Here is a 115,343-nt window from a genome sequence, read left to right on the forward strand (position 1 = left end):
CAGTTTCAGCATCGTTGGGAATCAAATGTTAGAAGGTCTGAAAGCTGGAAAAAACCAAGTTTGGACTTTATATATCCAACAAGCAATTAATTCCTTTATCCAACTTAATGTCAATTATGAAGGCAGAAACTCCGGTGATAGAACCATCCATATCGGAAGTATGCAAATCCGTGCAAGCTTTTAAAAAGTGATGAGTTATAAGTTATGAATTATGAGTTTTCAAATGCATTCATAATTCATAACTCATAATTAATAACTAAACTTCGTTTCTGCTCCACTCGCTCCAGCTTCCAACATACAAATTTGGAATATCAAAACCAGCATAATCCAGAGCTAAAAGAGAATGACAAGCCGTCACGCCACTTCCACAATGGAACGTGATTTTATTCTTGACATGATTCTCAAATAATTCGGAATAAATGTTTCTGAGAACTTCCGGAGATTTGAACAAACCGTTTTCGTCTAGATTATCAATAAAAGGAAAATTCTGGGCATTTGGGATATGTCCTGCAACCAAATCAATTGGCTCTGTAATGCCTTTATAGCGCTGAGATTCTCTCACATCAACAATTACGGAACCCGAATCTTGTGTTGCAAATTTCACGTCATCAATCCAAATTTGTGGCAATTGCCAATCCTTGTAATCGGAAACATATTCGGTTTCGGAATAAAAATCATCAACAGAACTTAATGGGTAATTTTGATTTTCCGCAAATTGCAAGCCGCCATTCAGAACCTGAACATTCTTGTGTCCAACCGCTCGCAACATCCACCAAAATCTCGCAGCCGCATTGGCTCCATTTTTATCATCATAAATTGCAACGTGGGAATTTTTATCAATTCCTAATTTACCTAAAGTTTTAATAAAATCTTCAAATTTCGGAAGCGGATGTCTTCCTCCGTTTTTAGGATTATCAATTTCTGCCAAATCAGAATTCAAATCAACGAAAACTGCATTCTTAAGATGTTTTTTAAGATATTCATCTTTTGCATTGGAACCAGTTCTGACATCAAAAATTCTGAGATTAGAATTTCCAGATATATTGATTAGTTCATCAACTTCTATTATGGGCGACAGATTTTGCATATTATGATATTTTTAAAAAATTTATTGGAATTCTTTTTGATTCTCAATCCCAAATTTAATTAGATTTGCGAATCAAGAAAAGTAAAAATGAAACTATGACAGAAAAAATTCTCATCACCGGCGCACTAGGTCAAATCGGAACGGAACTAACCGTTAGATTATCAGAAATTTATGGTAAAGAAAACGTTATTGCTTCTGGTCTGGACAAGTGGAAAGAAGGCATTACCGAAGCCGGTTATTACGAAAGACTGGATGTGACTAATTTTCAAGCCGTTACAGACGTCATCAAAGAACACAATATTACTACAGTTTATCATTTAGCATCGCTTTTATCCGGTACTTCAGAAAAACAACCACTTTTTGCGTGGAAGCTGAATCTTGATCCGTTAATCCACCTTTGCGAATTAGCAAAAGAAGGAACATTAAAAAAGATTTTCTGGCCAAGTTCTATTGCTGTTTTCGGTAAAGGAATCCCTAAAGAAAATGTAGGGCAAGAAGTTGTTTTGAACCCAACAACTGTTTACGGAATCTCAAAAATGGCAGGCGAAAAATGGTGCGAATATTATTTCGAAAAATACGGAGTCGATATCAGAAGCATCCGATATCCCGGGTTGATTTCCTGGAAAGCACCAGCAGGTGGAGGTACCACAGATTACGCTGTTGAGATATTTTATGAAGCTGTAGAAAAAGGAAAATATACGAGTTTCATCAGTGAAAACACAGCGATGCCAATGTTATACATGGACGACGCTATTGACGCAACAATCAAGCTGATGACAGCTCCAAAAGAACAGGTGAAAATTCGTTATTCTTACAACCTAGGAGGGATGAGTTTTACGCCAAAAGAATTGGCTGAAGAAATAAAAAAAACAATGCCGGATTTTGAGATAAAATATGAGCCGGATTTCCGTCAGGCAATTGCCGATTCCTGGCCAGCCAGCATAGATGATTCTGCTGCAAAACAAGATTGGGGACTAGATTATAAATTTGATATTTCATCAATGTCAATAGATATGATAAATAACTTGAAAAAGAAATTAGGCAAATAGCTAAATTTCAATAATTAATTTAAGTCAATTACAGTTTAACATTTGATTTTAAATTAATTATCAATAAAATATAAATTTTGGTTTAAGTGGTTTTATTAACTTTCAACATATCAATTTCCGAAAATAAAGTATTACGCAATAAAAATATTTCGGAAACTGAATTGATTACATCTATTGAAGATAAAGCAGAAATTATTCTGCTTTTGTTAGAACTTCACGAGTTCAAAGCAACATTTTTCGTTGAGGTTTCTATTGTTGATAAGCTTCAAAAATTACTAAAAAAGATATCGTTTTCAGGACACGAAATAGCGTTTTACAATGTCAATTCTACAGTTAAAATTATAGAAGAAACCAAGCAAAATTTAGAGCAATTTTTGGAAAAACCAGTTCGCGGTTTGAGACAAAAACACCATCAAATTTCGTACTCAGAAATCAAGAATTTGGACTTCAATTATGTTTCGAATATCGAAGAATCCAAGCTCAATTTTCTATGGCGAAAACTAACTTTAAAAACTCATATTCACATCGAAAATGATTTAACTATAGTGCCGGAAAGTCAGTCGCCTTACTCTCAACTTCCGTTCAATGATTATGTCTTTCAAGTCACACCAATGAAATATTATGAGAGTATGCTTTTGGAGAGTTTGAAGAATAATGAGTATGTGATGATTTATGTCAATGCCTGGCAATTTTTCAACCGAAATGAGTCACCTTTTGACTTGCCTTTTTACAAGAAGATCAACACCGGTCGCACATTTGAAGACCGTCTTGAGCAGCTATTTCAATTCATCGATGAGAATGAAATAGCTGTATCGAGAATGAAGGACTATTTGTTTTAAGCTTAAAAAGTATTTATTTTCAATTTTAAGATTCAGTAAATAATAAAATAAATTTTTGAATAATTGATAATATTATTAAAGCAAAGTTAGAGTACAGAAAGTGTACAGCAACCTTACGGAACCCATACAGAAAAGCCTGTTATCATTCTATTGATAAACAGGCTTTTTTATTATCAAAAAGAGAATTAATAAATTAACTCAACTCAAATACAGTAATCTCTGGCAACACTCCTACCCTACCAGGATAACCAATTACACCAAAACCCCGATTAACATAAAGATATTTATCGCCGGTTTGGTATAAGTCTGCCCATTTAGGATACTTGAATTTCACAGGCGACCATTTGAAGTTTTTCAAGTCGATTCCGAACTGCATTCCGTGCGTGTGCCCGGAAAGCGTTAATTGAACGTCTTTTGGGTGATTTCTCACTACAGCATCAAAATGTGACGGATCGTGAGACATGAGGATTTTACATGCTTCTACAGGAACATCTTGCGTCGCTCTATCCAAATCTCCAAACTGTGGAAACGGTGGAATTCCCCAATTCTCAACTCCTAAAATATATAATTTTTCGCCGTTTCTTTCTATGATTCTATTTTCATTTCGGAGCATTTGGAAACCAGCTTTTTTTTCATATTCAACCAAAAGTGGAATATTATTTCTTCTTTCTTCTTCATTTTTCCATTCGCCGTATTCGCCGTAATCGTGATTTCCTAAAACTGCGAACTTCCCGTCCTTACCTTTAATCTGAGAAAACAAATCAATAAAAGGAACGAATTCATCTGCATAATTATTAACCATATCTCCGGTAAAAAGCACCAAATCTGCATTTTGCTCATTAATCAAATCGATAGCGTGCTGTAATTTCTTCGGATTCTGGAAACTCCCACTGTGAACATCAGAAATCTGAACGATTTTATAACCTTTGAAACTCGCTGGTAAGTTTTTGAGTTTAAGCCTTACAATTCTTGCTTTGTGACGGTATTTCCCGAAGATAATTCCATCCAAAACCATTCCCGCCAGAACCGCACCTGAACCTAGTCCAACCAAGCTGATAAACTTCCTCCTTGACGGATAAATGTGGTTATCTGTCGCTACATAATTGTAACCGAAATTCAGAAGCCTGATGATATCTTCAATCAAAAGAAAAATAGCGACCAAAATCTTAGGCAGAACAAAAATCAGGATAACTGAAAAGACGATTTGGAAATTCAGATATTTGTGAGAAGCCCTGTTAAATGTTACAACAGAATAAATCAGAAAAGTATAAATGAGAATCGTAGGAATCCAATAGATAAGCCTTGCATTCTGGTTTGTATAAACTGTTTTAAAGGCTTGATAAACATAAATTTCCAGCACTAAAAAAACTCCTAGAAGAAATAAAATATTCTTTTGCATACTATGATATAAAAAAACAAAAGGAATAAAAAATCATTCCTTTTGCATTATAAACGTTTAAAATTGAATTTTACTTTAATTCAAAATGATTTATCTTAAATTTTCCCTTCCGGAAACTTGTAAACAACACAATTGATGTTCATCCCTGCACCAACAGATGTAAACAAAATATGAGAACCTGGCGTGAATTTCTGACCTTCCATTTTCCCTTTTCGGATTAAATCAAACAAAGTAGGAACTGTTGCAACTGAAGAATTCCCTAATTCCTGAATCGTCATCGGAGAAATTGCATGATCATATTCTTTTTGTCCGTATAATTTGAAAAGTCTGCCAATCATCGCATAATCCATCTTTGCATTAGCCTGGTGAATCAAGACTTTGCTGATATCGGAAATATCGAGATTCGCTTTTTCAATCGTTGCTTTTATGGCATCAGGAACATTTTTCAGAGCGTATTCGTAGATTTTACGACCTCTCATTCTGATGTATAATTTGCTTTGGTCGTGTTCCAAATTCAAAGAAGGTGCATTTTCTAAAAAGCAAAGCTCTTCACCATTATCACAAAGTGTATTATCTGCAATCACACCAACAGTAGTATCTTCCGTAGCCGTTACAACAACCGCACCGGCACCATCTGCAAAAATCATTTTGTTTCTGTCATAAGGGTCAGTCACTCTACTCAAAGTTTCTCCTCCAACAACCAAAACAGTCTTAGCTTTCCCAGCTTTTATCATCGTATCAGCAAGAATCAAAGATTCTACCCAACCCGGGCAACCGAAAATCATATCATAATTGACACAATCTCTTCTTTTAATTCCTAATTTACCTTTCAGTCTAGCTGACATCGAAGGCATAAAATTCGGCACACCATCCGTATCTAATTCCCCAAAATTGGTAGCATAGATGATATAATCAATCTCTTCTTTATCAATACCTGCATCTTCTATAGCTTCTAGAGAAGCTCTAAGACCAAGGTCAGAATTAAAATCTTCAGGATTCAGATATCTTCTTCTTTTGATTTCCGTAATATCTACAAACTTCTTGATGATTTCCTCAGTCGGTTTCTCAATCAATTGATTATTATCATCATAGAAAATCGAGTCCTTGAAATGAGAACCTTCTATTACGTTTTCCGGGATATAACTTCCGGAGCCAATGATTACTGTATTAGGCATTGATTTAAAAAAAATTTGAATGCAAAATTACGCAAAAATTAATTTACTGAATTTTATTTCTTTAAGATTTCTTTAAGAAACTTCAATACTTCACTTGATAATTCCTATCCGACACCAGTAAACACTAATAGATTCACACATTTTCATATAATAAATGAATATTAACAATTTCATATAATAAATGAATATTAACAATTTGAAATTCTTTTGGAATTTATAATTTTGACGAATGTTTGAATTCCAAACCATAAAGAAACCGATTGAAGATATTTTGCTCAAAGAAAAAGGAAGCAAATTCATTGGTTTTGCTTATCCCGCTAATTCTGAATCTGATATCAAAGATTCATTAAATCACTTAAAATCAATTCATCCAAAAGCAACACATCATTGCTATGCTTATAGATTAGGAATTAATGGTGAAAATTATCGCGCAAATGATGATGGCGAACCTTCAGGAAGTGCAGGATTACCAATTTACAACCAGCTTCTCGCGCATCAAATCACGAATATCTTAGTAGTTGTGATAAGATATTATGGAGGAACCAAATTAGGCGTTGGCGGATTAGTAAAAGCTTACAAAGAATCAGCGAAATATACTTTGGAACAAGCCGAAATCATCACCAAAGAATTAGAATCGAAAATCGAACTAAAATTCAAATTCTCGCAACAAAACCAGATTTTCACTTTGCTTAATAAATATGATGCGAAAATTCTTGACTTCGATGCTCAGGAAATTTGTATCATCCAGGCCAATATCAAAAACTCCAAAAAAGAAAGCATCTCAGACGAGTTGTCCGAGATGCTTTTGGAATTTAATTTTTCATAACTTTTATCTTCTGTTCCCTAATAACATCGATGCGAAATAAAGCAGTTGCGCCAGAGAACCAAGCGCCGCAACAACATAGGTTCTGGCCGCCCATTTCAAAGAATCCTCTGCACCTTCATATTCTTCTGCTGTTACCGTTCCTGTAGATTTCAACCATTGCAAAGCGCGATTACTAGCGTCATACTCCACCGGTAATGTTATAAAGGCAAACAAGGTTGTCACTGCAAACAATATTACACCAATTGCTAAAACGGTTGTACTTCCGTTTGGATTATCAATACTTCTAGTCGCTGCCATTATGGCAATACCGGCAAACAAAACAAACTGTAAAAGATTAGAGCTGATATTGACAATCGGAACCATTTTCGACCTCAATTGTAACATAGAATAACCAACTGCGTGTTGTACAGCGTGCCCGCACTCATGCGCTGCAACTGCTGCAGCTGCCGCATTTCTTTGCATGTAAACCGCTTCCGAAAGATTCACTGTTTTATTTTCAGGATTATAATGATCAGACAAATGTCCTGGAACAGAAACTACCTGAACATCGGTAATCCCATTATCTCTCAACATTTTTTCCGCAACTTCTTTTCCAGACATTCCATTCCGTAGATGGACTTTGGAGTAATATTCGAACTTCGATTTTAGTCTAGAAGAAACAATCCAGCTAAACAACATAGAAATCCCAATAATTAAATAATAACCAGTCATTTTTAATAAAATTTACATTAAAATAAGTCTATGATTTTTGAGTAAAAATTATGCCAAAGCATTGCACATTTTACCTTAAAAACTATCTTTGTCTTATTGATAAGCAAGAATATGGAAAACATCATTATAAAGCAAGTGGTTACGGAAAGTGATTTGATAAAATTCATAAAATTCCCGATGGAATTATACAAGAATAACCCGAATTTTGTCCCACCTTTAATCAACGATGAAAAAGACATTTGGAATAAGGATGAAAATCCTGCGTTGCTGTATTCTCAGGCGAAACAATTTTTAGCTTATAAAAATGACAAAATCGTCGGCAGAATTGCTGTTATGATTAATAATAAGGAAGCTCAGGAATTGGGAATCAAGAAAGTGAGATTCGGATGGATTGATTTTATTGATGACGAAGAAGTTTCTAAAGCCTTGATTAATGAAGCGATTAAATACGCCAAAGAAAATCAAATCGATAAAATCGAAGGTCCAATGGGATTTACGAATCTTGATAAGGCCGGAATGTTGATTTTCGGTTTTGATAAGTTAGCAACAATGATTGGAATTTACAACTTCGAATATTATCCGAAACATTTGGAGAAATTAGGCTTGGTTAAGGAAAAAGAGTGGGTAGAATTTGAATTGCAATTCCCTGACGTTTTACCAGAAAAAATAGAGAAATTCAGTGCTTTGATTGCTCAGAAATACAAATTGAGAACTTTAAAGTTTAATAATAAAAAAGAGATTCTTCCTTATGTAGAACCGATGTTTAAGCTTTTGGATGAAACTTACAAATCACTTTCAACTTACACACCAATTTCGGACGAGCAAATCAAATCTTACAAAGAGAAATACTTCAGTTTTATTGATAAAGATTATATCACTTGTGTTGCGGACGAGAATGATAATCTGGTGGCTTTTGCGATTACAATGCCTTCTTATTCCAAAGCTTTGCAGAAGGCCAACGGAAAGCTTTTCCCTTTTGCTTGGTGGCATTTTTTACAAGCCGGAAAGAAAAACGACAGAGCAAATTTTTATCTGATAGGAATTCATCCTGAATACCAAAGACGTGGCGTCACATCTATGATTTTCAAATCAATCCAGATGAATCTTAAAAGTAAAGGCATTAAATTTCTTGAAACCAATCCAGAGTTAGAGGAAAACAAAAACGTACAAGTTCTTTGGCAGGATTATCATCCCATGCATCATAAAAGCAGAAGAACCTACTCTTTGAACATCAATGATTAATTTAGTTAAACAATTGTTTAACTAAATTATATTTCAACTTAGATTTCTGACCTTTAAAATCCAATTCAATTGAAAAAGCAACTTTACATATACGCAGGTCTTATCATTTTGTTTGTAGCTTACAATTTCTACAAGCCAGTTAAAGATGACAGATTGGATGCTATCATCAACATCTTGTTTGCCAGCGTATTGTTTCTGTACATCGCTTATATTGCTTATCTTGTTCTCAAGAAGATAAGTAAGAAAGACTAATTAGTCCTTATTTATAACTGTTCTAAATTTACAAAAACAGACTTTTGTCTGCTCTTCCGAAGGCGGATAATTTAATATATTAAATCTTTATTTAGTATTTTTGCATAGTTAAATTTAGACTTTATGAATTTACCTGAAAATTATATTCCAATACTCATTCAAGCAGGAGTTGGATTAGGCTTTGTTATCATTTCTTTGTTGGGTGCTCATTTCTTGGGACCGCAGCAGAAGAAAGGTAATTCTACCAAAAATTCAAGTTGGGAATGCGGTATTCCTGTTGAGGGAAACGCTAGGACACCTTTTTCCATCAAATATTTCTTAACTGCTGTATTGTTTGTATTATTCGATATAGAAATCGTATTTTTTTATCCTTATGCTGTTAACTTCAGAGAATTTGGGATGGAAGGCTTTTTAGCTGTACTTATGTTTGTTGCTATTTTCTTTGTCGCTTTTTTCTACGTTTGGAAAAGAGGTGCTTTGGATTGGGACAAATAAATTAATTTAATTATGTTTTGGATTTAAAATTGAATCAATTAAAGTCTAAAATTTAAAATCTAGAAAAAATGTCAGATAATAAACCAGTAATAAAAACAGATGCGCCCGCTCCTCCAGGATTTGAAGGGGAAGGATTCTTTGCAACGCAATTGAGCAGTGTTATCGGGATGGCAAGAAAGTTCTCACTTTGGCCGTTACCATTCGCTACTTCTTGTTGTGGAATCGAGTTTATGGCTACATTGAATCCAACATACGATGCTTCAAGATTTGGAATGGAAAGAAACTCTTTCTCGCCAAGACAAGCAGATATGTTGATGGTTTGCGGAACTATTTCTAAGAAATTAGGTCCGGTTTTGAAAGAAGTTTACACCCAGATGGCTGAGCCAAAATGGGTTGTTGCTGTTGGAGCTTGTGCTTCAAGCGGAGGTATTTTCGATACTTATTCAGTTCTTCAAGGGATTGATAAAATCATTCCTGTTGACGTGTACGTTCCGGGTTGTCCGCCAAGACCAGAACAAATCATAGAAGGTGTAATGCAGGTTCAGGCTTTGGCAGAAAGCGAAAGCATCAGAAGAAGAGATATGCCGGAATATCAACATTTATTAGATTCTTACAACATCGACAACTAAGGAACAATGACGAACGAATTTGTATTAGAAGCCATCACGAGAGAATTCCCTGAGTCTGTAGTTTCGAGTTCAGAACCTTATGGAATGCTGACGATTGAAATCAAAAAAGATGACATCAAGAAAGTGATTCATTATTTGAAAGATTCAACTTTGGAATTTAATTTCCTGACGGATATCTGTGGAATCCATTATCCTGAGACGCCTGAAAAAGAAATCGGTGTCGTTTATCATTTGCATAATTTGATGGCTAATGTCAGATTGCGTCTTAAGATTTTTATGACGAGAGAAAACATAGAAGTAGATTCTTTAACCGAATTATTCGCAGGTGCCAACTGGATGGAAAGAGAAACTTTTGACTTTTATGGAATTAAATTCAAGGGGCATCCTGATTTGAGACCAATCCTTAATATGGAAGACCTTGGATATCATCCAATGCTGAAGGAATATCGTTTGGAGGACGGGACAAGAACTGACAAGAACGATGCAATGTTCGGAAGATAAGATAAATATAAATGATAAATGATGAGAGATAAATGATTATCGATTATCAAATATCAATTATCAATTATAATGAATATGAAAGACAACTCATTATCTAATATACTTAACCAATACGACAGCAAGGAACAAATCGACGGACAATTGTACACGTTGAATTTGGGACCTACCCACCCTGCAACACATGGGATTTTCCAGAACGTTCTTACAATGGACGGAGAAAGGATTCTTCACGCTGAGCAGACTGTTGGTTATATCCACAGAGCTTTTGAGAAAATTTCTGAAAGAAGAAATTTCGCTCAGATTACAACGCTTACCGACCGTATGAATTACTGTTCTGCGCCTATCAATAATATCGGTTGGCATATGACAGTGGAAAAATTAATTGGTGTCAAAGTTCCAAAACGCGTCGATTATATGCGTGTGATTTTGATGGAATTAGCAAGAATCGGAGACCACTTGATTTGTAACGGTGTAACCGGAATGGATGCCGGAGCGATTACAGGATTGACATATATGTTCATAGAAAGAGAGCGTATTTACGATATGTATGAGCAAATCTGTGGGGCAAGGATGACGACCAATATGGGAAGAATCGGAGGTTTTGAAAGAGATTTCACGCCAAAATTCCACGAGTTATTGAAAGATTTCTTAAAAACTTTCCCACCAAGATTCCAGGAATTTTGTAATCTTTTGGAGAGAAACAGAATCTTTATGGACAGAACGATTGGCGCAGGAGCCATCTCGGCAGAGAGAGCTTTGAGTTACGGTTTCACAGGTCCAAATCTACGTGCAGCTGGTGTTGATTATGATGTAAGAGTTGCGCAACCTTATTCTTCTTATGAAGATTTTGATTTCATCATTCCTGTTGGAACTGCTGGAGATACTTACGACCGTTTTATGGTTCGTCAGCAAGAAGTTTGGGAATCAATTAAAATTATAAAACAAGCTTACGAAAACCTTCCTGAAGGTCCTTTCCACGCAGATGTTCCAGAGTTTTATCTCCCGGAAAAAGCAGACGTTTATCAAAAAATGGAAGCTTTGATCTACCATTTCAAGATTGTAATGGGAGAAACGGATGTTCCTAAAGGCGAAGTTTACCACGCTGTTGAAGGTGGAAACGGAGAATTAGGTTTCTATCTTGTGAGCGATGGCGGAAGAAGTCCATACAGACTACACTTCAGAAGACCTTGTTTCATCTACTATCAGGCGTATCCTGAGATGATTACTGGCTCTGTAATTTCTGATGCGATTGTAACGATGTGTAGTATGAATATTATTGCGGGAGAATTAGACGCATAAATGAAATTATAAATTTTAGATTATGAATTATAAATTAATCTAAGATTGTTAATAATAAATAATTATAAAATTGATAAGATTTTCAGACCTTGATTTTTTATCTAAAATCTAGAATCTGAAATCTAAAATCTTTAAATATGAGCGAAACAATTGCTTTTAAACCTGAGAGTTTAGCACAGGTTCATAAAATTATCGCAAGATATCCGGAAGGCAGACAAAAATCTGCGTTGATTCCTGTCTTGCACATTGCACAGAAAGAATTCGATGGTTGGTTGGCAGTTCCAGTGATGGATTATGTGGCAGAATTATTGAGTATCACGCCAATCGAAGTATATGAAGTTGCGACTTTCTATACAATGTTCAATATGAAGCCGGTGGGGAAATATGTTTTGGAAGTTTGCAGAACCGGACCTTGTATGTTGAACGGAAGTGATAATATCTTAGACCATATTCGTAAAAAACTGAATATTAAAGATGGAGAAACTTCCGAAGACGGGCTATTCACTTTGAAACCTGCCGAATGTCTTGGAGCTTGTGGATATGCACCAATGATGCAGTTGGGTAAATTCTTTCACGAAAATTTAACAATAGAAAAAGTTGACGAGATTCTTGACCTTTGCAGACAAGGAGCCATCGCTTTAGATTAATATTAAAGAAATGGGTAAAAAACTTTTACTTAAAAATGCACATATAGAGGGAATTCGTTATTTCGAAACTTACCGTAAACACGGAGGTTATGAAGCTGCGGAAAAAGCTCTTAAAATGAAACCTGAAGAAATCCTGGAAGAAGTTAAAACTTCCGGACTTCGTGGTCGTGGTGGCGCTGGTTTCCCTACTGGAATGAAGTGGAGTTTCTTGGCTAAGCCGGAAGGCGTTCCAAGACACTTAGTCGTAAATGCTGACGAATCTGAACCAGGTACTTTCAAAGACAGATATCTGATGGAATTTCTTCCTCATCTTTTGATTGAAGGAATGTTGATTTCATCTTACACTTTAGGTTCTAATACATCCTATATATATATAAGAGGAGAATATTCTTGGATTCCTGATATTTTGGAAGAAGCAATCGAAGAAGCGAAAGCGGCTGGATTTCTTGGAAAAAATATATTAGGAACTGGTTTTGATTTGGAAATCTATGTCCAAAGAGGTGGTGGCGCTTACATCTGCGGTGAAGAAACGGCATTGCTTGAATCTCTTGAAGGCAGAAGAGGAAATCCAAGACTTAAACCACCTTTCCCTGCTGTAAAAGGACTTTGGGAAAGACCAACGGTTGTGAACAATGTTGAATCTATTGCAGCTGTTGTTCCAATCATCGAAATTGGCGGTGCTGAATATGCTAAAATCGGCGTTGGAAGGTCAACAGGAACTAAATTGATTTCTGCCTGCGGTAACATCAAAAAACCAGGCGTTTATGAAATCGATATGACCATTACGGTTGAAGAATTCATTTATTCTGATGAATATTGTGGGGGAATCCCAAATGGTAAAAAGCTGAAAGCTTGTATTCCTGGTGGAAGTTCTGTTCCAATTGTTCCAGCTAATCTTTTATTGAAAACTATCAATGGTGAACCAAGATATATGAATTATGAATCTCTTGCTGACGGTGGTTTTGCTACCGGAACGATGATGGGTTCAGGAGGATTTATTGTTTTGGATGAAGATCAATGTGTGGTAAATCATACAATGACTTTAGCAAGATTCTACAACCACGAGAGCTGTGGTCAATGTACGCCTTGCCGTGAGGGAACGGGTTGGATGTACAAAATCCTGAAAAAAATAGAAAAAGGAGAAGGAAAAATGGAAGACATCGATTTGCTTTGGGACATCCAGAGAAAAATCGAAGGGAATACTATCTGTCCTTTAGGAGATGCTGCTGCCTGGCCGGTTGCTGCTGCTATCAGACACTTCAGAGATGAGTTTGAATGGCATGTGAACAACCCAGAGTTGAGCCAGACTCAAAATTACGGAATTGCCAACTATGCTGACCCAATACCAGCAGTGGCTAACAATTAAGAAAAGAATTTGAGTTTTCAAATTCAATAAAATAATGAAGAAGTTCTTTGAATTAGTTTTTGTATTTTTTGTAGGATTGAATTGTGTTTTTGGGCAAAAAGATTCTTTATTAAGAGATATTGAAGAAGTCAACCCAATTTTATGTTTTGGACAACCTATTAATAAAAGTTTCAAAAAAGGGACAATGTTCGTTTTTTGGGGTTGGAACAGAGCGGGATTCAGCAAGTCTGATATCCGTTTCAAAGGAAATGGTTATGATTTTACTTTGAATAATGTGGTGGCACACGACAGACCATCAGAATTAAGTATGGCGTATATTGACCCGACAAGGCTTTCTATACCTCAGTTTAATTTTAGATTTGCTTATTTCTTAAAGGATAATTTAGCATTAGTCCTGTCACAAGACCATATGAAATATGTGATGGACCAAAATCAGATTGCAAATTTCAGCGGTCATATTTCTGACCCGACATATGCAGGAATGGTTCAGAATGGTCAGGTTAATCTATCGGATGAACAGTTTCTGACGTTCGAACATACAGATGGACTGAATTATGTGAATCTTGGTCTTGAGAAATACAAAAATCTATCAAGCAAAAAGAACTTTGACATCTTTTGGGCTTACGGTGGCGGAATAGGTGCTCTGATGCCGAAAAGTAATGTGAAGTTGTTCGGAAACGAGAGAAGTGACAGATACCATTTAGCAGGATTTGGACTAGATGCAAGAACAAGTATCAACGCTGTTTTTTGGAACCATATAATGGCAAGAGTAGAAGGAAAATTTGGTTATATCAATATGCCGGATATCAAAACTACTCTTAATAATAAACCTGATAAAGCCAGTCAGGACTTTGTATTCTACCAGGTTAATTTTGGTGTTGGATATGTTTTTAATAGAAAATTAAAGAATTAGAATATACATTGAGTTATATTTTAAAATATAAATAGAATTGACAAAAGATTTAGACTAAGATTTATTTGAATCTAAAATCTAAATCTAAAATCTTGAAATATGAGCGAAGAAGTCAAAAAATTTAAAGTTACCATAGACGGACAAACTACCGAAGTTTTGCCTGGCACTTCTATTCTGGAAGCAGCTAGACAAATCGGTGGAAAATCTGTACCTCCTGCAATGTGCTACTACAGCAAATTGGAAACCAGTGGTGGGAGATGTAGAACGTGCCTTGTAGAAGTTTCCAAAGGTTCTGAGGCAGACCCAAGACCAATGCCAAAATTGGTAGCGAGCTGTAGAACTGGTGTTATGGACGGAATGGAAGTGAAAAACTTAACTTCTGAAAAAGCGCAGGAAGGTAGAAAAGCTGTTACAGAATTCCTTTTGGTAAATCACCCATTGGATTGCCCTGTTTGTGACCAAGCTGGAGAATGTCATCTTCAGGATTTGGGTTACGAACACGGAAATCTTGAAACCAGAACAGAATTTGAGAGAAATACTTACGATGCAGACGACATTGGTCCATATATCAAACTGAATATGAACCGTTGTATTCTTTGCGCAAGATGCGTTTTGGCTGCGAATCAATTAACTGAGAAAAGAGAACACGGAATCCTTTACAGAGGTGACCATGCAGAGATTTCAACGATGTTGAACAAAGCTTTGGATAATGATTTCATCGGTAACGTGATTGATGTGTGTCCGGTGGGAGCTTTGACAGACAGAACTGCTAGATTTGCAAGCAGAGTTTGGTTTACGAAGCCTTACAATGCGACTTGTACGTGTACAAAATGTAGCGGAAAAGCTGTACTTTGGATGAAAGGTGATGAAGTGGTAAGAGTAACAGCCAGAAAAGACCAATACGGTGAGGTTGAAGACTGGATTTGCAACGAGTGTCGTTTTGAGAAAAAAGATACTGCACTTTGGAACATCGAAGGACCAAGACATATCGATAGACATTCTGTGATTTCTCTTAATCACTATGAGAAAAAAACAGACAGCTACAATGTTTTGGATAATCCGGAAGCCAAAGAAATTGGTGTAGCAGACGAAAAAGAAATTGAAAAATTAGATAGTTAATAAAAATTTAAACTCAATTTGAACTTTAAATTTTGAACTTATAAAATATGGAATTACTAACTTTTAAAATCATATTAGTATTGGCGCTGTTCCTTTTGGCACTTACTATTGCTGCCTACTCTACTTGGGCAGAAAGAAAAGTGGCGTCGATAATGCAAGACCGTATCGGACCAAACAGAGCGGGACCTTTCGGGCTATTACAACCGTTGGCAGATGGTGGTAAATTTTTCTTCAAAGAAGATTTTACACCTCAAAATGCAGAAAAGTTCCTCTTCATTTTAGGCCCATCTTTGGTAATGTTTATTTCATTGATTACCGGAGCAGTAATTCCTTGGGGAAAAACATTGAATTTCGGAGGTATTTCTTACGATTTACAGGTTGCTAATATCGATGTTGGTGTATTGTTCATCATAGGAATGGCTTCTATCGGAGTTTATGGAATTATGATTGGAGGTTGGGCTTCCAACAACAAATATTCATTATTAGGTGCCATCAGAGCGTCTTCTCAGATGATTTCTTACGAATTGGCAATGGGATTATCATTGTTGTCAATCATTATGATGTCCGGAAGTTTGGATTTAAAATTAATTACAGAAGCACAATCTGCTGGGAAAATTTGGGGATTCATTCCTGCCATTTCCGGAATCAACTGGAATATCCTTTATCAACCTTTAGCTTTCCTGATATTTTTCATTGCTGCAATGGCAGAAACCAACCGTCACCCATTCGATTTACCTGAATGTGAATCTGAATTGGTAACTGGTTATTCTACCGAATATTCGTCAATGAAATTAGGACTGTATATGTTTGGAGAATATGTGAATATGTTTATCTCCAATGCATTTATGGTGGTTCTTTTCTTCGGAGGTTACAATTATCCCGGAATCGATTGGGTAACTCACAACTGGGGAGAGAATATTGCAGGTGTTTTGAGTATCCTAGCTTTCTTAACAAAAACAATCATCGGAATTTTGATCTTTATGTGGATCAGATGGACACTTCCGAGATTCAGATATGACCAATTGATGCACCTTGGATGGAAGACTTTGATTCCTTTAGCTTTGGTGAATCTAATTGCTACAGGTGCTGTGATTTTAGCATTTGGAAATTAAAAAAATTGTCCGAAGCTAGATGATGGAAGTCAGAAGATTGTAATTCGGAAACAATTCAAAATTGAAAATAAAATACGCATAAAGTTTGAAATATCGGACATCCAACTTCCGACTTCAGACCAAAAAAATATAAAAATGAAACTTACTAATAGATCAAAAGTTGTTTCTAACAAAGAAATGACTCTGGGTGAAAAAATCTATTTGCCGGCGATTTTCAAAGGTATGGGAATCACTTTCAAGCACGCTGTAAGAACTGTGTTGAAAGGTGCTCCTGCAGTATATTCTTATCCGGAGGTTCAGAAACCGAGAGCAGAAATCTGGAGAGGACAGCACGTTTTGAAGCGTGATGAAGAAGGTAGAGAGAGATGTACAGCTTGCGGACTTTGTGCAGTGGCTTGTCCTGCAGAAGCGATAACAATGACAGCTGCTGAAAGAACTAAAGACGAGAAACACCTTTACAGAGAAGAGAAATATGCATCGATCTATGAAATCAATATGTTGAGATGCATCTTCTGCGGAATGTGTGAAGAAGCTTGTCCAAAATCTGCTATCTATCTTACAGACAGATTGGTAGATGTAGAACAAAACAGAAATTCTTTCATCTATGGAAAAGAAAAATTGGTCGAAAAAATTAATGCAAGGATTGATATCACAGAGAGACAATCTGAAAAACAAAAAAAGGCAGTAAAATAATGGACCAGATTTTATTTTTTATCGTAGCGTTTATCGCCATTGCAAGTGCTGTTTACTTTGTATTTGCAAGAAATCCTTTATATGCCATTCTTTCTTTGATTGTAACAATGTTCTCTATCGCGGGAATGTACATTCTTCTTAATGCGCAGTTTTTAGGTATTGTTCAAATCATCGTTTACACAGGAGCCATTATGGTTTTGTTTCTTTACATCTTGATGATGTTGAACTTGAACAAAGAAGACGAAAGCAAGAAAGGAAGCCTTCCAAAGTTCATTGGAATTATTTCTGTTTGTATCTTATTTATAGGAATGTTAGGAGCTTACAGAGGTCTTTCTGGAAAAACAACGGTTGCAGACAACATCGACCATTCGGTTGGTTTGACCAAAAATCTGGGAAGATTATTGTTTAACGAATATGTATTGCCATTCGAATTGGCTTCGATTCTGATTTTAGCAGGTATCGTGGGCGCTGTTCTTATCGGTAAAAAAGATTTATAAGATTATGGAAGTGAATACATTTATACAACAGGTTCCTTTAGAATATTTCATTATTCTGAGTACAGTTTTATTTTGCCTTGGTGTTTTGGGAGTTTTGCTTCGTAAAAATGCTATCGTGATTTTGGGATGTGTAGAATTGATGCTTAATTCCGTAAATCTTTTATTGGCAGCATTTTCTGCTTACAAAGGTGATGGTAACGGACAGCTTTTGGTTTTCTTCATTATGGTGGTTGCAGCAGCGGAAGTAGCTGTAGGATTGGCAATTATCGCAATGATGTACAGAAATACCAAATCTGTGGACGTGAGTATTTTTAATAAATTAAGAGGATAATAAAAGGAATGGAAAATTTAGTTTACGCAATTGTACTTTTGCCTTTAGCCGGATTCCTGATTAACGGACTTTTTGGAAAGAATCTTCCGAAAGTTTTTGTTGGAGGATTGGCAACATTAGTAGTTTTCGCTTCATTTGTTATCGCAACCAGTATATTTTTAGGATTCAAAAGTGATAGCGCACCTGTTATCGTAAAAGCTTTTGAATGGTTTAGAGTGGATGGGATTCAGGTTAATTTTGGTTTCCAAGTTGACCAATTATCATTGATGATGGTAATGATTATTACCGGAATTGGGTCATTAATCCACCTCTACTCTATTGGCTATATGAGCCACGACAAAGGATTCTACAAATTCTTTACTTACCTTAACCTTTTTATTTTTTCGATGTTGCTTTTGGTTTTAGGAAGCAATTATCTGATTTTGTTTATCGGTTGGGAAGGTGTAGGACTTTGTTCTTATCTATTGATTGGATTCTGGTACACCAACGAAGATTATGGAAAAGCGGCTAGAAAAGCTTTCATTATGAACCGTATTGGTGACTTGGCATTGTTGATTGGTATTTTCACAATTGCTTCTCAAGTCAACGCAATCGATTATTTGAGCGTCCAGGAGAATGCTTCAAAATTCGCTTTAGACAGCAATATTATTATATTCATCACGGCAAGTTTATTCATTGGAGCAACTGGTAAATCAGCTCAGGTTCCATTATATACTTGGTTACCGGATGCGATGGCTGGACCAACGCCAGTTTCAGCTTTGATTCACGCAGCAACGATGGTAACGGCTGGTATTTACTTAGTAGTAAGAAGTAATTTCTTATTCACTTTAGCGCCAACTGTTCAGGATGGGATTCTATTCATCGGGTTCCTGACAGCTGCATTAGCTGGATTCTATGCACTTCGTCAGAACGATATCAAAAAAGTGCTGGCTTATTCTACAGTTTCACAGCTTGGATTTATGTTCATCGCTTTAGGTTTGGGCGCTTATACAACAGCAATGTTCCACGTAATGACGCACGCTTTCTTCAAAGCTTTGATGTTCTTGGGAGCTGGTTCTGTCATCCACGCAATGAGCAACGAACAAGATATGCGTTTTATGGGCGGACTGAAAAAATATGTTCCAATCACGCACATCACTTTCCTTATCGGAACGTTGGCAATTTCAGGTTTCCCATTACTTTCTGGAATGATTTCTAAAGACGAAATTTTGGTTGCAGCTTATGCGAAAAGTCCAATCTATTGGGTAATGTTATTCGTTTTGGCAGCAACAACCGCAGCATATATGTTCAGATTGTACTATCTGACTTTCCACGGCGAGTTCAGAGGTACAGAAGAACAAAAACATCACTTACACGAGAGTCCATTGAATATGACTTTGCCATTAATCGTTTTGGCTGTCCTTTCAGTTGTTGGAGGTTTTATCAATCTTCCTCACTTCATCGGTCACGGTCATTATGCAAAATTGATGGAATGGCTGAAGCCAGTATTGACGGAGCAAAGTTTCAGCGAAATGGAAGCGACTCTTTCTGGTGTTGATTTTAATACAGAAATGATTCTTCTTGGAGCCACGATTTTAATGTTCTTCAGTGTTTGGTTCATTGTTAAAAACATTTACGTTAATAAGAAAAAAATGGCGCTTCCTGAAGATAAATATACAGGTTGGGAGAAACTGTCTGCTAAAAAATTATTCGTGGATGAGATTTACAATGCAATGATTGTAAGACCTTTCGAAGAAGCTGGAAAAGCAGCTGCAATGTTTGATAAAGCAGTTCTTGACCCGATTGTGAATTTCATTGGATTAGGAGCTGCAGATTCTGGACGTGCGGCGAAACGTCTCCAAAACGGAAATGTAGAAAACTATGTGCTGATTATGTCATTGGCGATAGGAATTGTATTGATTGTTAACTTTATATTGAAATAATAATGTCGTATTTACTATTAACATTATTACTATTACCTCTCGTAGGTTCGGTTTTACTATTTTTCTGGAAGAGTTCTTCCAGTAAATATATTGCATTGGCTTTTGGCTTTGCACAGATGTTCATCGCATTTTATATGTTAGGGAATTTCGATTTCAACCCAACTGTAGATGCACCTTTGCAATACGAAATCACTTATCCTTGGTCAAGCTATATCAAGAGTAGCTTCAACTTCGGGATTGATGGGATGAGTATGCTAATGGTCCTGTTGACCAACATCTTGGTTCCAATCATTACTTTATCATCTTTCAACGAGTCAAAAGGTTACCCTAATTCTTTCTACGCATTGATATTATTGATGCAATTCGGATTGTTGGGTGTTTTCACTTCTTTGGACGGATTGTTATTCTACGTTTTCTGGGAAGTAACATTGATTCCAATCTGGTTAATCGCCGGTCTTTGGGGTCAGGAAGATAAAAGAATCAAATTCACAACCAAGTTCTTTGTTTACACATTTGTAGGATCTTTGTTTATGTTGATTGGATTGATTTACGTTTACAATCATGCAGCATCATTTGCTTTGACAGATTTGTACAATGCTAACCTAAATGTAAACGAACAAACTGTAATATTCTGGTTTATTTTCTTTGCTTTTGCGGTGAAATTACCGGTCTTTCCTTTCCATACTTGGCAGCCGGACACTTATACATATTCTCCAACGCAAGGTTCGATGTTGTTATCGGGTATTATGTTGAAGATGGCTGTTTATGGTGTTATGAGATATTTGTTACCAATTACACCATTAGCAATTGGCGGAATTTCCGGAGAAATCGTGATTATCCTTTCTGTAATTGGAGTGATATATGGCGCTTTAATAGCCATGATCTCTACAGATACTAAGCGATTGATTGCTTATTCTTCCCTTTCTCACGTTGGATTAATTGTAGCGGGAATCTTTGCTTCAGCTGTTGTAACAATGAGAGTTGGATTAGACTTCGAAGGTGCTCAAGGTGCAATGATTCAAAGTTTTGCTCACGGGATTAACGTAGTTGGATTGTTCTATTGTGCAGATATTCTTTACAAAAGATTCAAAACTAGAGATATCAGAAAAATGGGAGGTTTGGCAAAAGTCGCTCCTAAATTTGCCATATTGTTTATGATTATTTTGCTTGGTGCCACGGGAGTTCCTTTAACCAACGGATTCATCGGAGAATTTATCTTATTGAAATCAATTTTTTCATACAATCTAATAATGACAGTTTTAGCTGGATTAACTTTGATTCTTGCTGCAGCTTATATGTTGAGATTCTACGGAAAAACAATGTTTGGAAAAGGAGACGACGCTGTTTTGGCTACTACAAAAGACATCAGCTCAGTGGAGTTCACAGTACTGGCAAGTTTATCAGTTTTCGTAATTGTTTTAGGCGTTTTTCCTCAACCAGTTATAGAAATGGTCACAAGTTCTGTAAGATTCATCTACTCTTCTATGCTTAACTAAGAATGGATTTGAAATCAATTCAGATAAAAAGAAATATTAAATAAAATTCAAAACGGACATCGGACTTCCGGTTTCCTACGAAATAAATAAAGAAATGAGTGTTTTAATAGTTTTATTCCTTACGGCAATTCTGGTATTATTCTCAGGTGTTTTCGAGAAAGGCAAATACGCAAGATATATCGGAATCTTGGGATTAATCATTGGTCTGGCGACTAGTTTTCTTCCTGATTGCGAATTTTTTGCTCAGTACAAATCGATGTATGAATACAGCTACAATGCCGAATTGTTTACAAAAATATCGGTGGCTGTTACTTTGTTATTGTTCTTTTTAGGAGGTTTTGCATTCAGCAATCACAGAAGTCATCAGTCAGAATTGTATGCATTGATGTTATTTGCACTTTGTGGCGGGATTGTATTGTTCGGATTCCAAAACTTGGTAACATTATTCATCGGAATCGAGATTTTATCAATTCCTCTATACGTAATGGCTGGAGCTAATAAAACCGACCTTCGTTCTACAGAAGCTTCTATGAAATATTTCTTGATGGGAGCATTCGCAACAGGATTTCTTTTGTTCGGAGTAGCTTTGGTTTACGGTAGCGCAGGAAGTTTTGACCTTTACGAGATTCATGACTTTGCTTACAACAATCCAAAGAATCTAATGCTGATAATGGGAGCTATTTTGATGCTGTCTGCATTGGCATTCAAAGTTTCATTAGCGCCGTTCCATATGTGGAGTCCAGATGTTTATCAAGGTGCGCCATCTTTAATTACGGCTTTTATGGCTTCAGTAGTTAAGATTTCCGGATTCTTCGCTTTATTCAAATTAATGACGATTGCTTTCGGCGGAATAGCTGGAGACTGGATTAATATCTTAGGCGTTTTCATCATCCTTACTTTACTTTTGGCAAACGTTATGGGATTGGTTCAGACCAACGCAAAAAGAATGTTAGCCTACTCTTCCGTTTCTCACGCAGGATATATCGCTTTAATATTCTTCGGAATCAACAACTTCTCAACATACATTTTAGGATATTATCTGTTCGCTTATTCATTGGCAACAGTTGGTGTTTTCATCAGTTTGATTTGGGTAGAGAAAATCAAAAAAGAAACTTCATTTACCGCTTTCAACGGATTAGGAAAAAGAGAACCTTTGTTAGCAGTTGTTTCTACCATCTCAATGTTATCAATGGCGGGGATTCCTTTGACAGCTGGTTTCATCGGAAAATTAGGAATCTTCAACCAGGCAATTGGCGGGCATTATGAGTTCTTGGTTCTGGTAGCTGTTCTAGGTTCTGCATTGAGTATCGCTTATTATTTGAGACTGATTATCGCAATGTTCTTCTACAAAGAAGATAACTTTCATAATACGGAAAGAGCGAGCATTACTTATAATATCGTTTCTGTAGTGATTATTTTAGCTTTGGTTTCTATGGGAATTGTTCCAGATTTATTTGCGAAAATTTTCGGATTATAGAAAATTAAAAATATACAAAAACCTGATTCAGATTGAGTCAGTTTTTTTTATTTAGTACTAATCTTAAACTCGCAAACTATACAACTCTCCCACTCTAAAATTCTCAAACAAATTTGGGCGCCTTTATCCGTGCTCCACTCTCGTTTTTTTGTTATTGCAAAGAAAGTGAGACATTAAATAAACCATTAAGTAATTGCAATAACAAAAAGAGCTCCGTTCAGTTCGGGGCGCGATTGGTACAAAAGAGGTTTACAGTTTCAAACCAATGACAAAAACATTTTCAGATTTTAAATCTAAAAAAAGTAAATTCGTAATTACAAGCTTTAAATTATGAATTACGGCCTATTATTTTTATTTATACTTTCTCTTTCCGGATGTACAAATTCTACAAAACAACCTGAGAATGAAACCAAAGAAATAGAACTAACAGATATAAAATATGGATCTTATGAAAGAAACAAAATGGACATCTACTTACCCGCTAACAGAACAAATAATACACCTTTTGTGGTAAATATTCACGGAGGAGCGTGGACTGTAGGTGATAAAAGCAGTGACACTTCTTTATCAAAATATTTGCTTTCAAGAGGAATCGCGGTTGCCAACATCAATTACAGATACGCTAAGAATAACACACATCTTTCAGAACTCTTAGATGATGTAGATAAGGTCTTCAAATATTTGATCACACATTCCAAAGAATGGAATACCAGAAGCACAGGTTTTTCTATAACCGGACAAAGTTCTGGCACACACGTTTCTCTAATGTATGCCTATACTAAGTCAGATAAAATCAAAGCTATTGTTGATCGTTGCGGACCAACCGATTTTACCGATACCTCCACACTTTGGCAGCTGGATAATCAAAATCTTATGGATGCTGTCAACAAAATGTCTGGTAACAAAACTGTTTGGAAAGAAGGCAATCCAATTCCTGAACTATATATTAAATCGAGTCCCGTAAAATTTGTAAAAAAGATTCCAATTTTAATGATACACGGCGACAAAGATCCGATTGTTCCCATCAAACAATCCTATAATTTGATAGAGGCTTTGAAAGAAGAAAATGTACCTTATAAATTGTTGATTTTTCAAGGAGCAGATCATTCATTAGATGCCTTACCTGGTAATTCTGTTAAAAAAATTACTTCTACCGCAGACTGGATCATTAAATATGGCAAAAATTAATTGTAATCTTTTTTTATTCTCATCATCAAGTTTTATCTTTATTCAAATATTTATTTTCAATGAAAAAGTTCTTAGTGTTTTTCTGTTTTATCACAGTTAGTTTCGGTTTTGCACAAACCAATTCTGTTGAAGACAACTTCACCAAAAAAGAAGTTTATATCCCGATGCGAGACGGAACCAAACTGTTTACGATTATTTACACACCAAAAGACATTTCAAAAAGCAATAAGTATCCATTCATTATGAACAGAACTTGTTACAGTATTGCACCTTATGGCGAAAATAATTTCAGAAAAAAATTAAGTCCAAATCCTTACATCGAAAAAGAAAAATACATCTTTGTATTCCAGGATGTTCGCGGAAGATATATGAGTGAAGGCACTTTCACGAATATGACGCCACAAGTGGACCACAAAACCAAAAAAGATGTGGACGAAAGCACCGACACTTATGATACTATAGATTGGTTGGTGAAAAATATTCAATACAATAACGGAAAAGTTGGGCAATACGGAACCTCTTACCCTGGATTTTATACAGCAGTCGGAACTTTAGCGAATCATCCGGCTTTGGTGGCTTCGTCTCCTCAAGCTCCAATTTCAGATTTTTGGTTTGACGATTTCCATCACAATGGAGCATTCTTGATGGGTTATTTCAAAACGTTTCCAGTGTTCGGAGTTCCAAAAACTAAAGCGGAAGACAAAAGCTGGTTTGCTGATAAAATGATAAAACCGACTTCTGATGACGGTTACCTCTTCTACAAAGATATGGGAACATTGAAAGATGGTGTGGATAAATACTATAAAGACAATTTTTTTATGCAAGAAATTGTGAATCATCCCAACTATGATGAGTTCTGGCAAAAAAGAAATCTGTTACCTCATCTTAAAAACGTCAACCACGCTGTGATGACAGTTGGCGGCTGGTTTGATGCAGAAGATTTGGCTGGTCCGCTTAACATTTATAAAACCATTGAGAAATCTAGTCCGAAAGCAAAAAACACGATTGTGATGGGACCTTTCTCCCACGGAGGCTGGAACAGAGAAGAAGGGAAACATTTTCATAATGATATCTATTTTGGAGACAGCATCGCTACTTATTATCAGAAAAATATAGAACAACCTTTCTTTCATCATTACTTGAAAGAAGATTCTAAAACTGCGGCAAAACTTCCGGAAGCTTATATGTTTGACACCGGAAAAAAAGAATGGGAACAATTTGAAAACTGGCCGCCAAAACAAACTCAAAAAGTTACTTTTTATCTTGATAATTCTGGAACATTAGCTAAAAACATTCTGAATCAAGTTGCATTTTCAGAATATACTTCTGATCCTAACAAACCTGTTTTAAGCAGCGAGAATTACAAAGATATGAATGGATTCACACCAAGGAATTATATGAGCGAAGACCAAAGATTCGCAAGCTACAGACCAGACGTTTTAACTTTTACAACGGATATTCTAGATAGCGATGTTACTTTTGCCGGAGAAATTTTAACTAAACTGAAAATAGCTACCACTTCCACCGATGCAGATTTTGTAGTTAAATTAATTGATGTTTATCCTTTTGATGAGAAAGCAAATCCAGACAAACCCAATGTCGTTTATGCCAACTATCATCAAATGATAAGAAGCGAAATAATGCCGGCAAGATTCCGTAATAGTTTTGAAAAACCGGAAGCTTTGACTCCAAATAAAGAAGAAGTCGTGAATGTAAAATTGCAAGATGTTTTGCACACTTTCAAAAAAGGACATAAAATCCAGATTCAGGTTCAGAGTACTTGGTTTCCTTTGATGGCCATCAATCCTCAGAAATTCCTTGAAAATCCTTACAAAGCAAACAAGGAAGATTATACAAAAGCCAATATCAAAGTTTACAACAGCAGTACAATTGAAGTTGACGTTCTGAAATAAAACAAAAGCACAAACCTAGGTTTGTGCTTTTTAATTATAGTGATTTGATAACTTCTGAAGCGATCTCATAAGACCTTTGCTTTTTATCAAAATCGAAGATGTTTCCTGAAACAATAATCTCATCTGGTTTGTAATCCTTCTTAAACTTGCTGAGTTTTTCTTTCAAAGTTTCTTTGTCTCCCACGAATGTTTTAGCAGCCATTCTATTCAGATGAAGAGCTACTTCATCTGAAATATCAGCCAATTCGGTTTCATCTGGTGGTAAAAGTGGTTGTCTTTGGTCAGTCAAAATATTGACAAAAGCCTGGAAATGCGACGTTGATAAATAATGAGCTTCATCTACAGAATCTGCCGCAATAATATTAATGCAAATCATCACATAAGGTTCATCAAGAAATTCAGACGGCTGAAAATGTTCCCTATAGATTTCCAAAGCTACTTCCAATTGAGAAGGCGCAAAATGGGCTGCAAAAGCGTAAGGCAGACCTAGTTTAGCCGCTAAAAAAGCTGAATCTGTAGAACTTCCCAAGATATAAAGCGGAACATCTGCGCCTTCTCCAGGAATCGCTCTAACTTTTGCTTCAGTATTTTCATTAGATAAATATTTTTGAAGTTCTTTAATATGGAATTCAAAATTATAATTGGGGTTGAAATTATTTCCTCTCAATGCTGTTGCTGTCAGCATATCAGTTCCAGGCGCCCTTCCCAAACCAAGGTCTATCCTTCCAGGAAATAATCCATCCAAAGTTCCAAATTGCTCTGCGACGGATAAAGTAGAATGGTTGGGCAACATGATTCCTCCGGAACCAACGCGTAAAGTTGTTGTTTGAGAAGCGATATGCCCAATTAATATAGATGTTGAAGCACTTGCCACATTAGGAAAATTATGATGTTCCGAGAACCAATATCTTGTAAATCCAAGTTGTTCTGCGTGCTGTGCAGATTTCACCGATTTCTGAAACGTTTTATTGATATCATCGCCTTTGACAATAGTTGCCAAATCGAGAATTGAATATTTTAAAGCCATAATTCTAAAATTTATACAAATGTTTAGCTCAAAAAACAAACCATTACAGGAATGTCAAAAATAATTGGAAATTTTGTCAGTCAACAAATATTTTTTGAATTATTCACAACTAATTAAAAATTTTATTAGATTTGTTTTAATAAACTATTAAAAAAACAAAACAAATGGTATCAACAACTTCAAAATTTGTTGCCGAAATGATTGGCACAATGGTTCTTGTATTAATGGGCTGCGGTAGCGCAGTGATTGCTGGCGCTGACGGAACAACTGGTGTCGGGCTTCTGGGAATTTCTTTTGCATTTGGTTTGAGTGTGGTCGCAATGGCATACGCTATCGGACACATTTCCGGATGTCACATCAATCCTGCTATTTCATTGGCGATGGTTGCGGCTGGTAGAATGAAATTGGGAGAAGCTTTATACTACGTTGTTGCACAAGTAATTGGCGCTATTATTGGTGCAGGAATACTATATGTCATTTTTACCAATCATCCGGGTGCTGAATTAGGACCTTGGGCTTTGGGGTCTAATGGCTGGGGAACTGGCTATCTGGATGAATATACAACTGTAGCTGCTTTGGTTGCTGAGTTTGTTTTCACATTCATCTTTTTGATGGTAATTCTGGGATCTACTTCTACTAAGAATATCCACGGAGGCTTTGCTGGTCTGGCAATTGGACTTTCTTTGGTTCTGATTCACATTGTTGGAATCAAAATTACAGGTGTTTCTGTAAATCCTGCAAGGAGTATTGGTCCAGCACTATTTGCTGGTGGAGAAGCACTGTCACAACTTTGGCTGTTTATTGTAGCACCAATTCTAGGTGGAGTTTTCGCATCCTTCACTTATAATTTATTGATTGAAAAACCTGAAAAACTATAGGCGTAGAATCATTTTCTAAAGATAAATCCTACTTTATTTAAGTAGGATTTATTTTTTATTCTTAATCTCAAATGGACTTTTGAAAATTAATTCTTCTTTTTTCCCTTTCAATTCAAATTTTTTGACGAGAAGGTTTCTGGCAAGATTTCTTAGAAAATAGTCTTTGTCACAAAGTTTCCAATAAGAATCTTCGTGAATCATTTTTGGTTCCCGGATTTTGTAAAAAGTTGTTTCCCAATTGTCTTCGTCGTGGTAAAACTCAATAATTCCACAATGTTCCGGAATATCCTTGTGGTCAACCATTCCCATTGGAATAAGAAAACTGAATGAATTGCAGATATAATCGCCACAACCAATTTTATCGTGCTTCAGAAACTTTTCTCCAGTTTTTTGGTTAGTGTATTTCTTTTTGAAATCGTTTTTGAAATCGGATTTGGATAATTTGATTTCAATTTCGTGACTAAAACCTTCATTATTAATCAATAGAATATCGGCTTCCCAATCGGAATGGAAAAAATTTGTCAAAACAATTTCCTTATCAAAATCACAATTGACAGTGACGAAAGCGTGAACCAGTTCTTCTATTTTCAGCATCAATTCAAACTTTAATAGTTACGGACAGTAACGTGATAACAGCTTTGCTGCTTCTCTTTGATATAAAATATTTTACCAAGATTTTTATATTCTGTCAACACTTTCTCCAATTCTTTTTCCAGTTTTGGATTGACTTTCAGTTTGTGGTCAAATCTAACATACGAAATATCAAACGCAGCGCCGTAATTATGAGAACTGATTCCCAAAGACGCATTAGAATTCACTTTTCTTAATCTGCACTGGTCTTCCAAAGTTCTGGTAACGGATGAAACAACAAAGAAACTTTTTGTTTTTGCAGCAAAATCATTCGCCATCCTTTCCAAAGTTGTTCTTGCCTTCTTAACTAAATAAGGCCGGCTGTATTCTAAAGTCTGTAATCTGTAACCTCTGGATTTCTTCTTAACCTTTACGAATTTTCCTTTCGCAATGTACTTATCAACTGATTTTGTATTTTCTAGAATATTAACTCCGAAATTCTGCGAAGCTAATAAATGGGGTTTGTATAATTCTGTTGGCTCAACTTTCAAAACTGTCTTCAAATCATAGCATTTTTGAGATTTGAAAAGAGAAAAAGAAAGTAGAAAAATTAATGATAAAAACCTCATTAGGCAGATTTTAAATTAGACTTTAAATAAATCAAATTGTGTTTTTAAATTAAATTTAATTAAAATTCAGGAAACCAAAAGACTACAGCCTCGGATATCAGAATGATCGATTCTTCCCAAAACCTGAAACGTATCATCCTTAACGTTTCCTAAATCCTGAGTCGCAATGAAGGAACAAGAATGTTTATTAGCCAAATCTATGATATTAATTGCGCCTGTTCTTCCGTCCTCAATATATGAAAAAGGATCTTCTGTATTTCTAATGAGAATTCGCATCCAATTAGGACTTTTATAAATATTTTCGCCCAAAGAATAAGCCTGAGACAACAACTCTGTCATCGAATATTCTGAGTAAATCTTATACGTTTTGAAACCATTTTGAAAAATCTTCAGCAATTCATCTTTCGTCATTTCTTCTTTTCTGCCTTTCATTCCGCCTGTTTCAATTACAGTTAGAGAGTCAGAGAATTGGAGTGCAAGAGAGTTTGAAGTACAGAAATCCAAGAAATCGAGCAATGCAAAAGAAACTCCAAAAAGAATCACTTTTTTATCAGTCAAAGTTTGAAGCAAGTCAAATAATTCCTGATGATTGTAAAGGAAATAGCCATTCTCCAGTTTATCAGATTTCTTAATCAAATAATCAATCATATAAATCAAAGACGAATGTGGATTCTCGGAATAATTCGGAAGTAAACCTAAAAAAATATAATCTTCTGGCTTTCCAATGAATTGCTCAAAGCTTTTATAAATACTTTCTTCATACAAAGAAAAGTCAGCAATATAATGTTTGGAACGATTCATTTGAGTAGTTCCGGAACTTTGAAAATAATTTTCAGCCACAAAATGTTTATCCAAAACCAAATGATTTTTGAACATCTCAATTGGCAGAAACGGAATTTCAGAAGCTTGTTTTATGGTTAATGGATCAATGTTGAGATAATCTACAAACTTTCTGTAAACTTCAACATTTTCATATTGATAAATAAAAGTTTCCAAACAAGCCGCCTGGAATCCTTCTTCTGTTTTAATATCAAAAATAGTCTGCTTCATTTTCCAACTTTAATTTTATCCTTCGAATTTATTCAATTCAAAATTTTCTCCATCAAAAACACCATAGGTAAAATAAGAAATCCAGTCGCCAAGATTGATATATTTTGCTCCTTTGTCCAAATCCAAAACCATTGGCAAATGGCGATGACCGTAAACAAAATAATCGATTTTTTCTGTCTTCAACTTTTCTTTTGAATAGAGAATTAGGAACTCTTTATCTTCACCTAAAAATTTTTGATCTTCAACACCCGAAATCATCTTGTTTTTCTGTGACATATAGTTGGCAATTTTCATTGCAATATCTGGATGCAGCCATCGGAAAGCCCATTGAGCAAGAGGATTGGTAAAGACTTTTTTCATTCTCTTGTAACCTTTATCACCAGGTCCAAGTCCGTCACCGTGCGCAAGAAGTAATTTTTTGCCGTTGACTTCGTAATATCTTTTTTCGAAGAAGACGGGTATTCCTAATTCTACTTCGAAGTAATTTTTCATCCACAAATCATGATTCCCAACAAAGAAATAAATGTCAATTCCCGAATCTTTCAACTCGGCAATTTTTCCCAAAACTCTGATGTAGCCTTTTGGAACAACATATTTCCATTCGTGCCAAAAATCAAAAAGATCACCCATCAAAAAAAGAACTTGTGCATCTTTTTTGATAGAATCCATCCAACGGATAAATTTTTCTTCCCGAATTCTACTTTGCTGCAAATCCGGAACTCCAAAATGCTGGTCAGATGCGAAATATATTTTTTTGCCCGATTGTAAATCGATTTGCATAAAAATCAGTTTAATTAATCAAAATTATTGCGTTCGTCGTTTTGGTCACGTTTGCTGTAAATCCACATTCCGATTCCCAATCCTATTACTGCCGAGAAGGCAGTTAATAAAGCCCTTGAGACCTTGTCTGGCGAATCGTTTCCAATATAATTCATCAGAAAAATGATTATAAAAGTAATAACCGCAATTAAAATGTATTTTGGATTTCTGAAATTCATCTTTAAAGTTTGTAAGATAACATTAGACCTCCTTTGTAAGGAAGCCATTCTCCACTTCTGTTGGTTTCTCTTCCCATAGAATCGCCTTCCGTATCATAACGATCGCCACTCAGCTTATCATAGCCTTTATAAAAACTTTGCATTGTCCCAAGACCAAGATATAAATCAAGATTCCAACGATTGCCTAAGGTAAATTGGTAACCCGCAATTCCACCTAACATAAAAGAGTATCCTCTCTGATAAAGATTAGAATTGATATAAGGTGTAACAACTCCATTTTTATGAACGTAGAAGTTATCGTTCCAATAACCCCACTTTTGTATATTGAATCTCGCCAATGAAAAATCAACACCAACATAGAATTTTTTGAAAGCTTTATTAAAATAATATCTTCCATTGAGCCCCAGCATATAAACCTGAGCGTGTTTGCCTGCAAAAGATTTCCAGGGAGAAATAAATAAATCTGCTTGTCCTGTGATATGATCTGAGAAGCCGTGTTCTACGCCTACATTCAGCATTCCTACTGGAAGGAATAAAGCATTGGCTTTGATATAAGTTTCATTTTTTTGCGAAAAGCCGTAAGTGATAATGCCAATGAAACTCAGCAACAAAAGTTTTTTCATCATTATTTTTTGTTCAGAATTTCAATCATTTTTGTGGCATCTTTGTTCTCTTCTTTAGCGAAATTGGCTGCCATTCCTGCAAACATTTTAGCTTCTTCCTTTTTGCCTAATTTATCGTACAATGTTGCCAGAATACTTGTAGAATCATAGCTTTCTTGTGACATCACTACTTTTTCCGCCCATCTGGCCGCTGTCTGAAGCGACTTAAGATCACTTGATTTTTCACCAATTGTGCTTGCTGCTGCCAACAATTCTGTGTTATTGAATTCATCCGGGTTTTTGTAATACTCTAAAGCTGTTTTTTCGTAAGCCGGAAAATTATCGTGTGCAGAATAATAATTGAGCTTATAGACATTCAGACTTTTTGCCAATTCATCTTTCGGAAATAATCCTTCGCCGTCTTTCAGAACTTTGGTATCATCAATAGTTTTGGTTTTCTCGTCAGTTGCAGACGTTACCAACTTCATCAGCTTCAGATAGTTATCAAACTGTTTGTAATTATTCTCTGGAAGCAGTTCTGTAATGGCAGCTTTGTTTGCTACGAAAACCTTGTAATTGGCATCGTCTACAGACTGAGTGAAATTTAAAAGTGCATTAACTTCTTCTCCAGTGAATGTTTTGTCTTTTTTGTTGGCAAAATATTTTTCCGATGCTTGTTTAGCCAAAACCGGGTCTTTGCTTGCGTAAAGATTGATGAAATTCAATAATGCTGGTTGGTCTAATTTTCCTTTCAGGAACTCATCTTTCAGGTTTGTATTGACCAAACTCGGGTTATTATTTTTCTTTCCTAATTCCAAAAATTCTTTCGTTTGGATGTAACCCAATTCTTTACCAACGATTTCGCCTTCGCCATTCAAAAATAAAAACGTTGGATAACTTCGGATTCCGTATTTTGCAGCAAGCGTTTTACCCTCACCCTTTTCCATATCAAAATGGGCATTGACGAAGTTTTGATTATAATAATCTGAAACAGCTTTATCTGTGAAAACATTTTTTTCCATCAGTTTACAAGGTCCGCACCAAGCTGCATAAGCATCCATAAAAACAAGTTTTTTTTCGGCTTTGGCTTTGGCTAAGATTGTTGCAAAATCCGAATCTTCAAACTTAATGGACTGCTGAGAGTAGCTCAACTGAAAAACGAATAATATAAGTAAAATTGATATCTTGTTCATCCTGAGAATAAATCAAATTAACTGCGAAGATAACCATAATATAAGAATTGACCGAGAGTGAAATAGTAAAGTTTTAATTTTTTAACTTTGCAAATCTCCAATTTGGACTTTTAGATGAAAGAATAGAGATAAAAGACTTTCAAGAATCTATTTTAAATCTACAATCTCTAAAACACTTGCTTTGTCATTCCGTAGGAATCTCAGCAGTCTAGATTGCTACGGAGTGACAAAGTTGGATTTTTATGTTGAAGATTTTAAAGAAATAGAATCTGCAGCCCGACTTGAGCGGAAATCCTTTTTTGCGTGGACTCTAGTTCTATTTAAGAGAAAACGTGAGCAAAAAAGATTGGGAGCGGAAGGCGGAAATAGCTGCCCAAAAATTAATTTTATTGACATCAAAATATGAGGAAATTATCCTTGCTTTTTACGAAAGATGGTTTGCAGTGGCAGATTTCTAAGTCCAGAAAAGTTCTGGAGGAAAAAATCTTTCTGAAAGATGAAGAAACACCAAACAATCTGGTTGAGGAAAAACTGAATGAAGTTTTGGCTTCGGAAAAGTTTTCGGAAATCTCTGTGATCTCTGCAATCAATCATTTTTCGATTGTGGAAGAAGGTTTTGACCAGCACGATTTGGGTTACGATTTGATTTCCTACAACGCCGATATAAAGAGAAATTCTGAGGAATTGATGTTATCTGTGAACAAGAAATTTGGGATTCAGTTTTATTATAGTTTTCCGAAAGATTTTTATCAGAAAATCAAGGAATTGGAAGTTCCTACACATTTCAATTTTTCGGGCGAGAAGTTTCTGAATTCTCTGAACGTTAAAAACCGAAAAGAAATCCACATAAATCTTTATCATCAGCAAGCGGAATTTTTTGCCATCGAGAATAAAAAAGTGGTTCTTTACAACAATCTGGATGCGGCTTCGGAAGTGGATTTTCTGTATTTCATAATGTTTACGCTGAGTAAAATCGATTTTGGAATTTCTGAAACGTATTTTTACATTTATGGAGAAACGACTGAAAACGAAACGTTTATTTCAGAAATGCAGAAGTTTGTTCCGAATCTGAAAATCATTTTCGATAATCTTCATAAGAAGAATTTCGTTTTAAATTAATATTTTCAAACCACAAAAGTTACAAAAGAAGAATTTAAAATTAAACCTTGAAAAGAGTAAAAGGGAATTATTGATCTTTTTTATTCTTTTGAAAAACTTAAAATCAGTAAAATCTTTGTGACTTTTGTGGTTGATTTAAGATTTTAAGTTTTAAGTCATCATCTATCAAACAACATCTATGTTTAGAATCATCAGTGGAAAATGGAAAGCCAAAAGAATTGCGGCGCCAAAAAATTTCGATGTAAGACCAACTACAGACTTCGCCAAAGAAGCGTTATTCAGCATTATTGATAACAAATATGATCTTGAATTCTGTTCCGTTCTGGACTTATTTGCAGGCATTGGTTCGATTACTTTGGAGTTTGCTTCCCGCGACTGCAAAGACATCACGTCTGTTGAACTGAACCCAAAACACGCCGGATTTATCAATTCGACAGCGAATGAATTGGATATGGGATTGCAGGTCAATATCCAGAGAGCGGATGTTTTTGAATGGCTGAAAAAGAAAAGAAATCACGAAAAAAAATACGAAATAATTTTCGCAGATGCACCTTTTGAAACGGAAGAAAATAAATACAATGAAATGATTGATTTGGTTTTGAATAATGAATTACTGAAACCAAACGGAGTTTTCATCCTGGAACATCAGAGTAGACTAAAATTCTCTCATCCAAACTTGAAAGACACCAGAAAATACGGAAACGTGAGTTTTTCATTCTTTGAAAGTCAGCCGATTTCTAAATAAAATGATTGAGATATGAGGAATTTCCACATCAGATTATTATTGATTTTCGTTCTGTTTTTTAGTTTGAAAATTTCTGCTCAGAATTCTTACGTAAATCAATATAAAATGCTTGCGACAGAGCTTTCTCAGGAATTTGGGATTCCAACTTCGGTTATTCTTTCAATTGCTTTTATGGAAACTGGTGGTGGTACAAGTTCGGCTTGTAAAGTTCTAAACAACCATTTTGGGATGACAGGAAAAAACGAAGTCAATAATTCCAGATTCAAAAGTTTCACTGATTCTAAAGCTTCTTATCGTGCTTTTTGTGAATGGGTTTCGAAAAGAAAATTCTATGAAAAACTAAAAGGTTCGCAAAATCATAACGAATGGTTTGTCGCCATTGCTTCCTCAGGATATTCTACAAAACCCGCAGAATGGAAGCAAAAACTGAATCTCGTTATGAAGAAAATTGGTTTATAAATTAATCCTGAACCAAAATCTTATCACAATCTTTAACGGCCTCATTTCCCCAATCACAAATCGAACGCAGGACAGGAATCAAAGTTTTTCCAAATTCTGTCAAAGAATATTCTACCATTAGCGGTGGTTTTTGTGTGTAAACTTTCCGCTCGATAATACCGTCATCTTCCAGTTGTTTCAACTGTAAACTCAAGGTTCTTTCCGTGATTGTCGGGATTTCTTTTCGGATTTCATTATAACGTTTCGTTCCCATTGCGAGATGAATGAGAATCACAGCTTTCCATTTTCCTCCGATAAAACGCATTGTAACGCTTGTTCCGCAAGGAAATTTCTTATTATCGACTAAAAACATATACTATCATTATTGACCGTTATTGCAAAGTTAAGAAACACTATTTATTTTTGCAACTATAAAATTGATAGTACAAAATTATGGAAACATTTCTTACCAAAATGCAGAAAAGATACACTGTAAAAAAGTATAATTCTGAAGGAAAACTTGATAATGAAATTAAAGAACAACTGAAATCGATTCTCCATTTGAGTCCTTCTTCAATCAACAGCCAGCCTTGGAAATTCACTTTTGTGGAAGATTCAAATGCTAAATCAGAATTTGCTGAAGCTTCGTATTTTAATAAAGAAAAAATCAATGACAGCAAGCTTTTAGTCGTTTTTCAGGTTTTAAAAAATGTAGAAGATTTTGAAAAGCAAATAGAAGGAAGTATACCCGAAGGTTCAATCACGTATTACAACACAATGATAAAACCGCACGGCGATGATTACATAAAAAGTTGGATGTCGCATCAGGTTTATCTTGCTTTAGGCGTTTTGCTGAGCGCATGTGCACAAATGGAAATCGATTCTACGCCGATGGAAGGTATTGAAATCGCAAAATATGACATCATTCTTGAGAATGATAAATATACAGCATTGTTCGCCGTCGCAATTGGTGTGAGAGATGAAACTGATTTCAATCAACCAAAACTCAAAGCCAAATCAAGATTGAATTTTGAAGAGATTCTGGATGTGATTTAAATTCTTTTTCAAAACCACAAAAGTCACAAAAGACAATCATTTGATAATCAAAGTTTAAATAAGTTGAGCTTCTAATGCTTATTTGAGTTTTATTAAAAACAATCAAAACTTTTGTACCTTTTGTGGTTGAGAATCTATTTAAAAATAATTTCTAACTTTGTAGAAATAAAATTCTAAAGATTATAATGTAAAATTCAATTTCTTTTCAGGCAATCTTCTGCGGACCAACTCGTCTGCTATTGTTCATTTAAAAAAAGAAATTATGCTTATTTTACAAGATATATCTTACCAACATCCCAATAAAGATGTTCTTTTTTCGGACATCAACTTTACACTTAATTCTCAGGAAAAAACAGCTTTAATCGGAAATAATGGTTCCGGAAAATCGACTTTGCTCAAAATAATTGCTGGCGAATTACAACCAAAATCAGGAACTATTAAATCTGATTCTAATATCTATTACATTCCGCAAATTTTCGGTCAGTATAATCATTTGAGTATTGCTGAAGCTTTAAATATTGATAAAAAACTGAATGCTTTAAAGGAAATTCTAAACGGTTCTGTAACCGAAGAAAATATGGAAATTTTGAATGATGATTGGACAATCGAAGACAGAATAAAAGAAGCTTTCAAGTATTGGAATCTGCCCGATTTCGATTTGAATCTGAAATTAGAAAATCTAAGTGGCGGACAAAAAACCAAATTGTTTCTTGCAGGAATGATGATTCATCAGCCGGATTTGATTCTAATGGATGAACCGACGAATCATTTGGATTTAGTAAGTAGAAATTTACTCTATGAATTTATTAAATCAACTTCGAAAAGTCTTTTGATTGTAAGTCACGACAGAGTTTTGCTCAATCTTTTAGACAAAACTTGCGAACTCAATAAAAATGGAATTTCGGTTTATGGAGGAAATTACGATTTCTATTCTGAACAGAAGAAAATCGAACAGAATTCATTGGAACAGAATATTCAGAACCGAGAAAAAGAACTAAAAAAAGCCAAAGAAAAAGAGCGCGAAACGATTGAAAGGCAAAACAAATTAGATTCCCGAGGAAAAGGAAAGCAAGAAAAATCGGGCGTTTCCAGAATTATGATGAACACGCTTCGCAACAAAGCGGAAAACAGTACATCAAAACTAAAATCTGTTCATTCTGAAAAAATTGATAACATCAGAGAAAATCTTCACAGTTTGAAAGATAATCTTTCCGGAATCGATAAGATGAAAATCAATTTCGATAATTCTCATCTTCATAAAGGGAAAATTTTGGTCAAAGCGGAACAAATTAATTTCAATTATCATCAAGAAAATCTTTGGGAAAACAATCTCGATTTTCAAATTCTGAGTGGAGAAAGAGTTGCAATAAAAGGTGATAACGGTTCAGGAAAAACCACTTTGATTAAAATGATTCTCGGTGAAATAAAACCGACTTTTGGTGAAATTTATTTATCAGAAAAGAAAACAATTTACATCGACCAAGAATATTCTTTGATTAAAAATGGATTTTCGGTTTATGAACAAGCTCAGCAATTTAATTTAAAAAATCTTGAAGAACACGAGGTCAAAACCATTTTAGCAAGATTTCTATTCTGGAAAAATGATTGGGACAAAAAATGTGAATTCCTGAGTGGTGGCGAAAAGATGAAACTCCTGCTCTGCTGTCTTTCTATCCAAAATATTTCGCCAGATATGATAATTTTGGATGAGCCAATCAATAATCTGGACATTCAGAATATTGAGATTCTGACATCAGCAATCAACGATTACCAAGGAACTTTGATTGTAGTTTCTCACGATAATCAATTTTTGGAAGATATAAATATTAGTAAGTTTGTCATTCTGAACGAAATGTAATGAAGGGAAGAATCTATAGATATCTCGTTCCTCGGAATGACAAAAATAAAAAACGCCTCAATTAATCGAGGCGTTTTATTTATACTAATTTCGCAAGATAAATCTCAGCAGATTTTTCTAATAAATTGGGTGCTTTTTCTACAAACTCTTTGATATAAGACCGTTGATTATGAGCATCCAAACCCTCTTTACTTTTCCAAATCTCGTGAAATATGAAAACAGTTTCGTCTTCCAAATCTTGCTGCAAATCATATTTTTCGCAGGCCTCTTCTTTTCTCGTATTCAGAACCATATTATCAAGAATTGATTTCAAATCCTGAACTGATTCCTTTTTTGCTTTTAAAATAGCTGTTAAATAGATAGACATTTTTATTTTTTTTAGTTTAAAACTTCTGATTTGACATTCTGAAATGCATTTTTCAGATAATCTTTATATTCCTTTTCGTAGTTATCAATTCTTTCCGGAGTTGCTGCTTTTTCCATATCGTGAAAATGGAAACTTCCCAAATTTTTCATCCCGGTGAAAGCATTCATCTTGTGAAAACCAAATAAAACGCCTTCGTCAACAGAATGCTGCTTGAAAAATTCGCCCTCCAAAGTGAAAGCAGTTTCCGGAGCATTCCAGCTTGTGGTTACGAAATAATGTTTTCCGTGCATCAAACCGCCGGTTCCGTAATTGATTTCAGGATTCACTCTGGAACGTCCGTCGCTTTTATAAATGCCATTGTTATGACCAGCCGTGAAAACTTCATCAATATAAAATTTCAGACGATTCGGAACCTGAAACCACCAAACAGGAAAATGATAAACCACAACATCAGCCCATTTAAAATTTTCTGCTTCATCAACTGGATTAAAATCATCATTAATATTAGTTATTCTAATTTCAAAGCCTTGTTTATCAAGCGTTTCTTTTGTCCATTTTGTAATTGTATTATTAAAACTTCCGCCGGAATGTGCGAATTTCTGTCCACCGTTGATTATAAATATTTTCATTGATTTTTTCATTTAATAATTTAATGATGCAAAGTTCCGACAGAAAAATAAATTATAAAAATAATATAAATTATATATTTGCATTATAATTATAATACAAAATGATAAATCTGGAATGGCTTAGAACTTTTAAAAGTGTCTATGAAACGCAGTCTTACACCAAAGCAGCGAAGGAATTGTATATTTCTCAACCTGGCGTGAGCCTTCATATTGGTTCGTTGGAAGCTTATGTTGGCTATTCTTTGTTCGAAAGGATTTCTAAAAAATTAATTCCGACAGAGAAAGCGAAGATTCTTTATAATTTTACTTTGGAACCGCTTCTAAAGTTAGAAACCGCCGAACAGACTTTCCATAAAACAACGAAAACCGAGCGTCCAACTGTAAGTGTTGGGATGTGTTTCGAAACTTTTCAATTTACTTTGGAAAAGCATATTCCTACTTTTGATTTTAATGTAATTATCAGGTTTGGATTATATGAACAGATGTTTTCGGATTTGGATAACGGACTGTTGGATTTGATTATCACACCAAGAAAGACCAATCTTAAAAACCTGAATTTCGAGGCATTTTCCAAAGAAAAAATTGTTTTGATTAATGGAACCGGAACCGATACTTCCGAATTCCAAAAATTAATTAAAACCAATAAAATCGAAGAAGCCGAAAACTGGCTGAAACAGCAAATCTGGTACAGCACAGCAGCAGATATGGAGCACCTGAATAACTTCTGGAAAGCCAATTTTAACCGGCATCCGGATTTCAAACCAAATTATATCGTCCCCAATATCTGCTCGATTGTGCGTTGTTTAAGTGGAAATTCGGGTTTCTCAATCGTTCCGGATTTTCTTTGTAAAAAAGAGATTGCAAATGGCGGAATCGAGATTACTTGGGAAGGCCATAATAAAATCGAGAACACTTTACACTTTGGCGAACGAACAAAAAATATGGTTCAGAACGAGATTGATGAAATTAAAAGTATTTTCAGAAATGAGAATTTTTAATTAATACTGTATAATTTAATCACATAGACACATAGAAATGTAAATTAAATTCTCAATAAAAAAAGAGCAAATAGAAAAAATCAATCTATTTGCTCTTAATTTTTATAGTAAGGAACTATGTGTCTATGTGGTTTAACTTAAAGAACTTTAAGTTCCAAATCAATTGATTTTCCGAAGAATTTTTTCGAAATTTTTTCGAAATTCTTGGTAATATCTGACAAGAAAAATTGATAAGTGGATTGGTGGTTTTCTTCGTTCAAAAGATGGTGTTTGTCCAGAATCATTTTCAACTGATTGGCAACAATATTTGGAGAGTCAATGACACGAACACGATTTCCGTAATATTGCTTGATTTCGTCAATCAAAAGCGGATAATGTGTACAACCGAGAATCAAAGTTTCGATATTTTTCAATTTACTATTACTCAGATAATTATAAATAATCGAATGGGTAATCGGATGATTTTTAAAACCTTCTTCAATTGCAGGAACCAAAAGCGGTGTTGCCAATTCATCCACTTTGATGAACTTATTATGCTTTCGAATTGATTTTTTATAAAGTCCGGAATTAACTGTTGCTTTGGTCGCAATCACGCCAACATTATTGTGAATTTCGTAAGATACTTTTTCTGCAACCGGATTAATCACATCAATTACAGGAACTCTATCGGCAACCAATTCCTGAACTTCCTGCAAGGCATTAGCTGTCGCAGAATTGCAGGCAATTACAATCGCTTTGCAGTTTTTCTCCAAGAGAAAATTCGTGATTTTTGTTGAATAACCGACGATGGCTTCACGGGATTTTTCACCGTAAGGAAGATGTTTTGTATCACCAAAATAAATCAAATCCTCATTGGGCAACAATCTTTTAATTTCTTTCGCTACCGTTAATCCACCAACTCCGGAATCAAAAATCCCGATTGGCTGATTGGCTGAAAGATGGGTGTAGTCGGCTTTTTTCTTTTTCAAAATTTGGAAAAATTTATATAACAAAAATACGGATTTTGTTGAAACAAAAAATTCAAACTATAAATAAATCGCTCGCAATTCCGTCTGCTAAAAACCAATGCTTTTCAGGAATTTTGAGATAATTATTATCGATTATAAGAATTCCGGATTCTAGTTTGGGTTTGATTTCCTTTTTGAGATAATCGATTATTTCTGAAGAAAATGTTTTATTAAATTTATTCAAATCAACGCCCCAAATTGTTCTAAGTCCAATCATCATCATTTCATTGAACCGGTCTTTTTCGGAAAGGATTTCGGTTTCTTTGGGAAGAATATTTTGGTTCAAATTCTTGATATAAATTGAATTGTTAGCAATATTCCAGCTTCTTTCCAAGCTGCCGTTATAAGAATGCGCGGAAGGACCAATTCCTAAATATGGTTCAGATTTCCAGTAAGCAGAATTATGTTTGGAATGAAATCCTGGTTTTCCGAAATTCGAAATCTCATAATGGTCGAATCCATTATCTTTTAGAAAATCTTTCATATAATAGAATTCCTGATTCTGTTCCGCTTCCTGGGGAGAACTCACTTTTCCATTCTCAATCCATTTTTCCAAAGCCGTTTTTGGCTCAACAGTGAGAGCATAAGATGAAACGTGAGGAACTTGTAATTCAATTGTTTTATTGAGATTTTCTTTCCATATTTCGAAGTTTGAAGTTGGTGAACCATAAATCAAATCGATACTGATATTTTCCAATCCAAAATCCTGCGCTCTTTTAATCGAACTTTCCGCTTCGGAAGCATTGTGCGCTCGATTCATCAATTTCAAATCCTCATCAAAAAAACTCTGTGTTCCGATTGATAAACGATTGATTTCTGTATTTGATAATTCTTTGAGAAAGTTTTTATTCAAGTCATCAGGATTAGATTCTAATGTAATTTCAATCTTTTCATCAAAACTGAAATATTTCTGAATCTCATCAATCAAAGATTTGATTTCATCAACACTCAAAACCGAAGGTGTTCCTCCACCAAAATAAAGAGATTTGAGCAACTTATTCTCGAGTTCTTTATTCCTAAATTTGATTTCTTTTTTAATAGCAGATAACATCTCATCTTTCAAATTCAAAGAAGTTGAAAAATGAAAATTACAATAGCTGCATTTTTGTTTGCAGAAAGGAATATGAAGGTAAATCAAACTGAATTATAAATGATTAATTATGAATTGATAGTTATAAATTGAGAATCATTAATAATTAACCATTGACAATTTAATAAAACTATCTATATCTAAATCCTCTGGAGTTGATAAAGTTATCAATATTAAATCCAATCGATAACATAAAACTATTTCCGAAATTTTCAGTCAATTCTGAAACGCCGAAGTTATAAACCGCTCCAAATGTAAAATTTCCAACTCGACCTTTAATAACTGGTGACATTCCCAGATTTTGGCTCCCCACTGCACTTTTTGCACTTCGGAAACTTAGACCAGCAGAAAGATTATTTTGTTCTCCAAAAACAGTTGCCATCAAGTTATAATCCATTATTCTTGACGAATTGGTATTCAGATTCATCATTAATGATGGTGTTAAGAAAATTCCGTCAGTAAAATGCCAGTCGTATCCGGCATTAAGATAAAATTTAGTTGGTGAAGGTTCTATTCCATTTACAATAGGCAAATCATTACTGATTGGGATATCAATGACTGAGATTCCGGCAAAGAAATGTCTGTATTTAAAAACTGCTCCTAAATTAGCGTAAGCTAAAAAAACATCGTTGGTATTTTCACCCAAAGTAGGATCTCCAGGTTGTTCTGGATTCAGTTGAGTGTAATCGATATTCATATTGTAGAGATTGGTTCCGATACCAAAAGAGAATTGATCTTGACGATCCTCTTCATCCGATAACGGAATAAAATACGAAGCACCTAACATTAATCCATTCGAAGAAATTGGTCCATTCTGATCTCTAAAAAATGAAATACCCGCGCCAACTCTGTCAAAAACATTTGCATGAAATCCTAAAGACTGGACATTGGGCGACTCGCTTAGTTGCGAAAATTGCTTTTGATAATTAAAATTCAGAACTACATCATCCGTTTTTCCCAATAAGGCAGGATTGAAAAGGAAATCTCCATCCAAAAGATATTGCTGATAAAAAGGCAAAGTTTCCTGAGCTTTAGTCTCAATAAAAAAAACTGTTACAAAGAGTGAAAATATTTTATAAAATGGATAATTCTGCTTCACGTTACAAATATATAAACTCTAATTGTTTTCTAAGTAATTTCGCCAACGTTCAGATGCTTCCTGCATATCTTTCGGCATTGGACTTTCAAAATACAATTCTTTCTTAGTTGTTGGATGAACAAACCCTAGCGTATGAGCATGTAACGCATGTCTTGGTAAAATTTCGAAAACATTATTTACAAATTGCTTATATTTAGGAAGATTAACACCTCTGAGAATTACATTCCCTTCATATCTTTCATCATTAAATAGAGTATGTCCAATATGTTTCATATGCGCCCGAATCTGATGGGTTCTTCCTGTCTCCAGTTTGCATTCTATCCAGGTCATATAACGGAATCGTTCTAAAACTTTGTAATGTGTAACCGCATGCTTACCTTGACTTCCGTCTTCGTAAGTATACATCTGCATTCTATTTTTTGGATGTCTTCCGATATGACCAGTAATTGTTCCTTCATCGTTTTGAAGATTGCCCCAGACAAAAGCCCAATAAAGGCGTTTGGTTTTTCTGTCAAAAAATTGTTTTGCCAAATAGCTCAGTGCATACTCATTCTTAGCAATTACAAGCAATCCGGAAGTATCTTTATCAATCCTGTGAACCAATCCTACTCTATCCAAATCCGAATTATAATTAGGATCCTTTGCAAAATGAAATGCTAAAGCGTTAATCAACGTACCGTCCCAATTTCCGTGGCCTGGGTGAACTACCATCCCTGCATCTTTATCAACTACAATCAAATCTTCATCTTCATAAACGATATTAATTGGAATATCTTGCGGAATGATGACATTTTCTCTTGGCGGGTGAGCCAATAAAACACTGATATTATCGCCCGGTTTTACTTTATAATTTTGTTTTACAACGTTGCCATTAACAATAACATTTCCAGCTCTGCAAGTCTGAGAAATCTTGTTTCTGGTAGAATTCTGGCGGAAGATGGACAAATATTTATCAATACGCAATGGTTCCTGATTACCATCAACTGTAATATTGAAATGTTCATACAAACCACTATTTTCCTCGTCGTCTGAAGAAGTGTCATTGTTGATAAATTCGTCTTCTAGAAAATCTTCGTTTTCGTCCAGCATATTATAATTTTAAAAGGCTTCAACCATTAGTCGAAGCCTTTTTGATATTAATTTTAATTTTTTATTCAATAACCACCTTTTTAGGCTTAGGCTTTTCTTGTGGTTTAGCAGGTGTTGTGGTAGTTTGCTTTGCTACAGTTCCTCCTGAATTGTTACCTGCTGAATTTTGGGCAGGCGTGACAGATTTAGGTTTTGGAGTAGCTGACTCAACTGAAGCTGCTGGCTTTTGAACCTGAGGTTTTGGAGGATCTACACTTGGCATCTCATTATATTGAATCGGAGCTAATGTCGTATCTATTTTTGGACGATACATCTCATCCAATTGTCTTATTTTATTTTGTAGTTCTGCCGGCGTTTTTTTACTTGCCCAAAGATCGATTTGCATTCCCTGATCTCGTAGAGAACCAAATTCCGGATCCTGATAATAAACAATATCAGAATCGTCTTTCCCGCCGTCTTCGTGTTCTACAATTCCAACTTCGAATAAAGCTTGAGCAATTATTTTCTTCGCTTCCTGTACTGTTCTTCCAACAACATTTGGAATACTAACATTTCTCAAGGGGCCAGAACCTATGACCAAATCTACAGCAGAAAATCTAGGAATTTGAGTTCCCGGTTTCACACTTGTCCCGTTATAGATAATTCTAAGAACGGCATCTCGTTGGATACTTGGCTCATAAAGTGTATCTCCCACTTTAAGACCAACAAGATTTAATTGATTAAAAGCCAAACCCTTATATCTATCAATAATATCTGGAATAGCTACTTTTGCCCAAGTTCTTGGATTAACTTTAAGTGTAATTACCCTTCCGTTTTTAACATTAGCTCCAGGATTTGGATTAACCGCTAAAACTTGAAAAGGACGGAATTTAGGATCATATTTGAAACTATCAACTTCGTATTCCAAACCAGAATCATCCAGAATTTTGATAGCTTCGTGGACGGTCATATTCATCACATTCGGGACAGGAACTTCCTCTCCGTGATTGGTATGGAACTCCAGCCAACGGAATGTCAACCAAACCAGACCGGCGAAAAACGCCATTGCTAAAACGATATTAAGTAAAACTTTCCAATGGAAAAGTGATTTGAACATAATTATTCTTTTTCAGAAACGTAACGCAAATATAGATAATTAAATTGTATTACCCTTTGCCGAAAAAGCTTCAAAAAAAGAAAATCGGCTGTTTGGCTGAAAAATCTTACTTTTGCACTTTGATATATATATGGAGTCTATACAAATTCACGACAAAAGTTTCGTACCATACCTGAAACACGATGAAATTCAGGAAATTATAAAAAAATTAGCCCTAAGAGTTTACGAAGATTACAAAGATGAAACCCCTATTTTTGTAGGTGTTCTGAACGGCGTAATTATGTTTTTCTCAGATTTTTTAAAGTACTATCCTGGTAAATGTGAAATTGCCTTCTTACAGGTAAGTTCTTATTCCGGTACGCAATCTACAGGGATTGTTTATAAGAAAATGGACCTTACAAAAGATGTTGTAGATCGTCATATCATCCTTATGGAAGATATCGTAGACACCGGAAATACATTGGAAAACCTTTTTGAATATTTCAAAAATACGCAACGTCCAAAAACTTTGAAAGTAGCCTCATTACTATTAAAACCAGACGTTTTCCAAAAAGATTTCACCATTGATTATGTTGCGAAAGAAATCCCAAATAAATTTGTCTTAGGCTATGGATTAGATTACGATGAATTGGGAAGAAATCTACCGGATCTTTATCAATTAGAAGAAGGAAGAATCAATCATTAGTATTATACTGAAAGAAATAAATCAATAATAAATTTAAAGAAATTATGATCAATATTGTTCTCTTTGGCCCTCCGGGAAGTGGAAAAGGAACCCAGGCACAGCATCTTATCGAGAAATTTAATTTAAAACAAATTTCGACAGGAGATCTGTTCCGATATAATATGAAGAATGATACCGAGCTTGGAAAATTAGCCAAATCATATATTGACAAGGGAGAATTGGTTCCTGATCAGGTCACTATTGATATGCTGATTGACGAGCTGAGAAAACCTACAGAGACTAATGGATTTATTTTTGATGGATTTCCTAGAACGGCTACTCAGACAGAAGCTTTGGAAAACATCTTAAAAGATGAATTAGGAACAGAAATCAGCATTTGTCTTTCTCTTATTGTAGAAGATGAAGTTTTGGTAGAAAGACTTCTGAAGAGAGGAGAAACCAGTGGAAGAACAGATGATTCTAATGAAGAGATCATCAGAAACAGAATCAAAGAATATTATACAAAAACTGCAGAAGTTGCAGAATTGTACAAAAATCAAGGCAAGTATGTGGAAGTGAACGGAATTGGAAACATTTCTGAAATCTCCGAAAAACTATTTGCCGAGGTAGAAAAAATTAAGTAAAGCAGGAAGATGGAAGTCTGAAGTGGGAAGTTTTTCCATCTTTCGGACTTCCATCTTCCATCAATAAAAACATTATGTCAAATTTCGTAGATTACGTAAAAATTCATTGTAAAAGTGGTCACGGTGGTGCAGGTTCTGCCCATCTCCGCAGAGAAAAATACATCCCAAAAGGTGGTCCTGATGGTGGTGACGGCGGACGCGGTGGTCACGTGATTATGAAAGGAAACGCCCACGAATGGACGCTTTTACCACTTAGATATACGCGACACGTAAAAGCGGAGCGTGGAGAAAACGGTGCGAAAAACCAGTTGACAGGTGCTTACGGTGCAGATGTTTATATCAATGTGCCTTTGGGAACTATTGCAAGAAATGAGGAAGGTGAAATTGTAGGAGAAATTCTGGAAGACGGACAAGAAATCATCTTGATGGAAGGTGGAAAAGGCGGAAAAGGAAACGAGCATTTTAAATCTTCTACCAATCAAACCCCGAGATATGCCCAGCCAGGAATGGAAGGCCAGGAAGGTTACATCGTTTTCGAACTGAAGCTTTTAGCAGATGTGGGATTGGTCGGTTTCCCAAATGCAGGGAAATCTACACTTCTAGCATCAGTTTCTGCAGCCAGACCTAAGATTGCTGATTACGCTTTTACAACTTTGACTCCGAATCTTGGAATTGTGGAATGGAGAAATTACAAATCATTTGTAATGGCCGATATTCCCGGAATTATAGAGGGTGCAGCGGAAGGAAAAGGACTTGGACATAGGTTTTTGAGACATATCGAAAGAAACTCTATTTTATTATTCTTAATTCCGGCAGATTCTGAAGATCATTTTCAGGAATTCAAGATTTTGGAAAATGAGTTGAAAGAATATAATCCTGAATTGGTTGATAAAGATTTCATTCTATCCGTTTCAAAAGCTGATTTGCTGGATGATGAACTGAAGAAAGAAATCTCCGCAGAATTTCCGGAAAACAGACAACCCTTATTTTTCTCCGGCGTAACTGGTGAAGGACTTCAGGAATTAAAAGATGCCATCTGGAAAAAATTGCACGGATAATAAACTAAAATTAATAACCTATGAAAAAACTCACTTTGCTATTAATGATAGCAGGCTCTTCTTTGGCTTTTGCACAAACACATTTTGGAGTAAAAGCTGGCTATAACTTATCCGGCTATAAAGTAGGAGATTATCAATTAGACAATAAATCTTTCTTTTACATCGGTGGACTTGCAGAACATCAATTATCAGAAAAATTTTCTTTGCAAGGAGAACTGCTGTTTACGGAGCTTGGGGGACAAGATTCCCAAGATCTATATGACATCGTGGGAGATCAAGTTGTACAGATGGGAACTCAGAAAATACGTCTCAAATTACCTCAAATTCAGATCCCGATATCCGCAAAATACTACATTTCGAAACCTTTTTCTTTATCAGCAGGTTTAAACTTTGGTATCAATTTGAATCCCAATGTAGAATTTGATCCTGAAAATTTTTATAATTCTTCGGGAAAAATTGAAAATATAAAAACAATTAATGTATTTCCGTTTTTAGGTACAGAGTATAAAATTGCGGAGAACTTCTTTGTTGATGCACGTTATCATTTTAATTTTATCCGAATTAACAAGAAAGGAAGTATTGATAGCAATATTTCTATTTTTCAAATCGGATTAGGTTACCTTTTCAAATAATTTCGGAACAATTATTGAAAGCTGTTGAACAAAAAATTGACAATGAAATATTTACTAAGCCTTTTGCTATTGATTGGACTAATGTCCTGCGGTACTTCTCAAACTTCAAAGTATTCTAAAATAGAATATGAAGTTGGGCCTTGCTTCGGATTTTGTCCTATTTACAAGATAACGATTGACACAGATAAAAATGCTGTTCTCGAGGCAGAACACTTTAATTTTTCTCAAGGAGAAGGTAAAGGCGATTTGGACAAACCAAGAGAAGGAACTTTCAAATCTACAATCAGTCCGGCAGATTATGATAAGTTGATTACTTTAACAGACGTTGCTAATGTAAAATCATTATCAGACAGTTACATAGATAAAAGAATTATGGACGCTTCTAAAAGTAACCTCAGAGTTTATTTTTCAGATGGTAGCAAAAAAGATATAGCTTTGTCTGCAGGTGAAAAACCTGAAAATCTAACTTCTCTTATCACTTATATTACTGAATTAAAGAAAAAACAAAACTGGCAAAAAGTTAACTAATAACTTTATTTTAAATAACTTAACTTTGCAAAACATAAATTCCTTCTGAATTGAAGGGATTTTTTTATTTACACTTAAAACATTTCATTTGAATTTCGAAGAATTAGGCTTGATTAAGCCAATATTAGATGCATTAAAAGCACAAGGCTACGAACAGCCGACACCAATACAAGAAAAAGCAATCCCATCTATCTTACAGAAAAAAGATCTTTTGGGAAGCGCACAGACAGGGACAGGAAAAACTGCTGCGTTTGCGATTCCTATTCTACAAAATCTTTCAGAAAAAGACCAACATAGAAACCAAATCAAAGCACTGATTCTTACACCAACAAGAGAATTAGCGATCCAAATTGAAGAGAATTTCCAGGCTTACGGAAAGCACTTGAAATTAAAATCATTGGTGATCTTTGGTGGTGTAAAACAACACGCGCAGGAACAGCAACTTAAAAGAGGTGTAGACATCTTGATTGCTACTCCGGGAAGATTGTTGGATTTTATTTCTCAAGGGATTATCAAACTTCATCACCTACAGATTTTTGTTTTGGATGAGGCTGACAGAATGTTGGATATGGGTTTCGTACACGATGTGAAGAAAATCCTGAAAATAATTCCCGCCAAAAGACAAAACCTTTTCTTTTCTGCAACTATGCCGAAAGAAATTGCCAATTTAGCTTCTGAGATCTTGGTAAATCCTGTAAAAGTAGAAGTTGCTCCGGTTTCTTCCACTGCAGACACAATTCAGCAAAGTATTTATTTTGTTGATAATTCTAATAAAACCGATTTGTTAATTCACCTTTTGGAAGACCCAAAATTGGATCAGGTTTTGGTATTTTCCAGAACTAAACACGGTGCGGACAAAATTGCCAGAAAACTTCATCAATCCAAAATTTCTGCTGAAGCGATACACGGAAACAAATCTCAGAATGCAAGACAAAACGCACTATCCAACTTCAAATCAAAAAAAACAAGAGTTCTGGTTGCGACAGATATTGCAGCCAGAGGAATTGACATCGATGAGCTGAAATATGTTGTGAATTATGAATTATCCGATGTTTCTGAGACCTATGTTCACAGAATCGGACGAACTGGTAGAGCAGGCTCAGAAGGAACTTCTTTTTCATTTGTTGATGGATTGGATTTGGCTAATCTTAGAAGTACAGAAAAACTGATTGGCAAGAAAATCCCTGTTGTAAAAGATCATCCTTATCATACAGATAATCTCGTAGAACAGAAAAGAGACAGTAATAATAAGCCTTTTACTCCGAGACCAAAACCTCAGGCAAAAACTGAAATCGGTTTTAAGAAACCTAAAAATAAAGGATTTTTCAGAAAGAAATAAATTGAAATAGCCGAAATAATTCGGCTATTTTTTTATTTTAAATCTTAAAATTTGAAGTCTTAATAATAAATTCTATACATCAATTCGATTACATCTTCCGGAATATTATTTTGTTTTATGAAATCAGAATAAAGATTTTTTCGATTTTCTCCATCTGGATAAATAACAACTCCAAAGGTTTGTGAATAAATAAAATCCTTCAGAAATCCCTTGTCAAAAATTTTTTGAAGACTTTCAAAATAGGTTTTTGTTTTCTCGTTTCCTATCATTTTATCTTTGTTGTCATTATAAAATTTGAGTTTTTGTTGAATTGCGCTGACATAAGATTCAATTTCGAAATCACTGAAACCAGCAGATAATTCTTCGACACTTTTGTTAGCATTTAGCCATTCTTTTTTTGCTTCTGCTTCTTCGATTGTAGATTTTAGCATTAAAGAATCTCTTTGTGCCGTTTTTGAAATAAGAATTTTAGCATTTTTGCCACTCTCAATTTGATATTTTTCTGCAATTTTAATAGGTTCAAAAGAAGCCATTACAGCATTTTCCAATTGTTTTACTCGCTCAAAATCTCCATTTTCTACACTAATCCTAAACTTAACATTCCATTTTCCGCAATCATAAACCGAAAATAAAGATTTATTGTTTTGATCCTTCTGACCTTTCATAAAGTCAGGAACAATAATATTGTAATCGAAATATGATTTTAATCCGTTTACGATTACTTTTTCCGATTTTAATTTTACAAACTCAGGTGAAATTTCTGGATGATTTGTGGCATTTCTATTGACAACTTCTTTGAAAGATAAAAATTGGTCTCTTAGATTTTCATTAGAAACTTCTGCAGGATAAATATAGATACTAATATTTGTGACTTTTTTATTCGCCTTAAAATAGTATGTTGCGCCAATATTATAGTTTTTGGAGTCATAGTAAACCAATCTGTCTCTTTTAAAACCATTCCATTCTTTTGGAAAAATCACGCCAGTTGTATGCGTATAATCTGAACTTGTTTTAATTTCTACAGGCTGATTTCTCTGCTGTGAAGAACAGAAATTATATATTAAAATAAATAAAAATAAAAGTTTTCTCATAATGACTTATATTTTAACTAAATACTATTTTTGTTTCTGCTTTCTGATTAATGTTATTAAATTCTAAACAACTTCAAAGCATTCTCAGTTGTAATCCGATCAATTTTCGAAAAGTCTGTTTTGTAGATATCTACCAGTTTTCCAGCAACCAATTCCACATAAGCACTTTCATTTCGTTTTCCTCGGAATGGAACCGGTGCGAGATAAGGAGAATCTGTTTCCAAAACGATTTTATCTAAAGCAATTTCATTCAAGAATTGATCTATTTTTCCATTTTTGAAGGTCACTACTCCACCGATTCCCAAAATGAAATTAAGCTCTATGGTGTGATTTGCCTGCTCCAAATTTCCTGAAAAACAATGGAAAATCCCACGAAGTTTCGGATGCTTTTTTCTTTCCAGAACTTCAAAAGTTTCTTCAAAGCTTTCTCTGGTATGGATGACGATTGGTAAATCTTTTTCTATCGCCCAATCAATCTGCTGTTCAAAAGCTTTAACCTGAATATCCAAAGTCGATTTGTCCCAATATAAATCAATCCCGATTTCACCAATCGCTACAAAATCTCTTTGATCCAGATAATTTTTAACTAATTGTAATTCGTATTCCCAAGATTCTGGTTTTACAGAACAAGGATGAAGTCCCATCATTGAAAATATTTCCCCTGGATATTCAGATTCTAATAAGAGCATTTTGTCGTGTGTTTCAGAATCAATTGCAGGGAGAAAGAATTTTTCCACGCCTTTATCCAAAGCCCGTTGAATCATTTCAGAACGGTCTTTATCGAATTGGTCAGAATATAAATGGGTATGAGTGTCAATCATATTAATGATGAATGATGAGTAATAAATGATGATTCAAAATGTGAAAATTTATAATTCATCATTTATAATTAATAATTACTAAAATATTTTATGCTTAACTTTCTTTTGTTGCTCAATCTTTTTCTGATTGATTTTATCCAAAAACTCCTGATATTTTGGATTCTTGTCGTCATTGGTCTTATGATTTAGCGCAGTTAAGATTTTGTTATTTTCATTGATGAAAACCTTAGTCTCATCAGAAAAATAAGCATTTCCAAATTTTTCCCAAATGTATTGAACAGCCTGAGAATTAGGATGAATCAAATCATCTTTGTAAAAACGATAATCCCGAAGATCATCCATCAAAATCTCATAAACCGGCAAATAACTACAATTTTCTTTTCCTGAAATCGATTCGTGAATGGCAGTAATCAGTTTTGATTTACTTAATTGATTTTCTACAATTCCGTCTTTGGTGTGACGAACCGGCGAAACAGTGAATAAAATCTGAACATCATCTTTACAAATATCTTTTAGAATTTCGATGGTTTTATTGATGGAATCTGTAAGTTCCTGATGAGATAAAAATCGTTTTTCAAAAAACTTTTGTGGAATCTTATGACAATTGGCTACCAATCTGTTTTTCGGCAAAAACTCATAAATATAAGATGTTCCAAACGTGATTATAACAAAGTCTGTACTCTGCAAAAACTGATTAGCTTCTTCTATATTTTGATTGATTTTCTCCAAAGATTTGTGCGCATATCTGGAATCAAAAGACGAATGATGATCTAAACTGATGTAATTCTCATTAGCCAAAATCAAATCAATTTCATGATATTCCTTCGCATCATAAATCTGCTGAACAGCCTGAAAAATAGAATACGGATTGAAAATCGTTCCAAATGGATTGTTGAGAGATTGGATTTGACCTTCAGAAAATTTCTCGTGCATCTCTGTCGCAAAACAAGAACCAATCGAGAATATACAATCTTCGATACCTATTTTTTTTCCACTTTCATTAATCTCTACTTCTGTACGGAATTTCATTATTTTAAATGTAAGAATTTATCAGTGTAACAATTTACCATAGCCAAATTCATTGTTAGACTGGTAAACTGATACATTATTATATTAAGACTCTCTTCTCAAAAGATAATTTGCCAATTCTCTGAATGGTAATTTACTCTCGTCTGGAAGATTGATTTTATCTAAGTAAGATTGTCCAATCTCATTATGTTTTTGGATTAATCTCAAAACTTTGTCATCTACTTTTGTTCGTCGGAAGATTTTCTCAACGCTGTAAACTTTATCAACATTATCTGTTTTTTTAGAATACCAGTAATTCAGTTCAGACAATTCCTGCTCGTTGGAATGCTCCAAAGCCAAAAGATAAAGAATGGTTTTTTTATTTTCGTAAATATCACCAGCATGTTTTTTACCAAATTGTTCCTGATTTCCGAAAACATCCAAGTAATCATCCATAATTTGGAACGCAATCCCGATATGTTTACCGAAGTTATACATCGCTTCTGCATCTTCTTCCGACGCACCAGCAATCAGAGCTCCGATTTGGAAAGATGATGCGCTCAAAACACCCGTTTTGAAAGTAATCATCTGAATATAATCCTCGTAACTTACATCAGTTCTGTTTTCGAAATTGATATCAAACTGTTGACCTTCACAAAGAACAGCACCTGTTTCTGAAAATATTTTGATACATTTTTTAAATAATTCCGGTTCCAAGTCTTCGAAGAATTGATAAGCTTTAATCAAAAGAGCGTCTCCGGAAAGTATTCCAACATTGATCCCGTGAAGTGTATGAATTGTCGGTTTGTTTCTTCTTAATGGTGCTTCATCCATAATATCATCGTGAATTAATGTGAAATTATGAAAGAATTCAATCGCCAAAGAAGGTTTCAATGCTTTGTCCAAATCACCGTTAAAAAGATCGCAAGCCATCAACAACATTATGGGGCGAAGTCTTTTTCCGCCGTGTGAAATAATGTAGTTCATAGGATGATACAACTCATCCGGCTTATGGGTAAAAGTATGTTTTTCTATAGCGTCTGCTACAATTTTCTGATACTGGTCTAGAAATTCCATTTAAAAACTTGTTTAAGGCAAAAATACGATTTTAAAACACTTTTCAAATAAAATACTCCGACAAACTGCCGGAGTATTTCTTTGAAACTGAATTTAATATTTAATCAACAACAATCAATTAATTATCTGCATTTTTTTTGAAACTGAAGTTTGATTTTGACTTAATTTAATAATATAAAGCCCCGTCTTCAGACCTTCTTTGGCAAGAGAAAAAGAATATTGACCTTTTTTATCAGCAATTTTGATTTCGTCTCTTATTTTTCTGCCTTGTATATCCCAAATTTCAAGATGTGTTGCTCCATTTTCGGAAAGACAAAAATTCAATCTCGGATGAGTTCCATTAATAGTTTTCAGATTTTTGAGTTGACAAGCGTTTTCGGAATTAGAAACGGATAGATTTTCCTGGGAATAGATTTCTGTCTTCTTCAAATATTGCTGTTCAAATCCTCCGGAACAAATCAATTTCCAACTTCCATCCATAAAAATTGAAGCCGCATTTCCCGTGTTCCAGGCTGTTGGCTTATTGGTTAACTGAGACCAAGCATTATTCTGGAAATCATAAAAATAATTTTCATTGGTATAAGTATCAAAAGTATTATCTGTAGTTCCTCCAATCAGAATCAGCCCGTTGTTCCAAGGCTGAAGTTCGAAGAAAGTACGCGTCCCACCCGGAAAGGAAGTTCCCTGAGTCCAATTGACAAGCGAACGGTTATTTTGGTCAATCTCGCCAATCCAGACATTGTCCCAATAAGTTGTGGAAAAAGTTCCGTTGGAACCGCCGACATAAATCAGTTTATTTCCCGAAACCGAAAGCGCACCATAAGAAAGTGAAGTTCCCGGCGATGGAACAGCATTACATTCCCTCCATTTATTATTATTGATATTATAAACAAAAGTCTTTTCTGAGTTATAACTCCCAACGACGTAAATCAAACTGTCCTGGTAAGGAATCGCATCACCGTCTGTAAATGCTCTTGGAAAATCTGCCACATTACTCCAGATATCATTTTCAATATTATATTTATAAACTTTCCGTGTAACAGTTCCGGGCGTTGTAACCATTCCTCCGATGATGAAAATATTGTCACCAATTCTTGCGCTGGCTGCCCCTAAAATTGGAGTGGGAACATTCTGTCTTGTATCCCAGGTATTGGTTTTGATGTTATAACGATAGGTTTTGTTAGAAATAACTTCCTGATCGTTTCTACCGCCAATAACATACATATAAGCATTATTGTCGGCATCAGAATAAGAAATTGTGTTTCCAGCTCTTATCCCTTCCGGCATATCTGCTCCTGTTGTCCATTGTCCAAAGAACATTTCACAAAAGACAAACGACAAAATAAATAGTAATCCTTTTTTCATTTTTTTTATTAAAATTAATATGTAAAAAGATCAAAAAAAGCGACTTATGACATATAACTTACCAAGAATCATATACAACCATTTTAAGTTGCCTTACAGCATCCAATCCGTTTATATCAAAAAGAGAATCATTGGTTTATTAAAAACTGTAGTTTGTGACAATCTTGAAAATCTGAAAGCTAAAAAACGTAGTTTTACTTTATGAAAAAACGATTCATAAGACATTTCATTTTTTGGCTATTCTATTTGATATTAGAAGTTTATACCGAATATTACTGGATGGAAATCCAGTATAAACAGTCCGTATATTCAACATTAGTTCACGCTTTTCTGGAAGAATTCCTGACGATATTGCTTATCAAAATGCCGATGGGATATCTGATGTTATATTTTATTTCAAGATTAAGGGATAAGAAAAGTAATATCAAATTAATCATATCATTATCAGTTACATTAATATTATTTTCGGTTCTTGGCTATGTTTTTTTGGTTCATCTTATTGTGCCTTATATTTATCCACATCTTGAGATTGTCGGAATCTATGGTTATGGCGGAATTTTAAATTCTTTTATGGACAAGATTTTCCTGGCTTGTGTGATGATTGCACTTTATGAGTATTCTGCCAGTCAAAAACTAAAACAACGGGAAATATTATTAATTAAAGAAAAAACAGAAGCAGAACTCAATTTCCTCAAATCCCAAATCAACCCGCATTTTTTGTTTAATACACTTAATAATATCTATTCTCTTGCAAGGGAAAAATCAGATAAAACGGCAGATGTCATTTTAAAATTATCAAGTCTTTTGCGGTTTATGTTGTATGAAACTAAGGAAAAATTCATTCCGATTTCCAAGGAAATTCAGTTTATGAATACTTACCTGGAAATTCAGAAAATACGTTTTGACGAGCGTTTAAAAATTGAATTTCAGAATTCAGTTACAGATAATCAAGATTCTGTTTTACCCTTAATATTGCTTCCTTTTTTGGAAAATGCTTTCAAACACGGCGCAAGTGAAAGTACAGACAATAAATTTATTAAAATCAATCTCGAACTTAAGAATAATATTCTGAATTACAGCGTCATTAATTCTTTTGAAAAAAATGATAACGAAGAAAGTAAAGGTATTGGTTTGATTAATTTTGAAAGACAATTGAAACTTGTCTACAACGACTTCCGTTTGCACACCGAAGCAGAAAATAATATATTCACAGCCACACTTTACATCAATTTGAATTCCTATGAACCTGAAATGTATAATAGTTGAAGACGAGCCGCTGGCAGTGAATATAATGAAAGATTATATTCAGCAAATTCCTTTTTTGGAGTTAATTGCTGTTTGCAATGATGCGATTAGTGCTATGCAAAAACTTAATGAAAATCAAATCGATTTGATGTTTCTGGATATACATTTACCCAAAATCAAAGGTTTGGATTTTTTATCAGCAATCAAAAATCCGCCGAAAGTGATTATTACAACTGCTTATCATGAGTTTGCTGTGGAAAGTTATCAGTATCAGGTTTTGGATTACTTGCTGAAACCTATTGCGTTTGAAAGGTTTGTGGCAGCGGTACAAAAAGCTTTACCAATTGCTCCAAAACCAGAAAGCCATATAACAAATCAACCTGAATCTTTGTTCTTCACGGTTAATAAGAAAAGAGCAAAAATTCAGGTTGATGAGATTCTTTATATCGAGAGTCAGAAGGAGAATATCAAAATTGTTTTAAAAGAAAGAACAATCATAACCAGACATTCTATTAGTGAATTAGAAAAAATTCTGTCTTCGGATTTTATTCGTATTCATCGTTCTTTTATTGTTTCAAAATCCAAAATAGATTTTTTTGATTCGCAATCTGTAGAAATTCAAGGAAATCAAATTCCCATCGGACGGAATTATAAAGATTACATCAAAAATCTATTAGAATATTAATGCCACAAGCAAATAAGTAATTCCTGCAACAATTGCACTAATAGGAATCGTTAAAATCCAAGCCCAAAGTAAGCTGACTGTAACTCCCCATCTTACTGCAGAAACTCTTTTCGTCAACCCAACACCAATGATGGAACCTGTAACGGTATGCGTTGTAGAAACTGGAATTCTCAATTGTTCTGTGATAAAAAGCGTAATGGCTCCAGCAGTTTCTGCCGCTACACCTTCCAATGGTGTTACTTTAGTAATTCTAGTTCCCATTGTCTTGATAATCTTCCAACCGCCACTCATAGTTCCTAATGCAATTGCAAGAAATGACACTACAGGAACCCAAAGATAATGGTCTGCAAAGAAGTTGAAACGGTCCGCCTCAGCAACATTAAGATACATTGGATCTTTCATCATATTCACGTGGAAATAGATCATCGCTGCTCCAATAATTCCCATTACTTTTTGAGCATCATTGGTTCCGTGTCCAAGACTGAATAACGCAGAAGACACTAACTGTAATTTTTTGAAAACACGTTCCGCTTTATGAGGATTTGCTTTTTTACAAATATTTACAATGATTAAAGTAATGATAATTGAAATAATCATCCCTATAAACGGCGCCATAAAAATGAATAAGAATATAGGAATTACCACTTTATACTTGACCACATTCTGCGAAAAAAGCTGGACAAATGCCTGATAAGCTTTTTCGAAAAAAGAATATTCCGGATGCGTGATTGCAATCAGATGATAGTCAGAAATCAAGGCGTGCATCAATGCAGCTCCGATAAATCCACCAATCAAAGTATGTGATGATGATGAAGGGATCCCAAACCACCAAGTCAATAGATTCCAAGCAATTGCAGCAATTAATCCCGCAAAGATTACTTCCAGTGTGATGAAGTTTTCATCCACCGTTTTAGCAATGGTATTACCAATTTTGAATTCGCCTACAACATAAGCAGCGATAAAAAACGCTGCAAAATTCCAAAATGCGGCCCAAAGAACAGCTTGAAAAGGCGTCAGTACTTTTGTAGAAACAATGGTTGCGATAGAATTGGCAGCATCGTGAAAACCATTGATATAATCAAATATCAGCGCTAATGCGATAATAATAATGAGTAGAATTGGAAAATCCATTCGTTTTTAATTTTTGGTCGCGCGCTTATGCGTATTTGATAACTATGCTTTCCATTGTGTTGGCAACATCTTCTGCTTTATCCGTCACAATTTCCAAATAATCAAGAATAGATTTTTGCTTGATAATCAACAATGCATCATTGGTTTCAAATAACTTCACAATAGCCTGACTAAGAACGTCATCCGCAATATTCTCGTAAGAATTGATCTTGATACAAGATTCTCTCACCTCGTTTGGATTTTTGAAGTCTTTCAAATTTTCCAAAGCTTTCTTAATCTCTAGACAAGATTTGTGGATCAGAAGAGAAAACTCAGAATAAACTTTGTTGTCCGGGCTCTTGTATAGATAAATATATTTTGCAGAAGCGTAGATATAATCAGCAATATCATCCAAACCAGAAGCCAGATAGTTGATATCTTCTCTGTCAAATGGCGTGATAAAATTTTCTCCCAATTGAACAAAAATCTCGTGGGTAAGATCATCCAATTTATGTTCATAATCGCTCATTTGATTCAACAAAGTTTCATCATTGATATCAAAATCCAGCAAACCGTCGTGAAACGTTTTGGACATTTCTACTAAGTTATCTGCCACTCGAAGAAACAGATCAAAAAAGATTTTATCTTTCGGTTGAAATGCTCTGAAAAGATTGCCTATTCCCATTATTTCGGATTAATTTCTGCAAATATGATAAAAAACAAAAGGCAATGAAAATTTTTATGTTAAATAATCATTAAGATTAAAAACAACAAAAACCTGCTGATTAGCAGGTTTTTACAAATATCATTTTAACTATTTATGAATGTTTTAGGATTAATTTGCAACTTCGGCGCGCATTTCTTTTCCCCGAAATTTCATCTCAGTTAATCCATTCATAACTTCATTCTTGAAAGACTTTTCTATTTCGAAAAAGCTGAACTTATCCAAGATCTCAATATTGCCAATATCAGCTCTTTTTTTGGATTTTGAAGTCGCTTTATTAATGATGTCAAGCATATCCACTTTTTTCAATTGGTCTCTTTTCCCAAGGTTAAAGAAGAATCTTACCATATCTTCATTCTTTTTTCTTGGTCTTCCTCCTCTGTCATTTCTCTCACCACGTTCTCTTCTTTCTCTAGGCTCTCCGTTTCTTTCACGCTCTCTTCCTCTTTCTCTTCTGCTACCTCTGTCGTCTCCTCTAGTATTGAATTCTTGCTGTTGGATATCGTTTCTGTCTTTATAATAAGTCGCAAGATCTTTCAGTTGGAATTGTAGTAACTGATGAACCAATTCTTCTTTAGTAAAGCTGGAAAGATCAGGAATCAAAGAATCATCAAACTCGAATATGTCTTCGTGTTCTGTCAATAATTTTTCGAAAACACCGCCAACCTGAGCTTTGATAATATCTTTTCCAGTCGGGATTTTTTTCTCCTCAATATCGATTTTAGTTTCAGATTTGATTTGCTTCAATTTTCTAGATTCTTCTGGTTTTATAAGAGCCATAGAAATTCCGTCTTTACCAGCACGTCCTGTTCTTCCACTTCTGTGAACGAAAACCTCTGGATCATCCGGTAAAGAAAAATGAATAACGTGTGTCAAAGAATCCACATCCAAACCTCTAGCTGCAACGTCTGTAGCAACCAAGATATCAATGTTTTTCAATCTGAATTTCTTCATCACTGTATCTCTCTGCGCTTGAGAAAGATCACCGTGAAGTGCATCTGCTGCATAACCATTCTGCATCAAGAAGTCTGCAATTTCCTGAGTTTCCATTCTGGTTCTGCAAAAGATAATTGAATATTGATTCGGATTGGCATCAATCAATCGCTTCAAAGCTTCTTTTTTCTGTCTATAGCCAACCACATAATATTCGTGCTTGATGTTTTTCTTAACTGCATTGATAGATCCAACAGAAATTCTGTGAGGATTGGTCAAATAATTTTTAGAAATACGCTCCACTTCTTTGTTCATCGTTGCAGAGAACAAAAAAGTCTGCTTGGTTTCTGGAGTTTCGCTAAGAATAGTTTCCAAATCATCTTTGAAACCCATTGATAACATTTCATCAGCCTCATCCAAAACAACCCATTGTACTTCAGAAAAATCTAAAGCTTTTCTGCCGATCATATCGATCACACGTCCCGGAGTTCCCACAATGATTTGCGGTTTGTCTCTCAAAGATCGGATTTGATCCATAATACTGCTACCACCATAGACTGCTGTAGTCTTGATGTTTTTTAGGTATTTCGTATAATTTTTGATGTCTTTGGTAATCTGAAGGCAAAGTTCACGAGTAGGGCAAAGCACCAATAATTGGATTTTACGACTGTTGTCGTCTATCATATCCAAAATCGGAAGCGAAAATGCTGCTGTTTTGCCTGTTCCTGTTGCCGCAAGTGCGATAAGATCGCGAGTATCTGTAGAGATAAAAGGAATAGTCTGTTTTTGGATTTCTGTCGGCTCTACGAAGCCGAGGTCGCCAATCGCCTGAAGAACTTCAGCGCTAAGATTGGATTCCGTAAATAAATTCATTTAAAGATCGTCTAATTTGGTGCAAAGGTACGATTTTTATTTTTGCTAACAAAACGACTTCTTTTTTAACGATTCTTTATTACAGAAAATTAATATTGGGAAGTTAAATAATTACTGAATATAAAAAGTATTAATTCATTTAACATTCGGCAACGTTCACAGCTACAGCTAAACCGCCTTCGGAAGTTTCTTTGTATTTTGAATTCATATCCAAAGCCGTTTCCCACATCGATTTGATTACGCTGTCTAATGAAACTTTGGCTTTTGTCGGATCACCATCCAAAGCTAATGATGCTGCTGTAATCGCTTTCATTGCGCCCATAGAATTTCGTTCTATACAAGGAATCTGAACCAATCCACCAATTGGATCACAGGTCAATCCAAGGTGATGTTCCATTGCGATTTCTGCTGCCATCAAAACTTGTCCAGGAGTTCCACCAGAAATCTCGGTCAATCCAGCCGCGGCCATTGCTGACGAAACACCAACTTCTGCCTGACAACCGCCCATAGCAGCGGAAATAGTTGCATTCTTTTTGAATAAAGTTCCAATCTCTCCTGCAACCAAAAGAAATCTAATAATATCTTCTTCCGAGTTGAATTCTGTAAAAGTTTGAGCATACATCAAAACGGCAGGAATTACTCCACTGGCACCATTGGTTGGCGCTGTGATAATTCTTCCGAAAGATGCGTTTTCTTCGTTCACTGCTAGAGCAAAACAAGAAACCCACTTGGTAACTGAACTGAAAGTTTTTTGTTCATTTTTTACCATCTCGAACCACTCATTTTTATTTTTGTAAATCTGAGTTCCGAGTAGTTTTTCATTCATTTCGGAAGCACGTCTTGTAACGTTCAAACCGCCTGGAAGAATTCCTTTTTTGTTGATGCTTTTGTAAACACAATCTTTGATATTATCCCAAATTTCTAAAGCTTTTTGACGTGTTTCCTCCTGAGTTCTCCATGATTCCTCATTAAGAAAAACTAAATCTGAGATTTTATCAATATTAAGTTTTTCACAATATTTTAGAATATCACTACCGTGATGACAAGGATATAAAGTTCTTACACATTTTTCCTCAATCGAATTATCTTCTTTGGTTGCGACAAATCCACCTCCAACTGAATAATAATCCTGACTAAACTCTTCACCGTTCTCAAAAACAATTTTAAAAATCATTCCGTTGGGATGAAAATCGAGAGATTTTTCTTTGTTAAGAATCAAATGATGTCCATAGATAAATGGCAGCCAAACTTCTCCACCAAGATGGATTTTTTGTTCCGATTTTATTTTTTCAATTTTCTCATCAATCTTATTGGTATCGATTGTTCGGAAATTTTCTCCGCTTAAGCCAAGCATTCCTGCGATATCAGTTCCGTGCCCAACTCCGGTTTTTGCCAGCGAGCCAAAGAATTCTACAAAAACTTCTTTTGCGTTTTGTAAAGAATGATTTCGTTTGACCAAATCCAGAAACATTTTCGCTGCATTCCAAGGTCCCATTGTGTGGGATGAAGATGGTCCGATCCCGATTTTTATGATATCAAAAACACTGATAGATTCCATTAAATTGTAAAAAATTATCGTTTGTAAATGTAATTGATTTTTGAAATTGATACAACTTTATCTTAAAACCTTCTTTTAAAGTCGAATCTGCAGCCCGGCTTGAGCGGAAATCCTTTTTACGCAACGAAGTGGAGTGAAAAGATTGGGAGCGGAAGACGGATTAAGCTGCCCAAATAATTTAAACGAAAATGTTTTTTAGAATCTCGGAAACTTGTCTTGCTTTGGTTAATGGGAAAAGATGGGTGGCATTTTTAATCACGAAATCAGGTTGCGAATTTTTAACTGGAAAAACAATGTCTTTGTCTGCCAGAATCTGAATAACATCCGGCATTTTATCGAATTTCCAATGCGCCACTTTGTCCATAGACCACTTGAGATAATATGGATCTTTGAAACGAAAGTATTGTAAAAGATTGGCGTTTTTGGAATCAAATATTTTTTTCAGAAACATATATAAAACCGAACCGCTGCTACCAAAAAATTGTCTCGGGATATACTTTACAGCATTCATTTTTTCGCCGGCTTTTATGAGTTTGGACTTTTCCTTGTCACATTTGATACTTCCCAAGATGACAATTTTTTTTGCTGGCTTCAATTTATGAATCTCCTGAACTATAATACCACCAAAGGAATATCCCAACAAATAAAAATCTTCGGAATCATCTATGGTTTCTGACATTCTTGCAACATAATGATGGAAATCCTCATTCAAATCCGGAATGAGCCAAGGAATGTGAACGACTTCTATATTTGGATTGAAAGTCAGTTTTTCCAGAACTTTTTCATCTGCCCCAAGTCCGCTTATGGTATATAGTTTCATTATTTTTTTACTTTACTGTTCTTTTGCCTTGAAACAAAAGAACCAAAAATTCAAGACTAGGAAACTTAGCTAAATTTAAATAAATTCTTTAGCGCTTCTGTTTCTTATGATGCTAATCTCGTGAATTCAATCAAAATTCATTATGTCAAATTTAAAACAAAAAAAGAGCAGAAAAAATTCTGCTCCTGATATTTATATATTACTGTGGTAATTATTTTACGCTGATTTTCACTTTCAAATCAACATCGTCTTTTACCAAAACATCTTGCATTGTAGATTTGTAAGCTACGTCAAATTTTTGTCTGTCAAAAGAGAATTTGTCAGATTCCAAAGTCACAACGCCGTTTGCAGCAGTGATTTTTGCAGGGAAAGAAACTGGGTTAGTTTTACCTTTTACAGTCAGGTTTCCGTTTACTACAAAGTTATAATCTTTGTTAGAGTTCTTCTTAACAGAAGTGATTTTGTAAGTTGCAGTCGGGAATTTTTCAACTTCGAAGAAATCACCGTTTTTCAAGTGACCGTTCAATTTACCTTGGTATTCTCCAGAAAGGTCCGTTGCGTTGATAGACGTCATATCCAATACGAAATCTCCACCTACAACAGCTCCGTTTTTAAGAACCAAGTTTCCAGATTTTACATTCACAGTTCCATCGTGAGAAGATGCTTCTGTTTTTGCAATTTTATAACCCCACCAGTGTACGTCTGAGCTTGTTAATTTTTTAGTTTGTCCGAAAGCTAATCCGCTTACCAATACAGCTAATAATAATACCTTTTTCATTGTTTTAAATAATTTTAATGATGCAAATCTACTTAGAATGATTCAAAATAAAAATTGATGTATGATATCTTTTTAAAAAAATTAACGCCTTCAAATTAATGAAGGCGTTAATAAGTGTCATAGTTTGATTAATATTTTTAGATTTTCTTAGAAAACCAAAAAATTCTGATTATTTACCTAGAGGAATGTTGTAAGCAAAACCTACACCGATTGCACCGGCATTATATTTTTGATCAGCAATCTGTCCTTTATCTCCAGTAAATGTTTTGTTGTACTGTACAAAGAAGTTCCAATCACGATTGTGATATCCAATCTCCGGTCTGATGTAAAAACCGCCGTCTGGTCTATCAACATTAACATTACTTGCTACTTTATCATCTCCAACGATGAATCCATAACCTAAGTCAGTTCCAAAATAGAAACCTGTTTGCTGTGGATAGAATCTGAAAAGCGCAGCAACCGGAACTACTCCAAAATCATTGTTTTCAATTTCTACACCACCAATTGTTTTATTCTTACCAAAATAATGGTTATAACCTGTTGCAATACCTAAACCAAAACCAGGAGTTACCAAATATTGGTAAGATAAATCCACTCCTAGATTTGCAGCTGTATTACCACCAGTTGATATACCCGTGTTAAGACCAACCTTTAACATATTGGTCATATCAGAACTCTGTGCAGACATTAATCCTCCTGCCAAAATTCCTGCGCCTAATATTAACTGCTTTAAAGATTTCATATTCTTAAATTTTAAATTTTACAAGGTTCTTACTTGTAAATTCCGTGCCAAAGCTCTTTTTTTGTTTGACAATTCTAACAATCAAGCTAACAACTATCTAATTTTCAATTCTTTAAAATCATAATTAAATATTAAAATTTATTCACAAACTGACATTTTCATCATTTTTGATTTAACTTGACCTTTGTATTCCAGTCAAAGAACTATAAATTTCTACTTATGAATAATTTCCAGAAGAATAAACATTTGGTTTCCAGAGCAGGTTTTGGAATTCATCATAATGATATTGAGAAATATAAAAACCTCAGTCCAAAGAAATTATATCATGAACTAAAGAACAATTCGGATTACGAGCCTTTGTCAACAGATATGCAGCCTGTCACTCGCGAACAATACCAGGAAATGTCGAAAGCGGTCAACAGAAAATCTTATAATCAATTCAATAAAAATTATAACAGTTCGATTCGGAAATCCTGGCATTCTCAAATGATCAACACGCCTTATCAGCTTCGGGAGAAAATGGCGCTTTTCTGGCACGGACATTTTGCAACAAGAATTCAGCAGTCATTATTTAATAAGGAGATTATAGAAATCTTTCGAAAAAATGCATTGGGAAACTTTCGAGATTTGGTATTCGAAGTTTCAAAATCAGCGGCAATGCTTAATTTTCTGAATAATCAACAAAATAAAAAAGCCAAACCGAATGAAAACTTCGCCAGAGAATTGATGGAACTTTTCACGCTAGGAAGAGGAAATCTCTACACCGAAAAAGACATTAAAGAATCTGCAAGAGCTTTTACAGGGTGGGGCTATAATGGTCTGGGGGAATTCACGGATAATAAAAAACAACACGATTCCGGAGAAAAAGTGTTTCTCGGAAAAACCGGAAACTTTGACGGAACTGATATCATTAATATGATTCTCGAAAAACCAGAATGCGCTCATTTCATCACAGAAAAAATTTACAAATTCTTGGTCAACGAAAATCCTGATGAAAAAATAGTAAAATCTTTGAGCGATAAATTTTACAAATCCAATTATGACATCACGACTTTGTTGGACAACATTTTTCTGTCAGATTGGTTTTATTCCGAAAAAAACATCGGTGCAAAAGTCAAATCGCCGGTAGAATTAATTGTTGGTATCAGACGAATAATGCCGATGGATTTACAGAATCGGGATACGATTTACAACTTTGAAAAATTACTCGGACAAGAATTGCTCCAACCTCCGAATGTTGCCGGTTGGCCGAGCGGAACCCTTTGGATAGACAGTTCTACTCTATTATTAAGAATGAGAATCCCTGCGGTAATGGCCGGTTACAAAACTTTGGACATCGAACCCAAATCCAATGATGATGTCAATATGGGAAAAGATGAGAAAAAAGTGGTTGTCAACAAAAAGCAAAATACGATTACCATCCATTGGCAAGGCATTAGTAATATTCTGAATGAAGACCTTTTCAGTCTTCTGTTATCAAAACCTAATGAAAGTCTTAAAAAATTGATTACAGATTTCAATTCTGATAAAAGTAAGAAGCATCTGATGATTAGTATCATGTCAACTCCAGAATATCAACTTTGTTAAAATAAGCAGTTATGATTATCAATAGAAAAACATTCTTGAAAACTAGCAGTCTGGCTGCCGCTTCTTTTCTTTTTCCAAACTTTCTAAAAGCTTTAACGCTGCCAGAAGCGATTGCAATGAATGGAAAAACGCTTATCATTCTGCAATTATCTGGTGGCAATGATGGTCTTAACACGATTATTCCTGTTAAAAATGACGTTTATTATCAATCCAGAAATCAGATTTCTATCAAGGAAGAAAATTCGCTTTTGTTGACAGATGAAGCGGGAATTAATGCTAATCTTAAATTCTTCAAAGAACTCTATGACAACGGGGAATTAGCGGTGATGAATAACGTTGGTTATCCGGAACCTAACAAATCCCATTTCAGAAGTATGGACATCTGGCAATCTGCGAGTGACAGTAATGAATTCAAAAATTCCGGCTGGCTCGGGCGATATCTGGATGAAGCTTGTCACGACTGTCATAATCCGACTCAGGCGATAGAAGTTGATGATTTGTTAAGTCTAGCAATGAAAGGCGAAACGAAGAATGCGATTGCTTTCAAAGATCCGAAAAAATTATTCGATATCAGTCAGGAAATGCTCTACAAAAAACTGAATGCCGATAATCACGACCACGAGCATGATTTGGCATCTTATCTTTACAACACACTTGGCAATGCTATCAACAATTCCGAATATATTTTTTCTGAAAGCAAAGCCAAACCAACAGACAGGGTCTATCCCGCTACACAAATAGGAAAAGATTTCAAAACGATTGCTTCGCTCATCAAATCCGATATCAACACTCAGGTTTATTATCTTTCTGTAGGAAGTTTTGACACACACGCCAATCAGAATCAAAGACAAGCACAACTGTTTAAAGCTATTAATGATGCAGTTGAAGTTTTCACAAAGGATATGAAGGAGAATGGGAAATTCAATGATATTATGATAATGACTTTCTCTGAATTTGGTAGAAGAGTGGCACAAAATGCGAGTAATGGAACAGACCACGGAACGGCTAATCAAATGTTTTTCATCAGCGGTGGTCTCAAGAAAAAAGGATTATTAAATCCGCTTCCTGATTTGACTAATCTTAAAGACGGTGATTTGATTTATACGGAAGATTTCAGAAAAGTTTATGCGACAGTTCTCAAAAGATGGCTGAATACCAATGATCAAAAAATCCTCGGAAAAGATAATGGTTACTATGATTTTATCTAAAATTTAAATTCAAAAAAAATATATTTATAGTTTACATCAATAATCGATTTTGATGAAAACTTCAATTTATATTGTGTGCAATATAATTTTACACCATACATTTGTCTCATCAAAAAATAATTTAAATCATAAAAAAATGAAAACATTGTACAGTATTGGCGCAACAGCCAAAGGAGGAAGAAACGGACACGTGAAAAGTGATAACGGAGTTTTGGATTTAGAAGTAAGAATGCCAAAAGGTCTTGGCGGCGCTAATGATGATTATGCGAACCCGGAAATGCTTTTTGCTGCAGGATATTCGGCCTGTTTTGACAGCGCATTGAATTTGGTTATCAAACAAAGTAAAATCGAAACTGGCGAAACAACTGTAACGGCTAAAGTTGGAATTGGCCAAATTGAGAACGGTGGATTTGGATTAGAAGCAGAATTGCACGCTAATATCCCAGGTGTTTCTTTGGAACAAGCTCAGGAATTGATCGAGAAAGCGCATCAAATCTGTCCTTATTCTAACGCTACAAGAGGAAACATCGACGTAAAATTGACTGTGAGCAACGATTAAGAAAAGCTTAATTTACTATCTTTGAATTGTGGAAATCAATCAAAACTCAATATGGAAGATTTATTAAAATTAGACAAACAGCTTTGCTTTTCCGTTTATGTTTTACATCGCGAAATCATGCAGTGTTATCGTCCGATTCTGAAAAATTTTGGGTTGACTTATCCACAATACATCACGATGATGACGCTTTGGGAAAAAGATGATTTGACCGTGAATCAAGTTGGGGAAATTTTACAATTGGATAACGGAACTTTGACGCCACTTTTAAAAAGATTGGAATCAAAGGGTTATCTGGAAAGGAAACGCAGCAAGGAAGATGAACGTGTCGTAAAAATTCATTTAACAGAAAAAGGAACAGAACTCAAAGAAAAGGCTACTTGCATTCCAATTGAACTGGCAAAAGCAATGAACCTAAGCATCGATGAAATAATGGAATTGAAAACATTATCCGACAAAGTTGTTCAGAAAATTAATCAATAAAAAAAGAGCTATTCGTTTTTGAATAGCTCTTTTTTATTGTAAAATATAATATTTCTCACTGATTTTGCAGATTTAGCTGATTATAAATATCTAAAATTAATCTGCTCAATCAGCAAATCTGCGAGATATCTTTATTAATTAAATCTAAAATATTATTATCAAATTAATATTCAAATAAAATACTTCCCCAAGTGAAACCACTTCCGAAAGCTGACATACAAACCAAATCACCACGTTTCATTCTACCCTCTTGAATCGCTTCACTCAAAGCAATAGGAATGGAAGCCGCAGTTGTATTACCATATTTCTGGATATTCACGAAAACTTTTTCGTCCGGTAATTTCAACAATTGCTGAACATATTGTGCAATTCTGATATTTGCTTGGTGAGGAATCAACAAATCTAGATCTTCAATCGATTTTCCTGCTTTTTCAAGCGCTTCCAAAATGGTTTCAGGAAATCTTGTAACAGCATGTTTGAAAACGAAATTTCCGTTCATTACTGGATAAATATCTTCTGCTGTCAAAGAATCTGGGTTTTTAAGAAGATTATCGCTCCAGCCTAATTTGGTTCCTGGGAATTTCACTGCTAATTCTTCCGCATACTTTCCTTCAGAATGCATATTTACGGAGAGAATTCCTTTTGCATTTTCATCTTGGCTTGCAGATAAAACTACCGCACCAGCGCCATCTCCGAATATCACTGAAACTCCACGTCCGGCATCAGAAAAATCCAGTCCAAAAGAATGAATCTCTGCACCTACAACCAAAACATTTTTGTACAATCCGGATTTGATGAACGCATCTGCCACGCTCATTGCATAAACAAAACCTGAACATTGGTTTCGAACATCTAAAGCTCCAATAGTATCGCAGCCCAGCATCTCTTGCAACAACACACCAGAACCCGGAAAATAATAATCCGGAGACAAGGTTGCGAATACAATATAATCTATATCTTTTGCGGTAAGGTTAGCATTTTTGAGAGCGATTTCTGAGGCTTTCAAACCATAAAAAGAAGTTGTTTCTTCAGAATCCACTCGGTTTTTGCGATGTCTTCTTTCCTTGATTCCCGTTCTTTCCGTAATCCACTCATCGTTGGTGGTCATTAGTTTAGAAAGGTCATCGTTGGTCACTATATTTTCCGGGACGTAATGTCCCACGCCGGATATTACACTTTTAAACATTGGTGTGTTTTAGAAATTTTGACAAATGTAAATATTTTATTTATTACATAGATTTTTTATTGATTGTTGGAATTCAGTCGTTTGATTCAAAATTTGAAAAAGCTAAAAACACAAACAAAGCCCGTATTTATGTCAAATATTGAATATTGCGAAGCTCCAGCCCGACTTATCTCTATTTTTTATTTTTCTATTTGAATCGATGAACCACTACGTTAGGTTGAGCGGAAATCCTTTTTTGCTTGTACAAAAATTCTATCTAGTTAAAAAGTTTCTGCAAAAAAGATTGGGAGCGGAAAGCGGAAATAACTGCCTAAATAATTTGAAATATCGATAGTCTTGAAATAAGCAATATTTTAATTAGTTTTGTTCTATGCCGATAGAACAGAAATATAAAACTGCCAACTGGGAATGGATAGACGTGACTGCACCTACTGAAGAGGATTTACAGTTTTTGCACGAGCGTTACCACATCAATTATCTTCTGCTGGAGGATACGATAGATCCCAACCACCTTCCGAAATATGAAGAAGTGGACCAAGTGAAGTTTTTTCTGACCCGCGAATCTACGGATTTGGAGAAGCGAACACTGAACAACATCAGTGATATCAGTAGTAAATTAGGGATATTTTTACTTCCAAAACTAATTATTACTACACACAGAACGAAAAGCAAAAGCATCAATGAAGTTTTTGAGGAATTGAAAAAAGACCATCCGGAGAATATTTCGCGCGACCATCTGGCACTTCGATTGGCTTTGAAAATCATAAAAACCTTTGATGACGAGAGTAATACTTTGCTTGAAGTGATGGATAGTATGGAAAATGAAATCTTCCTGAAGACGACTAATCACACAAATCAAATCAGAAGGCTTTATAAACTGAAAAGAAAATCTGGTCTTAATACGAGAATCTTAACCATCTCCGGAGAATGGATTACTAAATTCAAAACTTTGGATTTGCAGGAAGTTGAAGTAATGGATTTACTTGATAAACAAAAAGATGTAATTGCAGATTTTGACCACGTGAATGCGCAAACTGTTAACCTCATCTCTATGTTTTTGGCGTTATCTGACCAAAAAGCGAATCAGGTAATGAAGCTTTTAGCCATCTATTCGGTTTACTTTTTACCGATTACGTTTATTGCCGGAATTTACGGAATGAACTTCGATAATATGCCGGAACTACATCATAAAAAAGGTTACTATTTTACTCTGGGATTAATGGCTTTGATTGTAATTTGTACTTTTATTTATATGCGCCGAAAAAAGTGGCAAGGCTAGATGAGTATAGAATTGCTGACATTTTATAACGTCGAAAATTTTTATCCGCCAGACAAAGATTCTGCAGAATCTTACCATTCCGGACTATACAATTGGGATGATTACAAATACAATCTGAAAATCAGAAAAATATCTAATGTTTTTCATTTTATTGAGGAAGATTTTGGACAATTGCCCTCTATTATTGGTTTGGCTGAGATTGGAGCAAAATCTGTTTTAGAAGATTTAACTCAAAAAAATTTGCCTCTCAATGATTACGAAATCATCTATGAACAATCCGCAGATTCCCGCAATCTAAGTGTGGCTTTGCTTTTTGATAAAGTGAAATACACGTTACTGAAATATCAAACTTTACAGTTCCAATTGGATGAAGAGAAAGAATTTGATACACGTGATATTTTGCAAGCGGAGTTCTTATGTCAAGAAAAAAAACTTCACATTCTTGTCCTCCATTTGCCTTCCAAAAGAAATCAGGATGAAAAAAAAGAACAACGAAATTTTATTATTGGAAAGTTAAAAGAAATACTTCAGAAACTATTTGATAAAGGAGAAGCTATTGTTTTGATGGGCGATTTCAATGAAAATCCGGATAATAAAGTTGTTCAGGAATTGCTTTTTGATAAAGATGGTGAACAAATTCTGAATAATCCTTTTGAAACATTATATAAGCAAAATCAATTTTCGACCTACCACGGAAAGAAAGGTGTTTGTTTTGACCAAATTTTATTTACTGAAAAAATTCTAAAAGAAAAATTCACTTTTAAAAATATCGAAGCTCAAATCTATAATTCTCCAAGACTAAGAAACAAAGATAACAAGAACAGCAATTATCCTTCCAGAACTTATTCAGGTTCAAGATATTTGAGTGGTTACAGCGACCATTTTCCTGTTATTTTAAAATTATTCCGGAATCACGAATCATAAGCTTTTATCATTTCAAAATTGAAAAGGCACAGTATATGCTTATAGCTAATTAAATCACACTAAAAAATTTAAGTTATGAGAAATCTATTATGGTTAGTCGCAGTCATTTGTATTATTGTATGGCTTTTAGGAATGTTAGGCGTTGTTCCGGGAATGGACACAGGAAGTTTAATTCACGTTCTTCTGGTTATCGCTATTGTAGTGGTATTATTTAATATCATCTCAGGAAGAAAGCCTCTGGATTAATTTTACGAATTAAAAATAAAACAGCCTGCTTATTAAGCGGGCTGTTTGTTTTATATCTTATTAGTTTTTGCATTAATTAAATTCCAAAAACACTATTTTCGCTGTTCAAAATCAAGAAATGACGGCCTCAGAATTTATACAAAAGCAATTAAATATCCCAACCAAAAACATAGATAGTACGCTTCAGCTTTTTTCCGAAGATTGCACTATCCCTTTCATTGCGCGTTACAGAAAAGACAAAACCGGTAATCTGGACGAGGTTGCCATTGAAAATATTTTCAAACTGAATAAGCAATTTGAAGAAATCGTTAAAAGAAAGGAAAGCATCCTGAAATCTATTGAAGAACAAAGTGCTTTAACTTCTGAATTAAGACAAAAAATAGAATTTAGTTTTGACTTGCAGGAGTTAGAAGATTTTTATCTGCCTTACAAAAAACGAAAAAAGACAAAAGCTGATACTGCTAGAGAAAAAGGATTGGAACCTTTAGCCAAAATCATTATGAGCCAACGTTCTGATGATATTGATTTTATCGCTTCAAAATATATTAATCAAAATGTTGCCGATGAAGAGCAAGCTCTGCAAGGTGCAAGAGATATCATTGCAGAATGGATTAATGAAAATCTCTATGTTCGTAAAAACCTGAGGCGATTATTCCAGAGAAAAGCCATTATTTCTTCCAAAGTTGTCAAGGCAAAAAAAGATGATGAAGCAGCACAAAAATTCTCACAATATTTTGAATGGCAGGAAGCCTTGAACAGAATTCCATCGCACCGTCTATTGGCAATGCTTCGTGCGGAAAATGAAGGTTTTGTAAAAACTTCTGTCGATATCGAAAAAGATGAAGCGCTTGACCTCATCGAAAATGCAATTATAAAAAGCAACAATTCATCTACAAAACAAATCGAAATAGCGATTGCTGATTCCTACAAGCGATTGTTAGAACCAGCTCTTTCCAATGAAGCGCTTCAGGAAGCTAAAGAAAAGGCAGATATCAAAGCGATTGAAGTTTTTTCTGAGAATCTTCAACAACTGCTACTCGCTTCGCCTTTGGGAGAAAAAAGAATTTTAGCAATCGATCCTGGTTACAGAACTGGTTGCAAGGTCGTTTGCCTGGATGAAAAAGGTGACCTTTTACACAACGAAAATATCTATCCGCACGCACCTCAAAACGAAAGCGGAATGGCGATGAAAAAAATCCGCTCGATGGTTAATGCTTATAATATTGAAGCCATCTCCATCGGCAACGGAACTGCCAGCCGTGAAACCGAATTCTTCATTAAGAAAATTGCATTTGATAAACCAATTCAGGTTTTTGTAGTTTCGGAAGCTGGCGCTTCAGTCTATTCTGCCAGTAAAATTGCAAGAGATGAATTTCCGAATTATGATGTAACCGTTCGTGGTGCTGTTTCTATCGGAAGACGATTAGCAGATCCTTTAGCCGAATTAGTAAAAATCGACCCTAAATCTATTGGTGTTGGGCAATACCAACACGATGTAGATCAGACCAAACTAAAGGAAGAATTGGACAATACTGTAATACGCTCCGTAAATTCAGTAGGAATTAACTTGAATACAGCAAGTAAATCATTATTAAGTTATGTTTCCGGAATTGGAGAAAAAATGGCTGAAAACATTGTGAGTTTTCGAACAGAAAATGGCGCTTTCACCGAAAGAAAAGAACTTAAAAAAGTACCACGATTAGGCGAAAAAGCTTATCAACAGGCAGCCGCTTTTGTGAGAATCAAGAATGCTAAAAATCCTTTGGATAATTCGGCAGTACATCCCGAGGCTTATAAAATCGTCGAAAAAATGGCGAAAGACTTAGGTTTGAAAACTGAAGATTTAATTTCGAACAAAGACAAAATAGCCTCTATCAATCCTGAAAAATATGTGACCAATGATATTGGAATTCTCGGAATCAGAGACATTTTGAAAGAATTAGAAAAACCGGGATTGGACCCAAGAAAAGCCGCCAAGGTTTTTGAATTTGATCCTAATGTAAAATCAATCAAAGATGTAAGACCTGGAATGATACTTCCCGGGATTGTCAATAATATTACAGCTTTCGGATGTTTCGTAGATCTCGGAATCAAGGAAAGTGGATTGGTACATATTTCTCAACTTAAAGATGGCTTTGTATCAGACGTGAATGAGGTAGTGAAGCTTCATCAGCACGTTCAGGTTAAAATCACTGAAGTGGATGAGGTAAGGAAGAGAATCCAGCTGACAATGATTTTATAAAAAGAATACTCTCAAAAATGTCAAGCAAAACACCTTGTTTTACCATCTGTAAAGACTGCGGAGGTCTCGGAAAGAAGAAAAAAAGAATCAAGAAAAGTCTGAAGCTCCGATACCAATCTGAAGTAGAAAATTTTGAAAAAAACAAAGGCCGCGGCAATGCTCCTTTACTTCCAGAAGCGCATTTGTACATTTGCCCAACTTGCTCAGGTTCAGGATTAATTTCTGCTGATGAGTTTCCAAATCCAGACACAGAAAATTTCCCACACATTACCATAATTGGTGGCGGAATTGGTGGTGTGGCGTTGGCGGTTGCTTGTCTGCATCGCGGTATTCCTTTTACAATTTATGAGCGAGACAAGTGTTTTAATGAGCGTTCGCAAGGTTACGGACTTACATTGCAACAAGCCAGCAAAGTGATAGATGGATTCGGAATTTCTAATCTGGAACAAGGCGTTGTTTCTACAAGACATCTGGTGCATAAACCCGACGGAACTGTGGTTGCCGAATGGGGAATGCGAAAGTGGATGGCAAACTCTACGAAAGCCAGTCCAAAAAAAACGAATATCCACATTGCCAGACAAGCTTTGCGCTCTACATTGATTCAACAATTAGGCGATAATGACAAGATACAATGGGGACATCAATTGATTGATTTTAATGAAGACAAGGACGGACAATTAGACCTTATCTTTCAAGTCAATGGCGAATCAAAAACCGCAAAAGCCGATTTGATAGTGGGTGCAGATGGCATCCGCAGTGCAGTTCGTAACATCTTAATTGGTGAAGCGAAGTCACCTTTGCGATATTTAGGCTGCATTGTGATTTTAGGGATTTGTCCTTTGAGCGCATTAGAAAACAATAATCATCCTTTGCTTGATTCGGCAACTGTTTTTCAAACTGCCAATGGGAATGAACGGATTTATATGATGCCTTTCAATTCTGAGTCTGTGATGTGGCAACTAAGTTTCCCAATGTCTGAGGAAGAAGCTAAAGAATTAAGTTCAAAAGGTTCTGAAGCTTTAAAAGAAGAAGCTATCAAACGTACGCAATGGCACGCTCCTATTCCTCAAATTATGGAGGCCACTCTAGCCAGTCAAGTTTCCGGATACCCGGTTTATGACCGAGAGTTACTCAATCCTGATTTATTACTAAATGCAGGAAAAGCTACATTAATCGGTGACGCTGCTCATCCAATGAGTCCGTTCAAAGGGCAAGGCGCCAATCAGGCTTTGCTGGATGCTTTATCTTTGGCTCGAATCATTTCGAAACAATGCCAACCAAAATCTGATTGGAAATCAAGAGGAATCCGAGAAAGTGTGCTAAAGCAGTTCGAAGCAGAGATGATTGAAAGAAGTTCAGTCAAAGTTGAAGATTCTGCAGCAGCTGCACAATTTCTACACTCAGACCTTGCGCTTTATGAAGGGAACGAACCGCGAGGTAAGGTTTTGAAAAGGAAGAATTTATTGTAATAAAAAAGCGATTCTACCACTGTAAAACCGCTTTATATAATTTAATTCTAAATCTTAAGAACTATCAATAATCTTTACTACTTCTTTTCGGCTCTCTCACTTCCGGCCATTTGGTTACAGCACCTTTATCATCATTCGGCATCATGCGCTTTTCACGGCTGGTGAATTCCGGATCTTCTGAAGCCATATAAGCTAAAAAGGAAGAAAGCAAAACTCAATGTGATTTTGTAGCTCTTTTTTTTGAAATAATCATTATAAGCTATAAAAGATTTATTAATACTTTAAAAGATTGTAGATATTTATCGTAATATTAATTTAATATTTAAATATATTTTATTTTTGTATCGAACACTTAATAACAAATGATTTGAAAAACAAAATATCTTTAAATAAGATTACACCGATTCGGCATAATATCATATTATTTTGCACCTTATTCTTCTATCCACTTTTGTCGGCTCAGAAGCATTATACGCCAAAACAAATAGATTCTCTGATTACATCTAATGAGAAACCGAATGACTGGAGCTTGGAAAGAAATATATATTTTCTTACTGATCTTTATAAACAATCTGAAAAGATTCATTATGAAAAAGGTATGTACCGATGCTTAATACAAATAAGCAATTGGTATATGATGAAGGCACAATATAAAAAAGCTCTCCCTTATTTAAAAAAAATAAAAAATCTAACATTAAACAATACTGACAATCTCAAATATAAAATTATGGCGCTTCAAAGCAAGTCTTTTGCTTTTACTAACTTAGGTCTGTATGATGATGCGCATGTTGCGATTGATGAATCAATCAGGCAGGCAAATATGATAAGTGATTCTGAAACGAAATTTAAGCTTTTGGGCAGGGGTCTTGATATCAAATCTGCACTTTATATTGAATTAAAAATGCCGCAGGATTCTGTGCTACTTTATCTGAAAAAATCAGCAGCTCAATATAAGCAAATAAAAAATACGTCGGAAAGAACAAACTTATTGAATGCTGCTTATATTAATATTAGCACTAGTTTCTTTAATGCAAAAAAATTGGATTCAGCGATTTATTATTCGCGTAAAGTAATTAACTCCAAGCAAATAAGTGAAGAATCAAAATCTCCTGTGTTTCAGACTTTAGCACAAATACATCGTGAAAAGAATAATTGGGACAGTGCATTTTATTATTATAAACAAGCCGAAGCAACATCGGTTAAACTGGGTAATCCTTTGGATTTAAAATCGATTTATCAAACACTTACCGAGATGTATGATAGATCTGGAGATAAGAAAAATGCTTTAATATATGCTAAAAAGTACGCCCACTTATCCGACAGTCTTAATGCTATTAATAAACAAAGTGTAGCAGTGGCTAATAAAAATATTAAAGAAAATCTTCAGGAAGAGAATTTATTCCAACAAAAACGCTTGTATTGGATTATAGGAGGTATTCTTGTAATTCTGTTTTTTTTAGCATTACTGTCATTATATATTTTTAGATACTATACTAAAGAGAAAAAAAGTATTATTGAAGAAAAAACAAAAGAACTAAAGGAACTTCATTCTAAAGTAAATGATTCCTTTGATGAGATAGTCTCTCTCGCAAAAAATAACGACAGCACTTTTTTAGGTCGTTTCAAAGAAGTATATCCGGATTTCTGTAATAAAATTCAGAAGATATGCCCGGACATTATCAATTCTGAACTAACTTTTTGTGCCTATCTCAAGCTGAATTTTTCAACAAAAGAAATTGCGACTTATACATTCACTGCAATTAAATCCGTTCAAAACAGGAAGAACCGCCTAAGAAAGAGACTGAATATCCCTTCTGATGAAGATATCTATATCTGGATAGATAAACTATAAAAAACAGGCTCCATTGGAATGGAGCCCATTTTTATTCTTTAATAATTTTTAAGGTGTGTTTTTGCCCGTCAAATATACCTTTAAGAAAATAAGCGCCTTTTGGAAGCTTGTTGACATTAAGCTGTCTGCCTTTCATGCCTTTGACATCCAGAACTTTCTGACCAGAGGTATCATAAATTTCTACATTAGTAATAATAGATGCTCCGCCAATATTCAGGACATCTTTTACTGGATTTGGATATATAGAAACAATTTTCTTATCGATATTATTAACAGCCATCACAGGATCTGGCAGCTCCAGACGAAAACCTATTGGAGATCCGTTTTTCTTCCCCCATCCTGTAATATATTTTCCATTGGGAGAAATTCCTGTTGGCAGATTAAAAGTCACATCTTGGGTATCAATTCCAAGGCTTTTTGCATAGGCAGTCAGCTCTACCCTTCCAGTCGTCGGAGTCCAGATGAAGCCCTCTCCTTTATCTGGTGCCGTACCGGTACCATCAAAAAGATTACGGAAATATCCCACTACCATGCTTCCATCGGCATTTACAGAAGTTGCTGCTCCAGAAAAACCTGTGTCTAGGCTCACGTCAGGATGATTGATTTTTATTACTCCAGTATCTTCGCTCCAGATGGTAGCATACCCCAGCAAACTGCTTCCTACTGCCCAAACTCCGTTATCTGAAACGTCTGAAACCTCATTCAAAGGTAAGCTACCGTATTCTGTTTCTTCCGTAACAAGAGTCTGGGTATTGTTTTTCCAAATAGCAAAGGTTCTTCCCATATCAGTATCCTGCCATCCGCCAACTACAGTTCCATCAGCGTTCACTGCGTTGGCTCTTGCACTATTACCTGCTACAGTACTGCCCATATCTATAATACCAGTTTCGGCACTCCACTTTACCGGATGCGCTGTACCTCCAGAAATCCACCCCAACCCTACTACTGTCTTTCCGTCGGATGATATGCCATAAGCCGTGGTACTTGATCCTCCTGAATTCGCACCCAAATCTCCCAGATAAGTATGTGTCTGTGTTGCCACATCATACAGGGTCATTTCGTTAATATTGGTGCCAGGGTTGGTTATAGACATAGCAATCTTACTTCCGTCCGAGGAAATACTTCCTGTACCGGACGCAGGAATCCCGTTGGTAACATCTCCAATGTTTTTCAATCCCAATGATGGTGTCCACATAAAGAAGCTATTTGCATAGATGCCGGTCACTGTTCCCGTATTGGATACATTGTCGGGATGTACTTCAACTCCCAGATTGCTTACCTGGGCATCAACCTGGTAAAAAAAAGCACCTATAGTAATAAACAGGGCAGAGATAATTTTTTTTGTCATAATGATTAGATATTTAGCTTGAGTAATATAATTTACCATTTTCCTATTGCAATCATAATATAAAACAATCAATACACATATACCCTTTACATACCTACATAGCTCAAATCACTATCTACAAAGAGTTTTTGGACTTCATCAAACATAACATTTCCTTTTAGGATTATAGAATATATAATCGGTCATCGCTTTTATATATCACAAAAATTCACATCAGGTACATAAAAGGTAGAGTGTTTTTTTGGCTATATAGCATTTATTATTCTCTTTGCAGCGCAAACACAGACACAAGTGATGTTACTGAACTTCTCAGTAGAGTACACATCGGGCTATTATGCTTTTCTTAATCTAAAATATTATAGCCCGGCTACCTACTTTCCTTCTCTTTTGTTGATGTTTTTGTTATACAAATGACATATCCAAAAACAATAATGAGCAGCTCCTGTTTTCCAAAATCTCTTTGGAAGAGTCTCCTATTGTCATTCTTTCTATATTCTGCGCAAACATACGCCCAGACAGTTGTTACAGGGATGGAATACATTACCATCAGTGAGGATGCTGTCATATCTATACAAAATGAAAAACAATCGGATGATGATCATACAGTAGATGAGAAATGCAGTATTGAAAATGAGACCATAGCATCTGAAAAGTCTTATATCAAGGAAAAAATAGTTAAAACCCTGATAAAGCGCGCTGGATCATCCGGATCATCGGAAGATAAAGGTCAAAAAGCAGATAATGACTATGATCGTCAGAAAATAAAGATCAACAGCAGTCCTTATGATAATGACACTTCATTTTCAGTTTCATCAGGCAGATCATTTTTAGCCTGCAACGTAGATTTTCAATGGCGAGCCTCCGGCGTAGCAGAAAAAGTTTATTTCACGCTATTTTTTGTATGGGATATATTCCCAATTTTCGGAAACCATCTTATTTCTTTTCTGGATAACACAAGCACTTATCATTCAGGAAGAGCACCTCCATATTGTTAGATTTTCTACAGTTATAACACCATTTTTACAAAACTCAAATTATATCCAGACCATTCTGAAGCGTACTCTGTCAAAATAAACGTAATCATTATTGGAGTGCGCAGAGGGCTGGTGGAATGATCAACATATAACACTTAAACACCTGATGAATTATGGCAATATTACACAAAATCAAAGCCTATCTCTATGAGAACCTCCTTACAAAGGACAATCCTAATGATTATATTGCACGCACTGTAAGCGAGCGTTCACTGAATGTTAAACAGATCTGTGAAGCCGCAGTCAACAGGGGCGGAGCAGACGTATCTGCTGCTGCTATGGAGCACGCCACCAGCCTGTTTCTGAAAGAAATGGCTTACCAGCTGTGCGATGGCTATTCTGTCAATACAGGCTATTTTACTGCCGGAACTCAGATCCGCGGGGTTTTTGACAGCCCTTCGGAAACCTTTAGCAGTGACAAGCACAATATCCTTTTTCAGTTTAACCAGGGAGAAAAGCTAAGAGCCGAGATCCCCAATATAGAAGTGAGTATACTGGGGATTGCAGACAGTGCCTGTTCTATCTTACAGGTGACCGATGTCAAGAGTGGTGCTGTAAATGACCTTATCACGCCGGGCCGTAACCTCAAGATCTCCGGTAATAAGATAAAGGTAGTGGGAGATGATCCAAACAACGGGGTCTTTTTTGTGAATACCACTACACATGAGAGAGTCGTGGTAGAAAGCAATGACATAGTGACCAACAATCCCTCGGAGCTCATTATCGTAATACCCGATCTGGCATCCGGCACCTATACCCTGGAGGTACTGACACAGTTCTCCGGAACACAAATGCTGAAAGAGCCTCGCATGGCCAGCTTTGACAAGGTACTGACTGTACAGTAAGACCATAGCTGGAACAGGCTATCTGTTCCGGGCGGAACAGACCGTATGTCTCGGGCGGAACACGACAACTGTTCCGAACGGAACAGACGGTATGTTCTGAAAGATAAAAATAAGGTTTCCTAAGTAGACTATGCTTAGGAAATCCAGAGATTAAAACACAAAATTTAGTTTAACTAAAATACTTATGATAAAAAAAATTGACTTTTTAAAAACAAGTAAGCTTATTGCATTTGCATTGCTATTTCTTTGTGCCGTTGTTTTTGCTCAGGCGCCCGGCATACAATGGCAGAAGCTATATGGTGGATCATCTTATGAGTGGTTTTATAAGACCATACCAACTTCCGATGGCGGTTATATTGCCGTTGGACAAGCCGCTTCTACCGATGGAGATGTTACAGGAACTGGCTATACTAAACAAGATGCTTGGATCGTAAAAACTGATGCCTGTGGTAACAAACAATGGGATAAAATATTAGGCGGAGATGGAAGTGATGAGAATTTTTATGATATCAAGCAAACCAATGACGGAGGCTATATTGTAGTTGGGTCATCTGATTCTTCAAATAATGGAACAGTCTCCGTGACTGGTAAAGGACTTACCGATGTATGGGTAGTCAAGCTTAATAGCTCGGGAGCAACACAATGGCAAAAGCTATATGGTGGTTCAAGGCCAGATCAAGGCTACTCCGTATCACAAACATTAGATGGAGGATATATTGTAGGAGGAACAACTCAATCGGTAGATGGAGACCTTTCTGGCAATACAAGTGTTCTTGTAAAACCTGTAGTTATGAAATTGGATACGAACGGAAATTTAAATTGGGTAAAAACCTATATCTGGCAAAGCGATTGGGAGATTTTATCTGAAATTATACAAACTGCGGACGGTGGATACATTTTTGTTGGAAATTCCTTTAATAGTGGTAATTCTGATGCCATTGCTTATAAATTAAATTCAACCGGAGTTGTAACCCGGAAACAGCTATATGGCGGCAATGGTTATGATCGCTTTACTAATGTGAGAAGTACTTCAGATGGAGGATATATAGTAGCAGGCTATTCGGACACCTCAAATAATGGGAGTGTATCAGCCACTAATCATGGTGGATCAGACGTATGGCTTGTAAAGCTCACTTCAGCAGGTTCAAAGTCCTGGGATACACTATTAGGGGGTTCTGGAGAAGAAAAAATCACTAATTCTAATCTAACGATAGATACAGATGGAGGTTATGTCATCTGTTCATCATCTACTTCTTCGAATAGTGGTAATGTAACAGATACTAATCATGGAGCGCAGGATGCTTGGGTATTTAAAACCAACTCGTCCGGTGTCATTCAATGGCAAAAACTTATTGGGGGGACTGCAGATGATCAATTATTTTCTATATATAATACGGCTAATAATAACTATATTTTAGCAGGTTACTCTGAGTCATCAGCAAGTGGCGATATAAAAGACACCAACAAAGGATCCTTAGACGCATGGCTATTAAAGTTGGGAGATGTTACGCCAACGCCTGTTATAACAACAACGTCAGCAACTTGTTTTTCAGCAGGTACAGCAACCATTAGCAATTATAATGCTTCTTATAGCTATACCTTCCTGCCTGTAGGACCAACTATCGGAACAAATGGTTTAATATCAGGAATGGCAGTGGGCACAAACTACACTGTTACTGCAAGCGGAGGAAACTGTACTTCGGCAACCAGCGTTTCATTCAGTATTGCAGCGCAACTTAGCGGTGCATCCTGTAGTCCCTGTACATCCCAGCGTATTATCAATTCTTCATTAGTATATTCAGGTGAATATACCGGATGGACCTTAGCTAACACTGATGTGACCAGACCTTCAGGCAGCAATCAGGGGGTGAATTTCCAAAGAGATGGGCAGATTAATGATCTTACTCAAAATTTAACGAAGGTAAATCCTCAAGGCAACACTTCTCCTGTATTTAACATCAAGATAGGACCTTATGATGCAGTGCCACAGGCAAGCAGTAATAAAGCATCTCTTGAATTTTACTACGATAATGTGTTATATATGCGAATATCAACCACCAATGGAGTAACGACAGGAGGTGCCAATGTAAATTATTTCAATGGTGCAAGTGGGAATTATGCAACTAAAGTACCGATGAATACTTCTGGTGTGGGTGCTACTGTTTCCGCAACAGTTCAGCTTACTTTACCTGCTACAGTATCTAATTTTGGTCAGCTAAAGATACATTATGATGGTTCAGGTACAACCCCAGTAGATGACTTTTACATAGGAGAAGTTAGTCTGATAACAACAGTAGCTACTCCTGCCATCCCTACAGTAACAACTACTGTGGCCACCTGCTCGTCAGACGGAACGGCAACTATAAGCAATTATAACCCTTCTTATACTTATACATTTACACCAACAGGTCCAACTGTGGGTCCAACTGGTTTAATATCTGGAATGATCACAGGAACAAACTATATAGTAAAAGCAAGTATTGAAGGCTGTCAATCTTCTGCAAGTTCTTCGTTCAGTATTGCGGCATCGCTTAATTGCACATTTGTATGTAACACGAAATTCTATTTGTCACAATATCCTTTAGCAGGAACAACAACTCTGTATGAATTAGACAATACCACTAATCCTTTTACAATAACTTCTATAGGTGCTTCTCCAGCGGGTATGAAAGTAAATGGTATTGGCTACAATACAGTAGATAATTTGATCTATGGGATAAGAACCGACACTGGTTTTACGAACTATATGGTAAGGATAGACGCCAATGGAGTATTTACCAGCTTGGGTGCTGTGACTAATTTACCAACAGGTGGCTATAACTCTGGTGCATTTGATAACGGTGGAAATTACTATTTACTTAATTCCGGGTCAACGAGGTTTTATAGAATAGATGTAACAACCAATACTGCTACATTGATTACACTTTCAAGGTCATTAAATGTGAACGATATTGTTTATGATAAAATAACAGGAATGTTTTTTGGCTACGAAGGAATATCAGGAGCTAATATATTAGTTTCTATTGACCCTGCCACCGGAACTGTTACCAATATCGGAGCAAGCGGATTACCGGATGGTACTCTCGTAGGAGCCTTGTATGTCGATGCCTCTGGAGATATTTTCGGAAATGCAGATAATGGTTCAGGCTTTTATCAATTCAATAAAACTACAGGTAGAGCCGTGAAAATTTCCAACTCGATTGGTGCCAATGGAAACGATGGGACAAATTGCCCTGATGCGGTAATTACTTTCCCGGCAGATTTGAGCGTTACCAAAACAGATGGTAAGACCTCTTATATTCCTGGTACAACCAACACCTATACTATTGTAGTAAGCAATACCAATGGGCCATACGGTGTGCTTGGAGCTACGGTGTCGGATTCTTTGCCAGCCGGCATCCCTGCTGCTAATATGTTATATTCCGTGCCTGTACTCACAGGTGGTGCGACCACAAGTATTACTGGTTCCCAAACGGGTGCTCTTAATGATGTGGTAGGTCTTCCTGTAGGCGCTACAATCACCTACACCATTACTATCAATGTCCCTGTGGCATATACCGGTAATCTTACCAATACTGTTACGGTAATTCCACCGGTAAACTCTTCAGATCCTACTCCGGGGAATAATACAGCAACAGATACGGATACTGAAATGTGGCCTACTTGTACTTTTGATAATACAAATGGCGGAAATACGACGCCTGTTCCAGTAGCAAAATCTAATATAAGTGCAAATGCCGCCCCTACTATTACATATTTACAAAATGCCTCTGCTTCCGCATCCAGAACCAATGAATTTGATTTTGGCGGAGTAAATCTTACCAATTCTACAGGGAATACAATACCAAATGTATTGATCGATATAAGTAAGTTAGGTTTCTGGACGCAGAATGTATCTGGAACTACTTTTAAAATATATGCATATAACCAAGCCAACCAAGCTTGGGAAGGGACTTTGGGTAATGGGCAGACCGCTTATTTCAAGATATTAGGTGTTTCAGTAAACGGTGCTCAAATAACAAATCCGAACATCAGGTTGCTTCCCGTCCAAAATTCTGCATCGGTAACAGGATATCATTTTGCTTCTACAAGTGATACCGTTTCTGACGTTGCGACGTCTTTTACAGATGGAGGCACAGGAACTAGTTACTCTATTACTGGTTCTACGGTTTCTCTTCCTCAAAATCTGCCTGTAATAGATTTGGGAGCTTTAGCCAATGGATCTACGCTTACAAATGTTAAAATCAGAATGGGATTGGTAATGCCGAATAATGCAGATGCCTGGGTAAACAATCCGGATACGGGAACAGGTGATATTGATTATTATGTATATGGGTTTGCGGATGTTTGGGGTACAGGTTACGATTTTGGAGATGCCCCATCAAGTTACGGGATAGCACAGCATGCTCCTTCATTATGTAGTCCGGCAATTTACATAGGACCAAACAGACAGGATTATGAAAGTTCTGTTACAGTAAATACAACAGCTGATGCTGATGACCTGAATATGCCAAATTATGATGATGAGAACGATAGCCTACCTGATTTTTCAGCAGGTCAAACTTCATATTCTATTACTTTACCATATGTAAACAACGCTGCTTCCGGTACTGTAAGTGCTTGGATAGATTGGAATAACAACGGCGTTTTTGATGCTTCGGAACGGGCCAATACAAACATATCTACAGGAAGCGGAAATATAGTTCTTACTTGGAAAACCTCTGGAGCTGCAAGCGGAGAAGGGGTAATACCATCCGGAATCACGACAGGGTATAAAATGGTGCGCACCCGTATTGGGACTATAAGTTCAGAAATATTGAGTGTGTCCGGCATAGCGAAAGATGGTGAGGTAGAAGACAGGCTTCTATTTGTTTCTGCATATTGCACCAAACCAGGAGATTTCACAACAGGAGGTACACCTACAAAAATAGGTATCACAGTTCAGGAAAAACTTTCGGGTTGGCCAGAGTCTATTCCTAATGGTCATATAGCTTTGGAATCAAAAGAAAAAGGATTTGTGATTACGAGAGTTTCGCACGTGAGTACAACACCGGATCTCACAAATGATTCTATCAAAGATCCTAAAGAGGGAATGCTGATCTATGACATTCAGGACAAATGTGTAAAATTATTCAATGGGATTACATGGAATTGTATTCGTAGAACTTGTAATGACACTAATTAAAAACGACATCAACAATGAATTATAAAATAATAATCAATAGTCTAATACTTGTTTTGCTGGCAGATTTTGCCAGCGGACAAGTCTCTATGGGAGGTAAACAAAGTGTAGAAGGAACAGCCACAATTCTGGATTTTAATAGCCAAACTGGTAATATAAAAGGAATAATCCTTCCGGCAGTGGATGATATTTCCAAAGCATTGTCTTCTGACCCTGTGAGTAATAATGGTACATTTTTATTCAATAAAAGCAATCAAAAAGTTCAGGTCTACGAGAACAACGTATGGAAAGATCTTTCGGATGCCGGAAGCAGTAGTAATCTTGTTATTAACACTTCTGATGAGAAAACTGGAGGTGTGGTTATAGGTGCTTCAAGCAGTCCTGCAAAAGGGGTTCTTATCCTGGAATCGTCGGATAAGGCAATGATCTTACCAAGAATATCAGAACCGCATAAAAATGTTAAAAGCCCTTATCCGGGAATGATGTGTTTTGATACGGTAAGCAGAACACTTGCAGTATTTGATGGTGCAAAATGGAATTATTGGAATTAACAATCTCTGATTTATAAAAGAATCCTAACGAAGTGTTTTGCTTGCGGGATCTTTTCCTGCAAGTTTTTTGGCCGGGCAGTTTTTTAAAAACTAGATTTTATCATTGTCTATTTTTTTCTGTCTGGCTTTTTTTTATCATTTGATAATATGTTTTAACATCTTATATCTTATCCAAGTCTGATTGACCATTAAAAAGCTTATATAATTAATCAGTAATAATACATACTAAATTTATTTTTCTTGTCGGAATTGACCATAACAGGCCGGCAAGTTTATTCGCCGGGCAGTTTACATCACTAACTTTCTTCATACTGCTGCCCGGTTTTTTTATAGTGATATGAAATTGCAATACAAATACTTTATCTATGGATACACAAATACAAAAAATAGATGCTGTGGTAAAACATTATTTGCAGAAAATCATACAAATATTCTGAAACTCATATTAGCGAATTAAAAGGATACTGATATCATAAATAAAAGCGTTTCATAAGTGAGACGCTTTTTACTTGTACAATTAATAATCTTTACTGCTTCTTTTCGGTTCTTTCACTTCGGGCCATTTGGTCACAGCACCTTTATCATCATTAGGCATCACGCGCTTTTCACGGCTTGTGAACTCTGGATCTTCTGACGCCATATAAGCTAAAGTCGCAGTCAGAATCACGTTATTTTTCAACTCATCGAAAATGATTTTGTCATACGTATCTTTGGTCGTGTGCCAAGTGTAACCGAAATACCCCCAATTAAGTGAACTCAACGAAAATCCTGGAACGCCCGCTGCTACGAAAGAAGCGTGGTCGGAACCACCTCCACCGGGAATTCCTGGAAAAGTACTTTTGATCTGGTCTTTTACTTTTTTAGGTGCTGCATCCAACCATCTCCCGATATAAGCATAAGAATCTTTGAAACCCTGTCCGCTGATGTCCACTACTCTTCCAGTTCCATTATCCTGATTGAAAACTGCCTGCACGCCTTTGATAATTTCCGGATTGTCGGCTACAAAACCTCTTGAACCATTCAGTCCTTGTTCCTCGCTTCCCCAAAGTCCAACAACAATGGTACGCTTTGGATTGGGATAATATTTTTTAAGGATTCTCATCGTTTCCAGCATCGTCAAAGTTCCTGTTCCGTTATCTGTTGCCCCTTGAGCACCGTCCCAGGAATCAAGGTGAGCGGAAAGAATCACATATTCGTTTGGTTTTTCTGAACCTTTTATCATTCCGATGGTGTTGAAAGATTTGGCTTCCGGAAGAACTTTGGATTGTGCATCCACTTTGATTCTCGGTTTTGCGCCTTTTTCTGCCATTCTGTAGAGCATTCCGTAATCTTCCAAATCGATATCGAACATTGGAATTGATTTCGTTTTCGCCCCGAAAATACGATTGGTACTATGGATTCCTGTCCAGTTGGAAATGGCAATTCCTGCAGCTCCCGCTTTTTCAAAAGCTTCCGGTAATGTTGTGTTATCATATCCGATAGTCTTAATATAATCTGCGAAATCCTTTTTAGCCTGTTCTTTCTCGGCTTTCAGTTTTTCGTACAATTCCGGTGTTGCAAATTCTTTGATTTGTTCATCAGAACGACCGATTTTATGATATTGCGCCATCAAAACGATTTTACCTTTCACCGACGGCAGCCATTTATCAAATTCGGTTTTGGAAGATACTTTCGGAAGAATCACCACTTCTGCTTCTACCGCTTTTTTGGTTGCCGGACTCCACGCTAATTGGGTTGCAGATAATGTTTTAGTTCTTGGATAAACCAAATCTACGTGTGTTGTTCCGCGCTGCCAGCCTTTCCACGTTCCGAATTGCTGAAGATTAGCATCGATTCCCCAAGATTTCAATTTATCGGCTGTGTAATTGTTAGCGGCTAACATCTCTGGTGTCCCGACAAGACGCGGTCCGATGCCGTCTAGAAGTTCGTAAGCCATATCTTCCAATTGGGAATTGTTATTGACTTCATTCACAAAACTTTGAACGATTGGATTAAGTTTTTCTTCAGATTTAGTTTGAGCGTTGGTTAAGGTGATTTGAGCTGCAAAGAAAACTGCAGACATTGTTAAAAATGAGTTTCTCTTCATATCTTTTATTTGATTCCGATAAAGATAGGAATAAGGGATTTAAACGCAAAGATTAAATAACGAAACTATTACTAAAGCTCGGGATCCTTCGATTAAGTATTTTTAGTGTCTATCCTAAACGTTGTCGGGCTGAGCGGAGTCGAAGCCCCTGTTAATTGAACTTAATATAAAACAAAACCCTTTCAGAGTTTGAAACTCTGAAAGGGTTGAATATTAAGAATTATTTTATTTTAAGGATTCGTCGAGAAAATAGAACCATTAGCAATCAATGCGCGTCTGTTCATTTTCAGGATATCTCTTACCCATTCTGCAAAATCTTCTGGCTGAAGAACCTTATCCGGATTACCGTCCGTCAAACCGCCATTGATGCTCATATCGGAAGCAATGGTACTCGGTGTCAGCGTAATTACACGAATATTCTGCTTTCTCCACTCTGCCATCATCGACTGTGAAAGGGAAACGACAGCCGCTTTGGAAGCCGCATAAGCCGACATATTCGGTCCGCCTTTCAATCCTGCTGTGGAAGCAACATTCACGATGTCACCTTGTCCTTTTTCTTTCAAAAACGGATAAACGGCTTTAGCTGTGTAATAAACGCCGAAAAGATTGGTTCTAATCACTTGTTCCCAAACATCCGAAGCCATTTCCTCGATGCTTCCAAAGTCACCGATTCCTGCATTGTTGACCAAAATATCGATTCCGCCTAATTCGTTTGCTAAAGATTCGATTCCTGCTTTAACTTCTAATTCGTTATCAACACTGAAAACTGCGTAAGCTACTTTCACGCCGGTTTGTTTCAGTTCGTTAACTGCTATTTTGAGATAATTTTCGTTTCTTCCCGTGATACCAACGTTCACACCTTCGTTGGCAAGAATCTGAGCTACAGCTTTTCCAAGTCCTCTTCCACCTCCTGTGATAATGGCATTTTTACCTTTAAGATTCATAATCTGATTTATAAAATTTGAAGGTGCAAATTTACCAAACACACGTTTAAAATCCGAATAAAGTCTTATGATTTAATACAAGTTTATCATTGAGAAATTCGATTGAGTTTACAAGATACTTTTTTTGGAACACAAAGTGCACGAAGTTTTTTATACATTGTTGTTTGTTAAGTTCACAAAGCCGTAAAACTTAAAAAAGAAAAGCAAGACTTATATAAGCGTAAGCGCCTTTGTGAACTAAAATATCCAAAATATTATATATTCTTCGTGAGCTTTGTGTTCAAAAATTCTCAGATAACAATTACATTAAATTATATATTTAATAAAATTTAACCTGACTATGCGACAAAATTATTTGCCTTTTAATTGGTCAGGAATGTTAGTCGTAATGAAATTGATTCCTTGATTTTTGAGTTCTTCGTAAATTTTGATATCATTCACAGTCCAGGAATTGGTAATCAAACCAAGCGAATTGGCTTCTGAAATCCAAGTCGGGTTTTTCTCAAAAACGCTGTAATGATAATCCAATCCGTCCAAACCTTCGGCTTTGATTTGCTGAGGAGAAAGATTTCCTTCAAGATACTGGACTTTTGCAGACGGATTTTGTTTCTTGATTTCTTTACAAATATTAAGACTGAATGAGATATAATCACTTTGGCTGTCGAGTCCGAGGTCTTTTACGGTTTTCAGAACTTTGGTAACGATTTCGTTTTCACGCTCTTTGGATTTGGTTGGTTTTATTTCGATAATTAATTTTACGGAAGCATCTTTCTTTCCTTGCTTCAGATAATCTTTCAGGGTTGGGAGTTTTTCTCCGTTGGATAATTTCAGTTTTCTCAAATCGGAAAAATCAGTTTCCGCGATTTCCATTTTTCCGTGATGCTCGTCGTGATTGATCACCAATTTCCCATCTTTGGTCATATGAATATCGAATTCGGTTCCATAAATTTTCAGTTTCTGAGCATTTTCTAAGGACTGAATCGAATTTTCCGAAGTTTTGGGCTGTGTATTCCAGAACCCACGATGGGCGATAATTTGAGTTTGGGCGTTGATAAACATAGTTGTGACAAGGGTTAAACTACAAAATACTTTCTTCATTTTTCTGATATTAATAAATTTTGAACGCAAAGTCCACAAAGATTTTTTAATTACTAAACTTTTTTAAGGTTCGCAAAAGCGTAAAACTTAGCAAGACTCGCAGAATTCAAATCTATGTGGATTATTTTACAAGTAAGCAAATTACTCATTTTATTTTTAGTCGTTCTCCTTGTTTTGGTTATTTTTGCTTTAAATAAATTTTCCCAATGTCCGAAAACATTCAGCAAAAGATAGAATCCCTGAGAGAAGAACTTCATCAGCATAATTACAATTATTATGTTCTTGATAATAATACGATTTCTGATTTTGAATTTGATGAAAAACTAAAAGAACTTCAGGAGCTGGAAACAGCACATCCAGAATTTTTCGATGCTAATTCTCCGACTTTGCGTGTTGGTGGCGGAATCACGAAGAATTTCCCGACCGTCCAGCATCAGTACAGAATGTATTCTCTCGACAATTCTTATGATTTTGACGACCTTGAAGATTGGGAAAAACGAATCATCAAAACCATTGATGAACCTGTAGAATTTGTAGCCGAACTGAAATATGACGGCGCTTCGATTTCCATTCTTTACGAAAACGGAAAATTGTCGCAGGCTGTTACGCGTGGCGACGGTTTTCAGGGTGATGAAATTACTAATAATGTAAGAACGATTTCTGATGTTCCTCTGACCTTGAAAGGTGATTTTCCTAAACGATTTTTTATCCGCGGCGAAATTTATCTTACTAGAAAAAACTTTGATAAAATCAATAAAGCTCGTGAAGAGGAAGGTTTGGATTTGTTTATGAATCCGAGAAATACCGCCAGTGGAAGTCTGAAAATGCAGGATTCCGGAGAAGTAAGAAAACGTGGATTGTCGGCGGTTTTGTATCAATATATTTCGGATGAATTTCCGGCAGATACCCATTGGAACATCCTTGCTAAAGCCAAAAACTGGGGCTTTCGAGTTTCGGAAGACCAGGCGAAATTATGTAAAACATTGAATGAAGTAAAAGAATTCATCACATTTTGGGATACAGAACGACACCAATTACCTTTTGAAATTGACGGCATTGTTTTGAAAGTTAATTCATTAAAACAGCAAAGACAACTCGGTTATACTGCCAAATCGCCACGTTGGGCAATGGCTTACAAATTCAAGGCGGAAAAAGTGGAAACCGAATTGCAAAGTGTTTCTTATCAAGTTGGAAGAACCGGTGCCATTACGCCTGTTGCGAATCTGAAGCCTGTTTTATTGGCAGGAACAACGGTAAAACGCGCGTCTCTTCATAACGAAGATATTATCAAAAAACTGGATTTGCACGAGCACGATTTTGTATATGTCGAAAAAGGCGGCGAAATTATCCCAAAGATTGTTGGTGTGAATACTGAAAAACGAACGCTTTTACAAACCCCAATAGAATACATCAAAAACTGCCCGGAATGTGGAACTGTACTGGTAAAAATTGAAGACCAGGCGATTCATTTTTGTCCGAATGAGCTGCATTGTCCCCCACAAGTAGTGGGAAGAATGATTCATTATGTTTCCAGAAAAGCTTTGAATATCGAGAATCTTGGCGGAGAAACGATTGAGCAACTCTACAGAGAAAAGCTGATTGAAAACCCTGCTGATTTTTACACACTCAAAAAAGAGCAGCTTCTTCCACTTGAAAGAATGGCTGAAAAATCGGCTCAGAATATTCTGGACGGGATTGAAAAATCGAAAGAAGTTCCATTTGAAAAAGTATTATTCGGAATCGGAATCAAACACGTTGGAGAAACGGTGGCGAAGAAACTGGTCAAGAATTTTTCTACGATTGATGAATTGAAAAATGCAACTTTGGAAGAGCTTTGCCAAGTTGAAGATATCGGAATGAAAATCGCGGTCAGCATCACGGACTTTTTCCAGAATTCTGAAAACATTCTGATGATTGAACGCTTGAAATCATACGGAGTTCAGTTGGAAAAAGGAGAAAACACGAATGAAGTCTTATCCAATGTTTTGGAAGGAAAAACGTTTCTTTTCACTGGAAAATTGTCGCTTTTCACAAGAGAACAAGCAGAAGAAATGGTGGAAAAACATAACGGAAAAAATATCTCGGCAGTTTCAAAAAACCTCAATTATCTGGTGGTTGGAGAAAAAGCCGGAAGTAAACTAAAAAAAGCGCAGGACATCGGAACGATTACGATTCTGGATGAACAGCAGTTTTTGGATCTGATTGGATAATTTGAGTTGGAGGGTTTGAGAGTACAAGCGTTTGAATTATGAGAAACGTTGATTGAATGTCGAATCTCCTAGCCCTGATTGCAGTGGAAATCCCGCAGTGAGGCGACGGAGCAAAGCGGAGTCGACCGAGCGAGGAATTGTAACGGAAAGCAGGTTCCCGGCTCCTAAAAATTAATTTTCTGATGAGAAATGAAATTGAAAATAAACTGATGAAAAAGAATACCAAACCGACGAGTATGCGGATTTTGGTGTATGATTTTCTGGACTCTCAGGATGTGGCTTTGTCTTTGTCGGAGATTGAAAATCAGTTTGAAAATGCCGATAGAATCACGATTTACAGAACGCTGAAAACTTTCGAAGAAAAAGGAATCGTTCACAGTATCCAGGAAAATAGCACTACAAAATATCGGCTTTGCGAGGATGACTGCAACGAAAATACACACAGCGACAGACATCTGCATTTCTACTGCAAAATCTGTAAACAGACGACCTGCAAAGAGAATGTAACGTTTGCAGACCACCCGAATCTAGGTTTCCGAATAGATGAAGTTAGGTTTTTTGCGAAAGGGATTTGTGAAAACTGTCTCGACGAAACTTTGTAATAGTATTGCACTTTCCACAGCTTTAATTTTGCGGAAAAATCAGCTATGGAATTATTGATCAAAATCTTTTTACCCACTTATTTTATTCTATTTTTCGGGATTTCTTTTGTTGCGAAAACGATTATTGTTGCCAGAAGAATCAAGAAAAACCCTTTGGTTTTACCCCAGGACGAAAGTGCTTATGCGCTAGTTGGAAATTATTTCAAACTTTGTCTGGCTGGGATTTTCGTTTATGTTATTTTGTTTCCGTTTTTGTCGGAAAGTTCTTTTCTTTCTATTGACTTTCTTGATGTCGAGTTCCTGAAATTCGTTGGATTGATATTCATGTTATTAGCTTTGATTTGGACGATTGTTGCTCAGAATCAAATGAAAGATTCCTGGAGAATCGGGATTGATAACAATATGAAAACTGAATTGGTAACTTCCGGATTATTTTCGATTTCCAGAAATCCTATTTTCTTTGGAATGGTTGTAAGTTTGGTCGGTCTTTTCTTTCTTACACCAAATGCGGTTTCTCTATTGTTTTTGATTCTGGGTTATGTATTGATTCAGGTTCAGATAAGACTGGAAGAGGAATTTCTTTATAGACAACATGGGGAAAAGTATCTGGATTATTTGATTAGAACAAGAAGGTTGATATGATAGATTTTTCTTAATTTTAATCAATATTTTTCTATGGAATTTTTGGAAATGTTCGCCTTGCAAAATGACCTTTTATTAATAATCATCTCAGTTTTTATCGGTCTTATTATTGGCGCCGAAAGAGAATATCGTAATAAATCTGCCGGTTTAAGGACTTTCATATTGGTAAGTTTTGGGTCTTGCTTATTTACCATTCTTTCTATCAAAATCGGAGTCGAGAATCCAGACAGACTAGCCGCCAATATTATTACAGGAATTGGTTTTCTTGGTGCTGGTGTTATTTTCAAAGACGATAATAAAATTGGAGGTATCACGACCGCCACAACGATCTGGGCAACCGCTTCTCTTGGAATGGCTATTGGTTCCGGTCACATTGCTCTAGCTCTTTTGGGAACGATTCTGGTTTTATTGATTCTCAGCTTGTTGACTTATCTCCAAGATTACATTGATAATCGTCATAAAATCAGGGAATACCGCATTGTAACAAGCTCCAAGGATGACTTCCAATATTGTGAAGCGATGTTTAAAAATCATCATTTGAAATACCTCATCATCAAACAGCAATTTACTACAGGAAGCCTTGCCACCACTTGGAAGCTGACAGGGAAAAACACAAATCACGAAGCGCTTATTCAACAATTGATGAATGATGATAAAATCAATGCTTATCAATTTTAATCTTTAGACAAAGCAAAACAATTCATAAAACCCGAATCACATTTGCCAAGCCATCAGATTACGAAGCCATATTAAAAAAGGCATTCAGAATTCTCCAAACACCTTTTTACTTTAACTAATAAATATTATAAATCAATTCTGATTTTTCCTCAGCCATTCCAATCGTCGTTGGTCTGGTAAATGTTTGACAGAAAAATTTTCAAAAGTCGCTTTGAAACCGTTTCCGTCCGGACTTGCTGCCATAAAACCAACCTGAACCGGTGTGTTGTCTTGCAGATAAGCATTTCGCATCATTACATATTCTTTGTCATCAAATGAATAAAAAATCTCAACGGCATCTAACCTTCTTACGGCTTTTATCCAGACAAATGGCGGCGTTTTCTCGAGAACAATCACACTCCAATCACTGGTTTTGTGAGTTACAACTGTACTCAGATTAAATTTTCCATCAACGAATTCCACACCGGCTTTGATGTAATTTTGTTCATCAATTCTGAGCATTAGTCCCATTTGGTCAAATCGGGCTTTGTAATCTCCGGTGATTTTAACTTTCGTTTCGAATTCTCCACCGTAAGTCGAATAATAAAATGGCGCATCATCCACCGTAAAACCATAATGCGAAATTCTCCAATAATCGCTTTGCGGCGTGACGGTCATTGTAAGTCTTTTGTCTTTGATTTCCCATTGTGAAGGCTCGTTGAACCAGGTCATTTTTTCCAAAGATTGTGCTTTTGTTTGGAAAAAAGCCAACATCAGAATTGATGCTAATATAATTTTCTTCATTCTTAATATAATTTTAAACGCAAAGTTTCTTAGTTTGATTCAATGTTGTAACCGTCACAAAGACGTTTTACTCATCAAAGTCAAGTAGTTACATTAAACCACAAAAGACATAAAAGAATTTCAGCTGGTTATTAGTTTGGATTATAAGAAAATATGAACTTTTAAATATTCCTGAACTTGTACTTTTATGCCTTTTGTGGTTTTTATTTTTATATTTCCCTGATGACTTTACAAGGATTGCCGACGGCTAAAACATTCGCTGGAATATCTTTTACGACGACGCTTCCTGCACCAATGACAGCATTATCACCAATGGTAACACCCGGAAGAATGCTACAACCTGCGCCAATCCAAACGTTATTTCCGACGGTGATAGGTTTTGCATATTCCAGTCCTGTGTTTCTGGTTTCTACATCAAGAGGATGATTCACGGTATAGAATCCGCAATTCGGGGCAATGAAAACATTGTCTCCGAAAGTCACTTTTGCGCAATCGAGAATCACGACATTAACATTGGTGTAGAAGTTTTCCCCGATTTCTATGTTGTAACCGTAATCACAGTAGAAAGGCTGTTCTATCAGGAACATTTTCCCTGTTTTGCCAAATAGCGTTTTGATAATACCTTTTCGCTCCTTCATTTTAGAAGGCTGAGTCTGATTGTAGCGGAAGCACAAATCCTTGCATCTCTGTCTTTCCTCCACCAATGTTGCATCATTTGCATCATATAATTCGCCGGAGAGCATTTTTTGTTTTTCGTTCAGATTATTCATTGTATTTTTACATCTTGACAGGCAAATTTAGATTCATTAGCCTGAATAATCAATACTGATAAATAACCATTTTTTGACTTAAAATAAAAAAGACTAAACAAGTAATGAATCCTTTCGATAGAATTTTCAATCTTAAAATAAAACTAATCTTCCCAGTTATAATGTTTCTTGTAAATAACTGGACTTCTGCTCAGACAAAATACCAAAAAGATTTCAATGAATTTTGGGCAGATATCAATGACAATTACGCCTATCTTGACCAGCAAAATATTGACTGGAAAAAAGTCAAACAAATCTATGAGCCTCAATCTTCTAGGATTTCCAATGATGACGAATTCATTACATTTATGGAAAATGTTTTAAACGAATTGTACAACGGGCATTCATCCTTAAATACCAATCTACCAAATTCCAACAGATTAGTCCCTTCCGGATCGGATTTGTATCTCGAAAAAGTTGGCAACAAATATATTATTAAGGATATAAGAAAAGGGTTTGGAGCTGATTTAGCAGGTTTAAAACCAGGAATGGAAGTTACCGCTTACAATGGAAAGTCTGTTGATGAACAACTGAAAAAATTCTTACCAAAATTTACAACCCAACATACTCAAAAGATGTATCAATATGCTATTGATATGCTGTTTGCAGGTACTCACGATATTAAAAGAGAAATTACAGTTGTCGAGAACGGAAAATCGAAAACTTTTGTTCCCATCACCTATGGAAACAGTAATGAATTGCTTTTCAGTAAGGTTCTTAATGATACTACTGCCTATATCAAAATCAATAATTCTTTGGGAAACAACAATCTCATTGCAGAATTTGATAAAACATTGGATAGCTTTTTCCAGTTCAAAAATCTGATTATTGACTTAACTGAAACTCCTAGTGGCGGCAATTCTACTGTTGCAAGGGCAATAATGGGCAGATTCACCAATCAGCTTTTACCTTTTCAGGGGCATGAGTTTGATGAAAAAGATTTTGAAACCAAAAGACATTGGTAAGAATACGTGACACCACGCAAAACAACTTATAATGGTAAAGTTTATATTCTGGTTGGACATTGGACGGGAAGCATGGGCGAAGGGATGGCAATTGGTTTTGACGGTATGAAAAAAGCCAAAATAATCGGAACCAAAATGGCTGGTTTGCTTGGCGCAATCTCTAACTTCCAAATGACCGAAACCAAGATTGGATTCCAGTTTCCGACGGAGAGATTATATCATATCAATGGAACACCAAGAGAAAATTACGTTCCTGAAATCCTGACCCAAAATATCGAGGAAACACTTCAAAAAGCGCGAGAGATTAAATAATTATTGATGAAGAATATTCAGTCTGATTTGAATGAGCAATTGTTGCAACAGGATTTTGTTTACGAAACAGAACAATTGCAGCTGGAGCAATGTAAGTTAATAGCTCAGAACTTTGTGGAACTGGAAAATGGAATCGCAATTCTCAGCGACCTCAAGAACAATAAAAGCTACATCTACTCAGGCAAAATCGCCGATGAACTCAATATCTTTCAGAATAGAAATCAGCTTGAAATCGAAAGTATCTGGGAAGATGAATTGTTTAACATTCTGAATCCTGATGATGTTTTGCAGAAGCACATCCTGGAGCTTCAGTTTTTTCAGTTTATCAAGACGATGGCGTTTGATAAGCGTAAGGATTTTTGTATTATCAGCAAACTGAGATTATTGAGTAATTCAAGGTCTTTGATACATAAGATGTTTTATTTTTCAGATGTGCATCATAAGAATGTAGAGCTGGCACTCTGCCTTTATCATTTCGATTTCTTACCGTCCTCAGATTACACAGGAATGATTATCAATACAGCCGAAGGAAGCATTATTCAGCAGACCGAAGTTGAGAATTCTAATTTCCTGTCTGCCCGTGAAAAGGAAATTCTGAAGATGATTCAGTCAGGAAAAAAGAGTAAGGAAATTGCGGATTTTCTCTTTATCAGCATCAATACTGTGAATCGACACAGACAAAATATCCTTGAAAAGATGCGGGTTTCCAATACTACCGAAGCTTGTACATTGGCTTCAAAACTTCAATGGATTTGATTGAGTGGGAGCTATTGAGAATGTGTGAGTTTGGAAGTTGAGAAATTTTTGAGAAACTATCTTTACTCGAGCGAACAAAGACTCTTTGTCTGAAAGATTATTTATCGCCTGTCATTTCCTTCAAATTCTCATCCTTCATCTTAGCCTCTATTTTCTCAACTTTCAAGCTTTGTCTCAGGTAGCCGAAGAGGCTCATATACCAGTTGGCAATCCAGACCAGCGAGAAGAACGCCAGCAAGTAGCCGCGCCAATCGTTGTAGAGTAACTGAAATCCGGTGATGATTAAAAAAATAATGCTGACGTAATGGCTGAAACAATATTCGCAGGTAAAAAGATAGAAAAATTTTCTTTTGGCAATAGATTGTGAACTACCACAGATCTTTTGACAATACTCTCTAGGCTCACGAAAAATCTCTTCGTGGGTTACCGTCCACGCAATGCAGGCTACGGGAATGGCTATAAGAAAAAGATGAAGTATCTGGGATAGTAATGGCATCATAACTTTGATTTTGAATGGATTGATAATTCAACTACCATTAAAATCAATGCCAAAAAAAAACTCAGAATCAATCAAGATTCTGAGTTTCTAACAAATAACTAAAAAAAAATAAATTAATGAGCCGCGCTCAGGTCGATTTTCTCGCCTTTGCCTTTTCGTTCTCTTACGAAGAGCACAAAGGGAATACATATCAAAAACATCAATCCCAAATAAAGGAAAACATCCATATAAGATAATACTGTTGCCTGTTTGGTTACCGAGAAATCCAGCATTTGATAAGCGGCATTCAGCGCTCTGTCTGGCGTATAACCCTTGGCGATGAAGCTGGCTTTGAGTGCTGCAACTCTCTGCTGAACATCAAAATCGTTGACATCCAAGTGCGACACCAGATTGCTTCTGTACAATTCACTCTTGTTGGCAATGAAAGTTGTAATCGCTGCAATCCCGAATGAACCTCCTAACTGACGCATCATCCCTGTAAAAGCAGCACCTTGCCCAATCTCTGGACCTTTCAAAGTACTTAACGATAATGATGTGATTGGAATAAATAACAATCCCAATCCCATTCCTCTTACAATTAGCATCCAGAAGAAGGCATCTTTGCCGGTGTCTGGCGTCAGGATTTTATAACCCCAAAAACTGTAAACGAAGAAGATGAATAACCCTAATGCTACCAATATCTGCTGCTTAGCACCTCTGGTCAACAATTGACCAATGATTGGCATCATAAAAGCGGTTGTCAATGCAGCAGGAATCATCAGTGCTCCAGATTGTAATGCCGTCCAACCCAGAATACTCTGTGTATAAAGCGGAACAATAAATGTGGAACCATATAAACCGAATCCTAAAATGAAGGACATCACGGTTCCAATTCTAAGATTTCCATTCTTGAGAACGCGGAGTTCAACAATCGGATACTTGAAGGTGAGTTCTCGCCAAATAAATAATATGAATCCTACAACAGCTGTAATCGTCAATACTACAATGGCTTTACTGGCAAACCAATCGTCCTCGTGACCTCTTTCCAAAATGTATTGTAAAGAACCCACGAACGCTGCCAATAATCCAATCCCGATCCAATCAACATCGGAAGCTGAGCGTTTCTCGGAATATCGAGGACTTTTCACAAATTGTAATGTCAGTAACGTCGCAATAATTCCCAAAGGAATATTGATATAAAAGATATAAGGCCAGCTGTAATTGTCAACAATATAACCTCCCAATGGCGGACCAAGCGTTGGCCCGATAATCACGCCCAATCCGTAGATGGCCTGAGCCATACTTCTTTTTTCAACAGGATAAGATTCGGTGATAATGGTTTGTGAAGTTACCAAAAGTGCTCCACCACCAATCCCCTGACAAAGTCTGAAAAATACCAGTTCCCAAATATTGGTCGCATTACCACAGAGAAAAGAAAAAATCGTGAATATGATAATGGATACCGCAAAGTAATTTCTACGCCCGAACTGTTGGGAAAGCCAACTTGTCATCGGAACGATAATCACGTTACCAATGGCATAAGCCGTGATTACCCAACCCACTTCGGAAAGTGTTGCCCCAAGGTTACCCTTCATCTCGTTAAGTGCCACGTTCACGATGGTGGAGTCCACAATCTCAAGAAGCGCACACATAATCGCCGTGATGGTAATAATGGTTCTGCGAAATCCGTATTCTACTAATGAATCGTCTTGCATAATTTTGAGTTGAATGCCGGATGTCAGAGGTCAGAAGTTTTTAAATGCTTCTTGTTCCCTTTTCCAGCTTCCTTGTTTTTATTTTAATGAAACGACAGTTTGAACATTCATCCCGACACGTAGTTTTTTCATAATATCTTCGTTAAGATTGTCGAAAGTAATTTTAACAGGAAGTCTCTGAACGACTTTTACGAAGTTACCACTCGCATTATCCGGAGGCAACAATGCAAATGCAGAACCTGTAGCCGGAGAGAATGAACTGATAGTTCCCTGGAATTTTTGATCAGGATAAGCATCGATTTCAATTTCTACTTTCTGGCCTTCTACCATTTTCTCAACCTGAGTTTCTTTGTAGTTGGCAACAACCCATTTTTGGTTACTCAAAACTACACTGAATAATTGTGAACCAGCCTGGATATATTGTCCCACCTGAACAGGAATCTTGGAAACATAACCATTTTCCTTAGCCGTGATTACGGTGTAAGAAAGATTCAGCTTTGCATTTTCTACATCCACCTGTCTTTGCTTCAATTGTGAATTGGCGATGCCGACATTTTGATAGGTTGCATTAGATTGAGATGTAACAACACCGGTCTGAACATTAGCCTGATTCTTTTGGTCAATCAAAACCTGAAGTTGTTTCTGAGCGGTTTGATATGCTGCAGATGCCTGCTCATATTGTTGCTGCGTAATGGTGTGGTCTTTTACCAATTCGGAATATCTTTTCATATCCTGCTCTGTTCTCCAGACATTCACTTTCGCAGCTTCGATTTGCGCATTAGCCGTCTGAACTGCCGCTCTGGAATTACCGATTCCTGTTTTTGCTGCTTCCGAACCAGCCTGAGCGGATGCTACATTGCTCTGAGCCGTTCCTAACGCTGCTTCTGCCTGTTCCAAAGCCATTGTCTGGTCTCTGTTATCAAGAACAACAAGCGTATCTCCTTTTTTCACAAACTGATTGTCCTTAACTTTTACTTCTGCAACGTAGCCTGATATTTTAGAAATTACCGGACTTACATCTGCTGCGATTTGTGCATCGTCCGTTTCTTCGTGAGCTTGACTGTACTGGTATTCTCTGAAACCAAAGAAAGCACCAGCCAAAACTGCAATTGCTAATACGATGTAGAAAACCGGACTTTTTTTCTTTTTTACCGGAATCTCTCCCTGCTCGAATTTTATGTTATCTTGTGCCATTTTATTTGTTTAAAGTTTTTTGTTGATTTGTCCGATGTCCGATGATGGATGTCGGATGATTTTAGATTAAGTTTATTTTTTTGTTTCCGAATAGCAGCCATCGGACTTCCGACATCCTGCATCACACCTTATTGATTAATAATTCCTGAAGTTTGTAATAATTTTTTGTGAGCCAGTGCTGCATCTGCTTTAGAAGTAACCACATTTACGTTCGCTGTGATTCTTGCAGTATCAGCATCCAAAAGATTGGTAATGGTTTCTAAACCGTTGTTATATTTATTAAGTGTAATTCTGTAATTTTCTTCCGCTTGCTCTAATGCTCTTTGATAAACATCGATTTTCTTGTGCGCATAGAGGTCATTCTGATAATCACGTTTTACTTCCAAAGTCACATTGTCATTTAACAAATCATTGTTTGCAGCCAATTCCTGTTCTCTAGCTTTAGATTGCATCAAACTTGAGTTTTTTTTCCAGATATTAGAAAGATTATATTGAATTCCAACTCCAACATTCACAGCATTTGTAATCGTTAAAAGTTTCGGAATGTCCGCTGCAACGTAACCACCTGTGAAGGCTAATGAAGGAAGGTTTTCTGCTTTTGCAGATTTGGTTCCAAGTGCTGCTGCTTTTCTTTGATAATCCAAAGCTTTCAAATCATTTCTGCTTTCTCTGGCCAAATTCAGATAATAATCATCCGGTTTTCCAAGGTCATCTTCGCCGATATATTTAGAATCAACTTCGATTTCGGTATTGTCCGGAAGACCAAGAAGTAAATCCATATTGATGTTGGCAATACTGTAATTGTTCTGCGCTTCCATCAATTGTAACTCGATGTTAGAAGTCTGAAGTTGCGCTTTCAAACGGTCATTTCTTGCGATGACGCCGTTGTTTTCTAATTTGATAAAGGATTGGTCTCTTTTCTGTGAAGATGCCAAATTTTCTTTCAACAATTTCACTACTTCATTAGCCTTAAAAAGATTATTGTAAGCCTGAGAAATGTTGTAAGCAATCACATTCTTATCGTTTTCGGATGTTAGTTTAGAAGCTTCTACAAGATATTCTGCAGATTTGATTCCGTATTTGATTCTTCCTCCAGAGTAGATTGGAACGGAAAGATTGGCAGAACCATAAAGCACATTGCTCACTTTTGGTCCGCCTCCAGACATTCCTGCAATTTTCAAATCCACATTAGGCTCTAAAGGCAAATACAAATAACTTCCAGAAACCGTCAGTTCCGGTAGCTGCTTGTTTTTCGCTGCCAAAAGATTGGCTGTAGATTCTTCTATTTTAGCTTGATCTATCTTTAGATTTTTGCTATTTGCTATTCCCAATTTCACAGCTTCTTCCAGACTCAACACTCTTTTTTCCTGAGCAGAAACAAAAGAGAAAGTGGTTATTAAGAATACTGTTGCAAAAAATTTATTCACTTTAGTAATTATTGTTATAGTTGTGTGTAATGATTATCCTTGGTAACCAACCAGCGCTCGCACAATGGTTTTCACGTGGTCAGAGGCTTCCTGGAAATATTGATTTTCATATAGTTTCTCGTCGAAATCTGAGTTATGTTTTTTCAGATATTCCTTATATATTTTAGTACCATGCATAGCGTTGAAAATAGTTCCCGAAATGGTGCATTGTAAAAGATGATAAGAAGGTTTTTTAGTAAAAATTCCTTTTTCCAGACCTTGTTCTATAATCTTTTGATTGATTTCTATATAATTGATTTTTGATGCTCTAAGAAAATTCTGAATATTTTTATTCTGACTGATAACTTGTTGCGTATGAACAAGCAAAAAGAAGTCTCTCAATCTCTGAACTCGGTTTACGAAATTATCTATAAAAGCATCAATTTTTTGAATTTCGTTCAGTTCATTATTTTCTAAAATATTCTTTGCAAAGTTGAGTCCTTCTTCCATTCTCCATTTGAAAAGCTCCTCCATCAAGTTTTCCTTCGAACCGAAATAATAGGAAATCATAGAAACATTGACCTTTGCTTTGGTCGCAATGTCTCTCACCGAAGTCCCATTATAGCCGTTGGCAGCGAAGAGTTTCTCCGCAACCATCATAATATGTTCTTCTTTTGTTGGCATAATTGATTTTTAACGGCGCAAAGTTAAATCAAAAACACGTTCAATCAAACATTTGTTTGATTAATTTTTTATTAAGGAATTATAGACATTGTAAATAAATGTAAATTATTAGAAATCAAATATAATAAAAGAAGGAACTGAACTATGTAAAAAAAGGGTTTTGCAGATTGAGAATCCAATCAACTAAAAAATGAGAAGATCAAAAAATAGCGGCATAATTATTTTGAAAAAACCATATCCAGACTTCTGTAATCTATCCACTCGGAAAACTTTGTACTGCTATCGGTGATGACACTTATAAAGATTTTATTTTCTTTGGTATCCAGATTATTTTTATAGACAACAAAATAGGTTGCGTTATTTTTGTCATCCTTCCATTTCATCGCCTCTTCAGTAATATGGTCGGTTTCATATTCGCCGTTTTCATCTAAAAAGAGTGGATTTTTTTTTGTGTTTTCACGCTTTTTATAAAAGGTTTGTTTCCCGAATTTTTTATTGAATTCGGCTATCAACAATTCGGAGTTATTGTTGTTTTCCATTTCCAATTCGTAAACAAAGGCGTTATTATCCTTTTTCAGGTAATAGATAACCAAACTTGTGATTTTTCCGATATTCAAATCATTAAATCTGAAATCATTATCCGGCGAAAACGAGAATTCTTCATAATCCAGATTCAGGTTGACTGTTGTAGAATAATTGTCTTTCTTATCCAAATTAAAACCTTTCAAGATTGTATCTACACTTGTGTTAAGTGCAATTTTATCAACCTGAATTGTCTGCTTCTGTTTAGGTTTTACTGTATTAACTTTAAGCGTATTTTCGACTTCTTTTTTCTCTTGTCCATTGCAAGAATTCATCAATAATAGAATAACGGATAGAAATAATATTTTTTTCATTGTGTTCAGAATATTTTTAAAATTCAACAATAAACTAAGAAGTAACAGTCAGATTTAAAATCTAAAACTAATTTGAAGCTTTATGAATATATCTGGTCAATTTGATTCCCATATCGGTCAATACAATTTTGGAATTGGCGTTTCTGGAAATGTGGTAAGAGGCATCTGTGATTTCCTCAACAATAGAAACAATATTAGCACCGTGAATGAACTTGGAAAAAGATTGCCAGTTGAAATTACCTTCACTCAATTTCTTATAAACAAGATTATCATTTCCGTAATTTTGAAGCATTGCCAAACGGAAAATCTCAATACAATAATTGAGGAATTTCATTTGTTTTTCACGATTCCATTCGGAGATTTGACGTGCCCATTTTACAATTTCGCGGAGAACTTCGGGTTTCTTTTTTGCCTGAAAAGCATTCCGAACCCATTGGATAAATAAAGTCTCGAATTCCGAAGCACCCTCGTTATTTTCTGATAATGATTTAGCCAAATTCCAATCACCCTGAGCCTGATAAGCAATTTCTTTTGCTGAATTGTGGTTTTGAAGTTTTTCTAAAATATCTTCATCATTAATTCTAGGAACATTGACAATCTGACATCTTGATAAAATGGTTGGTAAAATATCATTGGTACTTGGCGCACAAAGAATAATGAATGTATTTTTAGGAGGTTCTTCCAGAAACTTCAGGATTTTGTTGGCTGCCGCATCATTCATTTTATCAGCTCTCCAAACGATAAGAATTTTGCTTCCGCCTTCAAAACTTTTCAGATTGAATCTTTGTCCGATATCTTCGGCTTCGTCCGCTGAAATGAAAAACTGTTTATTCTCAGATTCCAGGAAACTCGTCCAATCATCAAAGGATGAATAAGGATTTTCCAGAACCATCTCTCTGAAATTGTCGAAAAAACGTTTACTCAGCGAAACATTCTTCTCAGAAAAAACCGGAAAACTGAAATGCAAATCAAGATGATTGAGATTCTCGACCTTATGAACAGATGCAGGATTTTCTTTCTCAAAAATCTCCTGAGCCATCGCTAAAGCCAATGGTAAAACACCAAAACCTTCTTCTCCTACGAAAAGTTGCGCGTGCCCAACTCTAGAATCCTGAATACTATCCTGTAAAAGATTTTTGATGGATTGCTGACCAATAATCTGTTCCCATTTCATAAGGACAAAGATAAATATTAGTTTTTAGTTGTTGGTTATGAGTTGATAGTTTTTAAGCTATTTTCAACTTATCTTATTATATGTATCAAGTATCGGAAAATAACATCAATCTATCGAAGGTACTTAACAAACTTTAACCCAAATATATTTTTGCAATTCATTATTAATTAAGATATTTGCGCATTGAAATTTTAAAGGATGAAGAGAATTTTTGTTTTATCATCATTGGTAGCAGGATATTTCCTGAACGCTCAAAGTATTGGTAATTCGCCATACGGAGCTTATGGAATTGGAGATGTAAAATATGATAACACAGTCGATATTAGTTCAATGGGAGGTATTTCCACGGCTTACATTTGGGACTTTAATAATAATTTTAATTTCCGAAATCCAGCTGCTAATACCAACTTGGAACTTACCACTTTGAAAGTAGAAGGCACAAACGAAAATAATTATTACAGATCTGACTTTAATAATATAAAATCAGATAAACATTCGACATATCTATCTAATATATCGATAGCTTTCCCTATTTCCAGAAAAGTAAAATTCGGGATGGGTTTCCAGCCTTACAGCTCTAAAAGTTATGATATTGTAAAAAGCCAAGCTTTACCGGATGATAGTCAAGTAACACAAGTGACTAATTTCCACGGTGAAGGTTCTCTGAATACTGTTCAGGCAGCACTTTCTTATCAAATCAATTCAGAATTCGCTTTAGGTCTTAGATCTAATTTCTATTTTGGAAAGTTATATGATATTGAGGAATCTGCTTTTACCGGAGCAGAATTAATCAGTGGTTATTCTAACAGTTATAGAGTAAGTGCATTCAATTTTACATTGGGAACAACTTATCAGAAAAAGCTGGAAAACAATCATAAACTGACTGTTGGTGCAACATACACAATTGGTAACAGCGGAACCTTGAAAAATACTTACACAAATAGTACCTATTATTATTTACTGGGAGAAACTAAAGGAGGGGAAACAATCATAGATGAGCAGGTTAATTATGACAAGAAATTTCTTCCACAAGAAGCTTCTCTTGGTTTAGGTTATGGTAAAGATACCAAATGGTTTTTGAGTGCGCAGCTAGACTACAAAAAAGGTGAAAGCATCAACTTCCTAGGCTCACCAATTTTCTATCAGGATTCTTACAGATACTCAGTCGGAGGATGGTATTTACCAAATTATAACAACTTCCGTTCTTACTTCTCAAGAGTTATTTACCGTTACGGTGCTTATTATGAAAAAGGAGGTTTACAGTTGAATGGAACCAACATCAACAAATATGCAATCACTGCTGGTGTTACACTTCCGTTTGAGAAAAGTACAATCAACCGTATGAACAGCATTGATCTTGGAATTGAACTTGGAAAAAGAGGAACTTTGGATAACAATTTAATTCGACAAAATTTCATAAATTTGAGGATTGGGATCAACTTTGCTGACAAGTGGTTTGCGAAGCGCCTATACAACTAATGAAAGTACACTGATAATCTATGAAGGATTATTATTCAAAAATATTTAAACTAAAAACATCACAACGATTCATTTTGTTGCTGATGTTTTTTCTTATTCAGTCCTGCGAAGAAGATATTGCGAAGGTTAGTAACGAAAAGAAAAAGACCAATTTTGCATCTCAGGTTATCTACAATGGTAACATTATTCAAAAAGATTCTGGACAAGTTAAGGTTAACTTCCGTGCGCCTTTGATAGAAAAGTATGAGTTGATAGACTCGCCTTATGTAGAAGCTAAAAAGGGAATCTACTTGGAATTTTTTGATAAAAAATCTAAAGAGCCAGGTAAAATCTGGGCAAAATATGCGAGAAACGATATCAAAAAGAACTTCTACTTCGCAAAAGGACGAGTGAAAATCATTACGACAGAGGGGCAGACTTTTGTAACAGAAACCATCAATTGGGATCAAAACAAACATGAGATGTATACCAAAGACACTGTTTTTGTGTCTGATAAAGACGGAAACATTCTTGTTGGTGCCCACGGGATGGTTGCAAAAGACGACTTTTCAGAATATACTTTCTTCAACAATTCCGGAAGTTTCACCTCTTCGAATTTACCTGCAACCAGCAAGTAAATTGCGATTAACCGATAGCTTTTTACTTATAGCTTTCATATAAATCTCTACAAATTTGGAACACGTGAATTTTTACGCAATTGGTTTGATGTCTGGAACTAGCTTGGATGGATTGGATATTTGTTATGCCAAATTCACTCAAACCGATTTTGTTTGGAACTTCGACATTCTGAATTGTGAGACACTTCCCTATTCTTCTGATTGGGAACAATCTCTGAGAAATGCAGTAAATCTCTCCAGCGAGGAACTTTTAAAACTGAATTCTGATTATGGATTTTATCTTGGCGGAAAAACTTCAGAATTCATTTCAAAAAATAAAATTATCAATCTTGATTTGATTGCCTCTCATGGTCACACGGTTTTTCATCAACCAAAAAATAGATTCACGTTACAAATTGGAGACGGAAGAGCAATTAAATCAAAAACCAATAAAACTGTTATCTATGATTTCCGAAGTCAGGATGTGATTTTAGGAGGAAATGGAGCACCTTTGGTTCCAATTGGCGACCAACTGTTGTTTTTGGAATTTGATGCCTGCCTTAATCTTGGTGGGTTTTCTAATATCTCTTTGAAACGGAATGGAAAACGTTTGGCTTTCGATATTTGTCCCGTCAATATTATTCTGAATGATTTGGCTTTGAAACTCGGAAAGAAATTTGACGACAATGGAGATCTGGCGAAACTTGGAATGATAGATTACGAACTTCTTGATCAATTAAATCAGTTTAAATTCTATCAGGAAAAAGCACCAAAATCTTTGGGAATCGAGTGGATTAAAGAACAAGTATTACCCTTGATAAAAACACAAAAATCCGAAAATCTTCTGGCAACTTTCACAGAACATTCTGCAGTTCAAATTGCTAAAGTTTTGGATGAATTTGAGATAAAAAACGTCTTGATAACCGGCGGCGGAACTTACAACAATTATCTTATTGAAAAGATAAAAGCAAAGACCAAAACCGAAATCCAAATTCCAAAAAAGGAAATTATTGAATATAAAGAAGCTTTGATTTTTGCTTTTATGGGCGTTTTGAGATCATTAAATCTCAATAATGTTTTGTCATCAGCAACAGGAAGTTTGTACGACCATTCTTCCGGTTTGATTTGCTAAATTAAAGTTGTTCAATTTTATCAGTCAAAGAATTGATGAAATTCTGAAGTGGTTTTTCTACCATCATTTTGATAAACGGATTGAATTTTCCTTCAAATAACAACTGAACTTCGGTTTGATTTTCATTAAGAGGATTCATTGCGCCTGTCAATGCAAAATCCAAACTTGAGCTTGCAGATTTCAGAACTACTTCTTTATCAGAAACATTATCAATTTTCAAAGCAATTTCCGGCATTCCCTTCAACCCGAATTTGAAACCATCTTCTCTAGCTTCGAAACTTTGCAGACCTTCTGGCATCAAATCTTTGTAATCCTCAGGGTTTTTAAGCATTCCTGCTAATTCTGATGAAGATTTATTTACAACAATTTTTCGTCCTTCTAAATTCATTTTTATATTTTTGTATTAATATTAATAGCCTTACAAATGTATAAAGTTTTTATCAATGAGAAAAGATTAATTTTGAGTTCTGAGCCTCAAGATAGTCCTAAAATACTGAATTACGATGGGTCGCATAGTTTCGACTTTGCTATTGATTTGTTAGAAAATACAGCTTCGCAAGGTCTTAATATTTATCATAATGATGTTGAAGAACTTTGGACTGATTTTAGAAATTATTTCAAAAATATAGAAGCTGCCGGTGGCGTTGTCATCAATCCGGAAGACAAAATCCTTTTTATCCACAGATTAGGAAAATGGGATTTGCCCAAAGGTAAAATCGAAAAAGGGGAATCCAGAGAAGTAGCTGCCGTACGCGAAGTGGAAGAAGAATGTGGCATTTTCAATCTTGAACTGAAGGATTTTATCAATTCTACTTATCATATTTATACGGAAAGAGATGGTAAAAAAATCCTAAAAACCACTTACTGGTTCGAGATGTTTTACGCCGGAAATGATACGCCGAAACCACAGATAGAAGAAGGTATCAATGAAGTTGGCTGGAAAAATGAAGAAGAAATCGAATCGCAAATTCTACCTTCAACATTTCAAAATATTAAATTGATTCTGAATGATTTCAAAAATAAAAAACCTCAATAATCTGAGGTTTTTCTTTTATATATAATCGATTATTTTTTCGAGAGCAATTCCACGTGAGGCTTTTAATAAGACATTTTCATTCTTAATTGGATTAGTTTTTAATCTTTCAATCAGTTCTGAAGTATTCTCAAAAGCATTATCCGAATGATTAACCAATTTGAAATTCGGGCCAACTGTAATTATTTCATCAAACCCACAAGATTGTGCAAAGTCTAGAATGGTCTGATGTTCCTTCAAACTTTCCTCTCCAAGTTCCAGCATATCGCCAATGATAATCGTCTTGCTTCCTTCGAACGTTTTGAAGTTTTCTAAAGAGACCTGCATACTGCTCGGATTGGCATTATAGGTATCCAAAACTAATGTTTTATCATCCTTCTTCTGGATTTGCGAGCGCATATTGGAAGGAATATAATTTTCTATCGCTTTCTTAATTTCAGAAATATTGAGTCCAAAATGTAACCCTAAAGCAACAGCCGCAGAGATATTATCATAATTATATTTGCCCGTAAGATTAGAAAAAATCTCAGTTCCCTGATAATCTAATCCTACAAAATGGTCTTTGTAAACCGGCGAAAAGTAATAATCTGAGCCGGATTTTCCGAACGTAATTTTCGGTGAATAATCAACCGTTTTCTCTTCCTGAATCACATCATTCTGATTAACCAGAATATTTTGATGATGGCTTTTCAGATAATCATACAGCTCGGATTTCCCTTTGATTACGCCTTCATAACCACCAAAACCTTCAAGGTGGGCTTTTCCAAAATTGGTGATATAACCGATATTGGGTTTCGCAATCTTACAAAGGAATTCAATTTCTTTCTGATGATTAGCTCCCATTTCTATAACAGCGATCTCATGCTCTTGTCTGATTGAAAGAATTGTCAAAGGAACTCCAATATGATTATTAAGATTTCCAAACGTATATTGAACTTTGAATTTCTCTGCAAGAACATTACTGATTAATTCTTTGGTTGTAGTTTTACCATTACTTCCAGTTAATCCAATGAAATGAATCTCTAATTGATTTCTGTGATAAATAGCTAAATTCTGTAAAAATTCTAAAGTAGAAGAAACATAGAAGATATTATTATCGTAATCAGAATACTTCTCATCTTCGATAATCACAGCCAAAGCACCCTTTTCAATGGCTTCTGCGGCCTTTTCCGCTGCATTATAACTTTCTCCAGAGAAGGCAAAGAAAATGCTTCCATTCTCTATCTTTCTACTATCTATAACAACATTCTTGCTTTGCAAGAAAATGGGGTAAAACTCGCTGATATTCATAGTTCAAAAATATTAAAATGCTTCTATATAAAAACAAAAAACAGCAGAAAATTCTGCTGTTTTTTTATATCATAAAAGTTTGATATTATCTTTTTGTACGTCCAGTTTTGGAGTTTTTAGCATCTTGTGCTACACGGAAACCAACCCAGCCGTATCCTTTCATTTGATTTTTAAATCTTCTTTGTCCCGGATCCAACCAGTATGCAGAATCTAACCAAGAACCTCCTTTTACAACCCTACTGTAGTCATTGATTTGAGAAGTTGCTTTATTTTTATCTTTTTGTAGAACTACACTTCCATTTTTGTTAACAATGAAAGTTGGTTTAACAGAGTTGTACATGTTATACTCTGAACTATCACTTGGAGGCGTTCCTCCAGCATCTAGTGAAGATTGATAATCACCATCTCTGTAGTTTCTATTATCCTCAACCACTTTTCTTTCAAATTCTCCAGGTAAACCTTTGTAAACCAAACGACCATCTGCTAAAGTGTCGTACTTGATTTCCATATTACCCACTTTTTTGTAAGATCCATCTTCATTTTTAACAGCTTGAACCACTACGTTTCCTCTGAAATAGTTGAAGTCACTAAACTCCTCATCAATCATCGGTCTGTAGATATCAGCCACCCATTCTGCAACGTTACCATACATTCCGTAGATTCCAAGATCATTAGAAGGATATTGTTTCACATCTGCAGTGGTAGGAGATCCATCATTTTTCCAACCAGCAACACCAGAGTAATCACCTCTACCTTGTTTAAAGTTTTCCAGGTACATTCCGCGGTTTTTACCTTTTTTACCTTTAATTTTATCCATTTGAGTATTCTTACCTAAGTAATTGTTATACTCTCTTTCTTTCTGAAGTCCTAAAGCAGCAAACTCCCATTCAACCTCTGTAGGAAGTCTGAATTTTTCAACAACACCTGATGCAGCATTCCTGTTAGCAGCAGCAATTTTTTCGTTAGTCGTTTTGATTCCACTTCTTTGCTGTAGTTTTTTCTTATCAATATAAGCATCCATTTCCGCATCATTGGATTTGAATTTGTCCATATTGAAAGTTGCACCAGCCGTTGCAGCTTTATCAGCAGTATATACATCTTTAGATATAACACCTTGTTTCATCAACGCCTTTTCATTAGCTCTATCAGTCAACCAGTCACAATATTTTGTCGCCTGTAACCAAGAAACACCTACAACAGGATAATAATCATATTCTGGAGATCTGAAATAAGTCTCTGCATAGTCGTTACGTGACAACTTGTTATTCCAAACTAAAGTATCTGGCAAAGCACCTGTATAGATATGCTTGAAGCTAGGGTCAGAAGAAGGGAAAACGAACTTAAGCCAAGTAGTATATTCTCTATATTCTGAATTGGTAATTTCTGTATCTCCAATGAAGAAAGAACTTACCTGCATTCTTCTTGGTGTATTATTCCAATCATGCATTACATTGTCTTCCACAAGCCCCATTGTAAAAGTTCCACCCTCTACATAAACCATTCCTGGCCAAGCTTTAGGCTTTTGCTGTTTACCTGAGAAGAACCACCCGTCTTTTTCGTTGGGCTTCCATCCGGTTTTGCTAACAAAACCTTTAGTACCACCACCTTTCTTCGAGTTCCCTCCGCCTCCACAACTTACCAAAAGTAGCGTTGAGCTTAAAGTAATGATCGAAAACAACCTTATTTTTTTCATAATCTGCTATAGAAATTTTCAAAGTACAAAGAAAAAGGAAATTCTTTAATTAATCAAATATTGTTTCCCTTTTTTTGATAGAACGCAATTAAATTAATTTTATTATATACCATTTTTTTAAAAAAATCGTTTATTTTGTAATCTTAATAAATAACATTGATGAAATTCAAATTTTATACATTCGTTTTCTTTTTTATATCTGTTTTCGGACTTGCTCAAAAAATTAATCTTAATTGGGAAGGCACAAAAGTAATGGACTATGGTACCGAGAAAATAACCTACCCCTTTTTCACGAATCAGAGTTATCAAGTAGATGCCAATTCTATTTTTGTTAACGTAAATATAAAAACGGACAATCAACTAAAAATAGATCAGGTGCAATGGCAAGAATTGGCTAGTAACGACATTCATGATCTTAAAATAAACTCTATAACTTCAAATCCTTCTGTAAGTATCAATTATTTCTTTAACGATAACGACAATACTAATAATGCTAAAGTAAAGGTTGAAGCTATAAAAGTTGAGAACAATAAGATATATAAACTCATATCTTTTAATATCAACCAAAACAATGAAAAAATTGCTGCTTTATATAAAGGAAGCAACAAATACGGAACTTCTGAAAACCCTTTGAAATCTGGAACTTTCTATAAAATAAAAGTTGACAAGTCTGGAATTTTTAAAATTACTAAGCAATTTTTACAACAAAACGGAATTAATGTATCAAGTATTAATCCTAAAAACTTCAGAATATACGGTAATGGTGGAATAATGCTACCTGAGCACAATCAAGATAAACGGTATGATGCTTTACAAGAAAATGCTATACAAGTCGTGGGAGAAGAGGATGGTGTTTGGAATGATAATGATTATGCTTTGTTTTATGCTCAAGGACCTAACGGATATAATCTTTTTGATAAAACAAATGGAGCTGGCGTAAAAAGGACAGAATTCAGAAGGCAAATTGCACCAAACAATTTTGTTAACCTCTATGAAGATTATTCTTATTATTTTATAAATTTTGATATTGGCACAGGCAAAAGAGTACAAACTGTAAATAATAATTTACCCTCAGAGCTAATAACCCGTTATGATGATTATCAATATATTAATGAAGAGAAATTCAATCTTGTAAAACTTGGAAGAACTTGGACCGGAGATGCTATACAGGGAAATAGAGATATAACTTTTACCACAAAATCCCCAATGCAGATAGACGATGTTATAAGATTTAAAACCCAAGTAATTGGTTTTAATGCTCAATCAGGCAATGTTAAGATTGATA

Annotated in this window: 115 protein-coding genes (2 of these 115 only partly in view); 65 read left to right on the forward strand and 50 right to left on the reverse strand. The window is 35.7% G+C overall.

The window, feature by feature from the left end; all coding sequences use genetic code 11:
• A protein-coding gene (locus KI430_RS08140) for a hypothetical protein (protein ID WP_410744669.1) crosses the window boundary here: on the forward strand, positions 1-184 show its final stretch. 3,059 nt of this gene lie to the left of the window's left edge; 184 of the gene's 3,243 nt are visible here — the last part of the coding sequence; its start codon lies beyond the left edge, outside the window; the stop codon is at positions 182-184.
• Between the two features lie 72 nt (positions 185-256).
• Here the strand turns inward: KI430_RS08140 and KI430_RS08145 are convergent, their stop codons facing one another.
• Positions 257-1,087 carry a sulfurtransferase gene (locus tag KI430_RS08145; protein WP_248877994.1) on the reverse strand — a complete coding sequence of 277 codons (831 nt, stop codon included), beginning with the start codon at positions 1,085-1,087 and terminating at the stop codon, positions 257-259.
• 95 nt (positions 1,088-1,182) lie between these two features.
• On the opposite strand from KI430_RS08145, the gene KI430_RS08150 reads away from it, so the two are divergent.
• Together KI430_RS08150 and KI430_RS08155 are read left to right on the forward strand one after the other, a co-directional pair.
• Complete coding sequence (locus KI430_RS08150) at positions 1,183-2,136, forward strand: NAD-dependent epimerase/dehydratase family protein (RefSeq protein ID WP_248877995.1); 954 nt, start codon at positions 1,183-1,185, stop codon at positions 2,134-2,136.
• A gap of 161 nt (positions 2,137-2,297) precedes the next feature.
• Positions 2,298-2,975 (forward strand): polysaccharide deacetylase, encoded by a 678-nt coding sequence (locus tag KI430_RS08155; protein WP_248877996.1) that lies wholly within the window; start codon positions 2,298-2,300, stop codon positions 2,973-2,975.
• 193 nt (positions 2,976-3,168) lie between these two features.
• Here KI430_RS08155 and KI430_RS08160 read toward each other — a convergent pair whose 3' ends face one another.
• Positions 3,169-4,374, reverse strand: a complete 1,206-nt coding sequence (locus tag KI430_RS08160) for a metallophosphoesterase (protein ID WP_248877997.1) — start codon at positions 4,372-4,374, stop codon at positions 3,169-3,171.
• 95 nt (positions 4,375-4,469) lie between these two features.
• Entirely contained in the window at positions 4,470-5,549 is a 1,080-nt protein-coding gene (locus KI430_RS08165; RefSeq protein ID WP_248877998.1) for a 3-oxoacyl-ACP synthase III family protein, read from the reverse strand.
• A gap of 229 nt (positions 5,550-5,778) precedes the next feature.
• Between KI430_RS08165 and KI430_RS08170 the strand changes: the two genes are divergently transcribed.
• Complete coding sequence (locus KI430_RS08170) at positions 5,779-6,375, forward strand: IMPACT family protein (RefSeq protein ID WP_248877999.1); 597 nt, start codon at positions 5,779-5,781, stop codon at positions 6,373-6,375.
• Between the two features lie 3 nt (positions 6,376-6,378).
• Here KI430_RS08170 and KI430_RS08175 read toward each other — a convergent pair whose 3' ends face one another.
• Positions 6,379-7,086 (reverse strand): zinc metallopeptidase, encoded by a 708-nt coding sequence (locus KI430_RS08175; protein ID WP_248878000.1) that lies wholly within the window; start codon positions 7,084-7,086, stop codon positions 6,379-6,381.
• Positions 7,087-7,197: 111 nt separating this feature from the next.
• Here KI430_RS08175 and KI430_RS08180 point away from each other — a divergent pair, with 111 nt between their 5' ends.
• The 19 genes from KI430_RS08180 (at position 7,198) to KI430_RS08270 (ending at position 26,178) form a co-directional block, all read left to right on the forward strand.
• Positions 7,198-8,328 carry a GNAT family N-acetyltransferase gene (locus tag KI430_RS08180; protein WP_248878001.1) on the forward strand — a complete coding sequence of 377 codons (1,131 nt, stop codon included), beginning with the start codon at positions 7,198-7,200 and terminating at the stop codon, positions 8,326-8,328.
• Positions 8,329-8,397: 69 nt separating this feature from the next.
• Positions 8,398-8,580, forward strand: a complete 183-nt coding sequence (locus KI430_RS08185) for a hypothetical protein (protein WP_248878002.1) — start codon at positions 8,398-8,400, stop codon at positions 8,578-8,580.
• 123 nt (positions 8,581-8,703) lie between these two features.
• A complete protein-coding gene (locus KI430_RS08190) occupies positions 8,704-9,075 on the forward strand; it encodes an NADH-quinone oxidoreductase subunit A (protein ID WP_248878004.1) in 372 nt (123 codons plus the stop codon).
• 68 nt (positions 9,076-9,143) lie between these two features.
• Complete coding sequence (locus KI430_RS08195; RefSeq protein ID WP_063969022.1) at positions 9,144-9,704, forward strand: NADH-quinone oxidoreductase subunit B; 561 nt, start codon at positions 9,144-9,146, stop codon at positions 9,702-9,704.
• A 6-nt stretch (positions 9,705-9,710) separates the two neighbouring features.
• Entirely contained in the window at positions 9,711-10,205 is a 495-nt protein-coding gene (locus KI430_RS08200) for an NADH-quinone oxidoreductase subunit C (RefSeq protein ID WP_248878013.1), read from the forward strand.
• A gap of 75 nt (positions 10,206-10,280) precedes the next feature.
• Positions 10,281-11,504, forward strand: coding sequence for an NADH-quinone oxidoreductase subunit D (locus KI430_RS08205; RefSeq protein ID WP_248878015.1), 1,224 nt, complete (start codon positions 10,281-10,283; stop codon positions 11,502-11,504).
• Positions 11,505-11,641: 137 nt separating this feature from the next.
• The gene (gene nuoE / locus KI430_RS08210) at positions 11,642-12,151 is read left to right on the forward strand and encodes a complex I 24 kDa subunit family protein (protein ID WP_248878017.1); all 510 of its coding nucleotides are present in this window, start codon (positions 11,642-11,644) and stop codon (positions 12,149-12,151) included.
• A gap of 10 nt (positions 12,152-12,161) precedes the next feature.
• Positions 12,162-13,517, forward strand: coding sequence for an NADH-quinone oxidoreductase subunit NuoF (nuoF, locus tag KI430_RS08215; RefSeq protein WP_248878019.1), 1,356 nt, complete (start codon positions 12,162-12,164; stop codon positions 13,515-13,517).
• A 34-nt stretch (positions 13,518-13,551) separates the two neighbouring features.
• Entirely contained in the window at positions 13,552-14,430 is an 879-nt protein-coding gene (locus tag KI430_RS08220; RefSeq protein WP_248878021.1) for a hypothetical protein, read from the forward strand.
• A gap of 99 nt (positions 14,431-14,529) precedes the next feature.
• Positions 14,530-15,549, forward strand: coding sequence for a 2Fe-2S iron-sulfur cluster-binding protein (locus tag KI430_RS08225; protein WP_248878023.1), 1,020 nt, complete (start codon positions 14,530-14,532; stop codon positions 15,547-15,549).
• Between the two features lie 47 nt (positions 15,550-15,596).
• Complete coding sequence (gene nuoH / locus KI430_RS08230) at positions 15,597-16,661, forward strand: NADH-quinone oxidoreductase subunit NuoH (protein ID WP_248878026.1); 1,065 nt, start codon at positions 15,597-15,599, stop codon at positions 16,659-16,661.
• A gap of 135 nt (positions 16,662-16,796) precedes the next feature.
• A complete protein-coding gene (locus tag KI430_RS08235) occupies positions 16,797-17,354 on the forward strand; it encodes a NuoI/complex I 23 kDa subunit family protein (protein ID WP_248878028.1) in 558 nt (185 codons plus the stop codon).
• Entirely contained in the window at positions 17,354-17,851 is a 498-nt protein-coding gene (locus KI430_RS08240; protein ID WP_248878030.1) for an NADH-quinone oxidoreductase subunit J, read from the forward strand. The genes KI430_RS08235 and KI430_RS08240 overlap by 1 nt, the downstream gene beginning before the upstream one ends.
• 4 nt (positions 17,852-17,855) lie before the next feature.
• On the forward strand, positions 17,856-18,182 hold the full coding sequence (nuoK, locus tag KI430_RS08245) for an NADH-quinone oxidoreductase subunit NuoK (RefSeq protein WP_074233208.1): 327 nt from the start codon (positions 17,856-17,858) through the stop codon (positions 18,180-18,182).
• A gap of 8 nt (positions 18,183-18,190) precedes the next feature.
• Positions 18,191-20,104: an NADH-quinone oxidoreductase subunit L gene (gene nuoL, locus KI430_RS08250; protein WP_248878033.1), complete on the forward strand. Its 1,914-nt coding sequence runs from the start codon at positions 18,191-18,193 to the stop codon at positions 20,102-20,104.
• 2 nt (positions 20,105-20,106) lie between these two features.
• The gene (locus KI430_RS08255; RefSeq protein ID WP_248878035.1) at positions 20,107-21,600 is read left to right on the forward strand and encodes a NuoM family protein; all 1,494 of its coding nucleotides are present in this window, start codon (positions 20,107-20,109) and stop codon (positions 21,598-21,600) included.
• 94 nt (positions 21,601-21,694) lie between these two features.
• Positions 21,695-23,077 (forward strand): NADH-quinone oxidoreductase subunit N, encoded by a 1,383-nt coding sequence (locus KI430_RS08260; protein ID WP_248878037.1) that lies wholly within the window; start codon positions 21,695-21,697, stop codon positions 23,075-23,077.
• Between the two features lie 330 nt (positions 23,078-23,407).
• Positions 23,408-24,265: a prolyl oligopeptidase family serine peptidase gene (locus KI430_RS08265; protein ID WP_248878039.1), complete on the forward strand. Its 858-nt coding sequence runs from the start codon at positions 23,408-23,410 to the stop codon at positions 24,263-24,265.
• Between the two features lie 59 nt (positions 24,266-24,324).
• On the forward strand, positions 24,325-26,178 hold the full coding sequence (locus KI430_RS08270) for a CocE/NonD family hydrolase (RefSeq protein ID WP_248878042.1): 1,854 nt from the start codon (positions 24,325-24,327) through the stop codon (positions 26,176-26,178).
• A 34-nt stretch (positions 26,179-26,212) separates the two neighbouring features.
• Here the strand turns inward: KI430_RS08270 and KI430_RS08275 are convergent, their stop codons facing one another.
• Positions 26,213-27,205: an LLM class flavin-dependent oxidoreductase gene (locus KI430_RS08275; protein WP_248878044.1), complete on the reverse strand. Its 993-nt coding sequence runs from the start codon at positions 27,203-27,205 to the stop codon at positions 26,213-26,215.
• A gap of 164 nt (positions 27,206-27,369) precedes the next feature.
• Between KI430_RS08275 and aqpZ the strand changes: the two genes are divergently transcribed.
• The gene (aqpZ, locus tag KI430_RS08280; RefSeq protein ID WP_248878046.1) at positions 27,370-28,083 is read left to right on the forward strand and encodes an aquaporin Z; all 714 of its coding nucleotides are present in this window, start codon (positions 27,370-27,372) and stop codon (positions 28,081-28,083) included.
• Positions 28,084-28,131: 48 nt separating this feature from the next.
• Here aqpZ and KI430_RS08285 read toward each other — a convergent pair whose 3' ends face one another.
• From KI430_RS08285 to KI430_RS08315, 7 genes are all read right to left on the reverse strand, one after another.
• Entirely contained in the window at positions 28,132-28,677 is a 546-nt protein-coding gene (locus KI430_RS08285; RefSeq protein WP_248878048.1) for a hypothetical protein, read from the reverse strand.
• A gap of 11 nt (positions 28,678-28,688) precedes the next feature.
• Entirely contained in the window at positions 28,689-29,282 is a 594-nt protein-coding gene (locus KI430_RS08290) for a DUF5715 family protein (RefSeq protein ID WP_120213564.1), read from the reverse strand.
• Positions 29,283-29,348: 66 nt separating this feature from the next.
• Positions 29,349-30,332 (reverse strand): acyl transferase, encoded by a 984-nt coding sequence (locus tag KI430_RS08295; RefSeq protein WP_248878050.1) that lies wholly within the window; start codon positions 30,330-30,332, stop codon positions 29,349-29,351.
• A 15-nt stretch (positions 30,333-30,347) separates the two neighbouring features.
• Positions 30,348-31,112 carry a UDP-2,3-diacylglucosamine diphosphatase gene (locus tag KI430_RS08300; protein ID WP_248878051.1) on the reverse strand — a complete coding sequence of 255 codons (765 nt, stop codon included), beginning with the start codon at positions 31,110-31,112 and terminating at the stop codon, positions 30,348-30,350.
• 14 nt (positions 31,113-31,126) lie between these two features.
• Positions 31,127-31,330: a hypothetical protein gene (locus tag KI430_RS08305; RefSeq protein WP_248878052.1), complete on the reverse strand. Its 204-nt coding sequence runs from the start codon at positions 31,328-31,330 to the stop codon at positions 31,127-31,129.
• A gap of 2 nt (positions 31,331-31,332) precedes the next feature.
• Complete coding sequence (locus KI430_RS08310) at positions 31,333-31,956, reverse strand: DUF3575 domain-containing protein (protein ID WP_248878053.1); 624 nt, start codon at positions 31,954-31,956, stop codon at positions 31,333-31,335.
• Positions 31,956-33,125, reverse strand: a complete 1,170-nt coding sequence (locus tag KI430_RS08315) for a thioredoxin family protein (protein ID WP_248878054.1) — start codon at positions 33,123-33,125, stop codon at positions 31,956-31,958. The genes KI430_RS08310 and KI430_RS08315 overlap by 1 nt, the downstream gene beginning before the upstream one ends.
• Positions 33,126-33,527: 402 nt before the next feature.
• Here KI430_RS08315 and KI430_RS08320 point away from each other — a divergent pair, with 402 nt between their 5' ends.
• The 3 genes from KI430_RS08320 to KI430_RS08330 all read left to right on the forward strand — a co-directional run bounded on the left by KI430_RS08320 (position 33,528) and on the right by KI430_RS08330 (position 35,448).
• Positions 33,528-34,244, forward strand: coding sequence for a DUF3822 family protein (locus KI430_RS08320; RefSeq protein ID WP_248878055.1), 717 nt, complete (start codon positions 33,528-33,530; stop codon positions 34,242-34,244).
• A 178-nt stretch (positions 34,245-34,422) separates the two neighbouring features.
• On the forward strand, positions 34,423-34,989 hold the full coding sequence (locus KI430_RS08325; protein WP_248878056.1) for an RsmD family RNA methyltransferase: 567 nt from the start codon (positions 34,423-34,425) through the stop codon (positions 34,987-34,989).
• Between the two features lie 12 nt (positions 34,990-35,001).
• Positions 35,002-35,448, forward strand: a complete 447-nt coding sequence (locus KI430_RS08330) for a glucosaminidase domain-containing protein (protein ID WP_248878057.1) — start codon at positions 35,002-35,004, stop codon at positions 35,446-35,448.
• A 1-nt stretch (position 35,449) separates the two neighbouring features.
• On the opposite strand, the gene KI430_RS08335 is transcribed toward KI430_RS08330, so the two are convergent.
• Positions 35,450-35,800, reverse strand: coding sequence for a winged helix-turn-helix transcriptional regulator (locus tag KI430_RS08335; RefSeq protein ID WP_248878059.1), 351 nt, complete (start codon positions 35,798-35,800; stop codon positions 35,450-35,452).
• 80 nt (positions 35,801-35,880) lie between these two features.
• Between KI430_RS08335 and KI430_RS08340 the strand changes: the two genes are divergently transcribed.
• The gene (locus KI430_RS08340) at positions 35,881-36,483 is read left to right on the forward strand and encodes a nitroreductase family protein (RefSeq protein WP_248878061.1); all 603 of its coding nucleotides are present in this window, start codon (positions 35,881-35,883) and stop codon (positions 36,481-36,483) included.
• 262 nt (positions 36,484-36,745) lie between these two features.
• Entirely contained in the window at positions 36,746-38,341 is a 1,596-nt protein-coding gene (gene abc-f, locus KI430_RS08345; protein WP_248878062.1) for a ribosomal protection-like ABC-F family protein, read from the forward strand.
• Between the two features lie 79 nt (positions 38,342-38,420).
• On the opposite strand, the gene KI430_RS08350 is transcribed toward abc-f, so the two are convergent.
• Entirely contained in the window at positions 38,421-38,708 is a 288-nt protein-coding gene (locus KI430_RS08350) for a putative quinol monooxygenase (RefSeq protein ID WP_248878066.1), read from the reverse strand.
• Positions 38,709-38,719: 11 nt separating this feature from the next.
• Entirely contained in the window at positions 38,720-39,337 is a 618-nt protein-coding gene (locus tag KI430_RS08355) for an NAD(P)H-dependent oxidoreductase (RefSeq protein ID WP_248878068.1), read from the reverse strand.
• Between the two features lie 101 nt (positions 39,338-39,438).
• Between KI430_RS08355 and KI430_RS08360 the strand changes: the two genes are divergently transcribed.
• Positions 39,439-40,335, forward strand: a complete 897-nt coding sequence (locus tag KI430_RS08360) for a LysR family transcriptional regulator (protein ID WP_248878071.1) — start codon at positions 39,439-39,441, stop codon at positions 40,333-40,335.
• A 137-nt stretch (positions 40,336-40,472) separates the two neighbouring features.
• Here the strand turns inward: KI430_RS08360 and murI are convergent, their stop codons facing one another.
• From murI to KI430_RS08385, 5 genes are all read right to left on the reverse strand, one after another.
• The gene (gene murI / locus KI430_RS08365) at positions 40,473-41,303 is read right to left on the reverse strand and encodes a glutamate racemase (RefSeq protein WP_248878072.1); all 831 of its coding nucleotides are present in this window, start codon (positions 41,301-41,303) and stop codon (positions 40,473-40,475) included.
• Positions 41,304-41,355: 52 nt separating this feature from the next.
• Positions 41,356-42,465 carry a radical SAM family heme chaperone HemW gene (gene hemW, locus KI430_RS08370; protein WP_248878291.1) on the reverse strand — a complete coding sequence of 370 codons (1,110 nt, stop codon included), beginning with the start codon at positions 42,463-42,465 and terminating at the stop codon, positions 41,356-41,358.
• Between the two features lie 97 nt (positions 42,466-42,562).
• Positions 42,563-43,531: a PorP/SprF family type IX secretion system membrane protein gene (locus KI430_RS08375; RefSeq protein ID WP_248878073.1), complete on the reverse strand. Its 969-nt coding sequence runs from the start codon at positions 43,529-43,531 to the stop codon at positions 42,563-42,565.
• Positions 43,532-43,549: 18 nt separating this feature from the next.
• Positions 43,550-44,620, reverse strand: coding sequence for an RluA family pseudouridine synthase (locus tag KI430_RS08380; RefSeq protein ID WP_248878074.1), 1,071 nt, complete (start codon positions 44,618-44,620; stop codon positions 43,550-43,552).
• A gap of 61 nt (positions 44,621-44,681) precedes the next feature.
• Positions 44,682-45,716, reverse strand: a complete 1,035-nt coding sequence (locus KI430_RS08385) for a PASTA domain-containing protein (protein WP_248878079.1) — start codon at positions 45,714-45,716, stop codon at positions 44,682-44,684.
• Positions 45,717-45,846: 130 nt separating this feature from the next.
• Between KI430_RS08385 and KI430_RS08390 the strand changes: the two genes are divergently transcribed.
• The 6 genes from KI430_RS08390 to KI430_RS08415 all read left to right on the forward strand — a co-directional run bounded on the left by KI430_RS08390 (position 45,847) and on the right by KI430_RS08415 (position 50,581).
• On the forward strand, positions 45,847-46,401 hold the full coding sequence (locus KI430_RS08390; protein ID WP_074233178.1) for a phosphoribosyltransferase: 555 nt from the start codon (positions 45,847-45,849) through the stop codon (positions 46,399-46,401).
• Between the two features lie 44 nt (positions 46,402-46,445).
• A complete protein-coding gene (locus KI430_RS08395) occupies positions 46,446-47,024 on the forward strand; it encodes an adenylate kinase (protein WP_248878082.1) in 579 nt (192 codons plus the stop codon).
• 74 nt (positions 47,025-47,098) lie between these two features.
• Entirely contained in the window at positions 47,099-48,082 is a 984-nt protein-coding gene (gene obgE / locus KI430_RS08400; protein ID WP_248878084.1) for a GTPase ObgE, read from the forward strand.
• Positions 48,083-48,102: 20 nt separating this feature from the next.
• Positions 48,103-48,714: a porin family protein gene (locus tag KI430_RS08405; RefSeq protein ID WP_248878086.1), complete on the forward strand. Its 612-nt coding sequence runs from the start codon at positions 48,103-48,105 to the stop codon at positions 48,712-48,714.
• A 42-nt stretch (positions 48,715-48,756) separates the two neighbouring features.
• Positions 48,757-49,242, forward strand: a complete 486-nt coding sequence (locus KI430_RS08410) for a DUF6438 domain-containing protein (protein WP_248878088.1) — start codon at positions 48,757-48,759, stop codon at positions 49,240-49,242.
• Positions 49,243-49,330: 88 nt separating this feature from the next.
• Entirely contained in the window at positions 49,331-50,581 is a 1,251-nt protein-coding gene (locus tag KI430_RS08415; protein WP_248878089.1) for a DEAD/DEAH box helicase, read from the forward strand.
• Positions 50,582-50,640: 59 nt separating this feature from the next.
• Here KI430_RS08415 and KI430_RS08420 read toward each other — a convergent pair whose 3' ends face one another.
• The 5 genes from KI430_RS08420 to KI430_RS08440 all read right to left on the reverse strand — a co-directional run bounded on the left by KI430_RS08420 (position 50,641) and on the right by KI430_RS08440 (position 55,943).
• On the reverse strand, positions 50,641-51,672 hold the full coding sequence (locus KI430_RS08420; protein ID WP_248878091.1) for a hypothetical protein: 1,032 nt from the start codon (positions 51,670-51,672) through the stop codon (positions 50,641-50,643).
• Positions 51,673-51,728: 56 nt separating this feature from the next.
• The gene (locus tag KI430_RS08425) at positions 51,729-52,493 is read right to left on the reverse strand and encodes a TatD family hydrolase (RefSeq protein ID WP_248878093.1); all 765 of its coding nucleotides are present in this window, start codon (positions 52,491-52,493) and stop codon (positions 51,729-51,731) included.
• A 78-nt stretch (positions 52,494-52,571) separates the two neighbouring features.
• A complete protein-coding gene (locus KI430_RS08430) occupies positions 52,572-53,522 on the reverse strand; it encodes a GSCFA domain-containing protein (protein ID WP_248878095.1) in 951 nt (316 codons plus the stop codon).
• An 84-nt stretch (positions 53,523-53,606) separates the two neighbouring features.
• Positions 53,607-54,578 carry a polyprenyl synthetase family protein gene (locus KI430_RS08435; RefSeq protein ID WP_248878098.1) on the reverse strand — a complete coding sequence of 324 codons (972 nt, stop codon included), beginning with the start codon at positions 54,576-54,578 and terminating at the stop codon, positions 53,607-53,609.
• Between the two features lie 114 nt (positions 54,579-54,692).
• On the reverse strand, positions 54,693-55,943 hold the full coding sequence (locus KI430_RS08440; protein WP_248878100.1) for a kelch repeat-containing protein: 1,251 nt from the start codon (positions 55,941-55,943) through the stop codon (positions 54,693-54,695).
• 46 nt (positions 55,944-55,989) lie between these two features.
• On the opposite strand from KI430_RS08440, the gene KI430_RS08445 reads away from it, so the two are divergent.
• Genes KI430_RS08445 through KI430_RS08455 form a run of 3 tightly spaced genes read left to right on the forward strand, consistent with a single transcriptional unit; the run spans position 55,990 to position 57,873 of the window.
• The gene (locus KI430_RS08445; RefSeq protein WP_248878102.1) at positions 55,990-56,148 is read left to right on the forward strand and encodes a hypothetical protein; all 159 of its coding nucleotides are present in this window, start codon (positions 55,990-55,992) and stop codon (positions 56,146-56,148) included.
• Positions 56,145-57,209 (forward strand): sensor histidine kinase, encoded by a 1,065-nt coding sequence (locus tag KI430_RS08450; protein WP_248878104.1) that lies wholly within the window; start codon positions 56,145-56,147, stop codon positions 57,207-57,209. Before KI430_RS08445 ends, KI430_RS08450 begins: the two co-directional genes overlap by 4 nt.
• Before the next feature lie 25 nt (positions 57,210-57,234).
• On the forward strand, positions 57,235-57,873 hold the full coding sequence (locus KI430_RS08455; RefSeq protein WP_248878106.1) for a LytR/AlgR family response regulator transcription factor: 639 nt from the start codon (positions 57,235-57,237) through the stop codon (positions 57,871-57,873).
• On the opposite strand, the gene KI430_RS08460 is transcribed toward KI430_RS08455, so the two are convergent.
• The 7 genes from KI430_RS08460 to KI430_RS08490 form a co-directional block, all read right to left on the reverse strand.
• On the reverse strand, positions 57,862-59,004 hold the full coding sequence (locus KI430_RS08460; protein ID WP_248878108.1) for an inorganic phosphate transporter: 1,143 nt from the start codon (positions 59,002-59,004) through the stop codon (positions 57,862-57,864). The two genes, KI430_RS08455 and KI430_RS08460, sit on opposite strands and share 12 nt — an antisense overlap.
• Before the next feature lie 25 nt (positions 59,005-59,029).
• Positions 59,030-59,668 (reverse strand): DUF47 domain-containing protein, encoded by a 639-nt coding sequence (locus KI430_RS08465; protein WP_074233162.1) that lies wholly within the window; start codon positions 59,666-59,668, stop codon positions 59,030-59,032.
• A gap of 150 nt (positions 59,669-59,818) precedes the next feature.
• Positions 59,819-61,513 (reverse strand): DEAD/DEAH box helicase, encoded by a 1,695-nt coding sequence (locus tag KI430_RS08470; RefSeq protein WP_248878110.1) that lies wholly within the window; start codon positions 61,511-61,513, stop codon positions 59,819-59,821.
• A 139-nt stretch (positions 61,514-61,652) separates the two neighbouring features.
• Positions 61,653-63,071 (reverse strand): L-serine ammonia-lyase, encoded by a 1,419-nt coding sequence (locus KI430_RS08475; RefSeq protein ID WP_248878112.1) that lies wholly within the window; start codon positions 63,069-63,071, stop codon positions 61,653-61,655.
• Between the two features lie 178 nt (positions 63,072-63,249).
• Positions 63,250-63,891, reverse strand: coding sequence for an alpha/beta hydrolase (locus tag KI430_RS08480; RefSeq protein WP_248878114.1), 642 nt, complete (start codon positions 63,889-63,891; stop codon positions 63,250-63,252).
• 211 nt (positions 63,892-64,102) lie between these two features.
• Positions 64,103-64,669, reverse strand: coding sequence for a YceI family protein (locus KI430_RS08485; RefSeq protein WP_248878115.1), 567 nt, complete (start codon positions 64,667-64,669; stop codon positions 64,103-64,105).
• A 169-nt stretch (positions 64,670-64,838) separates the two neighbouring features.
• Positions 64,839-65,411: a porin family protein gene (locus KI430_RS08490; protein WP_248878116.1), complete on the reverse strand. Its 573-nt coding sequence runs from the start codon at positions 65,409-65,411 to the stop codon at positions 64,839-64,841.
• Between the two features lie 219 nt (positions 65,412-65,630).
• Here KI430_RS08490 and KI430_RS08495 point away from each other — a divergent pair, with 219 nt between their 5' ends.
• From KI430_RS08495 to KI430_RS08510, 4 genes are all read left to right on the forward strand, one after another.
• Positions 65,631-66,998, forward strand: coding sequence for a DUF1800 family protein (locus tag KI430_RS08495; RefSeq protein WP_248878117.1), 1,368 nt, complete (start codon positions 65,631-65,633; stop codon positions 66,996-66,998).
• Between the two features lie 11 nt (positions 66,999-67,009).
• Positions 67,010-68,206: a DUF1501 domain-containing protein gene (locus KI430_RS08500; protein ID WP_248878118.1), complete on the forward strand. Its 1,197-nt coding sequence runs from the start codon at positions 67,010-67,012 to the stop codon at positions 68,204-68,206.
• A gap of 136 nt (positions 68,207-68,342) precedes the next feature.
• Entirely contained in the window at positions 68,343-68,765 is a 423-nt protein-coding gene (locus KI430_RS08505) for an organic hydroperoxide resistance protein (RefSeq protein ID WP_248878119.1), read from the forward strand.
• A gap of 51 nt (positions 68,766-68,816) precedes the next feature.
• Positions 68,817-69,245 (forward strand): MarR family winged helix-turn-helix transcriptional regulator, encoded by a 429-nt coding sequence (locus KI430_RS08510; RefSeq protein WP_248878120.1) that lies wholly within the window; start codon positions 68,817-68,819, stop codon positions 69,243-69,245.
• A 163-nt stretch (positions 69,246-69,408) separates the two neighbouring features.
• Here KI430_RS08510 and KI430_RS08515 read toward each other — a convergent pair whose 3' ends face one another.
• On the reverse strand, positions 69,409-70,431 hold the full coding sequence (locus KI430_RS08515; RefSeq protein ID WP_248878122.1) for a 3-oxoacyl-ACP synthase III family protein: 1,023 nt from the start codon (positions 70,429-70,431) through the stop codon (positions 69,409-69,411).
• 370 nt (positions 70,432-70,801) lie between these two features.
• Between KI430_RS08515 and KI430_RS08520 the strand changes: the two genes are divergently transcribed.
• From KI430_RS08520 to KI430_RS08540, 5 genes are all read left to right on the forward strand, one after another.
• Positions 70,802-71,710: a CorA family divalent cation transporter gene (locus KI430_RS08520; RefSeq protein ID WP_248878124.1), complete on the forward strand. Its 909-nt coding sequence runs from the start codon at positions 70,802-70,804 to the stop codon at positions 71,708-71,710.
• On the forward strand, positions 71,711-72,634 hold the full coding sequence (locus tag KI430_RS08525) for an endonuclease (RefSeq protein ID WP_248878126.1): 924 nt from the start codon (positions 71,711-71,713) through the stop codon (positions 72,632-72,634).
• A 75-nt stretch (positions 72,635-72,709) separates the two neighbouring features.
• On the forward strand, positions 72,710-72,880 hold the full coding sequence (locus tag KI430_RS08530; protein ID WP_120213526.1) for a lmo0937 family membrane protein: 171 nt from the start codon (positions 72,710-72,712) through the stop codon (positions 72,878-72,880).
• A gap of 118 nt (positions 72,881-72,998) precedes the next feature.
• A complete protein-coding gene (locus tag KI430_RS08535; RefSeq protein ID WP_248878128.1) occupies positions 72,999-75,122 on the forward strand; it encodes a Tex family protein in 2,124 nt (707 codons plus the stop codon).
• A gap of 17 nt (positions 75,123-75,139) precedes the next feature.
• The gene (locus KI430_RS08540; RefSeq protein WP_248878130.1) at positions 75,140-76,591 is read left to right on the forward strand and encodes an FAD-dependent oxidoreductase; all 1,452 of its coding nucleotides are present in this window, start codon (positions 75,140-75,142) and stop codon (positions 76,589-76,591) included.
• A gap of 64 nt (positions 76,592-76,655) precedes the next feature.
• Here KI430_RS08540 and KI430_RS08545 read toward each other — a convergent pair whose 3' ends face one another.
• Entirely contained in the window at positions 76,656-76,802 is a 147-nt protein-coding gene (locus KI430_RS08545; RefSeq protein ID WP_248878131.1) for a hypothetical protein, read from the reverse strand.
• A 156-nt stretch (positions 76,803-76,958) separates the two neighbouring features.
• On the opposite strand from KI430_RS08545, the gene KI430_RS08550 reads away from it, so the two are divergent.
• Positions 76,959-78,443, forward strand: a complete 1,485-nt coding sequence (locus KI430_RS08550; protein ID WP_248878134.1) for a tetratricopeptide repeat protein — start codon at positions 76,959-76,961, stop codon at positions 78,441-78,443.
• Between the two features lie 31 nt (positions 78,444-78,474).
• On the opposite strand, the gene KI430_RS08555 is transcribed toward KI430_RS08550, so the two are convergent.
• The gene (locus KI430_RS08555) at positions 78,475-79,791 is read right to left on the reverse strand and encodes a T9SS type A sorting domain-containing protein (RefSeq protein WP_248878136.1); all 1,317 of its coding nucleotides are present in this window, start codon (positions 79,789-79,791) and stop codon (positions 78,475-78,477) included.
• A 431-nt stretch (positions 79,792-80,222) separates the two neighbouring features.
• On the opposite strand from KI430_RS08555, the gene KI430_RS08560 reads away from it, so the two are divergent.
• The 4 genes from KI430_RS08560 to KI430_RS08575 all read left to right on the forward strand — a co-directional run bounded on the left by KI430_RS08560 (position 80,223) and on the right by KI430_RS08575 (position 87,403).
• On the forward strand, positions 80,223-80,786 hold the full coding sequence (locus KI430_RS08560; protein ID WP_248878138.1) for a hypothetical protein: 564 nt from the start codon (positions 80,223-80,225) through the stop codon (positions 80,784-80,786).
• A 152-nt stretch (positions 80,787-80,938) separates the two neighbouring features.
• Entirely contained in the window at positions 80,939-81,670 is a 732-nt protein-coding gene (locus KI430_RS08565; protein ID WP_248878140.1) for a DNA-binding domain-containing protein, read from the forward strand.
• Positions 81,671-81,854: 184 nt separating this feature from the next.
• Positions 81,855-86,855, forward strand: a complete 5,001-nt coding sequence (locus KI430_RS08570; RefSeq protein WP_248878142.1) for a DUF11 domain-containing protein — start codon at positions 81,855-81,857, stop codon at positions 86,853-86,855.
• Positions 86,856-86,869: 14 nt separating this feature from the next.
• Complete coding sequence (locus tag KI430_RS08575; RefSeq protein WP_248878144.1) at positions 86,870-87,403, forward strand: hypothetical protein; 534 nt, start codon at positions 86,870-86,872, stop codon at positions 87,401-87,403.
• Between the two features lie 517 nt (positions 87,404-87,920).
• Here the strand turns inward: KI430_RS08575 and KI430_RS08580 are convergent.
• From KI430_RS08580 to KI430_RS08590, 3 genes are all read right to left on the reverse strand, one after another.
• Positions 87,921-89,489, reverse strand: coding sequence for a M20/M25/M40 family metallo-hydrolase (locus tag KI430_RS08580; protein WP_248878145.1), 1,569 nt, complete (start codon positions 89,487-89,489; stop codon positions 87,921-87,923).
• Between the two features lie 230 nt (positions 89,490-89,719).
• Positions 89,720-90,433: a 3-ketoacyl-ACP reductase gene (locus KI430_RS08585; RefSeq protein WP_248878147.1), complete on the reverse strand. Its 714-nt coding sequence runs from the start codon at positions 90,431-90,433 to the stop codon at positions 89,720-89,722.
• Between the two features lie 351 nt (positions 90,434-90,784).
• Positions 90,785-91,531, reverse strand: a complete 747-nt coding sequence (locus KI430_RS08590; protein WP_248878149.1) for a glycerophosphodiester phosphodiesterase family protein — start codon at positions 91,529-91,531, stop codon at positions 90,785-90,787.
• Positions 91,532-91,737: 206 nt separating this feature from the next.
• On the opposite strand from KI430_RS08590, the gene ligA reads away from it, so the two are divergent.
• The 4 genes from ligA to KI430_RS08610 all read left to right on the forward strand — a co-directional run bounded on the left by ligA (position 91,738) and on the right by KI430_RS08610 (position 95,663).
• Complete coding sequence (gene ligA, locus KI430_RS08595) at positions 91,738-93,741, forward strand: NAD-dependent DNA ligase LigA (RefSeq protein ID WP_248878151.1); 2,004 nt, start codon at positions 91,738-91,740, stop codon at positions 93,739-93,741.
• A 182-nt stretch (positions 93,742-93,923) separates the two neighbouring features.
• Positions 93,924-94,343, forward strand: coding sequence for a Fur family transcriptional regulator (locus tag KI430_RS08600; RefSeq protein ID WP_248878153.1), 420 nt, complete (start codon positions 93,924-93,926; stop codon positions 94,341-94,343).
• Positions 94,344-94,388: 45 nt separating this feature from the next.
• On the forward strand, positions 94,389-94,985 hold the full coding sequence (locus KI430_RS08605; RefSeq protein WP_248878163.1) for a methyltransferase family protein: 597 nt from the start codon (positions 94,389-94,391) through the stop codon (positions 94,983-94,985).
• Between the two features lie 33 nt (positions 94,986-95,018).
• On the forward strand, positions 95,019-95,663 hold the full coding sequence (locus KI430_RS08610) for an MgtC/SapB family protein (RefSeq protein WP_248878165.1): 645 nt from the start codon (positions 95,019-95,021) through the stop codon (positions 95,661-95,663).
• Between the two features lie 132 nt (positions 95,664-95,795).
• Here the strand turns inward: KI430_RS08610 and KI430_RS08615 are convergent, their stop codons facing one another.
• Together KI430_RS08615 and KI430_RS08620 are read right to left on the reverse strand one after the other, a co-directional pair.
• Positions 95,796-96,446, reverse strand: a complete 651-nt coding sequence (locus KI430_RS08615) for a DUF1349 domain-containing protein (protein ID WP_248878167.1) — start codon at positions 96,444-96,446, stop codon at positions 95,796-95,798.
• A 209-nt stretch (positions 96,447-96,655) separates the two neighbouring features.
• Complete coding sequence (locus tag KI430_RS08620) at positions 96,656-97,216, reverse strand: sugar O-acetyltransferase (RefSeq protein WP_248878169.1); 561 nt, start codon at positions 97,214-97,216, stop codon at positions 96,656-96,658.
• A 104-nt stretch (positions 97,217-97,320) separates the two neighbouring features.
• Here KI430_RS08620 and KI430_RS08625 point away from each other — a divergent pair, with 104 nt between their 5' ends.
• From KI430_RS08625 to KI430_RS08635, 3 genes are read left to right on the forward strand one after another with little or no spacing between them, the layout of a single operon-like run.
• On the forward strand, positions 97,321-98,220 hold the full coding sequence (locus KI430_RS08625) for a S41 family peptidase (RefSeq protein WP_248878171.1): 900 nt from the start codon (positions 97,321-97,323) through the stop codon (positions 98,218-98,220).
• 6 nt (positions 98,221-98,226) lie between these two features.
• Complete coding sequence (locus tag KI430_RS08630; RefSeq protein WP_248878173.1) at positions 98,227-98,532, forward strand: S41 family peptidase; 306 nt, start codon at positions 98,227-98,229, stop codon at positions 98,530-98,532.
• Between the two features lie 6 nt (positions 98,533-98,538).
• On the forward strand, positions 98,539-99,288 hold the full coding sequence (locus KI430_RS08635; RefSeq protein ID WP_248878175.1) for a response regulator transcription factor: 750 nt from the start codon (positions 98,539-98,541) through the stop codon (positions 99,286-99,288).
• A gap of 97 nt (positions 99,289-99,385) precedes the next feature.
• Here KI430_RS08635 and KI430_RS08640 read toward each other — a convergent pair whose 3' ends face one another.
• The 7 genes from KI430_RS08640 to KI430_RS08670 form a co-directional block, all read right to left on the reverse strand.
• Positions 99,386-99,787, reverse strand: a complete 402-nt coding sequence (locus KI430_RS08640; protein WP_248878178.1) for a hypothetical protein — start codon at positions 99,785-99,787, stop codon at positions 99,386-99,388.
• Between the two features lie 113 nt (positions 99,788-99,900).
• Positions 99,901-101,481, reverse strand: coding sequence for a DHA2 family efflux MFS transporter permease subunit (locus KI430_RS08645; protein WP_074233133.1), 1,581 nt, complete (start codon positions 101,479-101,481; stop codon positions 99,901-99,903).
• Positions 101,482-101,559: 78 nt separating this feature from the next.
• Entirely contained in the window at positions 101,560-102,675 is a 1,116-nt protein-coding gene (locus KI430_RS08650) for an HlyD family secretion protein (protein ID WP_248878179.1), read from the reverse strand.
• 128 nt (positions 102,676-102,803) lie between these two features.
• Positions 102,804-104,102 (reverse strand): TolC family protein, encoded by a 1,299-nt coding sequence (locus KI430_RS08655; RefSeq protein WP_248878181.1) that lies wholly within the window; start codon positions 104,100-104,102, stop codon positions 102,804-102,806.
• Between the two features lie 33 nt (positions 104,103-104,135).
• Complete coding sequence (locus tag KI430_RS08660; protein ID WP_248878183.1) at positions 104,136-104,765, reverse strand: TetR/AcrR family transcriptional regulator; 630 nt, start codon at positions 104,763-104,765, stop codon at positions 104,136-104,138.
• A 218-nt stretch (positions 104,766-104,983) separates the two neighbouring features.
• On the reverse strand, positions 104,984-105,661 hold the full coding sequence (locus KI430_RS08665; protein WP_248878185.1) for a hypothetical protein: 678 nt from the start codon (positions 105,659-105,661) through the stop codon (positions 104,984-104,986).
• 67 nt (positions 105,662-105,728) lie between these two features.
• Positions 105,729-106,835, reverse strand: a complete 1,107-nt coding sequence (locus tag KI430_RS08670; protein ID WP_248878194.1) for an ATP-binding protein — start codon at positions 106,833-106,835, stop codon at positions 105,729-105,731.
• Positions 106,836-107,033: 198 nt separating this feature from the next.
• Between KI430_RS08670 and KI430_RS08675 the strand changes: the two genes are divergently transcribed.
• From KI430_RS08675 to KI430_RS08685, 3 genes are all read left to right on the forward strand, one after another.
• A complete protein-coding gene (locus tag KI430_RS08675) occupies positions 107,034-108,314 on the forward strand; it encodes a hypothetical protein (protein WP_248878196.1) in 1,281 nt (426 codons plus the stop codon).
• A 20-nt stretch (positions 108,315-108,334) separates the two neighbouring features.
• Positions 108,335-108,931, forward strand: a complete 597-nt coding sequence (gene lptC, locus KI430_RS08680; RefSeq protein WP_410744670.1) for an LPS export ABC transporter periplasmic protein LptC — start codon at positions 108,335-108,337, stop codon at positions 108,929-108,931.
• A 64-nt stretch (positions 108,932-108,995) separates the two neighbouring features.
• On the forward strand, positions 108,996-110,042 hold the full coding sequence (locus KI430_RS08685) for an anhydro-N-acetylmuramic acid kinase (RefSeq protein WP_248878199.1): 1,047 nt from the start codon (positions 108,996-108,998) through the stop codon (positions 110,040-110,042).
• Between the two features lies 1 nt (position 110,043).
• Here KI430_RS08685 and KI430_RS08690 read toward each other — a convergent pair whose 3' ends face one another.
• Complete coding sequence (locus KI430_RS08690; RefSeq protein ID WP_248878201.1) at positions 110,044-110,430, reverse strand: SRPBCC family protein; 387 nt, start codon at positions 110,428-110,430, stop codon at positions 110,044-110,046.
• Positions 110,431-110,466: 36 nt separating this feature from the next.
• Here KI430_RS08690 and KI430_RS08695 point away from each other — a divergent pair, with 36 nt between their 5' ends.
• Complete coding sequence (locus KI430_RS08695; protein ID WP_248878203.1) at positions 110,467-111,078, forward strand: NUDIX hydrolase; 612 nt, start codon at positions 110,467-110,469, stop codon at positions 111,076-111,078.
• Positions 111,079-111,093: 15 nt separating this feature from the next.
• Here the strand turns inward: KI430_RS08695 and KI430_RS08700 are convergent, their stop codons facing one another.
• Complete coding sequence (locus KI430_RS08700) at positions 111,094-112,365, reverse strand: UDP-N-acetylmuramoyl-tripeptide--D-alanyl-D-alanine ligase (protein ID WP_248878209.1); 1,272 nt, start codon at positions 112,363-112,365, stop codon at positions 111,094-111,096.
• A gap of 85 nt (positions 112,366-112,450) precedes the next feature.
• Positions 112,451-114,058, reverse strand: a complete 1,608-nt coding sequence (gene gldJ, locus KI430_RS08705; RefSeq protein ID WP_248878210.1) for a gliding motility lipoprotein GldJ — start codon at positions 114,056-114,058, stop codon at positions 112,451-112,453.
• A gap of 159 nt (positions 114,059-114,217) precedes the next feature.
• Here gldJ and porU point away from each other — a divergent pair, with 159 nt between their 5' ends.
• A protein-coding gene (gene porU, locus KI430_RS08710; RefSeq protein ID WP_248878214.1) for a type IX secretion system sortase PorU crosses the window boundary here: on the forward strand, positions 114,218-115,343 show its 5' portion. Its footprint extends 2,843 nt past the window's final position; the window shows 1,126 of its 3,969 coding nt (coding positions 1-1,126); it begins with the start codon at positions 114,218-114,220; its stop codon lies off the right edge, out of view.

The organism is Epilithonimonas zeae (assembly GCF_023278365.1).
GTDB lineage: Bacteria > Bacteroidota > Bacteroidia > Flavobacteriales > Weeksellaceae > Epilithonimonas > Epilithonimonas zeae_A.

Coding starts and splice junctions, on each gene's coding strand:
- KI430_RS08240 (WP_248878030.1), top strand. CDS start 17,354: ATGGACCAGATTTTATTTTTTATCGTAGCGTTTATCGCCATTGCAAGT.
- KI430_RS08220 (WP_248878021.1), top strand. CDS start 13,552: ATGAAGAAGTTCTTTGAATTAGTTTTTGTATTTTTTGTAGGATTGAAT.
- KI430_RS08580 (WP_248878145.1), bottom strand. CDS start 89,489: ATGAAGAGAAACTCATTTTTAACAATGTCTGCAGTTTTCTTTGCAGCT.
- KI430_RS08535 (WP_248878128.1), top strand. CDS start 72,999: ATGACGGCCTCAGAATTTATACAAAAGCAATTAAATATCCCAACCAAA.
- KI430_RS08340 (WP_248878061.1), top strand. CDS start 35,881: ATGGAAACATTTCTTACCAAAATGCAGAAAAGATACACTGTAAAAAAG.
- KI430_RS08425 (WP_248878093.1), bottom strand. CDS start 52,493: ATGATTGACACTCATACCCATTTATATTCTGACCAATTCGATAAAGAC.
- lptC (WP_410744670.1), top strand. CDS start 108,335: ATGAAGGATTATTATTCAAAAATATTTAAACTAAAAACATCACAACGA.
- KI430_RS08505 (WP_248878119.1), top strand. CDS start 68,343: ATGAAAACATTGTACAGTATTGGCGCAACAGCCAAAGGAGGAAGAAAC.
- KI430_RS08520 (WP_248878124.1), top strand. CDS start 70,802: ATGCCGATAGAACAGAAATATAAAACTGCCAACTGGGAATGGATAGAC.
- KI430_RS08430 (WP_248878095.1), bottom strand. CDS start 53,522: ATGAAATTCCGTACAGAAGTAGAGATTAATGAAAGTGGAAAAAAAATA.
- KI430_RS08205 (WP_248878015.1), top strand. CDS start 10,281: ATGAAAGACAACTCATTATCTAATATACTTAACCAATACGACAGCAAG.
- KI430_RS08665 (WP_248878185.1), bottom strand. CDS start 105,661: ATGAAAAAAATATTATTTCTATCCGTTATTCTATTATTGATGAATTCT.
- ligA (WP_248878151.1), top strand. CDS start 91,738: ATGTCCGAAAACATTCAGCAAAAGATAGAATCCCTGAGAGAAGAACTT.
- KI430_RS08275 (WP_248878044.1), bottom strand. CDS start 27,205: ATGGCTTTAAAATATTCAATTCTCGATTTGGCAACTATTGTCAAAGGC.
- KI430_RS08270 (WP_248878042.1), top strand. CDS start 24,325: ATGAAAAAGTTCTTAGTGTTTTTCTGTTTTATCACAGTTAGTTTCGGT.
- KI430_RS08565 (WP_248878140.1), top strand. CDS start 80,939: ATGGCAATATTACACAAAATCAAAGCCTATCTCTATGAGAACCTCCTT.
- KI430_RS08615 (WP_248878167.1), bottom strand. CDS start 96,446: ATGAAGAAAATTATATTAGCATCAATTCTGATGTTGGCTTTTTTCCAA.
- KI430_RS08180 (WP_248878001.1), top strand. CDS start 7,198: ATGGAAAACATCATTATAAAGCAAGTGGTTACGGAAAGTGATTTGATA.
- KI430_RS08320 (WP_248878055.1), top strand. CDS start 33,528: ATGAGGAAATTATCCTTGCTTTTTACGAAAGATGGTTTGCAGTGGCAG.
- KI430_RS08485 (WP_248878115.1), bottom strand. CDS start 64,669: ATGAAAAAGGTATTATTATTAGCTGTATTGGTAAGCGGATTAGCTTTC.
- KI430_RS08660 (WP_248878183.1), bottom strand. CDS start 104,765: ATGCCAACAAAAGAAGAACATATTATGATGGTTGCGGAGAAACTCTTC.
- KI430_RS08305 (WP_248878052.1), bottom strand. CDS start 31,330: ATGAATTTCAGAAATCCAAAATACATTTTAATTGCGGTTATTACTTTT.
- KI430_RS08610 (WP_248878165.1), top strand. CDS start 95,019: ATGGAATTTTTGGAAATGTTCGCCTTGCAAAATGACCTTTTATTAATA.
- KI430_RS08575 (WP_248878144.1), top strand. CDS start 86,870: ATGAATTATAAAATAATAATCAATAGTCTAATACTTGTTTTGCTGGCA.
- KI430_RS08510 (WP_248878120.1), top strand. CDS start 68,817: ATGGAAGATTTATTAAAATTAGACAAACAGCTTTGCTTTTCCGTTTAT.
- KI430_RS08640 (WP_248878178.1), bottom strand. CDS start 99,787: ATGATGCCATTACTATCCCAGATACTTCATCTTTTTCTTATAGCCATT.
- KI430_RS08190 (WP_248878004.1), top strand. CDS start 8,704: ATGAATTTACCTGAAAATTATATTCCAATACTCATTCAAGCAGGAGTT.
- nuoE (WP_248878017.1), top strand. CDS start 11,642: ATGAGCGAAACAATTGCTTTTAAACCTGAGAGTTTAGCACAGGTTCAT.
- nuoK (WP_074233208.1), top strand. CDS start 17,856: ATGGAAGTGAATACATTTATACAACAGGTTCCTTTAGAATATTTCATT.
- aqpZ (WP_248878046.1), top strand. CDS start 27,370: ATGGTATCAACAACTTCAAAATTTGTTGCCGAAATGATTGGCACAATG.
- KI430_RS08670 (WP_248878194.1), bottom strand. CDS start 106,835: ATGAAATGGGAACAGATTATTGGTCAGCAATCCATCAAAAATCTTTTA.
- KI430_RS08625 (WP_248878171.1), top strand. CDS start 97,321: ATGAATCCTTTCGATAGAATTTTCAATCTTAAAATAAAACTAATCTTC.
- KI430_RS08235 (WP_248878028.1), top strand. CDS start 16,797: ATGAAACTTACTAATAGATCAAAAGTTGTTTCTAACAAAGAAATGACT.
- KI430_RS08420 (WP_248878091.1), bottom strand. CDS start 51,672: ATGAGAAAACTTTTATTTTTATTTATTTTAATATATAATTTCTGTTCT.
- KI430_RS08150 (WP_248877995.1), top strand. CDS start 1,183: ATGACAGAAAAAATTCTCATCACCGGCGCACTAGGTCAAATCGGAACG.
- KI430_RS08480 (WP_248878114.1), bottom strand. CDS start 63,891: ATGAAACTATATACCATAAGCGGACTTGGGGCAGATGAAAAAGTTCTG.
- KI430_RS08335 (WP_248878059.1), bottom strand. CDS start 35,800: ATGTTTTTAGTCGATAATAAGAAATTTCCTTGCGGAACAAGCGTTACA.
- KI430_RS08650 (WP_248878179.1), bottom strand. CDS start 102,675: ATGGCACAAGATAACATAAAATTCGAGCAGGGAGAGATTCCGGTAAAA.
- abc-f (WP_248878062.1), top strand. CDS start 36,746: ATGCTTATTTTACAAGATATATCTTACCAACATCCCAATAAAGATGTT.
- nuoL (WP_248878033.1), top strand. CDS start 18,191: ATGGAAAATTTAGTTTACGCAATTGTACTTTTGCCTTTAGCCGGATTC.
- KI430_RS08440 (WP_248878100.1), bottom strand. CDS start 55,943: ATGAAAAAAGGATTACTATTTATTTTGTCGTTTGTCTTTTGTGAAATG.
- KI430_RS08620 (WP_248878169.1), bottom strand. CDS start 97,216: ATGAATAATCTGAACGAAAAACAAAAAATGCTCTCCGGCGAATTATAT.
- obgE (WP_248878084.1), top strand. CDS start 47,099: ATGTCAAATTTCGTAGATTACGTAAAAATTCATTGTAAAAGTGGTCAC.
- KI430_RS08285 (WP_248878048.1), bottom strand. CDS start 28,677: ATGCTGAAAATAGAAGAACTGGTTCACGCTTTCGTCACTGTCAATTGT.
- gldJ (WP_248878210.1), bottom strand. CDS start 114,058: ATGAAAAAAATAAGGTTGTTTTCGATCATTACTTTAAGCTCAACGCTA.
- KI430_RS08495 (WP_248878117.1), top strand. CDS start 65,631: ATGAATAATTTCCAGAAGAATAAACATTTGGTTTCCAGAGCAGGTTTT.
- KI430_RS08145 (WP_248877994.1), bottom strand. CDS start 1,087: ATGCAAAATCTGTCGCCCATAATAGAAGTTGATGAACTAATCAATATA.
- nuoH (WP_248878026.1), top strand. CDS start 15,597: ATGGAATTACTAACTTTTAAAATCATATTAGTATTGGCGCTGTTCCTT.
- KI430_RS08540 (WP_248878130.1), top strand. CDS start 75,140: ATGTCAAGCAAAACACCTTGTTTTACCATCTGTAAAGACTGCGGAGGT.
- KI430_RS08330 (WP_248878057.1), top strand. CDS start 35,002: ATGAGGAATTTCCACATCAGATTATTATTGATTTTCGTTCTGTTTTTT.
- KI430_RS08255 (WP_248878035.1), top strand. CDS start 20,107: ATGTCGTATTTACTATTAACATTATTACTATTACCTCTCGTAGGTTCG.
- KI430_RS08165 (WP_248877998.1), bottom strand. CDS start 5,549: ATGCCTAATACAGTAATCATTGGCTCCGGAAGTTATATCCCGGAAAAC.
- KI430_RS08175 (WP_248878000.1), bottom strand. CDS start 7,086: ATGACTGGTTATTATTTAATTATTGGGATTTCTATGTTGTTTAGCTGG.
- KI430_RS08555 (WP_248878136.1), bottom strand. CDS start 79,791: ATGACAAAAAAAATTATCTCTGCCCTGTTTATTACTATAGGTGCTTTT.
- KI430_RS08390 (WP_074233178.1), top strand. CDS start 45,847: ATGGAGTCTATACAAATTCACGACAAAAGTTTCGTACCATACCTGAAA.
- KI430_RS08695 (WP_248878203.1), top strand. CDS start 110,467: ATGTATAAAGTTTTTATCAATGAGAAAAGATTAATTTTGAGTTCTGAG.
- KI430_RS08605 (WP_248878163.1), top strand. CDS start 94,389: ATGGAATTATTGATCAAAATCTTTTTACCCACTTATTTTATTCTATTT.
- KI430_RS08645 (WP_074233133.1), bottom strand. CDS start 101,481: ATGCAAGACGATTCATTAGTAGAATACGGATTTCGCAGAACCATTATT.
- KI430_RS08465 (WP_074233162.1), bottom strand. CDS start 59,668: ATGGGAATAGGCAATCTTTTCAGAGCATTTCAACCGAAAGATAAAATC.
- KI430_RS08405 (WP_248878086.1), top strand. CDS start 48,103: ATGAAAAAACTCACTTTGCTATTAATGATAGCAGGCTCTTCTTTGGCT.
- KI430_RS08690 (WP_248878201.1), bottom strand. CDS start 110,430: ATGAATTTAGAAGGACGAAAAATTGTTGTAAATAAATCTTCATCAGAA.
- KI430_RS08315 (WP_248878054.1), bottom strand. CDS start 33,125: ATGAACAAGATATCAATTTTACTTATATTATTCGTTTTTCAGTTGAGC.
- KI430_RS08200 (WP_248878013.1), top strand. CDS start 9,711: ATGACGAACGAATTTGTATTAGAAGCCATCACGAGAGAATTCCCTGAG.
- KI430_RS08515 (WP_248878122.1), bottom strand. CDS start 70,431: ATGTTTAAAAGTGTAATATCCGGCGTGGGACATTACGTCCCGGAAAAT.
- KI430_RS08355 (WP_248878068.1), bottom strand. CDS start 39,337: ATGAAAATATTTATAATCAACGGTGGACAGAAATTCGCACATTCCGGC.
- KI430_RS08410 (WP_248878088.1), top strand. CDS start 48,757: ATGAAATATTTACTAAGCCTTTTGCTATTGATTGGACTAATGTCCTGC.
- KI430_RS08435 (WP_248878098.1), bottom strand. CDS start 54,578: ATGGAATTTCTAGACCAGTATCAGAAAATTGTAGCAGACGCTATAGAA.
- KI430_RS08590 (WP_248878149.1), bottom strand. CDS start 91,531: ATGAAGAAAGTATTTTGTAGTTTAACCCTTGTCACAACTATGTTTATC.
- KI430_RS08525 (WP_248878126.1), top strand. CDS start 71,711: ATGAGTATAGAATTGCTGACATTTTATAACGTCGAAAATTTTTATCCG.
- KI430_RS08455 (WP_248878106.1), top strand. CDS start 57,235: ATGAAAGATTATATTCAGCAAATTCCTTTTTTGGAGTTAATTGCTGTT.
- KI430_RS08260 (WP_248878037.1), top strand. CDS start 21,695: ATGAGTGTTTTAATAGTTTTATTCCTTACGGCAATTCTGGTATTATTC.
- KI430_RS08500 (WP_248878118.1), top strand. CDS start 67,010: ATGATTATCAATAGAAAAACATTCTTGAAAACTAGCAGTCTGGCTGCC.
- KI430_RS08450 (WP_248878104.1), top strand. CDS start 56,145: ATGAAAAAACGATTCATAAGACATTTCATTTTTTGGCTATTCTATTTG.
- KI430_RS08470 (WP_248878110.1), bottom strand. CDS start 61,513: ATGAATTTATTTACGGAATCCAATCTTAGCGCTGAAGTTCTTCAGGCG.
- KI430_RS08225 (WP_248878023.1), top strand. CDS start 14,530: ATGAGCGAAGAAGTCAAAAAATTTAAAGTTACCATAGACGGACAAACT.
- KI430_RS08445 (WP_248878102.1), top strand. CDS start 55,990: ATGACATATAACTTACCAAGAATCATATACAACCATTTTAAGTTGCCT.
- KI430_RS08460 (WP_248878108.1), bottom strand. CDS start 59,004: ATGGATTTTCCAATTCTACTCATTATTATTATCGCATTAGCGCTGATA.
- KI430_RS08635 (WP_248878175.1), top strand. CDS start 98,539: ATGAAGAATATTCAGTCTGATTTGAATGAGCAATTGTTGCAACAGGAT.
- KI430_RS08570 (WP_248878142.1), top strand. CDS start 81,855: ATGATAAAAAAAATTGACTTTTTAAAAACAAGTAAGCTTATTGCATTT.
- nuoF (WP_248878019.1), top strand. CDS start 12,162: ATGGGTAAAAAACTTTTACTTAAAAATGCACATATAGAGGGAATTCGT.
- KI430_RS08170 (WP_248877999.1), top strand. CDS start 5,779: ATGTTTGAATTCCAAACCATAAAGAAACCGATTGAAGATATTTTGCTC.
- KI430_RS08310 (WP_248878053.1), bottom strand. CDS start 31,956: ATGATGAAAAAACTTTTGTTGCTGAGTTTCATTGGCATTATCACTTAC.
- KI430_RS08195 (WP_063969022.1), top strand. CDS start 9,144: ATGTCAGATAATAAACCAGTAATAAAAACAGATGCGCCCGCTCCTCCA.
- KI430_RS08295 (WP_248878050.1), bottom strand. CDS start 30,332: ATGAAGCAGACTATTTTTGATATTAAAACAGAAGAAGGATTCCAGGCG.
- KI430_RS08585 (WP_248878147.1), bottom strand. CDS start 90,433: ATGAATCTTAAAGGTAAAAATGCCATTATCACAGGAGGTGGAAGAGGA.
- KI430_RS08160 (WP_248877997.1), bottom strand. CDS start 4,374: ATGCAAAAGAATATTTTATTTCTTCTAGGAGTTTTTTTAGTGCTGGAA.
- KI430_RS08265 (WP_248878039.1), top strand. CDS start 23,408: ATGAATTACGGCCTATTATTTTTATTTATACTTTCTCTTTCCGGATGT.
- KI430_RS08290 (WP_120213564.1), bottom strand. CDS start 29,282: ATGAGGTTTTTATCATTAATTTTTCTACTTTCTTTTTCTCTTTTCAAA.
- KI430_RS08300 (WP_248878051.1), bottom strand. CDS start 31,112: ATGCAAATCGATTTACAATCGGGCAAAAAAATATATTTCGCATCTGAC.
- KI430_RS08490 (WP_248878116.1), bottom strand. CDS start 65,411: ATGAAATCTTTAAAGCAGTTAATATTAGGCGCAGGAATTTTGGCAGGA.
- KI430_RS08360 (WP_248878071.1), top strand. CDS start 39,439: ATGATAAATCTGGAATGGCTTAGAACTTTTAAAAGTGTCTATGAAACG.
- KI430_RS08530 (WP_120213526.1), top strand. CDS start 72,710: ATGAGAAATCTATTATGGTTAGTCGCAGTCATTTGTATTATTGTATGG.
- KI430_RS08560 (WP_248878138.1), top strand. CDS start 80,223: ATGAGCAGCTCCTGTTTTCCAAAATCTCTTTGGAAGAGTCTCCTATTG.
- KI430_RS08475 (WP_248878112.1), bottom strand. CDS start 63,071: ATGGAATCTATCAGTGTTTTTGATATCATAAAAATCGGGATCGGACCA.
- KI430_RS08350 (WP_248878066.1), bottom strand. CDS start 38,708: ATGTCTATCTATTTAACAGCTATTTTAAAAGCAAAAAAGGAATCAGTT.
- KI430_RS08600 (WP_248878153.1), top strand. CDS start 93,924: ATGAGAAATGAAATTGAAAATAAACTGATGAAAAAGAATACCAAACCG.
- KI430_RS08325 (WP_248878056.1), top strand. CDS start 34,423: ATGTTTAGAATCATCAGTGGAAAATGGAAAGCCAAAAGAATTGCGGCG.
- KI430_RS08700 (WP_248878209.1), bottom strand. CDS start 112,365: ATGAATATCAGCGAGTTTTACCCCATTTTCTTGCAAAGCAAGAATGTT.
- KI430_RS08380 (WP_248878074.1), bottom strand. CDS start 44,620: ATGCTGGACGAAAACGAAGATTTTCTAGAAGACGAATTTATCAACAAT.
- KI430_RS08385 (WP_248878079.1), bottom strand. CDS start 45,716: ATGTTCAAATCACTTTTCCATTGGAAAGTTTTACTTAATATCGTTTTA.
- KI430_RS08675 (WP_248878196.1), top strand. CDS start 107,034: ATGAAGAGAATTTTTGTTTTATCATCATTGGTAGCAGGATATTTCCTG.
- KI430_RS08395 (WP_248878082.1), top strand. CDS start 46,446: ATGATCAATATTGTTCTCTTTGGCCCTCCGGGAAGTGGAAAAGGAACC.